The sequence below is a fragment of the Chryseobacterium gleum genome, from assembly GCF_900636535.1.
GTDB classification, from domain to species: domain Bacteria; phylum Bacteroidota; class Bacteroidia; order Flavobacteriales; family Weeksellaceae; genus Chryseobacterium; species Chryseobacterium gleum.
Genome location: NZ_LR134289.1, coordinates 1,903,158 through 2,018,500, shown reverse-complemented (window position 1 = coordinate 2,018,500; position 115,343 = coordinate 1,903,158). Strand labels below are relative to the sequence as shown.

At 38.4% G+C, this 115,343-nt stretch carries 89 protein-coding genes (1 of these 89 only partly in view); 51 read left to right on the top strand and 38 right to left on the bottom strand.

The genetic code is table 11. The features are described from left to right. From ureC to EL165_RS09160, 12 genes are all read left to right on the top strand, one after another. On the top strand, positions 1-1,312 hold the 3' portion of the coding sequence (gene ureC, locus EL165_RS09205) for an urease subunit alpha (protein WP_002977654.1). The gene continues 410 nt to the left of window position 1, outside the view; only the last 1,312 of its 1,722 coding nucleotides appear in the window; the start codon falls outside the window, past its left edge; the stop codon is at positions 1,310-1,312. A 113-nt stretch (positions 1,313-1,425) separates the two neighbouring features. Next, complete coding sequence (locus EL165_RS09200) at positions 1,426-2,073, top strand: hypothetical protein (protein WP_002977655.1); 648 nt, start codon at positions 1,426-1,428, stop codon at positions 2,071-2,073. Further along, entirely contained in the window at positions 2,063-2,572 is a 510-nt protein-coding gene (gene ureE / locus EL165_RS09195) for an urease accessory protein UreE (RefSeq protein ID WP_002977656.1), read from the top strand. Before EL165_RS09200 ends, ureE begins: the two co-directional genes overlap by 11 nt. Before the next feature lies 1 nt (position 2,573). Continuing rightward, positions 2,574-3,263: an urease accessory protein UreF gene (locus tag EL165_RS09190; protein ID WP_041461647.1), complete on the top strand. Its 690-nt coding sequence runs from the start codon at positions 2,574-2,576 to the stop codon at positions 3,261-3,263. A gap of 127 nt (positions 3,264-3,390) precedes the next feature. Beyond that, on the top strand, positions 3,391-4,029 hold the full coding sequence (ureG, locus tag EL165_RS09185) for an urease accessory protein UreG (RefSeq protein WP_002977658.1): 639 nt from the start codon (positions 3,391-3,393) through the stop codon (positions 4,027-4,029). Continuing rightward, entirely contained in the window at positions 4,030-4,818 is a 789-nt protein-coding gene (locus tag EL165_RS09180) for an urease accessory protein UreD (protein ID WP_002977659.1), read from the top strand. Between the two features lie 135 nt (positions 4,819-4,953). Continuing rightward, entirely contained in the window at positions 4,954-5,655 is a 702-nt protein-coding gene (locus EL165_RS09175; protein ID WP_002977660.1) for a membrane protein, read from the top strand. Positions 5,656-5,875: 220 nt separating this feature from the next. Further along, entirely contained in the window at positions 5,876-6,769 is an 894-nt protein-coding gene (locus EL165_RS09170) for an urea transporter (RefSeq protein WP_002977664.1), read from the top strand. Positions 6,770-6,971: 202 nt separating this feature from the next. After that, positions 6,972-7,445: a peptidase associated/transthyretin-like domain-containing protein gene (locus EL165_RS26290; protein ID WP_232529178.1), complete on the top strand. Its 474-nt coding sequence runs from the start codon at positions 6,972-6,974 to the stop codon at positions 7,443-7,445. Continuing rightward, positions 7,442-7,942 carry a hypothetical protein gene (locus EL165_RS26285; RefSeq protein ID WP_232529177.1) on the top strand — a complete coding sequence of 167 codons (501 nt, stop codon included), beginning with the start codon at positions 7,442-7,444 and terminating at the stop codon, positions 7,940-7,942. The genes EL165_RS26290 and EL165_RS26285 overlap by 4 nt, the downstream gene beginning before the upstream one ends. Positions 7,943-8,016: 74 nt before the next feature. Beyond that, positions 8,017-9,216: a TonB-dependent receptor gene (locus tag EL165_RS26280; protein WP_232529176.1), complete on the top strand. Its 1,200-nt coding sequence runs from the start codon at positions 8,017-8,019 to the stop codon at positions 9,214-9,216. A 163-nt stretch (positions 9,217-9,379) separates the two neighbouring features. Beyond that, on the top strand, positions 9,380-10,270 hold the full coding sequence (locus EL165_RS09160) for an AraC family transcriptional regulator (RefSeq protein WP_002977666.1): 891 nt from the start codon (positions 9,380-9,382) through the stop codon (positions 10,268-10,270). Positions 10,271-10,396: 126 nt separating this feature from the next. Here the strand turns inward: EL165_RS09160 and EL165_RS09155 are convergent, their stop codons facing one another. Further along, positions 10,397-11,503, bottom strand: a complete 1,107-nt coding sequence (locus EL165_RS09155) for a DNA topoisomerase IB (protein WP_002977667.1) — start codon at positions 11,501-11,503, stop codon at positions 10,397-10,399. 196 nt (positions 11,504-11,699) lie between these two features. Beyond that, on the bottom strand, positions 11,700-12,137 hold the full coding sequence (locus tag EL165_RS09145) for a DUF6526 family protein (protein WP_002977669.1): 438 nt from the start codon (positions 12,135-12,137) through the stop codon (positions 11,700-11,702). Positions 12,138-12,699: 562 nt separating this feature from the next. Between EL165_RS09145 and EL165_RS09140 the strand changes: the two genes are divergently transcribed. From EL165_RS09140 to EL165_RS09125, 4 genes are all read left to right on the top strand, one after another. Further along, positions 12,700-14,469, top strand: coding sequence for an aminopeptidase P family protein (locus EL165_RS09140; protein ID WP_002977670.1), 1,770 nt, complete (start codon positions 12,700-12,702; stop codon positions 14,467-14,469). A gap of 444 nt (positions 14,470-14,913) precedes the next feature. Next, positions 14,914-15,480: a Crp/Fnr family transcriptional regulator gene (locus tag EL165_RS09135; protein WP_002977671.1), complete on the top strand. Its 567-nt coding sequence runs from the start codon at positions 14,914-14,916 to the stop codon at positions 15,478-15,480. 53 nt (positions 15,481-15,533) lie between these two features. Beyond that, entirely contained in the window at positions 15,534-16,556 is a 1,023-nt protein-coding gene (locus EL165_RS09130) for a hypothetical protein (RefSeq protein WP_002977672.1), read from the top strand. Beyond that, the gene (locus tag EL165_RS09125; RefSeq protein ID WP_002977673.1) at positions 16,553-17,131 is read left to right on the top strand and encodes an NAD(P)H-dependent oxidoreductase; all 579 of its coding nucleotides are present in this window, start codon (positions 16,553-16,555) and stop codon (positions 17,129-17,131) included. Before EL165_RS09130 ends, EL165_RS09125 begins: the two co-directional genes overlap by 4 nt. Positions 17,132-17,425: 294 nt before the next feature. On the opposite strand, the gene EL165_RS09120 is transcribed toward EL165_RS09125, so the two are convergent. Together EL165_RS09120 and EL165_RS09115 are read right to left on the bottom strand one after the other, a co-directional pair. Next, the gene (locus tag EL165_RS09120) at positions 17,426-18,148 is read right to left on the bottom strand and encodes a siderophore-interacting protein (RefSeq protein WP_002977674.1); all 723 of its coding nucleotides are present in this window, start codon (positions 18,146-18,148) and stop codon (positions 17,426-17,428) included. Between the two features lie 87 nt (positions 18,149-18,235). Further along, positions 18,236-19,099 carry a helix-turn-helix domain-containing protein gene (locus tag EL165_RS09115; protein WP_002977675.1) on the bottom strand — a complete coding sequence of 288 codons (864 nt, stop codon included), beginning with the start codon at positions 19,097-19,099 and terminating at the stop codon, positions 18,236-18,238. 306 nt (positions 19,100-19,405) lie between these two features. Between EL165_RS09115 and EL165_RS09110 the strand changes: the two genes are divergently transcribed. The 3 genes from EL165_RS09110 to EL165_RS09100 all read left to right on the top strand — a co-directional run bounded on the left by EL165_RS09110 (position 19,406) and on the right by EL165_RS09100 (position 22,074). Further along, entirely contained in the window at positions 19,406-19,981 is a 576-nt protein-coding gene (locus EL165_RS09110; protein ID WP_002977676.1) for a helix-turn-helix domain-containing protein, read from the top strand. 87 nt (positions 19,982-20,068) lie between these two features. Continuing rightward, positions 20,069-21,556 (top strand): serine hydrolase domain-containing protein, encoded by a 1,488-nt coding sequence (locus EL165_RS09105; protein ID WP_002977677.1) that lies wholly within the window; start codon positions 20,069-20,071, stop codon positions 21,554-21,556. An 11-nt stretch (positions 21,557-21,567) separates the two neighbouring features. Beyond that, the gene (locus EL165_RS09100) at positions 21,568-22,074 is read left to right on the top strand and encodes a DUF3592 domain-containing protein (RefSeq protein WP_002977678.1); all 507 of its coding nucleotides are present in this window, start codon (positions 21,568-21,570) and stop codon (positions 22,072-22,074) included. A gap of 9 nt (positions 22,075-22,083) precedes the next feature. Here the strand turns inward: EL165_RS09100 and EL165_RS09095 are convergent, their stop codons facing one another. The 7 genes from EL165_RS09095 to EL165_RS09065 form a co-directional block, all read right to left on the bottom strand. Further along, positions 22,084-22,629 carry a hypothetical protein gene (locus EL165_RS09095; RefSeq protein ID WP_041461650.1) on the bottom strand — a complete coding sequence of 182 codons (546 nt, stop codon included), beginning with the start codon at positions 22,627-22,629 and terminating at the stop codon, positions 22,084-22,086. A gap of 100 nt (positions 22,630-22,729) precedes the next feature. Further along, positions 22,730-24,298: an ABC transporter permease/substrate-binding protein gene (locus tag EL165_RS09090; RefSeq protein ID WP_002977680.1), complete on the bottom strand. Its 1,569-nt coding sequence runs from the start codon at positions 24,296-24,298 to the stop codon at positions 22,730-22,732. After that, complete coding sequence (locus EL165_RS09085) at positions 24,295-25,215, bottom strand: ABC transporter ATP-binding protein (RefSeq protein ID WP_002977681.1); 921 nt, start codon at positions 25,213-25,215, stop codon at positions 24,295-24,297. The genes EL165_RS09090 and EL165_RS09085 overlap by 4 nt, the downstream gene beginning before the upstream one ends. A 9-nt stretch (positions 25,216-25,224) precedes the next feature. After that, positions 25,225-26,394 (bottom strand): ergothioneine biosynthesis protein EgtB, encoded by a 1,170-nt coding sequence (gene egtB / locus EL165_RS09080; protein ID WP_002977682.1) that lies wholly within the window; start codon positions 26,392-26,394, stop codon positions 25,225-25,227. 77 nt (positions 26,395-26,471) lie between these two features. Beyond that, on the bottom strand, positions 26,472-27,455 hold the full coding sequence (locus EL165_RS09075; protein WP_002977683.1) for an L-histidine N(alpha)-methyltransferase: 984 nt from the start codon (positions 27,453-27,455) through the stop codon (positions 26,472-26,474). Positions 27,456-27,681: 226 nt separating this feature from the next. Continuing rightward, on the bottom strand, positions 27,682-28,860 hold the full coding sequence (locus tag EL165_RS09070; protein WP_002977684.1) for an FAD-dependent oxidoreductase: 1,179 nt from the start codon (positions 28,858-28,860) through the stop codon (positions 27,682-27,684). 81 nt (positions 28,861-28,941) lie between these two features. After that, positions 28,942-29,790, bottom strand: coding sequence for a helix-turn-helix domain-containing protein (locus EL165_RS09065; protein WP_002977685.1), 849 nt, complete (start codon positions 29,788-29,790; stop codon positions 28,942-28,944). Positions 29,791-29,986: 196 nt separating this feature from the next. Here EL165_RS09065 and EL165_RS09060 point away from each other — a divergent pair, with 196 nt between their 5' ends. After that, entirely contained in the window at positions 29,987-31,036 is a 1,050-nt protein-coding gene (locus EL165_RS09060) for an alpha/beta fold hydrolase (RefSeq protein WP_002977686.1), read from the top strand. Between the two features lie 66 nt (positions 31,037-31,102). Here the strand turns inward: EL165_RS09060 and EL165_RS09055 are convergent, their stop codons facing one another. Both EL165_RS09055 and EL165_RS09050 read right to left on the bottom strand, forming a co-directional pair. Continuing rightward, on the bottom strand, positions 31,103-32,245 hold the full coding sequence (locus EL165_RS09055) for a 1-acyl-sn-glycerol-3-phosphate acyltransferase (protein ID WP_002977687.1): 1,143 nt from the start codon (positions 32,243-32,245) through the stop codon (positions 31,103-31,105). A gap of 437 nt (positions 32,246-32,682) precedes the next feature. After that, positions 32,683-33,003, bottom strand: a complete 321-nt coding sequence (locus tag EL165_RS09050; RefSeq protein ID WP_002977688.1) for a GIY-YIG nuclease family protein — start codon at positions 33,001-33,003, stop codon at positions 32,683-32,685. Positions 33,004-33,642: 639 nt separating this feature from the next. Between EL165_RS09050 and EL165_RS09045 the strand changes: the two genes are divergently transcribed. Both EL165_RS09045 and EL165_RS09040 read left to right on the top strand, forming a co-directional pair. Next, complete coding sequence (locus tag EL165_RS09045; protein WP_002977689.1) at positions 33,643-36,114, top strand: TonB-dependent receptor; 2,472 nt, start codon at positions 33,643-33,645, stop codon at positions 36,112-36,114. A gap of 71 nt (positions 36,115-36,185) precedes the next feature. Next, on the top strand, positions 36,186-36,602 hold the full coding sequence (locus tag EL165_RS09040) for a helix-turn-helix domain-containing protein (RefSeq protein WP_041461653.1): 417 nt from the start codon (positions 36,186-36,188) through the stop codon (positions 36,600-36,602). A gap of 41 nt (positions 36,603-36,643) precedes the next feature. Here EL165_RS09040 and EL165_RS09035 read toward each other — a convergent pair whose 3' ends face one another. Further along, complete coding sequence (locus tag EL165_RS09035; RefSeq protein ID WP_002977691.1) at positions 36,644-37,252, bottom strand: master DNA invertase Mpi family serine-type recombinase; 609 nt, start codon at positions 37,250-37,252, stop codon at positions 36,644-36,646. 116 nt (positions 37,253-37,368) lie between these two features. Here EL165_RS09035 and EL165_RS09030 point away from each other — a divergent pair, with 116 nt between their 5' ends. Continuing rightward, complete coding sequence (locus EL165_RS09030) at positions 37,369-37,956, top strand: TaqI-like C-terminal specificity domain-containing protein (protein WP_081457759.1); 588 nt, start codon at positions 37,369-37,371, stop codon at positions 37,954-37,956. Here the strand turns inward: EL165_RS09030 and EL165_RS09025 are convergent. From EL165_RS09025 to EL165_RS08985, 9 genes are all read right to left on the bottom strand, one after another. Continuing rightward, positions 37,940-41,695, bottom strand: a complete 3,756-nt coding sequence (locus tag EL165_RS09025) for a type IIG restriction enzyme/methyltransferase (protein WP_002977693.1) — start codon at positions 41,693-41,695, stop codon at positions 37,940-37,942. The genes EL165_RS09030 and EL165_RS09025 overlap by 17 nt on opposite strands. 125 nt (positions 41,696-41,820) lie before the next feature. Beyond that, entirely contained in the window at positions 41,821-42,306 is a 486-nt protein-coding gene (locus EL165_RS09020) for a hypothetical protein (RefSeq protein WP_228370506.1), read from the bottom strand. A 62-nt stretch (positions 42,307-42,368) separates the two neighbouring features. Beyond that, entirely contained in the window at positions 42,369-43,622 is a 1,254-nt protein-coding gene (locus EL165_RS09015; protein ID WP_002977695.1) for a phthiocerol/phthiodiolone dimycocerosyl transferase family protein, read from the bottom strand. Further along, positions 43,619-44,902, bottom strand: coding sequence for a condensation domain-containing protein (locus tag EL165_RS09010; protein ID WP_002977696.1), 1,284 nt, complete (start codon positions 44,900-44,902; stop codon positions 43,619-43,621). The genes EL165_RS09015 and EL165_RS09010 overlap by 4 nt, the downstream gene beginning before the upstream one ends. A 3-nt stretch (positions 44,903-44,905) precedes the next feature. Continuing rightward, positions 44,906-47,308: a glycosyltransferase gene (locus EL165_RS09005; protein WP_002977697.1), complete on the bottom strand. Its 2,403-nt coding sequence runs from the start codon at positions 47,306-47,308 to the stop codon at positions 44,906-44,908. Further along, positions 47,301-48,083 (bottom strand): alpha/beta fold hydrolase, encoded by a 783-nt coding sequence (locus EL165_RS09000; RefSeq protein ID WP_002977698.1) that lies wholly within the window; start codon positions 48,081-48,083, stop codon positions 47,301-47,303. The genes EL165_RS09005 and EL165_RS09000 overlap by 8 nt, the downstream gene beginning before the upstream one ends. Beyond that, positions 48,074-48,373, bottom strand: coding sequence for an acyl carrier protein (locus EL165_RS08995; RefSeq protein ID WP_002977699.1), 300 nt, complete (start codon positions 48,371-48,373; stop codon positions 48,074-48,076). Before EL165_RS08995 ends, EL165_RS09000 begins: the two co-directional genes overlap by 10 nt. After that, positions 48,361-52,626, bottom strand: coding sequence for a type I polyketide synthase (locus tag EL165_RS08990; RefSeq protein WP_002977700.1), 4,266 nt, complete (start codon positions 52,624-52,626; stop codon positions 48,361-48,363). The genes EL165_RS08995 and EL165_RS08990 overlap by 13 nt, the downstream gene beginning before the upstream one ends. Before the next feature lie 19 nt (positions 52,627-52,645). Then, the gene (locus EL165_RS08985) at positions 52,646-59,662 is read right to left on the bottom strand and encodes a type I polyketide synthase (protein WP_002977701.1); all 7,017 of its coding nucleotides are present in this window, start codon (positions 59,660-59,662) and stop codon (positions 52,646-52,648) included. Between the two features lie 1,221 nt (positions 59,663-60,883). Here EL165_RS08985 and EL165_RS08980 point away from each other — a divergent pair. Then, a complete protein-coding gene (locus EL165_RS08980; protein ID WP_002977703.1) occupies positions 60,884-61,738 on the top strand; it encodes an alpha/beta fold hydrolase in 855 nt (284 codons plus the stop codon). Between the two features lie 67 nt (positions 61,739-61,805). On the opposite strand, the gene glsA is transcribed toward EL165_RS08980, so the two are convergent. Further along, positions 61,806-62,819: a glutaminase A gene (gene glsA / locus EL165_RS08975; protein ID WP_002977704.1), complete on the bottom strand. Its 1,014-nt coding sequence runs from the start codon at positions 62,817-62,819 to the stop codon at positions 61,806-61,808. Positions 62,820-63,343: 524 nt separating this feature from the next. On the opposite strand from glsA, the gene EL165_RS08970 reads away from it, so the two are divergent. From EL165_RS08970 to EL165_RS08960, 3 genes are all read left to right on the top strand, one after another. Beyond that, a complete protein-coding gene (locus tag EL165_RS08970; protein WP_002977706.1) occupies positions 63,344-68,218 on the top strand; it encodes a PKD domain-containing protein in 4,875 nt (1,624 codons plus the stop codon). Between the two features lie 70 nt (positions 68,219-68,288). Further along, positions 68,289-70,154: a T9SS type A sorting domain-containing protein gene (locus EL165_RS08965; RefSeq protein ID WP_002977707.1), complete on the top strand. Its 1,866-nt coding sequence runs from the start codon at positions 68,289-68,291 to the stop codon at positions 70,152-70,154. 160 nt (positions 70,155-70,314) lie between these two features. Then, positions 70,315-70,758 (top strand): YybH family protein, encoded by a 444-nt coding sequence (locus EL165_RS08960; protein ID WP_041461420.1) that lies wholly within the window; start codon positions 70,315-70,317, stop codon positions 70,756-70,758. Position 70,759: 1 nt separating this feature from the next. Here EL165_RS08960 and EL165_RS08955 read toward each other — a convergent pair whose 3' ends face one another. Then, a complete protein-coding gene (locus tag EL165_RS08955) occupies positions 70,760-71,578 on the bottom strand; it encodes a helix-turn-helix transcriptional regulator (RefSeq protein ID WP_002977709.1) in 819 nt (272 codons plus the stop codon). A gap of 195 nt (positions 71,579-71,773) precedes the next feature. Between EL165_RS08955 and EL165_RS08950 the strand changes: the two genes are divergently transcribed. Next, positions 71,774-72,472 (top strand): hypothetical protein, encoded by a 699-nt coding sequence (locus EL165_RS08950; protein WP_002977710.1) that lies wholly within the window; start codon positions 71,774-71,776, stop codon positions 72,470-72,472. A gap of 103 nt (positions 72,473-72,575) precedes the next feature. Here the strand turns inward: EL165_RS08950 and EL165_RS08945 are convergent, their stop codons facing one another. Both EL165_RS08945 and EL165_RS08940 read right to left on the bottom strand, forming a co-directional pair. Continuing rightward, positions 72,576-73,835 carry a hypothetical protein gene (locus EL165_RS08945; protein ID WP_002977711.1) on the bottom strand — a complete coding sequence of 420 codons (1,260 nt, stop codon included), beginning with the start codon at positions 73,833-73,835 and terminating at the stop codon, positions 72,576-72,578. Positions 73,836-73,942: 107 nt separating this feature from the next. Continuing rightward, a complete protein-coding gene (locus tag EL165_RS08940) occupies positions 73,943-74,509 on the bottom strand; it encodes a helix-turn-helix domain-containing protein (protein WP_002977712.1) in 567 nt (188 codons plus the stop codon). Between the two features lie 233 nt (positions 74,510-74,742). Here EL165_RS08940 and EL165_RS08935 point away from each other — a divergent pair, with 233 nt between their 5' ends. From EL165_RS08935 to EL165_RS08910, 6 genes are all read left to right on the top strand, one after another. Continuing rightward, entirely contained in the window at positions 74,743-75,885 is a 1,143-nt protein-coding gene (locus EL165_RS08935) for a cation:proton antiporter (RefSeq protein WP_126358614.1), read from the top strand. Between the two features lie 189 nt (positions 75,886-76,074). Beyond that, positions 76,075-76,527: an Hsp20/alpha crystallin family protein gene (locus EL165_RS08930; protein ID WP_002977715.1), complete on the top strand. Its 453-nt coding sequence runs from the start codon at positions 76,075-76,077 to the stop codon at positions 76,525-76,527. Positions 76,528-76,715: 188 nt separating this feature from the next. Next, on the top strand, positions 76,716-77,312 hold the full coding sequence (locus tag EL165_RS08925; RefSeq protein ID WP_002977717.1) for a Crp/Fnr family transcriptional regulator: 597 nt from the start codon (positions 76,716-76,718) through the stop codon (positions 77,310-77,312). Between the two features lie 155 nt (positions 77,313-77,467). Next, positions 77,468-79,213: a CocE/NonD family hydrolase gene (locus EL165_RS08920; RefSeq protein WP_002977718.1), complete on the top strand. Its 1,746-nt coding sequence runs from the start codon at positions 77,468-77,470 to the stop codon at positions 79,211-79,213. A 784-nt stretch (positions 79,214-79,997) separates the two neighbouring features. Continuing rightward, positions 79,998-80,594, top strand: a complete 597-nt coding sequence (locus EL165_RS08915; RefSeq protein ID WP_050791133.1) for a Crp/Fnr family transcriptional regulator — start codon at positions 79,998-80,000, stop codon at positions 80,592-80,594. A 126-nt stretch (positions 80,595-80,720) separates the two neighbouring features. Continuing rightward, complete coding sequence (locus tag EL165_RS08910; protein ID WP_002977724.1) at positions 80,721-81,668, top strand: terpene synthase family protein; 948 nt, start codon at positions 80,721-80,723, stop codon at positions 81,666-81,668. Positions 81,669-81,978: 310 nt separating this feature from the next. On the opposite strand, the gene EL165_RS08905 is transcribed toward EL165_RS08910, so the two are convergent. From EL165_RS08905 to EL165_RS08895, 3 genes are all read right to left on the bottom strand, one after another. Next, positions 81,979-82,947 carry an alpha/beta hydrolase family protein gene (locus EL165_RS08905; protein ID WP_002977727.1) on the bottom strand — a complete coding sequence of 323 codons (969 nt, stop codon included), beginning with the start codon at positions 82,945-82,947 and terminating at the stop codon, positions 81,979-81,981. Positions 82,948-83,125: 178 nt separating this feature from the next. Further along, entirely contained in the window at positions 83,126-84,049 is a 924-nt protein-coding gene (locus EL165_RS08900; protein ID WP_126358613.1) for a hypothetical protein, read from the bottom strand. Continuing rightward, entirely contained in the window at positions 83,940-84,569 is a 630-nt protein-coding gene (locus tag EL165_RS08895; protein WP_002977730.1) for a hypothetical protein, read from the bottom strand. The genes EL165_RS08900 and EL165_RS08895 overlap by 110 nt, the downstream gene beginning before the upstream one ends. 616 nt (positions 84,570-85,185) lie before the next feature. Between EL165_RS08895 and EL165_RS08890 the strand changes: the two genes are divergently transcribed. Beyond that, positions 85,186-85,818 carry a hypothetical protein gene (locus tag EL165_RS08890; RefSeq protein ID WP_002977734.1) on the top strand — a complete coding sequence of 211 codons (633 nt, stop codon included), beginning with the start codon at positions 85,186-85,188 and terminating at the stop codon, positions 85,816-85,818. Between the two features lie 588 nt (positions 85,819-86,406). Here the strand turns inward: EL165_RS08890 and mnmE are convergent. Continuing rightward, positions 86,407-87,792, bottom strand: coding sequence for a tRNA uridine-5-carboxymethylaminomethyl(34) synthesis GTPase MnmE (mnmE, locus tag EL165_RS08885; protein ID WP_002977735.1), 1,386 nt, complete (start codon positions 87,790-87,792; stop codon positions 86,407-86,409). Positions 87,793-88,187: 395 nt separating this feature from the next. On the opposite strand from mnmE, the gene EL165_RS08880 reads away from it, so the two are divergent. Further along, the gene (locus EL165_RS08880; RefSeq protein ID WP_002977737.1) at positions 88,188-89,240 is read left to right on the top strand and encodes a hypothetical protein; all 1,053 of its coding nucleotides are present in this window, start codon (positions 88,188-88,190) and stop codon (positions 89,238-89,240) included. A gap of 16 nt (positions 89,241-89,256) precedes the next feature. Beyond that, positions 89,257-89,772, top strand: coding sequence for a hypothetical protein (locus EL165_RS08875; RefSeq protein ID WP_041461660.1), 516 nt, complete (start codon positions 89,257-89,259; stop codon positions 89,770-89,772). A gap of 71 nt (positions 89,773-89,843) precedes the next feature. Here the strand turns inward: EL165_RS08875 and EL165_RS08870 are convergent, their stop codons facing one another. Further along, the gene (locus EL165_RS08870; RefSeq protein ID WP_002977741.1) at positions 89,844-90,314 is read right to left on the bottom strand and encodes an Lrp/AsnC family transcriptional regulator; all 471 of its coding nucleotides are present in this window, start codon (positions 90,312-90,314) and stop codon (positions 89,844-89,846) included. A gap of 142 nt (positions 90,315-90,456) precedes the next feature. On the opposite strand from EL165_RS08870, the gene EL165_RS08865 reads away from it, so the two are divergent. From EL165_RS08865 to EL165_RS08850, 4 genes are all read left to right on the top strand, one after another. Then, positions 90,457-91,845 (top strand): MFS transporter, encoded by a 1,389-nt coding sequence (locus tag EL165_RS08865; RefSeq protein ID WP_002977743.1) that lies wholly within the window; start codon positions 90,457-90,459, stop codon positions 91,843-91,845. A gap of 222 nt (positions 91,846-92,067) precedes the next feature. Continuing rightward, complete coding sequence (locus tag EL165_RS08860) at positions 92,068-92,844, top strand: metallophosphoesterase (protein WP_198418468.1); 777 nt, start codon at positions 92,068-92,070, stop codon at positions 92,842-92,844. 212 nt (positions 92,845-93,056) lie between these two features. Continuing rightward, on the top strand, positions 93,057-93,608 hold the full coding sequence (locus EL165_RS08855) for a DUF2652 domain-containing protein (protein ID WP_002977749.1): 552 nt from the start codon (positions 93,057-93,059) through the stop codon (positions 93,606-93,608). Between the two features lie 392 nt (positions 93,609-94,000). Further along, the gene (locus EL165_RS08850; RefSeq protein WP_002977751.1) at positions 94,001-96,187 is read left to right on the top strand and encodes an outer membrane beta-barrel protein; all 2,187 of its coding nucleotides are present in this window, start codon (positions 94,001-94,003) and stop codon (positions 96,185-96,187) included. Positions 96,188-96,624: 437 nt separating this feature from the next. On the opposite strand, the gene EL165_RS08845 is transcribed toward EL165_RS08850, so the two are convergent. The 5 genes from EL165_RS08845 to EL165_RS08825 form a co-directional block, all read right to left on the bottom strand. Next, a complete protein-coding gene (locus tag EL165_RS08845) occupies positions 96,625-98,835 on the bottom strand; it encodes a glycoside hydrolase family 3 C-terminal domain-containing protein (protein ID WP_429826703.1) in 2,211 nt (736 codons plus the stop codon). A 492-nt stretch (positions 98,836-99,327) separates the two neighbouring features. Beyond that, positions 99,328-100,137: a methionine ABC transporter substrate-binding lipoprotein MetQ gene (gene metQ / locus EL165_RS08840; RefSeq protein ID WP_002977757.1), complete on the bottom strand. Its 810-nt coding sequence runs from the start codon at positions 100,135-100,137 to the stop codon at positions 99,328-99,330. 73 nt (positions 100,138-100,210) lie between these two features. After that, positions 100,211-100,867 carry a methionine ABC transporter permease MetI gene (gene metI / locus EL165_RS08835; RefSeq protein WP_002977759.1) on the bottom strand — a complete coding sequence of 219 codons (657 nt, stop codon included), beginning with the start codon at positions 100,865-100,867 and terminating at the stop codon, positions 100,211-100,213. Further along, positions 100,860-101,888: a methionine ABC transporter ATP-binding protein gene (locus EL165_RS08830; protein WP_002977761.1), complete on the bottom strand. Its 1,029-nt coding sequence runs from the start codon at positions 101,886-101,888 to the stop codon at positions 100,860-100,862. Before EL165_RS08830 ends, metI begins: the two co-directional genes overlap by 8 nt. 18 nt (positions 101,889-101,906) lie before the next feature. Then, positions 101,907-102,905, bottom strand: a complete 999-nt coding sequence (locus tag EL165_RS08825; RefSeq protein ID WP_002977762.1) for an EamA family transporter — start codon at positions 102,903-102,905, stop codon at positions 101,907-101,909. Positions 102,906-103,463: 558 nt separating this feature from the next. Between EL165_RS08825 and EL165_RS08820 the strand changes: the two genes are divergently transcribed. From EL165_RS08820 to EL165_RS08775, 10 genes are all read left to right on the top strand, one after another. Next, positions 103,464-104,396 carry a ring-cleaving dioxygenase gene (locus tag EL165_RS08820; RefSeq protein ID WP_041461662.1) on the top strand — a complete coding sequence of 311 codons (933 nt, stop codon included), beginning with the start codon at positions 103,464-103,466 and terminating at the stop codon, positions 104,394-104,396. 59 nt (positions 104,397-104,455) lie between these two features. Beyond that, entirely contained in the window at positions 104,456-104,752 is a 297-nt protein-coding gene (locus EL165_RS08815) for a GNAT family N-acetyltransferase (RefSeq protein ID WP_002977764.1), read from the top strand. A 147-nt stretch (positions 104,753-104,899) separates the two neighbouring features. Beyond that, a complete protein-coding gene (locus EL165_RS08810; protein ID WP_002977765.1) occupies positions 104,900-105,853 on the top strand; it encodes a VOC family protein in 954 nt (317 codons plus the stop codon). Positions 105,854-105,858: 5 nt separating this feature from the next. Next, positions 105,859-106,479: an alpha/beta hydrolase gene (locus EL165_RS08805; protein WP_002977766.1), complete on the top strand. Its 621-nt coding sequence runs from the start codon at positions 105,859-105,861 to the stop codon at positions 106,477-106,479. Positions 106,480-106,747: 268 nt separating this feature from the next. Further along, a complete protein-coding gene (locus EL165_RS08800; RefSeq protein ID WP_002977767.1) occupies positions 106,748-108,358 on the top strand; it encodes a Na+/H+ antiporter in 1,611 nt (536 codons plus the stop codon). A 269-nt stretch (positions 108,359-108,627) separates the two neighbouring features. Continuing rightward, entirely contained in the window at positions 108,628-108,939 is a 312-nt protein-coding gene (locus EL165_RS08795) for a hypothetical protein (protein WP_002977768.1), read from the top strand. Between the two features lie 10 nt (positions 108,940-108,949). Then, complete coding sequence (locus tag EL165_RS08790) at positions 108,950-109,534, top strand: Crp/Fnr family transcriptional regulator (protein ID WP_002977769.1); 585 nt, start codon at positions 108,950-108,952, stop codon at positions 109,532-109,534. Positions 109,535-109,849: 315 nt separating this feature from the next. Then, complete coding sequence (locus tag EL165_RS08785; RefSeq protein ID WP_002977770.1) at positions 109,850-110,743, top strand: pirin family protein; 894 nt, start codon at positions 109,850-109,852, stop codon at positions 110,741-110,743. Between the two features lie 426 nt (positions 110,744-111,169). Then, a complete protein-coding gene (locus EL165_RS08780) occupies positions 111,170-111,796 on the top strand; it encodes a hypothetical protein (RefSeq protein ID WP_002977771.1) in 627 nt (208 codons plus the stop codon). A 177-nt stretch (positions 111,797-111,973) separates the two neighbouring features. Next, complete coding sequence (locus EL165_RS08775) at positions 111,974-114,100, top strand: type IA DNA topoisomerase (RefSeq protein WP_002977772.1); 2,127 nt, start codon at positions 111,974-111,976, stop codon at positions 114,098-114,100. 712 nt (positions 114,101-114,812) lie between these two features. Here EL165_RS08775 and EL165_RS08770 read toward each other — a convergent pair. Beyond that, complete coding sequence (locus EL165_RS08770) at positions 114,813-115,304, bottom strand: hypothetical protein (RefSeq protein ID WP_002977773.1); 492 nt, start codon at positions 115,302-115,304, stop codon at positions 114,813-114,815. Between the last annotated feature and the right edge of the window lie 39 nt (positions 115,305-115,343).

Genomic DNA, 115,343 nt, shown 5'->3' with positions numbered 1-115,343 from the left:
TACTCACATTCATTACATCTGCCCTCAACAGATCGAAACCTCTTTGTATAGCGGAATCACAACAATGATCGGTGGAGGAACAGGTCCCAATGACGGAACTAATGCTACGACAGTAACTCCGGGAAAATTCAATATGCAGAAAATGCTTGAAGCAGCAGAAGAATATCCTATGAACCTTGGTTTCTTCGGAAAAGGAAACTGTTCAGCTGAAGAACCTATTGAAGAACAGGTGGAAGCCGGAGCTTTGGGAGTAAAAATCCACGAAGATTGGGGAGCAACTCCTGCAACGATTGATGCAGCATTGAAAGTAGCCGATAAATATGACGTTCAGGTGGCTATCCATACAGATACATTGAATGAAGGAGGTTTTCTTGAAGATACGATGAGAGCAATCAACGGAAGAGTAATCCACACCTTCCACACAGAAGGAGCGGGTGGAGGCCACGCGCCGGACATCATTAAAGCAGCCATGTATCCGAATGTATTGCCGGCTTCTACAAACCCTACACGTCCTTACACTATCAATACAATTGATGAACATTTGGATATGCTGATGGTGTGCCACCATTTGAGTAAAAACATTCCTGAGGATGTAGCGTTTGCAGACTCACGCATCCGTCCTGAAACCATTGCTGCAGAAGATATTCTTCATGATATGGGAGTTTTCAGCATCATGAGTTCAGACTCTCAGGCGATGGGAAGACCAGGGGAAGTGATTACCAGAACATGGCAGACTGCAAGCAAAATGAAAGAGCAGAGAGGTGATCTGGCTGAAGATAAAGATAGCGGAAATGACAATTACCGGGCCAAAAGATATGTGGCTAAATATACCATCAACCCGGCCATTGCCCATGGTATTTCAGAATATGTAGGATCAGTTGAGGAAGGAAAATTAGCTGATTTAGTAATCTGGAAACCTGCACTATTCGGAGTAAAACCGGAAATGATTGTAAAAGGAGGATTTGTAATCGCTGCTAAAATGGGAGATCCTAATGCATCCATTCCAACCCCTCAGCCGATTATTTACAGAAACATGTTTGGAGCACACGGAAAAGCTAAGTTCGGAACTTGTGCCAACTTCGTTTCGCAGATTTCTATTGATAACGGAACCATTGCTTCTTACGGATTAGAGAAAATGATCCTTCCGGTAAAAAACTGTAGAAATATCGGTAAAAAAGACCTTATCCATAACGATAAGACACCTTTAATTGAAGTGAATCCTGAAAACTATAAAGTAACAGTAGATGGTGAATACATCACATGCGAACCGGCAGAAAAACTTCCTTTAACACAGTTGTATTACTTGTTCTAAGATAAACTTTATGCATAAAACCTGACAGGTTTCAAAAGCCTGTTAGGTTTATTCAACAACAAAAAAAGATTTATCAGACCCTATTTTAAAACAATTACAGAACTACGTTTACAATGAAATATTTAAATAAAACAGTTTTTTCTCTTGCTGTAGCCGGAATTTCTATGCTTTCAGGGAATGTAAGCGCTCAATTTCTGGGCGGGCACAGGCTTAAAAGTGATGAAGACGGACCAAAAGGGCAATTCATGGTTTATGGCTCGTTGGATTACTCAAAAATCACTACCCCATCAAGCAGCAGCAGTACCGTTTCCAGTGCACCGCTTGGATTGGGTTATTTTATCAATAATAATGATCTTGTCGGGGTTAATTATGCCTACTCGCAGAATACGGTTGATCACAATGTAGTTTACAAACAGAATGAAGCGGGAATCTGGTATAGTCCTTCATTAATGCTTGGAAAATACTTTGTATTGATAGGGCAGGTAGATGCTCATTATGTTTGGGGACAGCAATTGTCAACAGCGGCTGATGCGATGCAGAACTTTAATGGATTCCGCCTTCGTGCTTATCCCTTGATTGGAATATTACTTGGAGGAGGATGGGCACTGAAATTCAAATTTGCAGAACTGTCCATGCTTCAGACCAAAACAAAAGAAGAAGGCTGGACGAAAAGCTATATAGCAGGAATCAGCGGTTCAACATTCGGGGTAGGAATCTCCAAAAACTTAGACTTCAGAAAAAAATCCAACAATGATCATTAATCAAATCATAGGCAATCTTGCTGAAAATCCTACGGACAAAACCATAGATTATCTTGATCTGGAATGGTTTGAAACCACCAAAAGAATCCAGCGCAAAAAAACCAGACAGGGAACTGATGTTGCCATCAAATTTCTCAGAGAAGGACAGCGCTTACGTGAAGGAGATATTCTTTTTGAGGATGCGGAAAAAATAATTGCAATCAATGTTCTGGAAACAGAAACCATTGTGATGTCGCCCACTTCACTGCTTGAAATGGGTACCGTATGTTATGAGATCGGAAACAAACATATTCCGCTTTTCATTCAGAATGATAAAGTATTGCTTCCTTTTGAAATGCCGATGTTCAGATGGCTGGAGGCAAGCGGTTTTAAGCCGGAAAAACAATCTGTGAAACTGCTGAATCTTCTTAAATCCAATGTAGAGCCCCACGGGCACGGAAGTCTTGGATCCACAATTTTTACCAAAATCTTAAAAATGGCAGCCCCGAAAGATGAATAGCATGAATATAAATTTTCTGTCAGGTTTGCTTCATTTGGCGGATCCTACACTTCCGATCGGCGGATATACGCATTCCAACGGACTTGAAACTTACGTGCAGGAAAGAATTGTACATAATGTAGATACAGCGAAACAGTTTGTACAGAATATGCTTCAGTACAATCTTAAATTCAATGACGGAGCTTTTGTAAAGCTGGCTTATGAAGCAGCAGAAAAGGGAGATTTAAAGCAGCTTTTAGAACTGGATAATGAATGTAATGCGATCAAATGTCCCAAGGAAATCCGCCAGGCCAGTCAGAAATTAGGATTAAGGCTGATTAAGATATTCAAAAGAAGAGAGCGTTTTCCTCTGATGGAAGCATTCGAAAAAGCAATTCAAAACAGGGAGGCCAATTCTCATTACTGTATTGTTTTTGGAGTCTATGCCTGTTTAATGAAAATTCCTTTGTATGAAGCTCTTTTAGGGTTCTATTACACTTCGGTTGCAGGAATGATCACCAATGCTGTAAAGCTGGTTCCTCTTGGACAGCTGGACGGACAGGATATCCTTTTTTCTCTTTACCCTGTGATGGAAAAAACAGCTTTAGAAACAATAGAACTGGACAGAGACATGGTAGGGCTTTGTAATACAGCCTTTGACATCCGATGTATGCAGCACGAAAGATTGTACTCAAGACTTTATATGTCCTAAAAAGATAAAAGGTAAAAGAGCAAATTGGCGAATTGCTCTCTGCTGAGTGAAACGCCCTTGCGATCGAAAAATATTCACAATCAAAAAAACTTAGCTCACATAGCGTTAAAAATAAAATTTAAATAAAATGGAAAACAGAAAATACATAAAAGTAGGAGTGGCAGGACCTGTAGGTTCAGGAAAAACTGCATTACTAGAAAGATTAAGCAGAAAATTATTCGGCACGTATGACCTTGGAGTTATTACCAATGATATTTATACAAAAGAAGACGCGGAATTTATGGCAAAAAACAGTCTTCTTCCCCATGACAGAATTATCGGGGTAGAAACAGGAGGATGCCCACACACAGCCATCCGTGAAGATGCGAGTATGAACCTTGAAGCGGTAGATGAGCTGGCAGCACGTTTCCCGGAAATCGAGCTGGTTCTTATTGAAAGTGGAGGGGACAACCTTTCAGCGACATTCAGTCCGGACCTTGCAGACGTTACTATTTTCATTATTGACGTAGCAGAAGGAGAAAAAATCCCTAGAAAAGGAGGACCTGGGATTACAAGATCAGATTTATTGATCATCAACAAAATTGACCTTGCCCCTTATGTAGGAGCCAGCCTTGAGGTGATGGAAAATGACGCCAGAAGAATGAGAAAAGGAAATCCTTTCGTCTTCACCAACCTGAAAACAGATGAAGGACTGGACAAAGTAATAGGTTGGATTAAAAAATATGCCCTTTTAGAAGAAGTTGAAGAACCGAATCTGGTAAGATAAATGGACAGTCATTTAAAAATTATTGCAGGATTCAAGGGAGGAGAATCCTATGTAAAAGATCTTTATGTCTCGCTTCCTTTCAGGGTAGTCTCTGTAGGACAGCGAAAAGATGACAAAAAGCTCTATCAGATGGTAATGAGCTCCTCCCCGGGAATTCTGGATGGAGACCACTATCATTTGGATGTTACGCTTGAAAAAGGAGCCGCGCTTCAGCTGCAGTCACAATCTTATCAAAGGCTTTTCAACATGCAGGACAAAGCGCTTCAGGAACTCAATGTCTCTATGGGAGATGAAACTTCTTTTGCTTATGTTCCTCATCCTATCGTTCCTCACGAAGATTCCAATTTTAAGAGTAAAGCGAAGATTCATATCGGGAACAAAAGCCAGATCATCATCAGTGAGATCATTACCTGCGGAAGAAAACATTATGGAGAAGTCTTTAAACTGAAGCGTTTTCAGAATGTAATGGAAATCTATCACAACAATAAGCTGGTTGTAAAAGATAATGTCTTGATTCAACCTGATATGATCCCGATCAGCAGCATCGGAAATCTGGAACAGTATACCCATCAGGGAACTCTGATCTTCTACAGTACGAAGGAAAATGTAGACAAAAACGGATTGGTTGAAAAAATAGTTGAAGCATCCGCGCAGCATCATGAACAAATGGAAGTAGGGGTTTCTGCAATGGATGACAATGGTTTTGTAGTAAGAGCTCTGGGACATGGAGGAGAATTGATGTACAACTTCTTCCTGCATATTCAGGAAATCCTTTGGTCTTTAGAATAAAAATTAAAATGATTCTTTATTTAAGTTACAGAGAAAATATTCAATAGAGGCGGGCTTTAGCAATACTAAAGATATGCTTCCATTGGCTTTAGCCAAAACTTAATAGAGAACAGAACAGCAATAGATAAATAGAAAATGGACAGTACAGTTTGGGCACTTCTTTTAAGCGCCGTTTCAATAAGTTTTATACACACTGCTTCAGGGCCGGATCATTACCTGCCATTCATAGTGATCTCAAAATCTAAAAAATGGAGCGGAATGAAAACCGCAGTATTAACGGTTGTTTGTGGACTCGGTCATGTATTGAGCTCCCTGATTTTAGGTTTTATCGGGGTGTTTCTAGGGTGGCAGCTGAATAAGATTTCATGGTTTCAGGATATCAGAGGGAATTTTTCTGGATGGGCACTGCTGATTTTCGGAGGCGTTTATCTGATATATGGTCTCATTCAGGCAATCAGAAATAAACCTCACAAACATTTTGACGTGATGGGTGATGATGTCTATGTATATGAACATAATCACAGCGAAGTGGTAATGCCTCAGAAAAGAATAAAAGTAACCCCGCTTGTATTGTTCATGATTTTCGTGATGGGGCCCAGTGAGCCTTTGATTCCCTTGTTGTTTTATTCAGGAGTAAAACACTCAATGTCTGAAATTGCCGTATTGGTAATTTCTTTTACTGCAACTACAGTATTAACCATGCTTGGAATGGTTCTTCTGGGACGCTATGGATATTCAACATTATTCAATACCGAAAAACTGGAAAGATATATGGGAGTGGTAAGCGGAGCTGTAGTTACTGTTTGTGGTGTCGGAATGGTCTTTCTTGGATGGTAAAAGGGTTTTGGGTTTCGTGTGGTAGAGTTTGAGGGTAAGAGAGTTGAGAGTGAATTGTTTAAAGTTTAAAGTTTAAGGTTTAAAGTTGTTATCCTTTCACTAATAAATTGACAATTCACCATTCACCTGCGAAGCAAAATTGATTCTGTCTCCAATGTCTATCATCTATCCGTTTCTTATCAAATTAATATCCACAATCATTAATACAATTAAAAAAACTATGGACGAATTTTTCAAAAAACTACCTTTTTTAGACAATATATTAAAAGGAATCGGGCAGATTATGCTCCAGGAAAACAGATGGACCGGGCTTCTGTTTCTCATAGGGATCTTCATGGGAAGCTGGCAGTGCGGAGTTGCGGTATTGCTTTCAACAGCAGCCGGAACTTTTACTGCAACGAAGCTTAAATACGATCAATCTGAAATCAATGCGGGACTGTACGGCTTCAGTGCAGCGCTGGTGGGAGTAGCATTGGCATTTCTTTTCCAAACTACGGTATTGATCTGGATTTTAATCCTATCAGGTGGAGCATTGGCTGCCGTTATCCAGCATTTCTTTATCCAGAAGAAGATTCCGGTGTTTACTTTTCCTTTCATCATTATTACATGGGTATTGGTTTTTGCATTGCATCATTTTACCCACATTCCACCTTCCGCCATGTTAAGCAGTGAAGTAGTTCCTACAGAATATGATGACTTTCTAACATGTACCAATGGGTTTGGTGAAGTAATCTTTCAGGGAGGGGTACTTTCAGGAATGATTTTCTTCCTGGCTGTTTTCATCAGTTCTCCGGTAGCAGCGTTATACGGATTAGTCGCATCCATTCTTGGTGCAGGATTATCACAACTGAATGGAGAACCCATCAAAGAAATTCACATGGGATTATTTGGATTCAACGCGGTGCTTTCCGCTATCGTTTTTTCCGGAGTCAAAAAGACAGACGGTCTATGGGTTCTTATTGCTGTCCTTATTACCATTGCCATTGATGATTTCTTAATAGACAATCATTGTCTGGATATCGTTGGCGGAGTATTTACTTTCCCATTCGTAGCCGGAACTTGGATTACACTTTTAATTCAGAAGGTATTTCTTAAAGCGAAATCTAATGGTTAGAGAGTGGGAGAGTTTGAGGGTTTGAGAGTGGAAGATTGTTTAAAGTTCAAGATTTAAAGTTCTTTTAGGATGATTAACGATTCACTTGCGAAGCAAAATTCACTATTGCTATTCCTCTGACTTCTAACCTCTAACCTCTGGTTTCTAACTTCTAAAATCATTAATACATTATACATTTTACATTGTACAAAAAAAATAAAAAATGAAAATAACAAAAATAGCAGCTGCATTTCTGGTCATGACATTCAGTGGAAAAATGATGGCGCAGGAAGCAGAAAAACAGTTGCTGATCAAAGATGCAGATGACAAATTTCCCATTGCCGATGCTTTGGTAAAATATGACCACGGAAACAGCCATACCCATACAGGACCGGACGGCACTTTTGCCATTCCTGTAAAATCCCTTCCTGATACCCTTGTGATCAGCCGTCAGGGATATGATGAGGTAAAATGGGTGGTGACTAATGATGAAGATAAAAATAAAGTTATTTTTTTGCAGCATAAACCATTTCAGATTTCCGAAGTAGCTATCAGTCACAGCTCGTTCTTATCAGCGATTACTAAAGTTGATCTGAATAAATTTCCGGTAAACTCAGCGCAGGATCTGTTGAGAAAAGTTCCGGGACTTTTTATTGCTCAACATGCCGGAGGAGGAAAGGCAGAACAGCTTTTTTGAGAGGATTTGATGCCGATCACGGGACTGATGTAAGCGTGAATGTAGACGGAATGCCTGTGAATATTGTTTCTCATGCCCATGGACAGGGATATTCTGACCTGCACTTTGTGATTCCCGAAACAGTAAACAATATCGATTTCGGAAAAGGGGCGTATTACATGGATCGCGGAGACTTTAATACAGCAGGATATGTAGACTTTCAGACGTATAATGGATTGAAAAACAGTATAATTAAACTGGAAGGAGGTTCATTTAATTCAAAAAGAGTATTGGGAATGTTCAATATTCTGCATGATGATCTGGGCAGAAAAAATGCGTATGTAGCAGCAGAATACAACTATACAGATGGCCCTTTCGATGTGAAACAGAATTTTAACAGAGTCAATATTTCGGAAAATACAACCAATGGCTTACTGATAACGATTATTTCAACATCCAGTTTTCAACATTCAATTCTTCCTGGAATGCTTCAGGACAGATCCCGGAACGTGCCGTAGATGAAGGAATTATTGGAAGATGGGGAAGTATAGATCCTACTGAAGGCGGAAAAACCTCAAGAACAAATCTTCAGATGAATTTTAAGCACATTATTTCATCTTCGGAGCAGATGGATGCGATGGCTTTTTATTCAAAATATAATTTCAATCTGTATTCTGACTTCACCTTTAATTTAAAAGATAAAGATCATGGAGATGAAATCCAGCAGACTGACGGAAGGAATATTTATGGGGCCGAAGTAAAATATACAAAGACTTTTTCCTTTGCCAACAGTTCTTTAAACTGGACGTCAGGAATTGGATTAAGAAATGATGATATTAATACTCTGCAGCTTAATCATGTTTATCACAGATATATGCTGCTTGACAGATTATCCGATGTGACAGGAACGGAAACCAATCTTCATGCTTATTCAGGGTTGATCTGGAAAACCGGAAAATGGACGATCAATCCGGCTTTGAGAGTAGATCATTTTATTTTCAATCTGCATAATCTGCTGGATGCCGAACTGCTGCCTTCCGGACAGTCAAAAGAAGCAACAAGGCTAAGCCCAAAACTGAATTTCTCCTACGCTCAGAATGACAATGTGATGTGGTTTCTGAAAACGGGAATGGGCTTTCACTCCAATGACCTGAGAGTGGTTGTTCCCAATAAGAGCGAAAATACGCTTCCATATTCTATTGGAGCAGATTTCGGGGTAAGGTTACACCCGTTCAAATCCTTGATCATTACTCCGGCAGTATGGTTTATGGATCTTCAGCAGGAATTTGTTTATGTAGGTGATGATGCAGTGGTTGAACCTTCCGGGAAATCAAGACGTTTCGGGGCTGATTTTGGAGTTCGCTTCCAGCCGTTGGAAAACTTTTATCTGAATGCAGATATCAATTATTCTCACGCAAGATTTACTGAAGAAGAAAAAGGTCAGGATTACGTTCCGTTGGCTCCGGTAGTTACGAGTACAGGCTCCGTAAACTGGGATTTCCTGAATGGCTTTTCTTTAGCGCTTCAGTACAGATACCTGGGAGCAAGACCCGCTGTAGAGGATAACAGTATCAGAACCAAAGCCTATTTTGTCAATGACCTAATGCTTTCCTATAACCGTCAGAAATGGGGTGCCAATCTTCAGGTCAATAATCTTTTCAACGTAAAATGGAACGAAGCCCAGTTTGCCACCGAAACTCAGCTTAAAGGAGAAGCAGAACCTGTTACAGATCTTACCTACACGCCCGGAAGTCCTTTTGGAATTAGAGTAGGAGTGTATTATAAGTTCTAAATGAGAGTGAGAGAGTGGTAGAGTTTTAGGGTTTGAGAGTGAAGAATGTGAGTTCCGGGTTTCGGGGTTTTTATTCTCTTGCTTTTTTGCCCTTTTACCTTCTCTGCTGATTCAGTATTGAGTTAAAATATTTTGTATAACTTTAATTAATCATAACAAGGATATGGAAGTTCTGTCCAATTTTCAATATAAAAAACTATTTCTTCCGAATATTACGGACAAAATATTAGCTAATAATGCTGATATACAGTTATATAGGATAGAAAATTATCTTAAAGGAATTCTTATGCCGGTAATTCCATACCGTACAACGTTCAATTTTATTATTTTCGTTACCAACGGGCATATCAGACAATATCTTGAAAATAAAGAATATCATGCTGAAAAAGGAGGTGTGATCTTTATTAAGCAAGGAACAATTACCGCAACTGTTGAACTGTCAGATGATATTGAAGGTTTCTTTCTTGCTTATGAAAATAATATTCTGTCTGAACAGGAACTGCCCAAGCATAAAAGCAGTATTTTCTTCATGACCCCTTTTCTCAATCTGGATAGCCTGACTTATGGAACTATTACTCAGCTTCTCCCGATCATGGAACAGGAATTGTGGCTAAACAACCTCAATGTGAATGACGTAGTGGTAACGATGCTTCATCTTATATTGATCAAAATGCTGAGCACAGATTCTGATACCCACCATAAATCTGCAACACGCCCTATGGAATTATCCCTTCAGTTCCGGGATTTACTCTTTAAATATCATGTAGGAGAAAAGAGAGTGGCATTTTATGCAGACAAACTGTCTGTAACAGAAAGCTATCTGAACAAATGTGTGAAAGGAGTTACCCAAAAATCCCCGAAACAGTGGATCAACGAGATTGATATCAATTACAGTAAAGCATTACTTCACTCCAGCAAGGATATTGCAGAGATTGCTTACGAACTGAACTTTCATACCGCATCCCACTTTACCCAGCTTTTCAAAAAGATTGCAGGAATCACCCCAAAGGAATACAGAATACAGTTTTTGAACAACAACAGGATTTCAATATAATAAGGCTGGAAGCGGGAAGTCAGATGCTGGAAGTATGAAGTAGCCTGATCAAAATAAGTTGAGAATTCAGAAAGTTATTTTAGGAGTTTCATAACTTCCATCTCCCTGCTTCCATTTTTCCAGCTTCTACATCCTCTCATTTTCCAGGATTTTCAGCACCAGCCTTTCCTCCTTTGTAAGATCGGCTTTTCCGTCATTTTCTTCAATAATTTCCAGTTCGTCAAGATACTTTTTGATGGTATTGTTTTCGTAAAGATTGATGACTAAAGGATGGACGTAATATTTTCTGCAGACGGCCGATGTATTCCCCAGATTTTCTGCAACGATGTCCAGGGCCTCTTTTACTTTCTTTTTATACTGAGTATCGTTTTCAGCATACCCGATTTCCTTGAAGGCGATCAAAGCACTCACCGTACCGGACCATGTCCTGAAATCCTTGGCAGTAAAATCCTCACCGCTGATCTCTTTGATATATTCATTCACCATACCTGAATCTACAGAATGGCGGTTTCCTTCATCATCAAAATATTGAAAAAGCTCTTTTCCGGGAATATCCTTACACTTCTGAACGAGTCTCGCCAGCCTTTTACTTCTGAGATCAACATGGTGCATCACCCCCTTTTTGCCCTTAAAAGTGAATGTGATTTTTTGTCCGTTTACTTTCACATGCTTACCTTTCAGGGTCGTTAAGCCAAATGATCCATACAGTTTTTCATAAATAGAATTACCGATACGGATGTTGGTTCTTTGCATAAGGCTTACAATTAAGGCCAGAATTTTCCGCTTTTCAAAATTTCTCAACGCAAGATCCTGTTCTATATGCAGCCTCATTTCTGGTAATGCATATCCGAACTGAAGCATCCTGTAAAATTTTGTATGGTTTCTCAAAGCGCTCCAAAGAGGATGGTAACGGTACTGCTTTCTCTTTTTGACATCAAAACCTGTTGCCTGCAGATGTCCGTTTTCCAGTGCGCAGATCCATACATTTTCCCAGGCCGGCGGAATGACCAGCTTATTGATCCTTGTAATCTCTTCCTTGTCTCTTATTTTTTCACCGTCTTTATAATAGGAATATTTCTTTCCCGTTTTTTTACGGGTAACTCCGGCGGTCTCTGCATCGGTGGTATATACAAGATGTACCGCCTTTGCAGAAGCTTCCGGGTCCTTCATGATTTTAACAATTTTTGAAGGTTTCAGGTGAGAAATGATTTCCAGGTCTGTATTCTTCTCCATAAAGCATGGTTAAGAGTTTTTACCCCTCGAAAAAATCAGTAAAAGAATTCCTGCTATTACACAGACTAAAAGAATTCCCCACCACATTCCTGCCTTGAAAATTGTTCCTACTGCCTCACAGCTTGTTAGTATCAACAAGCTAAATATCGTAATACTGTATAAGCTTAATTTTTTCATAATCGTATATTTTGTGATGTTAGACTCTTAAGTGATCAGCTCTCCAGTTTTTTATAGATCTTTTAATTTCATCTCCTGAGATGTTTTCATGAAGGGCTCTGTATAAAAGCTCTTTGAATTCATCATCATAAGCAAATCTCAATGCGGCAATCTGGTCAAACTTCAGTTTTTCAACAGTTTCATCCGATCTTATGTTGAAGATTTCAAAATACCGTTGCTGAAATTCCAGGATCACCATCCGGTTTTGAAGTCCCAGTGCATAATGCTGCCGTGTCATAAATGCAAGGTAGAAAAGCAGAAAAATCACAATAGAAAACAGGATCCAGATCAACCGGTTTTCCGGGTCATCCCAGATTTTATAAACTCCAAAAATCTCCAATAGGATGAGTATCGGAAGATAAATAAAATGATGTGGCGGATAAAACTTCCTGTGGTTATTGTAGTTTTGCTGTTTCATAAGGTAGAATGCTGCAATAATCTTTCCAAAATTTACTATTTTGATAATAAATTGTTATTTGTGGTATGTTTAGTTGGTTTATTTTGGCTTCTCCGTATTGATATTCTTTGCTGTAAAATTATATTGTTCATATTTCAATATCTAAATATGTTTTTGGTGATAAAACGGAAATCAACGTTTGTATCGGATTTATTAGTATGGTATTGATATTCAGGTGATCACTTTTCTCAATAAAGTTGTTTAAACTTTACAAAACCATAGAAGTCGAAGGTTCTTAAAATACCTGAGTTCACTTAAGTAAGTTTAAAATGAAACCGCAGAAAAGTTCACATAGGATAAAAATCAAAGATTTTCACAAAACTTAAGTGAACTTACTATGCATAAAGTTGGCTTAAAAAACTTAAGTGGTTAAAACTTTTGTGGTTAAAAATAATGACTATAAAGTTTAAAAAGCTTGAAAAAGAATTCCTTTAAAAATAACAGGTTATTACGTAAAATAGCTGTTGATTTCATCTTCCGACTTTAAATTTTTCGTAACTTTCGGTGGTTAAAAAAGAAAAGAATGACTTCAAAGGAAAAAGTTGCTGCGCTTCGTGAAGAAATGCAGAAAAATAATGTTGATGCATTTATTGTATATTCTGCAGACCCACATATGAGCGAATACCTTCCCGAAGAATGGCAGGAAAGAGCTTGGTTGTCAGGTTTCCTAGGTTCTGCCGGTTTTGTGGTGGTTACCAAAGATAAGGCCGGACTCTGGACAGACGGAAGATACTTTACACAAGCTGCTATTGAGTTGGAAGGTTCCGGGATCGATCTTTTCAAAGACGGTATGGAAGGAACTCCTAATTATATCGACTGGATTATTTCAGAAATTCCTTCGGGCGGTAAAGTGGCTGTAAATGCCTTGGCGGCTTCTAATGCCAACTGGGAACTGCTTTCTCAAAAATTTAATTCCAAAAATATTACCCTGACAGATCTTCCGCTTTTAAAAGAAGTATGGAAAGACAGAGGAACTCCATCTGCTAACCCGATTTTTGTACATCCGGTAGAACGAGCAGGTAAATCCGTATCAGATAAACTTGCTGCCATCCGTCAGAAAATGGAAGAGCAGGACGCTACCGTACACATCATATCAAGTCTGGATGATGTCGCATGGACATTGAACCTCAGAGGAAGTGATGTAGACAGCAACCCTGTATTTTTAGGATATATTGTAATTACTAAAAATGATGCTGTTTTATTCACAGGGTTGGAAAAAATGGAAGTAGCGGCTAGAAAACAAATGGATGATGCCTTTGTGAAAATGATGCCTTACGAAGAATTTTACAATTATCTGAAGAATTTCAAAAATGAAAAAGTACTGGTTTCTCCAAACAGCAACCAACAGATTTTTGAAACACTGAAGGCCGATAACCAGTTTATCAAAGCTCCGGTTCCCGGTAATCTGATGAAAGCCCAGAAAAATGAAGCTGAGCTGGAAGGTTTCAGAAAAGTAATGGTAAGAGACGGAGTGGCTATGGTGAAATTCCTTTACTGGTTAACACACAATGCAGGAAAAGAAGCCATGAACGAATATTCTATCGGAGAGAAACTGAGAGGCTTCCGTGCAGAAGGGGAAAACTTTGTAGGAGAAAGCTTCGGTTCCATTGTGGGATATAAAGATAACGGTGCCATCATGCATTATTCTGCCAAAAAAGAAGGAAGCAAAGAAGTAACCAATGAGGATACTATTCTTGTAGATTCAGGAGGTCAGTACCTTGAAGGAACTACAGATATTACAAGAACTTTCGCTTTAGGAACCCCTTCTGAAGAATTTAAACGAAATTCAACACTGGTATTACAGGGATTAATCCGTTTATCAATGGTGAAATTCCCGAAAGGAACAAAAGGGGTGCATTTAGATGCCATCGCAAGACTTCCGTTATGGATGGAAGGAAAGGACTTTAACCACGGAACCGGACACGGAGTAGGAAGTTTCATGAATGTACACGAAGGTCCGCAGAACATCAGAAAAGATCTGAACCCTCAGGAACTTCTTCCGGGAATGGTGCTGTCCAATGAACCTGGATACTATCTTGAAGGACATTACGGAATCCGTCATGAGAACCTTATTGCTGTAAAAGAAGCAGAGAAAACAATTCATGGAACATTCTATGAATTTGAAACATTAACATTCTGCCCGTTCTTTAAAGATACTGTGGTAAAGGAAATCCTTTCAGAAAGTGAAATTGCATGGCTAAACAGTTATCATAAAACCTGTGAAGAAAAGCTTGCTCCTCATCTGGATGGAGAAATTAAAGAATGGTTCCTGCAATTGGTAAGTCCTCTTTAATATGATGAATGATTGTAGGTTGTTGATAATCATTGCTTTAAATCCTTTTTGTAAATCTTAAACAAAAGAATTGTTAGATAAACCAGAGTCCTGTAAGGTATTTCCTGCAGGGCTTTTTCTTTTTACACAACCGTATTTTTACGGATATAATTCTAGGGATTCCACTGATGGATAAAAGCTGAGCCCTGCCTATATTTGTACCAACAAACATCATTCATATCTTCATAAATAACTCAAGTAAATTCAAAGCGGTAATCATCTCGTCCTGAGATGATTTTTTTTTATTAATCGAAAATTATAGTGGGTAAGCTCAAAGCAATTCACGAAATTGATAGGGTCTTTGCTAAAATTCTGCAAAAATTAAAACTTTGTGTTGTTCCGGTATAGAACCTCCGTCTTTTTATTTATTTTCGTAATTCATTAGAAACATCCTTATTTAAAAAAATGATACGTGATTACTTTCGGAGCTTTAATCTCTTTTCACAAGGTGAAATTGAAGAGTTTCTGCAGCTTTTCGAAATCCGAACGCTGAATAAAAATGACTATTTTGTGCAGGAAGGAGAAAGATGCAGGGAAGTAGCGTTTATCAACTCCGGAATTTTCCGGTCTTTCTATACTTCCGATAACGGGAAAGATATGACCTATTGTTTCAAGTTTCCCAATATGATGATTGCTGCGTACTCATCATTTATTTCAGGATGTCTTAGTAAAGAAAGCATTCAGGCAATTACTGATGTAGAATTGCTGATTCTGAAAAAAGAGAAGATGGATCTCCTGGTAAAAGATGCCCTGAACTGGACTCAGTTTTTAAAAATCATTGCGGAACAGGAATACCTTGAACTTGAAACCCGTTTTTTCCAGCTTCAAAGAGACAATGCGGTGCAGCGATATGAAGCATTGTTAAAGAACCATCCTGATTATATTCAGAAAATCCCACTGCAATATCTTGCTTCCTATCTTGGGATTACACAGCGCCACCTGAGCCGTATCAGAAAGGAAATTTCTTTTTAGACATTTGTCCTGTCTGTTAAAACAGATGCACTATACTTTTGTCAAAAAAAGTTATGGAGCAAAATATTTTAATTATTGGAGGAAACGGATTAGTGGGAAAAACAATATCCCGGATCCTCAAATCCAGAAATCCTCATCTTACTGTTTTTATCGGGGGAAGAAAGGGTGGAAAAACAGACAAAGAGCTGAAAATTGATGTTACAGATCCTACTTCTTTTAAGGTTATTCCGGAAAAGAAAATCAGTCTCATTATTCTTTCTGTAAATGATAAAGAAGATCATGTACTTCGTTTCGCAATTGATCACCAGATAGATTATCTGGATATTACGAAGCCTACCCCGGCTTTGGTAAAGGCTTACGATATTGCCGGAAGATCAGATATCAACAGCAGGATTGTTTTCAGTTCGGGCTGGATGGGCGGAATTGTTCCTGCATTGGTTAATACCCTTTCAGATTCAGGTGATATTAATGAGGTGAAGCTCTTTGTTTATTATTCTGTGAAAGATCTGGCGGGGGAGAGCTCGGCTCATTTTATGGCAGAAAACGTAGCGGTTCCTTTTGTGCATTATAAAAATGATAAACCGGTTTCCATCAGACATTTTTTAGATACGGAAGCTTTTAATTTTTCCTTTGGAATAGGGAAGAGAAGTGCATATAATTTTGATGTGCCTGATTTGTACATTCTCAACAAAATAGAAAGAATTTCTGATGTGAGCGTGAAAATGACTTATAATTCAAAATTCATTACCTGGCTGCTGGGGGCATTTCAATATCTCAGAATCTACAATATTTTATCTTTAAAGGAGAGAAAAATGATTTTTGGATCCAGTGGCACCGGAGATCAGGCTGTCTTTGAAATTGTAGTTGATGATCCTTCGGGACAAAAGAAACTGAGTCTGCAGAGCTTAAAAGGACAGGCAGAACTAACCGCTTTATCTGCTGTTCTACACACCGAAGAACTCTTGAGGAATCCACATGAAAACAAGGTTTTTTTCAGCCATCAGCTGCATGAGCCTTTATCATTACTGGCACAGCTTAATGCCTATGATTCTATCAATATCAATGTGACACCATGAAAAAAATAGCAATTATCAACGGACATCCTCATAAAGATTCCTTCAATTTTGGAGTTGCGGAAGCTTATAAGTTGGGAGCTGTAGCATCAGGAGCCGAAGTCAGGGAAATTGTCATCCGGGACTTAGATTTCAACTCAAATCTACAGTTTGGGTACCAGAAAAGGATGGAGCTTGAACCGGATTTGCTCAAAGCCTGGGAAATTATACAATGGGCAGATCATTTGGTTTGGGTGCATCCTGTGTGGTGGGGCGGACTTCCTGCTTTAATGAAAGGATTTATAGACCGGTTATTTTTACCGGGAATGGCGTATAAATACCGGGAAAACTCCGTGTGGTGGGATAAACTGTTAAAAGGAAAAACAGCTCATATTCTTACAACATTGGACCAGCCGGGATGGTATTACCGTTTGTTTTTTGGAAGGCCAAGCGTCAATCAGCTTAGAAAATCTGTCCTGGAATATTGCGGAGTAAAACCGGTTAGAGTTACTTATATCGGGATTATCCGGAATTCGAAGGATGAACAGAGGGCTCAGTGGCTTACGAAAGTAAAGGTGCTGGGAAAGAAACAGAAATAAGGTCCCCGGAATTTTTAACATATGATGTAATGATAACTTTATCCGGCAATAATTTTCTATTGTCAGATAAAGTTTCATTGTTAAAGAAATTACTTAAACTTATCAAAAATATTGGATATATATTAAAACCATGAAGAAGGATTAAGAAATAAAGCATAATTAAGATGAATCATTCTGATTTTTAAGCTTAAAGCGAAGCTTATCTTAATACTCTCAACGCCTTAATACAATCTTAATGTTTCAATAAACAAAAGTTTAAACAAGTTTAAAGTAAAAATACTCTTGTTCCCATTTTTACAGTCCTTTTTTTCCTTCAATCCAATAGGCTTGTGATTTTATGCATTTCGGAGAGATTCCTCTGGCTTTAAGAAATTTCCTGATCAGTGACATTCGTCCTCCGTTTCCGGTAATATAAAAGATAACTTCATCATCGCTAATGGCTTCTTTTTCTTCTGTCAGAAAATCATTCAGTGCCTCAATCATTCTCATGGTATTGTTTTTAGGACTGTGATAGCCGTACAAATTCAGTTTTTCAAGAGCAGATGCTTCCTCCAGCTCATGAAGGCAGATGAACACTGAACCACATTCCTCAGTAGCTTCTTTGATGGAGATTGAGCTTCCCAATGATGTTTCGTCACCTACGGAAAAATGAATTCTTGCATGAGGAATGTAAAACTGTTTTCCCCTTGGCATCAGCATTTTTATAGAATCTCCTTCACTGAGCCGGGTTATAAAACTGCTTCCCACAGCGCCGGCATCATGCAAATGAAACAAGATATCAAAAGTTCCGGTCTCCCTGTTAAAGTTGAAAGGAGAATAATTCCGGAAATCCCTGTCATTGACCCTTATCCCTATTGCATAACCAGGTTCATAAGGGGCATCCTGTAAATCTGTTTCAAAACGTACACAGCGAATATCTTTAGTGATTTCTTCTATATGGATAGCAGTACAGTCTTTAAATTTTGAGGACCACACACTTTCTACAGTATCGTTGATCCATTTAGGTAAACTTGGCATAAGTGATTTTTATTGCAAAGGACGTTGCAAAATCAGAAAATACCGATAGCGGTTTCGGGGAATTAATTGGACTATTCGTGGTTGGGTTTATTGGTGTTGATTCCGGAATTCTGAAGGCGACTGGTCTTCCAGTTTTGAAAATAAACGGCTGAAGTAGGTATGATCACTATACCCAAGCTCATAAGCTACCTCTTTTACGCTCAGATTAGTAAAAACCAGTAATCTTTTGGCTTCAATTAAAATCTCCTGATGAATCCAGTGCTGGGCGGGCTTTCCAGTTACTTCACGGACCGTTTCCGTTAAATATCCTCTTGTAATATTCAGGAGTTCTGCGTACTCGGATGGACTTTTCAGGGTTTTGAATTTCTTTCTGACCAAAATTCTGAATGCTCTCGATAGTTGCAAAGCACGGCTTTCGTTAGAAACAGGGAAATTATTTTTCTGAGAATACATCATCATAAACATTCCCAGGAAGGCATTGAGGAAAGACTGAACAACCAGAAAGCTGTCTTTGGCAGACAGCATTTCATGAGTATATGAATCATGAAGCATCCCTGCTGTTGTGCTGATTTTTTCGCTATATTTCTTATCTACAGACAAGGGCTGTATTTCAACCAGGCATTCATCAAAAAAAGTCCGTACGGCATCGGGAACAAGTTCTGCTTTAACAGCAATAAACCATCCGGAAACATTATTCATTAAAAGTCCCTGATGTACCTGCCCGGGCAATACACAGAAAAGAGTGGAACCTTTTGCTTCTATGGTTCTGAAATCCACCATCATTCTTACGTGGCCGCTTTCCATACAGGTGAAAATATAATGGCTGTCCCGGTGTATTCCTTTGTTCATAAGAGCGTCTTCAGGCCTCTCATTCCATTTATCCATTCTTTTGATATGGAATCTGTGGTCGGAAATACCACTCAGATCATAAGTAGGAATTGTCTGTTTCATTGCTGAGCCTGTTGTGAAGATAATGCAACCACAAAATTACATATTTTCACTGTTTTATGCTCCGGATATTAATCTGAAATTCGCAGTTCATTACATCATGATGTCTTTGAAGCCAGACTTTATATGAATTTACACCGGAATGCGGAACAGAAAAAGTCTTCGGGTTTATTGTTCAACATATACCTTATCATCTACAATTAATTCATGATTTGGCAGACTGCAAATATTGTGTTTTACAGGAATGAACATTTTCAGTGATAAAGCTGTAAATTAGCCGGACAAAATATCCTTTTTCCAATATCAAGCATGTCCAGACTAAAAGCCATAAGAGAACAAAAGAACCTGACTCAGGAAGAACTGTCAGAAAAATCAAAGATTTCTGTAAGAACCATTCAGCGGATAGAATCCGGAACAGAGCCCAAAGGACATACTCTGAGAGTGCTGGCGCAGGTTTTGGAAATAGAAGAATCTGAATTGCTGCATACCCGGACACAAACCATCAATGAAAATACTGGAGGTGAAAAAACAGATGAGGAAGAAAAGGAGCCTCAGATCAATTATTCTTACATCAAAATCATCAACCTTTCATCACTTATTTTCACACTTTTGCCACCCCTGAATATTTTTGTTCCTCTGATGCTGATGTTTACTCTGAAGCAGAACAACAGCCTGGCAAGACAGATCATTTCAGTTCAGATGATCTGGACGGTAATAGCACCCATTACCTTCATGCTCGGAATCTTCTTAAAGTTTGGAAAACAGTTTACCCTTATCCTTATGATCCTGATTGTTCTTTCCAATGTATTTATTATCCTTCGCAATGCAGCCGAAATAGACCGGAATAAAAAACTCTATTTCAGGCTGAAATTCAGTATGATATAAATCCTGTCAGGACTTTGTCGGGTTTTTGTCAGGTCAGTTTTTAATGAAAAATCTGTTAAAAATCTAACCTTTGTCAAAAAAATAATAATGACAAAGTCTTCGCAATTGATCCTTCCTTTTTTTATTCTGTTGATGAATGTATTGCATGCACAGGTAGAAAAAACAGATCCTCTTTATAAAACTATTATGTCGAAAGACAGTTTGCTTTTTACTGCAGGGTATAATAAATGTAATATCGGACAGATGGAAAGTCTGCTAAACGACAGGTTTGAATTTTACCATGATAAAGGCGGTTTTGCAGACAAAAATAAATTTATCAGTGATTTTAAAACCGGATTGTGCAAATCTCCGGAAACCTATCAGGTAAAAAGAGTCCTGATTGATAAGAGCACAGAGATTTATCCCATGTATAAAGACGGAAAGATCTATGCTGCCATTCAGAACGGAGATCACCTGTTTTATGAAAAGGCAGGGAATCAGGCTGAAAAATTAGTGGGGGAAGCAAAGTTTAGCCATTTATGGGTATTGGAAAATGCTGAATGGAAGCTTAAGAATTCATTGAGCTTTAACCATCATCCAAAGCAAACCACTGATAATGAAGCGATGTTTGATAACGATCAGTCGATGCAGAGCTGGCTGAGAGAAAATAATATTCCCACTCTTGGATTAGGAATTATCAGAGAAGGAAAATTACAGCAGGTAAAAGTTTTTGGCGAGGTAAAAAAAGGAATTTCAGCGCCTCAAAATGCCCTATTTAATGTAGCATCGCTCACCAAACCTGTTACAGCAATAGTAGCCTTACGCCTTGTAAGTCTAGGCAGATGGAAGCTGGATGAACCTCTTGATACCTACTGGACAGATCCGGATATTGTAAATGATATTAGGAATAAAAAATTAACAACCAGAATTATTCTTACCCATCAGACGGGATTTCCGAACTGGAGATGGATGAATGCCGATAAAAAGCTGAACTTCCAGTTTGATCCCGGGACAAAATACCAATATTCAGGAGAAGGTTTCGAATATCTGAGAAAAGCATTAGAAAAGAAAATTGGAAAATCACTGGATCAGCTTGCCAAAGAGCTCATCTTTCAGCCTCTCAGAATGAATGATACCAACTATATCTGGGATCAGAATACTGATGCATCAAGATTTGTAACAGGATACAATGAAAAAAAAGAGGCTTACCCAATAGAAAAAATTACCAAAGCTAATGCTGCCGATGACCTGCATACCACCATCCAGGATTATGGAAATTTTATGGTGAGTGTCATGAAAGGAGAAAATCTGAAGCCGGAAATATTCCGGGAAATGATAAAAAAACAGGTAAAGGTTAAAGAAAATAAATATTTTGGGTTAGGCTTTGAGATTTATGATCTGGGAAATAATCATTATGCCTTATCGCATAGCGGAGCAGACCAGGGTACTCGCTGCATTGCCATTATTTTACCCGATTCAGGAAAGGGAATCATTATTTTTACCAATGTTGATGATGGTTATAAGGTCTATGAAAAGCTGGTTCTTCATTACCTTGGAGAAGATGGGAAAAAGATTGTAGACATAGAAACCAGATAACTGTTTATGCAATGAAAATCTTTGTATATTCGGGATATCAATCTGGAAATAAATGCGATAAGATTGTATTTATTTCCAGGATATCTATTATGAACAGAAATAAAAAGAAAGCTATGTGGCAATACTATATCATCTCTGCAGCAGGAATCATTCTGTTTGTGGCAGCTTTGCTGAGTTTCAGAAGCACTCTTTCGTTCTTAAAAAAAGCAGAAAAGGCAACGGCAACCGTTACCTCACTGCGGATAGATGATTCTGACGGCGAAGTATATATGCCGCTCTTTACTTTCCGTACCCGTAATAATGTTGAATATACTTTTGAACTTCCGGAAGGCACCAATCCTTCAGCCTGGTCAGTAGGTGAGACGGAGACTGTTATTTATGATCCGGAAGATCCTTCTTCTGTAAGCTTATATACCTATTTCAGAATTTTTGCATGGCCTTTAATACTGATCTCCATAGCAATGCCACTACTGGTGATTGGCAGCGGGTATTTTATTGCAGAAAAGTTTTTACAGTAATCTGAATTCTTATTTTACCTTTTCAAGGAGATATAATTTAGCACCGGAAAATCCTAATTTGGGCATCAGGTTACCTTCCAGAACCATAGTTTTACTGTTGACATCAATAACAGAAATATAGTTGTTGGAATTATATTCTATATAGTTTTCTTTTTCTTTCGTGGAAGGATTCTTTCCAAACTCCATAGAATACTTCACCCAATCTTCATCCTGGGTGCTGCAGTGTACCGGCTTGAATTTGGATTTTTTGGCCTTGAAAACAATCTGGTCAAAACCTTCTGTACATTCCGAGGTAAATGACCCGTCAGGATTCTGATCTTTAGAAAAGTCCTCAAATGAACCACGGTAAACACCCACTACTTTCCAGGTGCCGTCCAAACGGTCTTCATCTATTTTTCCTTTGGCCTTACTTACCGCCCAGCTGATTCCGTTAACCGTTCCCTTTACGGCTTTATATCCCAGATTTACAGCTCCGGATACAACTTTTGTTGCCGTTCTTACCACACATGAATTGAGAACCAGTACAGCCGAAGCCAGAAATAGTATTTTTTTCATTTTGTCAAATTTTATCCTGTGAAGATAGTATTTTAAAAAAAGACGTTTGTAATTTTTATCAGGAAGAACTAGGAGAATTTGTTTTATTGAATTACATCCTTTATTTCCGATCAAAATACTTCTTAAGGTCAGAAATATTCCTGATATGAAGCTCTTCAGCCTGGTTGCTGCGCATCATCAGTGCATAAGCATTATTGAACCCTAAAGGCTGCAGCCATTGAATTCCATATTGTTTTTCAAACGCTGCATTCACATAGTGGTAGGTTTTATCGGGACTTTGGGAAACCTCTCTGATTGTTTCTGCTGAAGGTTTTAAAAGAACCAGAAGGCCGGTTCCCGTATATTCAGGGTAAAAATCAATTGCGTCATTCATTAAGGCATCAAAACAGATTTTCGTTCCCCCTAAACCGGTTTTGGTTTCCACTTTATAGCCGGTATACCCTTCAATAAGCATAGTATACATTTCCGCAAGGATATATTGTTCACCAAAGATTTTTGAACCAATCCGGATGGTTCCCGAATTTCCTTTCCGGGGACTTTTATACAGGGTATTGCGGATGAGAAAATCCTTTGCAATCCTTTCCGGAGTCTGGTGGAGATGATCAGCTCTGTAATTCAGGTCCGTCATGATGGAATCATTGAATTTTCCGGCCAGTAGATTTAAGGTTTTCTCCAGATCCGGAAATTTTTTCAGTGTTTTAGTCTTGATAATGGGAGCCGCATAATACGGAGGAAATATTTTTTGATCATCATCCAGCACATACAGATCATATGCTTTGATTCTTCCATCTGTCGAATATCCGCTGATCAGGTCCAGTTCTTTCTCATAAGCGGCCTTATACATAATTGCATCACTCACTACAAGAGGGTTAACATTGAGTCCATATACGGAACGAAGCCCGATATCACCGTCCTGTCTTCCCATAAATTCCGGGGTAAAACCGGCTTTAATGGTTCGATGTGACACTGATGTCAAAAGATAGCCTGCTCCCAGAACAATAAGAATAGCAGGAAGAATATATTTCAGCTTCTGAAAAAATCTGTAGCCTGATTTTTGGATCATCGCAATGATCTGATCCAGTACAACGGCCAGCAATGCGGCCGGAATGGCTCCGGCAAGAATCATATTCGTATTGTTGAGCGAAATCCCTCCGAAGATAAATTCTCCCAGACCACCTGCTGCCACAAAAGAAGCCAGGGTAGCTACGCCCACATTAATAACCGCTGCAGTCCTGATTCCTGCAATGATTACCGGCATCGCCAGAGGGAGTTTTACTTTAAAAAGAAGCTGCCTTCTGTTCATTCCCATGGCTTTGGCTGACTCAATCACTGCAGGATCAACCCCTGTAATTCCGGTATAGGTATTCCGGATAATGGGAAGAAGAGCGTAGATCAGTAAAGCCGCAATGGCCGGTTTCGGACCAATGCCGAAAACAGGAATCATAAATCCCAGCAGAGCAATACTTGGAATAGTCTGTAAAATACCGGCGGCGCCCAACACCGGACTGGAAAGCTTTTTTTTCCTGGATATCAGTATGCCTAAAGGCACTCCGATCACGATGGCCAGAAGCAGTGACAAAAAGGTAAGCCCAAGATGCTGAATGATCTGCACAGCCAGCTTTTCGTGTTGTTCAGCAATAAATTGCCAGAGACTCTGCTGCTGTGTCATACCATCTGTGATTTTTTATAATGATTAAACGCTTTCACCACTTCTTCATAAACTTCAGCGTTTTGATGATCAGAACTCAGTTGCTGCAAAACATCCCAGACACTTGTATTATCAGTACTGTCCGGTCTGTAGTATGAGTTTTCAGGAGTAAGAAACGGACTGATATGATGCAGCGCGGCTACTTTATATTCTAACAGAAGCCGGTTTTCAGCAAAAAAATCACGGACAAAATGCGTGGCAGGCTGATAAAGCATTTCCCTGGGAGTACCGGTCTGTATGATTTTCCCGTTATCCATCAGACATATCCTGTGCCCCAGTTCAAAAGCCTCCTGCACATCATGGGTAACCAGGATGATGGTTTTATTTTTAAGTTCTTCCAACGATTTAAATTCAGAATGAATATCAGCTCTGGTAATATTATCAAGTGCTCCGAATGGCTCATCCATCAGCAAAACAGGGCTGTCTGCAATCAATGCCCTTGCGATGCCTACCCGTTGCTGTTGCCCGCCGCTTAGCTCATGGGGGAATCGTTGCAGAACTTCTTCAGAAAGATGGAGCTTTGCCAGGAGCTCATGTGTTCTTCTTTCCGTTTTCTTTTTGTCCCATTTCAGAAGTTCAGGAACTACGGCAATATTCTGCTGAATTGTATAATGAGGAAATAACCCGGAATGCTGCATCACAAAACCTATTCCCATTCTCAAATCCTCGGGTTTCTGATCCCTGATATTTTTATCATTAATGAGAATGTTCCCTGAATCTGCTTCTATAAGACGGTTGATCATCTTAAGCGTTGTGGTTTTCCCGCATCCGCTTGTGCCTAAAAGAACAAGGATTTCCTGATCAGATGCCTGAAAAGAAATATGATCCACTGCTTTTTTTCCGTTAAAACTCTTTGAGACTGATTCTACTGTGATCATAGGTGAAAATTACCGGGCAAGTCTGATTCCTGTGAACTGCCATTTTAAATTAGGCTGAAAAAAATTACGATAGGTCTTTCTGCTGTGTCCCGGAGGTGTCGCTTCTGATGAACCTCTTAATACCATCTGATTCACCATGAATTTTCCATTGTATTCACCTACAGCTCCTGCTTCTTTCTTAAAATGAGGATAGGGCAGGTAGGCAGAATTCGTCCATTCCCAGCGTATTCCCCAGTCAAAATAATCTGAAGCAACTTCCCATTCTTCTTCAGTAGGAAGGCGCATTTCTTTCCAGGAAGCAAAAGCAGAGGCTTCGTAGAAATTGATATGGCACAACGGGGCATCGGGATCTGTTTCCTGTAGTCCGTTGAGTGTATAATACATCCACTTGCCTTCAATATAATGCCAGTATAGCGGAGATTTTGCAGAATTTTGTTTCACCCAGTCCCATCCTTCAGCATGCCAGTGCCTGAAATCTTCATACCCGCCGGCTTCCATAAATTCTAAAAAGTCCCTGTTGGTTACCAGCTGACTGGCAATTTCAAAGTCTGTCAGATATACTTTATGCCTTCCCAGTTCATTATCAAAACAAAATCCTTTCCCTTTAAAACCAATTTCATACACTCCTTCAGAAAAGCTGAGCATTTCGGTAGTTTTTGAATTGTTTTGTACAGATTTTTCTTCTGTATAAGCCGGGAAAAGCGGATTATGTCCTAAAATATACTTAATATCAGTGATTAATAATTCCTGATGCTGCTGTTCATGGTTAAGTCCCAAATCCAGAAGGAGTTCAACAGCTTCTGTCAGAAATGAACTTTCAAGAAAAGCTTTCATGTGTTCATCCACATACTTTCTGTATTGGTATATGTCTGAAACAGAAGGACGGCTGAGGTTTCCGCGGTCCGTCCGGATAACCCTTGCTCCGATGGTTTCATAATAGCTGTTAAAAACAAAATTATACTGAGGGTCAAACACTTTGTAATCAGGAAAATGAGGAACAAGGATGAAGGTCTCGAAAAACCAGGTAGTATGTCCAAGATGCCACTTCGGCGGACTTACGTCAACAATAGGCTGTACTACATAATCTTCAATTTCCAGTGGGGCACAGATTTCTTCGGAACGTGTGCGGACGTCCATATACTTTTTCGTAATATCTTTTGTGGTGGTATCTGGTGTCATGTCTTTTAGTTTTTGATGATTGGTTTAAAATGAAAGAAACATGATTTATTTTCACTTTGCAGATGCTGTACAGTTTTTTATTGTACCTGCCAGATCACATCTACAAACCATTTTTTAGAATCTCTGATCTCTCCGGTTATGGAAAATCCCGATTTTTCACCCAGCTCCCTGATCTTTTCAGGCGAGAACTTCTGTGAAATCTCCATATCAATAAGCTCATTTTCTTCAAATGAAATTCTCGTATCGCCAATCGTTACCTGCTGGCTGATAAGGCTTACAAGGAAACTTCTGCAGGCTCCGGAGATGGGGGCATAAGTCTGGTAATGCTGAAATTGTTTCAGATCAAAATTACCGCCAAGTTCATTGTTGATACGGCTCAGGAGATTAAGATTAAAAGCAGCGGTAATTCCTTCCTTATCATTATAGGCATTCAGAATAGTATGTGGATTTTTCTTCAGGTCAAATCCTACCAGTACACGGTCTTTGGAAGACAGGCTTTTGTTCAGATGCACACAGAAATCTTCAGCTTCTTCCAGGGGCATATTCCCGATATTGCTTCCGAGGAACAAAACCACTTTTCTCCGGTTGGATAATGCAGCTGCTTTTTGGAGCATTTCAAAATAGTCACCTTCCAGACAGGTAATTTTCATTTCAGGTAAACGATTGCTCAGTTTTTCATGAAGTATCGAAAGGATATTTCCTGAAATGTCAATCGGCATATAGGTAAAATCAACCCCTTTGCTCATAAGTCCTTCGAGCAGATAGGTTGATTTCATTGCATCTCCTGCGCCTAATTCAATCAGGTCAAAAGATTCAGTTCCGGGAATAAGGAGTTCTATAAGTTCATCTGTTTTATTCCTGAAAATATCCAGTTCACAACGGGTCAGATAATAAGCAGGCATAGCCATTATTTTCTGAAAAAGATGATCACCGGTTTTATCGTAAAAATATTTTGAAGATAATTTTTTAGGAGTACTCTGCAGTCCGTTCAAAACATCTGAACGAAATATATCTGCAGCATTTTTTGCAGTCTCAGTGTGTGAATCTAACTGTACATTCATAAATCTTATTTTGTGTGGTTGGGTAGATCACTGCAATTATCCTGCCTTTTAAAACATGAAAATTTTTGCCTTTATCTAATTAAATATAAACAATTTTACTTTTAATAATTTGAATTTCATAATGTTTTTATCAAATGTGGTACTTTTTATCTCATTATCCAATCAAAACCCTGAGCTCAGACATAAAGTCAAACAGCTTTATAATGGTTCTTTATTTCCAATACCACTATTGGTTCCCATGCAGGATTTCACCACCTTCCAGGGACATTTCAATAGCCTGGTTACTATACATGACCATTTGTTTTTCATAATCTCCAACAGCTTCCGGAATACTGTTTTTGCGGATCAGATAACGGGTCAGAAGAGCAGCATCTGTAAAGGCTGTATTGGCTCCCACTCCTCCAGCAGGGCTCATCGTATGAACAGCGTCCCCCAGTGCGGTAATATTTCCGGATTTCCACGGTTCCTTTTGTAAAGAAGACCGGATAGGAGTGACAGATAAGGAGGACCTGTCTGCGTACTGAAATAATGCCTTAAGCTTAGGATGCCACTGATGGGTCACTTTATGAACAGCATTTAAAATATCTTCTGTTGAATGGCTGTAGAAATCAGACTTTACCATTCCAAAAACTTTGGGATTGCCGATAAATGCCCAGTAAAAATAATCGGAGATCGGGCTGAGAAGATCCCAGGACGGATCTTTTCGGGAAAAATCAAAAGACATAAAATCTGTAATTAAAGAAAAACGGTCACCAATGATCACTGAAGTGCCTTCCTGTAATTCCTTGGCAATGGCGTGCCGGGCTTCCTCAGAATGAAAAGTTCTCCCATAGATCGTAATATTCCCGGTATTGATTTTTCTGTCTCTGCAATATTCCTTTCCGATTCCGGAGTGAACTCCGTCGGCAGCTACTACCAAATCTGCAGTGTAGATAGAGCCGTCTGAAAATGTAAGTTCCACTTCATCAGTTTTTGTTTCCTGCCACTCTGTGAGTTCTTTTCCAAAACAGATATTGTCCTGTATGCCCTGAAGCAGAATTTCACGCAATGTCAGGCGGTTGGGTTTCAGATCAGGCATTTCTTTTACTCCGTCACTCCAGGATTCTACAAGAGGATTTTGAGAGCTTTCAAGAGTTGTTGTTAAAACCTTCATTCCGCTGTAGCTTGCCGCGCAGGTAGCAAGGAACAGCCTGTACAGATTTCCGGGAAGGCATTCCTCTAAGGCCCTTCTGCCGGGCTCATTCACCCTGATTCTGTATCCTTGTGAACGGGTGTTTACTGCAGCATCTTTTTCAAATACGGTGCATGGGATTCCATTCTTTTTTAATCCCTGAGCAAGGCACAGTCCTCCCAGTCCGGCTCCTATAACAGCAATACGTTTGTTTTTTAATTGTTGTACCATCATAATTGTTGATCAATCTTTTTATTATTTCTTATAATTGACGGGACAAAATTAGAGCCTGGGGGCAGGGAATACGAGAGCTATTTAACGGTGATGATGGGACAAATCATGGTTTTCGGCTCTGAACTGTAAAGCGGTCATTCCTGTTCTTTTTTTAAAGAACCGTGAGAAATAAACAGGATCATCAAATCCCAGCTCAAAGGCAATCTGCTTTACATCTATATGGGTGTAATACAACAGACGGCGGGCTTCCCACAGAATTTTCTGCTGTATCCAGAAGCTGGCAGGGTATCCGGTAACATCTTTTACGGCTTCATTCAGATAGAGTGGAGTAATATTCAGGAAATCTGCATACTGCTTTACCTGTTTGGTTGTCCTGAAATGCTCTGTGATCAGCTTTTTAAACTGCCTTGTAATCGAATACCTTTGGCCCCGGTATTGAAAATTTTCTGTTTCTGTTCTTGAAATTCTTGAAATAATGATCCCAACTGCGGATTCAGCCAATGATCTTGTGATGGAAGGAAGATGTAGCGCAGGATCTTTTTCTGCTTTTTCAAACAGTGGAGGCAGGTCAAAAATAATATCATTTTCCGTAACGGCTGAAGACTGATGGAGCCATTGGCAGAGGTCCAGTATTTCACGGTAAGATTCAGGAATAAGTTCAGCTTCTATGAATAAAAACCATCCTTCGTTGTCTCTCTGGTGAATATACTGGTGAATTTGCCCTGGACCGGCAAAACATAAGGAAGGACCTTTTAAATCTATCCTGTTAAAATCTATTTCCATTACAAAGTCTCCTTTCTGCTGAAGAATAAACATATAATGATCATCCCTGTGAATTTCAGCCTGTTTCTCATGGAATATGGATAAAGGCATCAACAGGACAGCTGAATTTTCCAGTTGATTGTGATGGGAAGGAATTGCTTTTTTCATATGTTTTACGAAGATACGTGATAAATGATGATTGATGGTTGATGATTGATGTGTTGCTCAGGTAATTTACTTATTCTGCTGTCTGCTTTAACGTCCGAAAATCTGGATTCACCGCTTAATATGACCTGTTCAAAGTTTTTGTATTGAGTTCCGGTTCTGCTTTATCATAATTTTACCATTATAAAACCTCACGATTATGAATACTACATTGAACTTCAGTAAAAAAATAAGATCCGCTTTATCCCTGATCATTTTTATAGGGACAGGATTATTATCACTAAAAGCACAGGCTCCTTCCACTGGTGAAAAAGACAAGGAAAGTACAGCAGTCAGATCAGCTTTTCAGAATACAAAGAAAATCAGGGCCGGGCTGTTGGATGTTGGATATGCAGAAGCAGGACCTCAAAATGGCAAACCTGTTATCCTTCTTCACGGATGGCCGTATGACATCCATAGTTTTGAACAGTCTTCTGCCATACTTGCTGAAAAAGGCTACCATGTTCTGGTACCTTATTTAAGAGGGTACGGAACAACAACTTTTATATCACCTGATACAAAACGTAATGGCCAGCAGAGTGCTGTGGCATTGGATATTATTGCTTTCATGGATGCACTTAAAATTGACAAGGCCATCATTGGCGGCTTTGATTGGGGTGCCAGAACTGCGGATATTATGGCAGCATTGTGGCCCGAGCGCTGTTCCGGACTGGTGGCCGTAAGCGGATATTTGATTGGAAGCCCAAAGGCAAACGAAAAACCTCTGCCTCCGAATGCTGAATTTTTATGGTGGTATCAGTATTACTTTTCAACTGAAAGAGGGTATAAAGGGTATAAAGCTAATACTTTAGCTTTCAATAAACTGATATGGAAAACAGCCTCACCAAAATGGGCATTTGATGACCAGACCTATGAACGTTCTGCAGCAGCATTCAATAATCCTGAACATGTTGACATCGTGATCCACAATTACCGCTGGCGTCTGGGATTGGCGAAAGGAGAAAAGCAATATGATGCGCTTGAAGCCAAATTGGCAAAATCTCCATCTATCACAGTTCCGACAGTGACCCTGGAAGGAGATGCCAACGGAGCTGCCTTTCCTGCTCCAGAGAGTTACGCCTCAAAGTTTACAGGCAAATATGCACACCATACGTTAAAAGGCGGAATCGGACATAATTTACCACAGGAAGCTCCAGAAGCATTTGCAGAAGCGATCATGGAAGTAGATGCTATGTCACAGGCAAGATAAAACCTGACGGATTAAGAAAAAAACCACCGCTCAATGCAGTGGTTTTTATTGTATCTTATTAAAATGTTATTCCTGAAAATCCTTTTCAGTCTTTAGTTTATTAGCCAGAGGATTGGCGTACATAGCCAGGAAATATTCCCTGGAAACAGGATCCGACGGATCAATACGCATTTCAAGTCTGCGGACAAATAATTGTTTTTCCTGTTCCGTATATTCGGAAGCGTAGGTATTGGTATTGTGCAGGAGGTCGTAAGCGATGTACTTGGTAGGCCAAAGCTTATAATTACTGATGATGGAGCGGTCAATCACCTGGGCAATTGCCTGTAGCTGCTTGTTTTTGTTGTCGATGGTAGTTGCAATTTCATCCAGTTCCGTATCAAGCACATCACCGGCATGAAGGTGAATGCGTTTTTTCTGTCCCAGAATTCCGCTCAGGATATTGGTGAAATCTTCGTTTTTCCCCTTGATGTATTCTTCATCCCTGTGTTGTGCCAGCAGTTGGGGCATCTTTAGGGAATCTGTAGGATCATATTCATAGGAGATGGATACCGGTACAATCTTTAAGGATTTAAAATAATCCGTCAAGGACTGGTCACCGGCTGCCATGGCCAGCATTTTCAAAACACCCTGCTGGGTAGAATCGTTACCGTCTTTGGTACGGCCTTCACGTTGGGCAATCCATACGGAACGGTTTTTATTATACAGTTGTTCCCTGATATATTCAGACATTGTCTGTGAACTGGTGAGCTGTTCACGAAGAGGAAGGCCTCTTTGCACCAGGAAGTTGCGGTTCAGCTTGGCAAGTACATTTAAAAACTTCTTGCGGACAAGATTATCCCCGATCGCCGAAGCGGTCATAATATAACCACCTTCCAGCAAAACCAGGTTAAGCAGTGAAGTATCCAGAACAATATCCCTGTGGTTGGAGATGAAAAGGTAAGGGGTGTTTTTATCCAGCTTATCGAAACCCGAAGTCGTTAAGCCGTCAGAGCTTTTCGCAAGGATCTGCCGAACAGCAAACGCCACAAACTGATGCTGGAAATCACTAATGGAATGAACATTTTTGAACTGCTCCAGCCATACCTGCTCATCCGTATCAGGAAAAGTAAAATTCATCAGTGCTTTCATCATGGGATCACGGGCTATGCTCTGTAATCTCTCATTCACTTCCTGATCATAGAAATACCGGATTTCATCAAACTTAGACATGCGGTTGGGTAAAAATTAAAACTTTTTGCAAAAGAACGAAAATTTATTGGGGGATTAGGTATAATGGGTGTTAAAGTATTATGAGGGGCGTAGGAGTTGGGTGAAATAGTTGTGCAATAGATCGGCTTGCACAGGCATTCAATTTGTTGTTCCGTGAGCTAAGTTTTTGTGTCTTATTTGCGCCCACCTTATCATTCCGCAGGAATCTAAACTATTATTTTATCATTATTTATTATTAAATGCTTTCTGTGTCCGGATTCCTACGGAATGACAAGCGTTGTGGATAGGCTATGAGAATAATTGATATTATGTCTGGAGAAAGTAGTCAGCTATACGCCAATACTTTAGCGTCCACCTTGTCATTCCGTAGGAATCTAAACTATTATTATCATCATTTATATCCAATTAAAAGTATAGAATGCAAAAAAATATTCATATCAAAGCCAATTCTCAAACAAGTAATTTAAAAATTCTAAATTAGGATTTGTACTCCTTATCAATTCAAGTTTCTTAATTCTTGACCAGTTTTTAATTTCCTTTTCTCTTTCAATGGCATGATGAATCCAATTATATTTTTCATAATAAATTAGAAATTCAAGATTATATCTTGCGGTGAAGCTACCGGGATTTAACTTGGTTTTGTGTTGATACAATCTCCTGTGGAGGTTTCCTGTAACACCAGTATAAAGTACTTTTCTGCTTTTATTGGTAAGAATATAGATATAGTAGGTATGGCTTCCTTTTGAAAACTTAATCATTTGTGTTTGTTTTACAAAAGTTACAAAAATTCTTACTGGTGTTGCAATAATCTAAACTGTTATTTTATCATTATTTATTATTAAATGCTTTCTGTGTATGGATTCCTACGGAATGACAAGCGGTGTGGATAGTCTAGGAGAATGGTTAATATTATGTCTGGAGTAAGTAAGCGGTTATACACCAACAATTATGCGCCCACCTTGTCATTCCGCAGGAATCTAAGCTGTTATTATCATGCATTATGAAAAAAGCTTCTGTGTCCGGATTCCTACGGAATGACAAACTGAGTGGTTAGACTAGGAGAACGGTTAATATTATGTCTGGAGAAAGTAGTCAGCTATGCACCAATACTTACGCGTCGACCTTGTCATTCCGTAGGAATCTAACCTTTTATTATCATTCTCTGTGAGAAAAAGCTTCTTTGCCTGGATTCCTACGGAATGACAAGCGGTGTGGATAGACTAGGAGAATGGTTAATATTATGTCTGGAGTAAGTAAGCGTTTATACACCAACAATTATGCGTCCCCTTGTCATTCCGTAGAAATCTCGATCATCGTATTTAAGTCATTTAACTGAAAATTCAGAATTCCTACCAAATTGGTTCTCACCTTTGTCCTGTATTAATTCTAATATCACTGTGAAACAAGTAACAATTTTAGTAGCGATGCTGTGTTCAGCGTTAATGATCAATGCACAACAGGGAGCCGGTCAGGGAAAAATAAGTGGGAGAGTTGTAGATTCCAATACAGGAAAAACAATAGATCATGCCAGTATCGGGCTCCTAAATCAGGATAATAAAGAAATCAACGGGACAACTTCCAATGAAAAAGGAGAGTTTTCTATGGATCATATTGCATCCGGAACCTATAAAGTAGCTGTTTTTTATGCAGGATATAAAAATAAAACAACGGCAGACATTCAGCTCGGTGACAATAATGTGGTAGTTACCCTGGGTGATATTCCATTAACAAACGGAGAAACGGCAATAGAAGGAGTGACGATCGTTGGTAAAAAAGCGGTAATTGAAAATAAGGTTGATAAAATTGTTTTTAATGCTGCTAATGATGTGACTTCTCAGAATGGAGCAGCGATTGATGTGCTGAGAAAAGTCCCTCAGGTAACCGTAGATGCAGATGGAAATGTGGAACTTCAGGGAAATGCCAATATCAGGTTTTTGATTAACGGAAAGCCGTCCAGTATATTTGGAAATAGTCTGGCAGATGCACTGGCTTCCATTCCGGCGAGTCAGATTAAAAGTATTGAAGTGGTTTCCAGTCCGGGAGCAAAATATGATGCGCAGGGGACGGGAGGAATCATTAATATTGTTCTGAAAGACAATAAAATAAGGGGGATCAATGGAAGTGTGAATGCCACGGGCGGAACTTTATTTGAAACAGGATCTCTGAATCTGAATTATAAGAATAATAATTTCAGCATGAATGCTTTCTTTAGCGGAAATGCTCAGCTAAAAGCGAAGACTCCTTTTTCTCAGGACAGAACTTCAAGAGATGCAGCTTCTAATACCAGTACTCATTTATTACAGGATGGATATACCGATTTTGAAAGACATGGTTACCGTACAGGTTTAGGTTTCGACTGGAATCTGAATAAATCCAGTTCATTAAGCGGATCCCTTTCTTTCAATAGCTTTTCGAATAAAAGTACAGGATTAATCAATCAACAGCAATACATTACGGATCATACTACTTCTGATGTAACCTCTATTATCGGATCCAGAACTTCTGATAACCAATCTTCCGTTCGTTCTGTAGATGGAAGTCTGAGTTTTAGAAAGACCTTTGCGAAAGAAGGGCAGGAGCTTACGGCAGATTACGTCTTCAGTTATGGTTCTCCGAAGAGCAGTTATTTTCAGACCCAAAGCTTATTGGGAGCAGCAGGTCCTTACAATGGAATTTCAGGGAGCAATCCCGGAACGGATAACAGCCATAATATTTCAGTAGATTACGTTCACCCTTTGAATGATAACGTTACTTTTGAAATGGGGCTTAAAACAGTACAGCAGCATATTACCAATGCTACCGATGTTCATGTTTTGAATACTTCCTCAGGGCAGTATGAAACAGATCCTTTGCAATCCTATCATTTAAATTATGATATGGGAATCTATGCTGCTTATTTTTCTTCCAGATTGAAACTATTGAACTGGCTGGATGTTAGAGCTGGTCTACGATATGAGTATACCACCCTGAAAATCGATTTCCCGAACACGAATATTCCGTCGTATGGTTTGTTGGTTCCTTCATTGATCTTGTCTCACAAATTTGATAGTGATGAAACAGTGAAACTCTCCTATACAAGAAGGCTGGAGCGTCCGGAATATACAGAACTGAATCCTTTCCTTAATGTCAGTGATCCGCATAATATTACCACCGGAAATCCAGCCTTGAAACCTGAAATCGGAGATAATATGGAATTAGGCTACACAAAAAACCTGGCCAATGGAGGGAATATCTCCTTGTCCCTTGTAGAGCGCATCAACAGTCAGGATTTGAAACAGATTACCACCTTTTATCCAATATTTACAGCCAATGGAACAGAGTATACCAATGTATCGGTTACGGCAAGAGATAATATCGGGAAAGAATACAACTCTGGTGGAATTGTCTCGTTATCACTTCCTTTTTTCCAGAACAAACTGAATCTGAGAAGTAATATCATGGTATTTCACCGCTATATTGTAAGCCATATTTATGTAGGAAACTTAGATATGGGAATGCGGTACCGTGCGAATCTGAACCTTAACTATCAGTTTCCAAAGAACTTTGTGTTGGAAGTATTCGGAAATTATAATTCAGCAGCTAAAAATATCCAGGGGAAAAATCCACAATCCATCACCTATACCTTTACCGGAAGAAAAGAGTTCTGGAACAAAAAAGCAAGCTTAGGATTTACCATCACCAATCCGTTCAATAAGTACATCAAACAGGTAACCACTGTGAGTACCGGAGATTATGATTCTTATTCTGTAAGAGAATTACCGTACCGATCTTTTGGGATCAGCTTCAGCTATAAGTTTGGGAAAATGGATTTTAAAAAGGAGAAGGATATTAGTAATGAGTATTTGAATGGGCCGGGATCGGGAGGTTAGAATTAGGTAATGGAATGGAAATAGTTTCTAAATATTTTTTTATATTTAACTCTTTATAATAGATGATGAATATGGAACACAAAATACATCAGGGACGCAATGTAAAACGATTCAGGGAAATGCTGGGCATTAAGCAGGAAGCATTGGCTTTTGACCTTGGGGACGACTGGAACCAGAAGAAAGTTTCTCTGCTGGAACAGAAAGAAATTATTGAAGATCCTTTACTGAAAAAAATCTCTGAAGTATTGAAAATCCCGGTGGAAGCGTTTCAGAATTTTAACGATGAACAAGCTATCAATATCATTTCAAATACTTTCCACGACTTTAAAGATAACTCTGTTGCTTCTGCAATGAACTATAATTGTACATTTAATCCAATAGATAAAATTGTGGAATTGTATGATGAAAAGGTTGCTCTTTATGAAAGGATGCTAAAGGAGAAGGATGAGATGATGGAAAGGCTGGAGAGATTGATTGAGAAGAGATGATTTAAATAAAAAGGTTCAGCAGATGCTGAACCTTTTTATTTTTAATTTAAATGGAGACTTTCTTGTCTGCTTACAAAGCTGCTTACAGTCAATCTGTGTACCCCTAAGATTCTTCCAATTGCAGAGTAAGATACTTTTTTATCCAGAAGTTCTTGAATTTTCTTTTCTTGTCCTGTAAGTTTAGTTTTTGAAGATTTACTTCCTTTAGGTCTTCCTAAAATAACTCCTTCTGCCCGTTTTCTTGCTAAAGCTTCTTTGGTTCGTTGGGAAATTAGATTTCTTTCTATTTCGGCGGAAAGTCCAAAAGCAAAAGCCAATACCTTAGAACTAATATCACTTCCTAACCGATAATTATCTTTTATTGTCCATACTTGTATGTCCCGATTCATACATTCATTAAGAATTCCCATAATCATTAATAGATTTCTTCCTAATCTGGAAAGCTCAGAGCAAATAAGAATATCTCCCTTCTTCATCTTTTTTAAAAGCTTGCCTAGCTTTCTGTCATCTACATTTTTTGCACCAGAGATCGTTTCTTCAATCCATTTATTAACTATTATTTCTTGGTATTGACAAAATTGATTGATTTCAAAACGTTGGTTCTCTACTGTTTGTTTGTCGGTGCTTACTCTGATGTATCCGTAAATCATTGTATTTATTGTTAAAAATTATTATGCTATTTTGATTTAATTTATACCTGTATTGTCTAAAATAATTCTATGCAATAATAATAACAAGGAAATGACCTTTATTAAGAGGACGAGATATTAAAAGATATGATTATGATTTTTCCGATTTATACATAATTACTACATTTCCTAGCCTAAAAATTGATATTGAAAAGTATCCTGCTATAAAACAACATCTTACCTCATTTGGTTATGATAGATTGAATCAGACTGGGGAATTAGGAGCGCGTAAAAAGACTAATAATCAGTGGTTTGAAACACAGGATACGATAAGTTATTGGGAGGATTTTTATAGACAGAAAATAGTCTGGGGTAACCTTAATCTCAAAGCTTCTTATTGTATAGCTCCTGAAGGATATTTTATTAATGCTCCTAGCCCATTTATCACTCCAGCAAGCAACTATCTTTTGGCTATTTTAAATTCAAAGCTAGCAGACTATTATATTAGAAACTTGGGAGTGACAAGAAGTGGGGGATATTTTGAATATAAACCTATGTTTGTTGAACAGCTTCCTGTTCCAATAATACAAAATGATACTGAATCTTTATTTACCAAGCTTATATCCGATGGAATTTCTGATAAAGTAGAAAGTGATATAAATACAATTATTTATAAAATTTATAATTTAACTGAAGAAGAGATCAATTTTATTGAATCTCAATAAAGCCAATTTCATTCTTTTCATAATCAGATAATTTATATAGATCGAAAATAGCCTGGTCTATTTTCTTTTCAATTTCTATTGTCGTTTCATTTATTGATTTTGAATATTGTAAATCTTTGATTAATTTCCTAAAAAGATTATCAATATTATCATCAATTAGAATTACATGAATTTTTTCAAGAAAAATTTTTCTTAATTCTCTTGTTCCACCTATAAGTTCAGGGAAACTATCAATAAAGCAATACTTAAATAAGCTAGAATTAAAAAATGCAGTTAAAAAATGAATATATTTTCCCGTTAAAATGAAACATTTGTTATTTACTAAAAATTCATTTTCGTCATAATAAAAATTCAAAAATTTGGTTATTTCTGGGTAAATAATTTTTGGTCTATAAAAATCCTCCATATAAGCACAATTCCTTAAATTGTATGGCGTATCTCCTTTATCATATCTTTTTTCAATTTCAGTCCAAAAAGAATTAAAATGATTTTTTATTGCAGGGTATTGATTTATATCAATCTTATTAACCTGATTTCCTGTGGAATCTTTAAACCCGTTATGAGTATTGATTAACCATAAATCTTGAAAATCATGGCTGTATCGTTTTATGTCTCTGCCACGTAAAATAGGTCGTATGATTTCGGCAGATTTTGGATCTTCTTTTATTAACTCGGCTCTTTTTTTTCCATCAATAATAAAGGCTTCATTATATCCCGTTAAAATTCCGCGATAGATATTAATGTCCCAATCTTTTAGTGGTGTACCAATTGCCTCTATTTTTCTTTTAATCTCTTTTTCAATCGATGATAAAACAACCCAACTTTCTGAAGAACTAAAATTCGATTTTACAGCAAACTGTCTAAAATAATCGCTCAAATTTTTTAACTCCTTTTCTTTTATGACGCAAGCTAAAGTTTGTTGTCTATTTTTATCCCTTGAAAACATCAGAATATTGGTGTCGACCGTAGCCGTATCAAATATTTGTATTCCTCCAAAATCAATTAGAATTTCAGGATTCGTTTTATCTACAAAAAATTTTCTGAGGCTTTCCCCATAGGCAGCACGCATCCACTTGTTAGAGGTAATAAAGGTAAGAAGCCCCTTTTCTTTTAAGATATTATACCCAAGCTCATAAAATAAGCTGTAAATATCTCCTGTTCTGGCAAAAGTTTCGTAGCTTAATGTTTGCAATGCATCACTTGCGGTTCCCATTTTCTGTAATTGAATGTACGGAGGATTCCCAATAATGACATCAAAACCTGTAAAGTTTCCATCATTATCCAGTACTTCCGGAAATTCAAAACGCCATTCAAACGCATTACGATAAATAACGTTGTTAAGAATTTCTTCTTTTTGTTTTTTAGCTTGCTCAGCCTTGATTTTTAGTTTTTTGAGTTTATCCTTTTCTGTTTTTTTAATGGATTCTCCAAAAGCAATTAAGTTGTTTTGTCTTTGTTCTTCATTTTGGTATTCACCCAATGCTTTAGAAAATTTCTCTTTTTCTTTGTTGTCAAGACTGGATTTTAGATTGTTTTTGATGGTACTGATAATATCTTCAATTTCCCTCTTTTTAGTCTTGGAGTTAGTTGTCTTATAGTCTTTTACAGCTTGCTTGTAATCTTCAACAGAAAATGTAATTTCCTTGCTTTTAAAAGCACTTTTTAAACTGTCATTCAATGCAAACTTACTGATGAGTGAGTTTCCGCATTTAATATTAATATCAATATTAGGAAGTGTTTGAAGTTCTCCTTCATCTGTATAATAAGCATTTTTAAGGAGCTCAATCCATAGTCTCAGCCTGCAAATATTTACCGAGTTAGGATTAATATCTACACCAAACAAACAGTTTTCAATAAGAATTTCCTTTTCATGAAAAATTGCTTTTTGAATTTTTAAACTTTGTGGGTCTTTGCGGTTATAGCTGAATAATTCTCCATCAGCATCAGAAACATAAATTTCATCATTATCAATTTCTATTGTACATGGCAGTTTTTTCCCATCTTCATCTCCCAAAATTCCCAATTCACTTTTAATAACAATCATTTCATTTAGAGCGGAAACAAGGAAATGTCCTGATCCTACCGCAGGATCACAAATCCTTATGGAGTTAACCACTTCATTGAATTTTTTTCGATCTTCTTTCTTGAAAAATGTGTTACAATAATCAATAACATCTTCGAATGTTTCAATGGTATCAGTGATTTTCTCTTTAAATTTTTGAACGACAGATTTTCTCAATGTTTCTCTACACATAAACATGGTAATGGTACCAGGAGTATAGAAAGACCCATCTTTATAACCATTGATTTTTTCAAAAATTAATCCCAGTACAGAAGCATTAATTAAAGTTTTATTTTGCTGCTTATCATTAATTTCAACAGATGCATCCGCAGAAAAATCATAAGCATCTAAAAATTTAAATAGATATTCTAAAGTATTAAGCTTTCCAGTTTGTTTTTTCCCATTGGAACTTTTTAATACTGTAGATGAAAAGACTTCCATTTCCTCATCCATCAATGCTGTAATGTCAAAGGTGAGATCTTCAAGCTCACTCTTTTCAAATAAGCTACTGTTCAGATAAGGAATATATTTAAATTTTTCTGCGTATCGTTGGTGGCGTTCTTTTATTGGCTTTGCTAATGCTGAAAAAAACATTTCATTGAGCGCATCAAAGCCAGGAATGAATTCTGAGTTTAAAAATTTATATTCTGGTGAATCATTATTGTAACTTCTCAGTTGAGATTCTAATAATTTTAAGAAAAGAATTCTGTTAACCCATGTGAGGCATAGTTCCAAACCAACAGTAAAAGACTTTTCTTCATTATTAGGAATATTTTTAACCTTTATAAGATAATCTTTGTCTTCAAGGGTAAAAATTGTATTTTCTAACAATGGACCATAATCTGCTTCTTTAGTTTTTTTTCGTTGAATAATCTTCTTACCACTTTCTTTTACTTCTTCAAGTCCTATGATGTGAAGAAGCTCATTATAAAAGGCTTTATTAAGCTGATTACTGTCATTCCCAAAGCTTTTTCCAAGTAAATGTACATCAGAGAATAACTTGTAGATATTAACAAGCTCTTTATCTTTAAATTTTGAAACTTCTTTATTTCTAAAATCAAGATATACAAATGGAAGAGTATCTTCTACTTGTTCTATATATTTCTTTGCTATTTCATTATAGAATAGTTCATTTTTTATGGTATCTTTTAAACCATCTCTAAATGCTTTGTATTCTTTAATTAATTCACTGTTTTTATAAAATAAGTTGTAGAAATCACTTGCATTGAAAAAGAACCACTCAAAACCATTGGTGATTATAAGGTGCTTAATATTATTGTTCTTATAATCAACCCTTTCTCTAAGATAATACAACAGCATTTCTTGAAATGCCTTTTTATTAAGTTGTTTCTCTGTTGGAAATTCTACTCTATTACTTGGTTTTTTTGCTTCTATTAAAACTCCAACGTCAGAAGTTGCATCTTTACCCAGATAAATTGCCAGATCAATTCTTTCTTTTGTATTGATTTCATTTTCAGAATAAAAAGTTGATGAAAGAAATCTTGATATTGGAGATTTTAAATGCTCCTCACTCTCATTTCTACTGTCAACTAAATTGATAGCATTAATACATTCTTGAAGTTTTGTTGAAAAATCATCAATATCTCCTCTTAATGGTTTAAATTTTTTGTATGCAGGGTTAAGTGCTTTCTGAGGTTCGAGTTTATTAATTTTCATGTGTTATTGTCTAAAATAAGAGGGGATTAATTTAGACAAAATTGTGGTATAAAACAAACGGGAAACCTTTATGTATCTACAAATTATATTATATTGGTAAAACGTCTTTAATTTTTTAAGAAGTTTTATTGATTGATATTTAAAACGCTTGCTCCCGCCCTCCTACACATCCACCTCCTCAACCTCCACACCGGCAGATACACAAACACCACAGACAGCACACCAGCCAGCACACCCACCACCACAGCCATTGCCGTAGCATCCAGCTTATAATCTTTTGAGAAATTGTACTGTCCTATAAAGAGCAGGGATAAAACCAATGCTCCTGTAATCAGACCGTGTAAGATGCTTAGTTTGGTCATGAGCTTTTTAATATTCAGCTGTTCATCTACGGTAAACTCTATGGCTTCCTGGCTGGCGGCATCGGTAACCCTTTTGATGATATCAATGGTGAGGACTACCGGAAGGAAAATAGCCATCGGCAGGGTAAGGCGGGCCAGGTTTTGGGTTCCTGAGAAAAAATGGGTGTAGCCTAGCTCTTTGAAGCTGGCATAGGCAATGATGAAATTAAAAAATACATTCGGGAGGACATAGTAAATTGTACGCTTCATGAGAAAGCGTCTGAGGGTAGTTTTTTTTATAGGTTTTGGCTTTGGAGGCTTTATTTTAAATTTCATAGTGAGGCGGTCAATAGCTCAATGGCTTTATCTTTTATCTTGTGGGCTTCCTCTTTGGGAAGGAAATTTTCATTGGACATGAAGGTGAAGTCCATCTGCTGGTTGTACGTACTGGCGACTAAGGTATTCGAGTTCAGCCATGGGAAAGCCACGGTAGGACTAAAAACCGTTTCCAGACTGAAGTTTTTATAATCATTCGGGATATTCACCTTTCCCATATTGGATAAGGTCACATCATGGCCGCCTTCGCTGGATTTCAGCATGCTGATCATACGGTCTACAATGGGATGCATATGTTCTCCCATCCACAGGAGCTCACGGGCTTCCAGTTTATTGATTTTCTCCGTAAGGTCTTTTTTGATCTGTTTGGCATTGCCCAGCACATCCTTACTGCCTTTTTTGATGGAAAGCTCTACCGTTGGGGCAAAAGCAAATAAATGATCTTCCTTGATTTCGGGAATAAAATGACGCACATCTACGGGACTGATCACCTTCCCTTTGGCACGGTCTCCCTGAACATCACGGAAGGCCTGCATCACCGAAGAACATAGCAAAGCATGTACAGAAATTCCGTTGGCTTTACATTTTTCAGTGATCAGTTTTGTATCCTCAGGGGACATTTTCCAGTGAATGGCGTAGTTTTTCCCAAGGTTTCTCTTTTTACTTTTTCGCTGGATAGAAAAGAATATTCTGGCAAAAAGCAGATAAAGGCTGGCTTTATATTTTTTAATGCCTGTATTAAAATCCGAAGGCAGAAAATCATCTACCGATTCAAAAGCAACATAAGGAATCAACGGCAGATAAGGATTGTCCAGCAGGCTCAGAAGCTCACGTAGTAAAGTCACTCCGGTGGTTCCGTCTGAAATGCAGTGGGGCATGATCCAGATGATTTCCGAAGTATCCTTTCCTTTTACCCATACCACTTCAGCCAGTGGCTTTTTGGGTTCTTCAAAGAATCTGAACCATCCTTTTTCGGATTCTTTAAACCAGTCGTCATCTGTTTTTCTTTCTACAATCCGGAGCGGAATGGGTTCAATATCTTGTTGTCCTATAAAATAAGGATAGCGTCCTTTGCTGTGATCAATATTAGCTCTCAGAATAGGGTGTTTCTGCTGGATTTTGAGTAGGGCAGTTTTAAACGTTTCTTCAGCAATCTGCCCGTTGATCTTTGCCGTGTAAACACAGTTTAAAGGCGTTTCAGGATCTACATACATGATCCTTTCCACCATCATTAAAGGTCTTTTGATCATGATACTGCCATTTGTTTTAGTTGTGAATGAATCGTTTGCATCACTTCGTCACGTACTGCCATGGCATCGGTATACGGTAAATAACCTTCGCTTCCCATGAAAGAAAAATCCATTTTGCCACGGTAGGTAGAGACCACCAGGGTAGTGGTATTCCCCAAAGGACCAATGACAGACGGGCTGAGGATGGTTTCCACCGTAAATGCTTTGTACTCATGAGGAATCTGAATACGTCCCAGATTCGAAAACATACAGTCGTTGGAGGATTTCCCGTTCTTTAAAAGCCTGGTAAAATTCTTAAGCGCGTCATGTCCGGATTCCATCACCATCATGGTGAGGTAAGGATTCAGCTTTGAGGTCTTCTGTTCCACAGATTTCTGCATGGCACGGAGATTATCCGTAAAGCTTAGCTTTTCATCAGCAGACACCACAATCATCAGCCCGAAAGCGAAAATATGGTCTTCTTTGATCTGTTGGGCAAAACGCCTGATGTCTACCGGACAGGAAACTTTATTGAAGGATTTTTCTCCCCTTACTTTTTTAAATGCCTGCAATACTGCTGCACTCAAAAATGTATTCACTGTTACCCCCTGGGATTTACAGTAAGAGATTAATTCTTTGCTTACCGTTTCATCCAGCTTCCAGTTGATCAGGTAATCACTCTGTCTTTCCACAGCTTTTTTGCCTACCGGGATCCATTTGATGGCGGTAGCAGCCAGTCTTCCGATAAATCTGGCCTTCAGTCTCTGTCTGCGGTTGTTCAGAATATGGGCAGGAACCACATCTTCAATGCCTAAGATCGGGTTTTCTGTCCCGATGTCGGCCGCGGGATTGTCCAGAGCGATTAAAAACTCCTTTAAGAAAGCCATTGCAGAACCACCATCGCAAAGACAATGGTGGAACGCAAATAACATGTCAGAAACGTCTTCCCCTTTGATCCAGACAAACCGGATCAGGGGTAATTTTTCATAACTAAAGAGGGTGTTCCATTCTTTCCTGGATTCTTCCTGCCACTGATCTTCACTTTGTCTGGTGACGATTCTTACAGGAATGGAAACCGTTTTTTCAGGAACGTTAAACCATGGAATATTTTTTTCATCATGGCTGATCAATGCTCTCAGCCATGGATGTTTGTTTTGAATCTGGGCTAATGCCTGCTGGATCTCTTTTAAGGTAAAAGTTCCTCTCAGCCTGAACGGAATGACCGCGTTAAAAGGTTCTGTTCCGTCCCCTAATAACATACGTTCCCCGAATAGCAATCTTCTTTTTACAGGTGGATTCATAGGCTACACAGAAGCTAATGTTGAATGTTCGTGTACAAAATTTTCTAACAGTTCTACCGCTTTGTCATTTCCTCCGGCAAGGGTGAATGTGTTCTGGACTTCCCTGGCAGCTTCCCGGTATTTCGGATTTTCCAGCAATTCAAAAACGGTTTCACGAAGCGCATCTACACGCAGTCTCTTGTAGCGGATGCTGATTCCGCAGCCTGCCTGCTCGATCAGTTTGGCAATATGGAAATGATCGTAAGCAATAGGGGTGATCAGCATCGGTAATCCGTTACGGAAAGTATCGTTTACGGTATTGAAGCCACCGTGGCAGATCACCATGTCCATTTGCTGCATCACTGCAGACTGAGGTACAAAGCTGTTTACGATAAAATTATCCGGCCATTCTTCAAAGATTTCGGGTGGAGTAGCGGCAATCACTGTAACCGGCTGGTCTTTAAATGCAGCAATGATCTTTTCAAAAAAGGCTTTTCTGATATCAACCAACAGGGTTCCCAATGATACAAATATCTTCGGAGTCGTGGAAGCATTCAGTTTATCCCAGTCAAATGGGGCATCGTTCGGGCGGCCTTTTACCGGCCCTACAAATTTCATATGAGGCGGAACGGTTTCAAATCCGGCAAAAGCCTGTGAAGTAAATACCATATTCAGTTTGTGAGAATGGATATAAATGCCTTCTTCATGAATGCCTACTTCTTTTTGCAGGTCTTTAATCAGTTTTTGCTGCCATTCCCAGATTTTTGGGGCACTTTTTTCCGTATCTCCCATCACATCCGGTGGAACCGGAGTAGTGGTTACACAAGGAATATTGTTTTTGTGGGCGAAAAGTGCGCCTCCGAAAGTGATACAGTCATTCACGATCACATCAGGCATCCAGCTTTCTGTGAGTCTCGTTAATCCCGGCATCATCATTTTAGCGAAAGGAACATACGTTTCTTCCAGAGCCAGCTTCATCACTTCAGGTCCTGAACATGCCGGTCCGTCATCCTGTCTTTTTAAAATACGGGCAATTTCCTCCTGATACGGAATAAGGTCTTCTTCCGGATAGAAATAAGAACCTCCTTCAGGAATATGCTTACTGTCTAAAGGCGTAATTCCGAACCATTTTACTTCGTGGCCACGGGCAATCAGACTCGCTCCCACACTTAAAGTAGGACTCACATGTCCGAAAAACGGAGGAACAACGAATAAGAACTTAGAAGGTTTTTCAGGTTTTGAAGCCTTTACTATAGCTTGCTCCAATAAGTTTGCCGCTGTAGCTGCACCTCCTGCCTCTGCAAAAGACTGACTTACTTTCTGAGCCGCTTCACGGTATTTCGGGTTATTTAAAATCTGCTGTACGGCTTCTCTCAGGTGATTGGCTTTGAAGCGGTTGAAGTTCAGACGTTCACCTGCTTCTGTACGCACCACACGGCCTGCAACGTGAGACTGGTCATAGGCAATCGGAATTACGACCAAAGGGATTCCGTTGGATAAAGTTTCAGAAACCGTATTGTGGCCGCCGTGGCACACTACACCATCAAGATGAGGTAACAGGTCCAGCTGAGGAATCTGCTGATAGACCATAAAGTTTTCCGGCCACTGCTCAAAAAGCTGTGGATCAGAAACCACTACAACGGTTAAATCTTCATCTTTAAAGGCATCAATCACCTTCTGGAAAAACGCTTTTTTATGATCATGATCGAAAGTAGTTCCGATGCTTACCAGAATCTTTTTGTTGGCAGCATTTTTCAATCTGTCCCAATCGAATTCACAAGAGATACGACGCTCTGTAAGAACCGGTCCCGTGAATTTATACTGAGGTGCGAGATCATCCATTCCCCCAAAGAAGTAATTGGAGGTAAGTACCAGTGTCAGCAGGTCTGAAGTGGCCAGAGAACGTTCTTCATGGAAGCCTAATTCTTTCTGTAAACTGATAATTTGATGTACTTCCCATTCGTGAACTTTCGGAAGCTCATTCATGATTTTAATAGCTGCCGGAGCGGTAACGGAAGTGGCATAAGGAATTCCAAGAATTTTCGCAGCAACAGGGACTGCAAATAACTGATGATCCCCGATAATTAAATCAGGCTGGTATGTTTTTAATAAAGTGATAACGCCTTTATAGCAATGTCTGTTCAGTGGGGTAAGAACTTCTTCGTAAAGGAACTTCACACTGTCGATTCCGTATACTACTTTTTTGGAAATAATATCGAGATATTGTTCACTTTCTTTTTTTTCTTCGTCGGTCTGATCGTATTGGATCAGTAATAATTTTCCTCCCTTGGGAAGTTTGGCCTCTAACGTAGGGTCAAGGCTGATCCAGGCTACTTCATGTCCTCTTTCCAGTAACGTAGCACCGATGCTTAAGGTAGGATTGACATGTCCTGTGAGTGGTGGAACTATAAATGCAAATTTAGCCATGGTTTTGTGTTAGGATTTTAGATAAAAATTGAGCGATCGTTTCAGCGATAAGCTGAGGTTCCTGGATAGGAATATTGTGATCACCCGGGATTAATTCAAGTTCAGACTGTCTGATTTGAGACTGAAGCCACTCACCGGTAGGCCTGCAGTTGGAATCAGCTCCATAAAGCAATAAGGTAGGAGCCGTTAATTCATTGAAACGGGCTTCACCAAGGAAATGTTTTTCCTTAATCATATCTGCTTTGATGCTGGTCTGGTTAAACAGAAATTCATACATACGGTGGTTCTTTTCCATTTGTCTTTTGCCCATCTGCACTTTGGTGGTATCGGTAAAGTTGGCAACATAATGCTCAAGGAATTCTTTGCTGTATTCATCAATGATATTACGGGCTTTTTCGTCCTGAGGATCCGGAGCTTCCATCACCACCAGTTGATTGATGCGTTCAGGATATTCCAGAGCTGTTTTTAACGCAATAAGACCTCCGAAACTGTATCCGACAAGATGTACTTTTTCCAGTTGAAGGTGATCTGTTAAACCTATTAAATCGGATGACATGTTGTCAAGATCGTATCCATCAAGAAAGCGCTCACTCATACCGTGGCTTTTCAGATCGTACATCACCACATGGAAATGTTTTGCCAGAATAGGAGCAATATTAAAATAATAAATGGACAGGTTACTGAACATACCGTGGATTAAGACCACGGTTTGTTCGGCTCCTTTATTGAGTTCCTGTATATGAACTTGTCTGTTATTGACAGTGATTATTGGCATTCGTAGATATAATTGATGATCATACTAAGGTCAAGATTGATCAGCTGGTCCAGATCCATGGAAGACAGCCAGCCTGTAAAATCGATCTGATCGCCAAAATGCGCTTTGATCTTTTCAGAAAAAGAGACGATCTCTATGCTGTCCATTTCAAGATCTTTGGTGAATGAACTTTCAGGAGTAATATCCATCTCCTCTACAAATTCAGCACCTATCACTTCAGTAATAAAACCTTTTAATAAAGTAAAAAGTTCTTCGTGGTTCATTTTTAATGTTGCGTTTACAGTGTCCATCCGATAATATAATTTTTATGTTTAATAGTTTTGATTTCAATATTGTTGATCCACAGGTGATCGTCTTTTATTTCTTCGACTTCGAAGGCTTTTGGATTTCCTTTCAGTCCGGTTCCTGAGAACTTTCCGTAGGCTTCCTTGGCTACCCAGAAACGGGTGGTCCATTCTGCCTGATCTTTTCCTTTTAATAAGGCTAATTCATGGTCTGTAAATACCAGATCATAGAATCCTTCGCTGCGTTCTTCCATCAGTTCCATATCAATTCCTACAGATTTTCCATATCTCGCGATTCCTACAGCATCTCTTCCTTTGTGAGCCAGTGAAATATGGATATTTTCTGTAAAATCACTGATGAGGTAAGGTTTCCCTACTTCATCGGAACGGATTTCAAATGTGATTGGGAAGCAGGCATGATTTTTTTCTTTACGGAGAAGATTTCTTACAGCATCTTTCACGGCCACACGGCTTACCATCCAGTTTTTCTTTTTGTTGGGTAACAGCTGCTGGTGATGCTGTTTTTCCGTTTGGTTGAAATATCTTTTCAGGATAAAGTCCCATGAAGCGACTCTGGTATAGGCCTGGTGGAAGAAAAAAACTTCAGGAGCAATCTCTTCCGAAAGGCGGTTGTGCAGCGGCGACATGGAAACATTCCATAAAGCGGCGTCAATTTCCAGTCTTCTGTTTTGCCAGCCCGTAATGGCACACCAAACTTTTCCGTCCCTTTTCAGGGTGATATCTGCGATGGCAAATTCATCATTAAGCTCGGTCAGCATACAGGTGCATTCAAAAATACCTTCCTGATCATGCATATTTCCGAAAAACTCTATATCTCTGATTTTTACAGGGAATGCAATGCGGTCTTTCACCAAAGTAAGCTGCAGCCAAAGCCCGAATAACTGTCCTGCATTATCAAGCAAAGAGCCTTTACCGCCATTACCTTTTATCTTCCCGATAATTCCTTTGTCTCCAACGGCTGAAACTTCTGTAATTCCCTGGTATTTTTCTCCATGGAACATGTGCATGTCATAGATTTCTTCGGGTGTTCTTTCGATAGGTAAAAGATTTCCGATGGAAAGATTGAATGCTGGTGTCGGAACAGAACCTGATTTTAAAATGACTTCTGCGTTGGCAAAGTTTTCAATATCGAGATAAGCATGATTCGGTGAACGCCATTCTCCTTTTACGGTTTTTTTGAAAGGCTGTGCTACGTTCATCCATTGGAATACACTTACATTCATGATTTTATGAACCTGTGTTCCCGGGATTTCCGCTTCTGCAATTTCTGCCAGCTGTTCAAAGATCATCGTCATTGGAATGACCGGTTCCATATCTGCTACATGAGCCCATCCTTTTGGCTGTCTCAATAAGCTGTGATCGATCAGGTAAGGATGACTTTCCAGCGTTACGTACAAATCTTTTGTGAAGGTTGTATTTCTTGGTGCTTGTGGAGCAGCATATTGTGCTAAAGGAGCAGCCTGAGCAGGACGTGGAATTGTAATCTCCGGACGACTTTGGAATAAAGTCAGTACTTCTTCCTGCATACGAATCATATCGGCAACGTTATCCTGAAATGCCTGTACCAGCGGATGACCACTTTTGGCAGTCATGGCTGAAGCTGAAGTGGTGTATTGTTTTGGTGTTTCAAAGGCTTGAGCTAAGGCTTTTACTTCTTTAAAATTACGGACAATAGGAGAACCTAATTCAAGCTTAATACCTTTTCCTGCTGGTTTTTTTGATTGCTGCTGAACTTCTAAGAAGTCAAGAGCAGTGGTTTTCCCTTCTACAAATAACGAAGCGACAACACGTTGTAGCTGTGCCAATGCAGAACGGGTAGGAACACTGGAAGGAATGGTGCTGAATGCTTTTCCTTTCAAGGTATCATCAATAAATCCGATCAGCCCACCGGTACCCACCTGAATGAAGACTCTTGCGCCTTCTTCGTATAATTTATTGGTCAGTTCACGGAAACGGACAGGTTCTACCAAATGCTCTGCACTCAGTTTTCTGATGGCTGCCTGATCTGCAGGATAAGGTTCTAATGTGGTAGCTGACCACAAAGGAATTTTTGTTTGCTGAAACTGTGCTTTTTCCATTCCGGCAAGGATTACATCCAGTTTATCTGCGATAAAAGGAGAGTGGAATCCTGACTGGAAAGGCAGAACCTGGTGGAAAATCTGCTTTGCTTTTAACAATGGAACCAATTCATCCAGAGCAGCATTGCTTCCGCAAAGAATCACCTGATTAGGGCAGTTGTCATTGGAAACATACAGGTTTGAAATTTCATTAATAAAAGGTTTTATAGCTTCAATTCCGGCTCCTATGGCAATAAATTTTGAATCTTTTAATTCAAAAGTTTCAGGATTCAATACATCGATTAAGGCTTTTACAGAATTGGCTTCTGCCAGCTCGGACGAATATCCTGCCAGCCATTCTCCTAAACTGTGCCCGGCATTCATATCCGGAATGATTCCCAGTTTTTTCAATGAATTATCAAGGATACTGCAGTTGTTGAAAATGTTTAAGGCATCGGTTAAAAGACCTTCACCTTCTGTTTCAATAGGCGCTGTTAATCCAAAATAACGGCTTACTGTTTCTACCTCACCTTTCGCCAGACCGTCTAAGCCTGGAAATACAAAGGCTACCTTACCGCCATCCTTTAATAATGGGGTAGAAGTATACCAAATGTCCTGTTTATTTTTCCAGATGATATTTTTGGAAACAATTTTAATCGCCTTTTCTATTCTTGCAGGCGTTGGAGCAAATATCGCAACCCTGAAATCTCCTTCACCAATAGCTGTTTCATTATTTTGTAATGCGGAAAGCAGTTCTTCATGCGTGGGTCTTGCCAGTATCAGTACCTGATCTTTTTTAGGCATATCATAACCTTCCAGAACAACGTGGGCATTGATTCCTCCAAATCCGAAGGCATTTACAGCGGCTATTTTTGGAAGTCCTGTTTTTGACCAGTTTTTGGCTTCCTGTACCGGTTCAAACCTTGTATTCTGCATCTCCGAAGTTGGATTCTCACAATATAAGGTTGGCGGTAAAGTGTCATGATGTAAGGCAAGACAAGTTTTAATTAATCCTGCAATTCCGGCTGCCGGCATCGCATGCCCGATATTGGACTTCACAGATCCGATACCTGCCGCCGGAGCAGCTTCTTCTTTTCCGAAGAACTGAGCCAAGGTCTGAAGCTCTGTTTTATCGCCAAGCGGTGTTCCTGTGCCATGAGCTTCAAGGTAACCGACTTTATTTTTATCTAAATCAGCATTGATCCATGCCTGTTCCAACGCTTTCAGCTGCCCTTTTACGGATGGGCTCATCACACTGGTTCCGGTACCGTCACTGCTGACTCCCACACCTTTAATGACAGCGTAGATTTTATCCTGATCACGAACAGCGTCTTCCAGTCGTTTTAAAACAACGAAACCACAACCTTCTCCAATCAATAGACCATCAGCATCACTGCTGAAAGGCTTAATCTGCTGCTGGCGTGACATGGCTCCCAGCTGGGCAAAAATACTCCAGAAAGCAGCATTCTGTCCTGTGTGGACTCCTCCTGCAATCATGATATCGGAACGACCTCTCTGAAGTTCCTGCACCGCATGGTCTACAGCGATTAAAGCGGATGCACAAGCAGCATCTACTGTAAATGCAGCACCTCCCAGATTGAATCGGTTGGCAACAAGAGAAGCAACAAGATTGGGAATTAATCCCATCGCCGTATCTGCTGCAAAACGACCTTTACGCTCCTGAAAAGCATGTTTTACTTTTTCAATATCGGAGGAAGAAACGTGAGGCAGCAATTCCTGTAGTAATGAGGAAATCTGTTCTCCGGTTCTTACAATTTCGATAGCACGGGTAGCTCCCGGACCGGTATAGTTTCCTTTCCCGATGATGATTCCTGTTTTTTCAAGAGAAGTATTCTTTTGGAATATGCCTGCATCTTCCAGTGCTTTCTGTACCAGATCAAGGGTAAGCAAATGGTCGGGTTCCGTTCCTTCAACGGCTAATGGCAAAATACCGAATGCTGTGGGATCAAACGTATAATCAGGGATAAATCCTCCACGCTGACAGTAAAAACGGTCAACGGGACTGGTGGTATCACTGAAATGAACAGGATCTATACGGTCAGCCGGAGCCAACTCGGTAGAATCGACTTTATTGACAATATTCTGCCAGAAAGTGTTGGCATCCTGTGCCCCGGGAAAGACACAGGATAGGCCAATTACAGCAACATCTGTTTTTTTCATACTTTGTTTATGCAGAGTTTTACCAATTATTTCCTGACATGATCAGCACCTGGCTTTCAGTTCCGTATTTGATCTCATTTAAGAAGATTTCTTTTCCTTCATCCAATGGAATCATGGAAATTCCTCTGCGTTCATATTCTGATTCAAGGGTGGAAGAGACCATTCCGGCACCTTTCCATGGTCCCCAGTTGATGGAGATTACTTTTCCTTTTAATCTTTTGTTTAAGGCATTGGCATAATCATCCAGTACACTGTTGGCAGCAGCATAATCTGTCTGGCCTTTGTTACCGTATACAGAAGCAATGCTTGAGAACAATACCACGAACTGGCAGTCTTCACGAAGCTGTTCTGCCAGTACACGAAGCGGTTTTACTTTGGTATCAAATACACGTCCGAAAGAGCTTGTGGTCTTTTGTTTGAATAATTTATCTTCTAAAAGACCTGCTCCGTGGATGACTCCATCCAGACGTTCATATTTTTCATAGATACTGCTGATTAAATTGCTTAAACCTTCTTCGTCACAAAGATCCAGTGATTGGTAAATGATGGTATTTCCAAGTTCTTCCATATCACGGATGGTGCGGAGAATCTGATTGTTTTTGAAAATTTTCGTCGTTTCTTTTTCAATCTCTGCCGGAGAAGTGAATTGTCCGGATCTGATCAGAAAACTTCTGATTTCCTCTTTGGTTTTCATTCCTTCAAAATCTTTTGCAGAAATTTCATTTCTCGGGTCTGCAGATCTTCCTACCAGAATGTAAGTACATGGATAAGCCTGAGACATATGTTTTACCAACTCGGCGGTAATTCCCTGTGCTCCTCCAAGTACCAAAACCACAGATTTCTGATCTAGCTGAATGTGGGCTTCACTTAAACTTGTTGACAATGGGGAAGGGATGATGTCTACTTTGTGTCTCTGGTCATTTTTATAAATGATTTCAGCAGGTTTATCATTGGTAAGAATTTCCTTTAAGGTAATCTCAGCAATCTGATTTACTTCCTGAGGAGTGCTCAAACTGATCAGTCTGCAGGCTGTATTGTCAAATTCTCTTGCCAGGCTCTTGAAAAGTCCCGGATAACCCTGATGATGACGCAATACGCTTACATCAGTAATTTCCTGAAGATGAGCCGGAATATCTGAGATCAGATAGACCCATTTTGCTTTATCAAAATCCAGTTTTTTGATCAGATCTACATGATCGATGATGCTTGGTTTATCTGCTGCTGAGAAAAGGTCCAGCATAATTAATCCGTCAATATCTGAAAGATCTTTTTCTGCATCTGCCAATTCTACGATGGCTCCGTGTTTTTCCAGAGCTTCTTTGATTGCTGAAGAATGCTTGCTGTTATCCTGAGTGATGGCAAAACGTTTTCCCTGCAATACTTCTGTATTTTGTACCAGGGAAGCATCAGTAGGTGTAATATCAAAACGGAGACGTGAAAGTACATTTTGGGTTGGTTCCACGGCATTTGTTTCTTTTACATCTTGAGTAGTTTCGTTCGATTCACCATTCATTTCGCTGATCCAGCTTGCCAGACCGCGAAGTGTTTTAATAGCAGCCAGTTTTTCCATCACATCATCCGCCTGTTCAAGGTTTTGACCAAAGCCGATTTTGGTTTTAAGATCACCGATGATTTCCATACGTTTGATGGAGTCGATACTCAAATCTGCTTCCAGATCAAGGTCAAGACCTAACATTTCTTTCGGATATCCTGTTTTTTCACTTACGATATTCAAAATAGCATTTTGAAGGTCTTCCAGAGAAAATGTAGGTTGAGCTTGTGGTTTTGAAGCTATTGATTCAGCTGCAGATCCGTTTTTTTCAGAAGCAGCAATTGTTTCAGCCCCTGAGAATTCAGTAAGCCATGAAACAAGACCGCTTAACGTTTTTATTCCTGCTAACTGCTCCATAACGGAGTCTTCACTGGTGTTTCCGTTACCCAGAGTTCCCAGTTCGTTACGAAGTGTTCCGATGATTTCTACTCTTTTAATAGAATCAATACTTAAATCCGCTTCAAGATCCATTTCCATACCCAGCATTTCCTGAGGATATCCTGTTTTGTCACTTACCACCTGCAGCAGTAAGGATTTGATATCTTTTGAAGGAGCCTGTTTCACAGCAACAGCTACTTCCTGTTGAATATGCTGAACCGGAATAGCAGAGACTGGCTGTTGAGCCGGAGCCTGCACCAGTGAATGATATACAGGAGCCGGGAATGCCTGCGGATTCTGTCCCATAAAGGAAAGCATCACGTCACGCTGTGCCTGTATCATTAATTTCATACTGTTTAAATATTCCTGCAGCATACGTTCGGCGGTAGATTGTGCTTCAGCTGCCGGTGCCTGTTGATTTGTAGTAAAATTGTTCATGGGAATAGGATTTATGAGTGGTAATGCACCATTGGAAGGCAGATTACCATGAGTTGGGTAGGCGGTTTGCCCGTTTACACGCCAGATGGCAGGGCTTTTCTTGTAAAGCCCGGGTTGGTTAAGATCAATAACCTTTACACTGCGTCCATCGAAAAGTTTACTGATATTGAAGCTTCGGCCTGTTCCTAAATATTGTGCCAGCATGCAAAGAAGATGGCTGAATTTATTATGGCTGTTGTCTTCAACATATAGGGTAAGCTGATCTTTTTCCAGGCAGGATTTGGTCAGTCCGGTAAGAACTTTTCCCGGACCTACTTCGATGAATATTCTTGCTCCATCGTTATACATTGCCTGCAGCTGTTCTACAAATCTTACAGGCTGTACCAGATGATCGGTAAGTCTTTCTTTTATTTCAGATGGATTTGAAGGATATACTTCTGCAGTCGTATTGGACCATACCGGAATCTGCATTTCGCCGAAAGGAACATCTTTAAGTACTTCAGCATATAAATCCTTGGATTTTGCTAATAACGGACTGTGGAATGCACAGGCAACTTCAAGCTTTTTAGCAGAAATACCTTCCTGTTTAAGAACTTCCAGCAATTTATTGATCGCATCTGTATTTCCAGCAATGACACATTGTGTAGGAGCATTAAAGTTGACAGGATAGCATCCTTCTACTTTAGCAATGATCGGTTGTAAACGTTCTGCTGTAGCACTTGCTGCCAGCATTGAACCTGGATCTCCGCCTTCTACAGAATCTAAGATAGACTGTGCTCTCTTAACACTTAAGTCCACCAGTTTATCTTCTCCAAATACTCCTGCAAAGCATAATGCCGGAATTTCACCGTAGCTGTGACCTGCCAGCATATCCGGGATAATACCTAATGATTCCAGGAATTTAGCCAATGCAAGATCAACAATTCCTAAAAGCGGTTGTGCTAAGCGGGTATCTTTAATGGTTTCTTTTTGTCTTTTTACATCAGCTTCATTGAATGTTTTGGACGGGAAAACCACTTTTTCAAGTTCAGGGTACTCATCAATAATCTTACGCATAGCCGGGAAAACTACGAATAGATCACGAGCCATATTAATTCTCTGGCTGCCCTGTCCCGGGAATGTGAAAGCTACTTTACCTTCTTTTTTATTTACGGTAAAGGTGTCTTTTGTCTCAATTCCCAGTAATACCAGTTCAAGTTTCATCATCAGATCTTCCACAGTGTCTGCCACGATGCTGAACTGGATCGGTTTTTCTGAACTGATGCTTAAGCTGTAGGCAATATCCTGTAACGGAATACCATCATTAATTTCCAATAAAGCTTTTACCTGGCCGGATTGTCCTTTTGCTTCTTCATAGGTATCTCCACGGAAAACAAACAATTCTGAAGGCCATGACTGCATTACGATTGAATCATCTTGTTTAGGATGGTTGGCAATGACCGTATGGAAGTTGGTTCCTCCAAATCCGAAAGCACTGATTCCTGCATAACGGTTTTTCTCAGACCATAACCCGCTTTCTGCATGGAATGCAAACGGACTGGTTTCAGCATTATAATAAGCGTTAGGATGCTGAAGATGTAAGGTAGGTGGCTTTACCCCGTGATATACAGCAAGGGAAGCTTTGATTAATCCTGCTAATCCTGCAGCACACTTGGTATGTCCGATCTGTGTTTTTACCGAACCTAAATGAGTCTGACCCGGTAAAGCCCCTGAACGGCTGAACAAATTCGTTAATGCACTCAGTTCTGTTTTGTCACCTACTACCGTTCCCGTACCGTGTGCTTCTACAAGACCTACGGAAGCCGGACTTATCCCTGCCTGGGAATAGGCGCGTTCCAAGGCTCTTACCTGGCCTATTTTTCTTGGAGCAGTAAGCCCAAGTGCTTTACCGTCACTGGATCCGCCAACACCTTTGATCACGGAATAGATACGGTCACCGTCACGTACAGCATCTTCATATCTTTTTAAAACAAGGATAGCAATACCTTCCCCGAGGGCAATACCGTCTGCATCACCGTCAAATGTAGCACATCTTCCTTTTCGGGATAAAGCATGTGTACTGGAGAACATCAGGTAATCGTTAATCCCGTTGTGTAAATCTGCTCCTCCTGCAAGAACCATATCAGATTTTCCCAATACAAGTTCCTGGCAAGCCAGATCAATAGCTGCCAGGGAAGAAGCACAGGCTGCATCTACGGTAAAGTTTCTGCCGCCGAGATCCAGCCGGTTTGTAATTCTACCGGCAATTACATTGGCAAGAATACCCGGGAATGAGTCTTCTGTAGTATGCGGGAAGGCTTCTTTTACTTCTTCGTGAAGTTCTCCGAAAACCTGTTTATAATATCCTCTGAAACTATAGCTGTTGGCAAGGTCATTACCGCCTTCAGCACCTATGATAACAGAAATGTTTTCTCTGTTGATTTGTTTTTCACCATATCCTGCATCTTCCATTGCACGTTTTGCAACCAATAACGTCAGCAATTGTGTTGGTTCAATGGCTGCCAGAGATTGTGGCGGAATTCCGAATGCCAGCGGATCAAAATCAATTTTAGGAATAAAGCCTCCCCATTTGGAGTGAGATACATCCGGACCATCAGAATCCGGGTGGTAATACAATTCTTTATTCCATCTTTCATCCGGCACTTCGGTAACACTGTCTTTTCCTAAAATAATATTTCTCCAGTATTCATCCAGATTTTTAGCACCCGGGAAGATACATTCCATTCCTACGATGGCGATGTCCAAAGGTTTTTCTGTAAAAACAGGTTCTTCAGGCAATGCTGCATTCTGAACATATTTATGATTGTCTACGATACTTTGGTGAAGGTCTGCCAACGAGATTACACGGTTGTGCATCGTAGCTACCTGGCCAATCATGTACATTCCTAAGTCTAGTTGGTCATCTTTAGGAATGCTGACAAGTTGATCGCCCTGGCGTTCTATACCTTTAGCTGCAATACGTAAGCGGCCTACATTTAATTTTTCAAGCTGTTCCCATACCTCTTTTTTATCCATTCCGGCTGCCAGAAGTTTCGCTTTTTCCTGGTTGAAATAATGGGCAAATGCTGTATTTAAGCAACGGGTTTCATGTCCGGGAGCTGTTTCCAGTAAGACTGTATCTTTCGCCTGCATGGCCTGCAACTGGAATTCTTCCTGGATGGCTCCGGTTTGTACAGCTTCATGAGTATACAGATAGGCTGTTCCCATCAATACCCCGATTTTTACTCCTCTTGCCGCTAATGGCGCGGTCATGATGGATACAAACGCTGTTGAAAATGCGTTATGAATTCCTCCGGCAAAAAAGACACTGATGTCTTCCGGATGATCCTCTTTTAAAATACGTTCAATCTGTTTTTCCCAAAGAACCGTACTGGCCAGTGGTCCTACGTGGCCTCCGCACTCGCGTCCTTCAAAAATGAAATTTTTAGCACCTTCTTTCAGGAAAATATCCAGAAGAGCAGGAGAGGGAACATGCAAAAATGATTTTATACCTGCTTTTTCAAATATTTTGGCCTGAGCAGGTCTTCCGCCTGCAATTAAAACAACAGGAGGTTTTGCTTCTAATATATAGGAAGTCTGTTCATCTCTCAATTCCTGTGGGGCAAATCCTAATATTCCTACACCCCATGTTTTTTCACCAGCCAGTTTTTTGGTGTCCATTACCAGAGATTTTGCTGATTCTCCTTTTAGTAAGGATAAGGCCACGAAAGGTAAGGCTCCGGCATCTGCAACCGCATTGGCGAATAAAGGAACATCACTTACTCGGGTCATAGGACCTTGAGCAATAGGATATTGCAGACCAAGATCCCGGGCTAAAGCGTTTTCTTTATCAACGACCTTAAGCGCCTTTGCCTGCTTCAGGTGTCCGTACATGGCTTCTTTAAATCCGAAAACCAGTTTTTTCAGTGTTTTAAAGTCTTCATACAGGTCTGCGGCCAGTGAAATGTCTTGTCCCATAGGGATATAACATGTATTAAGGTCGAGACCGTAAAAGAATTTTTTCAGCTCTTCAGCAGTAGTATTTTCAGGTAAAGCGGGTGAGTGGGGTCTTACCAGTACGCGATGGTTAGCAATCACCTTAGTTTCTGTACCATTCAGTTTTGAGCAAATTTCTTTCAGATCTTTTGGAACTGAACTTTCAGGAAACAGGGCAAGCTGACTGTCCAGTACAATTCCTGTTGCTCCCAATGCCTTTGATGCCGCTGCGGTATGGGGACCTATCCCTCCCTGTACCCACACCGTAATATTCCGGATTTCATTGATCACACGCTGGAACAATACAAACGTGGATTCATATCCTACCAGTCCGCCTGCTTCATTTCCTTTAATAATGATTCCTTCTGCTCCCGATTGTTCAGCCTGTATGGCTTCTTCCAAACTGGTTACCTGATAAATAAGAGGCAGGTTGGAAGGCGCAGACATTCCGAACGGAAGAATGGCAAATCTTACTTTTTCAGAAATCTGAAGGGCAGAGGAAATGTCGTTAGAAAAATAAATACCATACGATGGTACGTCTATCTGATCAAGTTGATGTAACGCTTCCTGGGCAGTTATAAGCTCTTCTCCTAAACTCAGGACGGGAAATGCACCCGCCTGATGCAGTTTAAGCATAAGGTTAACGTCCGGTTTTTCAAAAGGCGTTAGTCCAATAATGGTTAATTTTTTCATGGCGTGATAATTATTGAATGATAGCAAGAGTTTATAATAAAAATGTCAAGCCTTTGGTGATAAGGACCTGAGCTTTTTATTATGATATAATAAAATTGGTTTTTGTCAAATAGTTAACAATCTGTATTGTTTGGTGTTGATTATTTAATAATCTTCCAATTGTGGACGGGTTGTAAAGTGTGTTGTTGGCGTCCGGCTTTTCAACGGGCATTAGCCTGATTTTGGTCAAGTTTTTCATAGCATCACGGTATAGAAATAGTTAATGATATCCCATATCGAAAAACGAATACCATTTGTGTTTATGGTGTTTTTCTATTATGAGTGAATAAAAATAATAAAACTGTATATATTTTTTAAGCATAAATGAAATTTGATAATGATTTCTTAATGAAAAAATATCAATTGTTCATGTGTTATTAAAATATAATTATTGTTTATTTATTCTTAGAAACATGCCGGTACAATCTTCTTTACTTTAACTATAAATATTTATAGTTAAAGAAATGTTAAGCAAATATAGGAATAAAAAATAAAATATTTCAAAAACAAGAGATTTGTTTTTGGTTATATTACAAAAAGATAATATAGGGTAAATCCGGTTTCGGAATGTAAAAATTGCCTTTATCAATCTGATAAAACGGCAAAGCGAATTTAAATAAAATTAATCAATATATTGTGATTTAATTTAAATTATTTGTGAATTTTTCCTATCTTTTTGATAAATAAACAGATAGGTAATTTTAAGAATAATTAATATATGTTTCCGAAATTCATAAAAAAAAGTAAATAGATAGAATCGGTATTTTTATTTTTAAGGTTAAAGAGATTGCTTATTAGTGTGTTATATATCTACGGATAATATTTCTTCGATTTAAAAAAAATAGTTTTCATTATAATTTATAATCACGGAGTATTTTATAAAACTTTTGTATTTTTGCACTGTTAAGAACTTAATCATCATTTGATTTGATGAATTATGATTTACATATGCCTGTGTTTATAATAGTAAGCTCGTTTTCTCTTGTTTTTGCAATTATGACGATTTAACGAGTTTCTACTCCTGTCCATTACTCAATTCGTATTGACTTCCTTTTCTGAATTGGCCAATTTCCAGTCGATCTTGAATAACTGCAGTCAGATTTCAGAGATCTGTCTTTTTTGGGTGCATCATACAGAAATTGTTTTTGGATTAAAAAATACAACAAAAGAAAACAGGTATATATGAAACAGACAACAATTTTCAGATCAGATGCTCACAAAGAAAGAGTGCTGGAGCAATATGATACTGCGTTAGCAAATTTTAAAGGAAATATCCGTCAGCAAGTGGTTCCAACAAACTTTGGAGAAACCCAAGTTCTGAGCTATGGAAATGAAGATCATCCTAAACTTGTATTACTTCATGGAGCTAATTCTAACGCTGCATCCTGGATGAAGGATCTTGCTTTGTACAGCAAAGAATACAAAGTGTACGCTATTGATATTATCGGGGAACCAGGTAAAAGTGAGCAAAACAGACTTCCTTATCAAGGTAATGATTACAGTGATTGGCTGAATGAGATTTTCCAACAACTGAAAATAACAAAAGCTTCTTTGGTGGGATTGTCTCAAGGCGGATGGCTTGCGATAAAGTTTGCAGTCAGATATCCAGAAAAAATCAGTCAGCTTGTTCTTCTTTCTCCGGCAGGAGTTGTAAAAACAAAGCGCAGTTTTGTTTTAAAAGCGGTATTCTTTTCTTTACTTGGAAATGCCGGGAAGAGAAAAATCAATAAACTGATAACCGGTTCGCAAAAAATAGATCAGTCTGTTCTGGACTTTATGGATCTTATGCAGTCCTCTGTGGAGGCAAGGATGGATAAGGAATATATTTTTTCTGATGAAGAATTGAGAAATATTGCCATGCCTGTCTTTTTTATAGGTGGAGCAGATGATGTGATCAGGGATTCTACAGAAATAAAAGAAAGACTTGAAAGGTTACTTCCTGATTTTGAATCCTATATTGATCCTGACAAAGGGCATGTGCTGATTGGTTTAGCAGATAAAATAAATGCGTTTTTACTAAAGAGAAGGAATGATTAATCCTTCATACAAGAGCTCCAAAACAAAATGTTTTGGAGCTCTTATCTTATTTTATGTATTTGAATTTTTAAAATACGCTTAATCCGTACTGTTTTGCAAGATCTAAAATCATATGGTAACCCGCCAGCGAATTTCCATGCTGATCTAAGGCAGGACTGAAGACTCCGATTCCTATTTTTCCGGGAACACTCACGGTAATTCCGCCTCCTACACCGGATTTACTTGGCAGGCCTACAGTTCTGGAATATTCACCGCTGAATTCATACATGCCAGCCGTCAGCATCTGTGATTCCACCAATTTTGCCATGTCGGCATTTTTATAGGTGGAGTCTCCATCAAATCTTACACATTGGTTGGCAAAGAAGTACCCGATTTTCGCAAGGTCTTCTGCAGTAAGTTCAATAGAACACTGCTTGAAATAGTTATCCAGCTGATCTTCGTTCCCTGAGATCAGTCCGCTGTTTTTCATAATATAAAACATCCCGCGGTTGCGGTGTCCTGTTGATTTTTCGGATTCGTAAACGGATTTGTTGTAGTCTATTGAAGGGTTTTTGGTGATATATCTTACCATGTCAAGTATTTTCAGAAATGGTTTTTCACCTTCTCCAGAAATGAGGGAAGTGGTAAGAATTGCTCCTGCATTCATCATAGGATTAAGCGGTTTACCTGTAGTTTCCAGGTTTGAAAAATGATTGAAAGGTTTGTCAGAACCAAAATACCCCATTTTATCAAAGATATTGGTTTCTCCTTTTTCATTGACAGCTACCATTAATGATATGATTTTGGAAATGCTTTGCATGGTGAATTTCTTATGGACGTCACCGGTATTGAATACTTTTCCATTTTTGTCTACCACTGAAAAAGCAATTGCTTTAGCATCCATTTTTCCCAGTTCAGGAATATAATCTGCCACTTTTCCCTGGGTGTAATACGCTCTGTTTTTCTCCAGAATGGTGTTTAAGGTTTTTTCTGAAATGGTTGAGATATCTGCTGTTTTCTGTGCATAAACAATTGTGCTTAAGAAAATAAAAGCTGCCGTACAGATTCCTTTCGCAGAAAATAAAAAGCGGTTGTTTTTCATATAGGAAGATCTTCAAATAAATGGTTTATGATAAGCCTTAAAAAAACAAAGATAAAGTATTTTAATCTTGTCAGCAATTCTCATTTGCCGTACTTACCTCTAACCGGATTGAATAAGGAATCATCACAGAAAATTCAGGTATTTCTGAAGCCATTGAGAATGTATAGTGAGGGTATGGAAAGAATTAAAAGGAGGTATTTTTTTTATGGATTTTATTGTGATTAATTTTAATATAAATTTAATTTTCATAGTATAAAATAAACAAGTATGGATTTTTATTGTTGATTTTGTTGTTTTTAGTTATTGAAAATTAGAATTTTATTTGGTTTTAATGAGGGGAATTAGTAAAAAATGCATTTTTTTCTGCATAACTAATATTGTTGTGAAATAGCATATAGACAGGAATTCTTCTATATGATTGAAATTCAAATGTAAAATATTGTTATTTTTTCACGATTAAATGATTTTTGTATTAAAATTTTTATTAATTTGATAAAAAATTAATAACACTTTTTTTAATAACTATGAAAAACAACACCTATTTTGGTAGGCAGCACATCTTCAGATGGCTCCTGCTATGTTGGCTTTTGGTACCCTGGGTACTGCAAGCGCAAGCTCGAATTACATGGACCGCTCAGGTCGGATGCCAAGAGTTCCGTGGCGAAAAAGATGGCCAGATCCCTGATAACGGTATCGCTTATTCCTACATCAATTCATCGCAATGTCTCCGTGTCTGTGAGGTATCCGATGTGGTATATGAGGTTCAGGGGCCAAATGTTTCCGCCGTTCAATGGACGGTTGCAGGCGGAACAGTCACCACTTCAGGACCTGGTAACACTATAGGCAATGTAGCCTGGGGAACGGCAGGTAACGGATCTTTGCAGGCTGTCATTACGTACAATGACGGAACTGTAGAAACCCAGACAATCTGTATTGAAAAGATCAACCGGCCGATTGCCAAGTTTGAAATGTTAAATCTGGATGAAGTGGTATGCAGAAATACGACGATCTATTTTGACAACCTTTCTGACCAGAACGGAGGATCGGATATTGTCAATTATTTCTGGGACTTTGGCGATAATACAACCTCCACAGCTTTTGAACCCTCTCACTTATATGCTAACCCCGGAAATTATACCATTCAGCTTACCGTAACCAATAAATGCGGTTGCCAGAGTAAATATAAAAAGCAGATCAAGGTATTGAAAGCTGATCCTGTACAGATCAACTGTGCTTCAGTGGTTTGTGAAGGCAGTAAAGAAACCTACAGTGCTCAGGATGGATGTAGCAAAGGACAATGGAAAGTAATCGGAGGCACAATTGTGGGCACTAACGGTAACGAGATTGAAGTAGTCTGGGATCAGGTAGACCCGCTTGAAGGATTCGGATATGTAATGTATATGTCAGAATGTGCCTGCCCAGAATGGACTACCATCAAAATTCCTGTGGTTTTAAAGAATGCAAAAATTAAAGGACAGGCGGTAATATGTTCCGGCAGGCAGTATACCTATTCAATTCCTCAGTGGCCTACAACCAAGGTTCTATGGAATGTAACGGGGCCTGCGGGAGGTCAGCTGACCAATACCCAGCAAAGAAATGAAATTGTTTTCTCTGCCAATCAGCCGGGTACATATCATCTTACCGCTAATTATTTCAATACATTATTGTCCTGCGAAGGACAGGCTTCTATTGATATTGTTGTAGAAGCACCGGTACTGGTAAGCGGTGGTGTAGATGAAATCTGTGCAGGAACAAGCCAGGGATTCACGGCTTCACCTAACGTACCTGTTATCTGGAAAGTAACCACGGGAAGTTCTACGTATACCTCTCCGGCAATGACAGGAATATTCAACTACAACTTTGCAACAGCAGGAACTTATACGGTTACCGCTACCAAACAGGGTGGAGGTTGTGAAAGCAATGCAAGAATTATCAAGGTTCTGCCTATTCCCCAGCCACCTTTAGGAACAATATCCGGAGAAACAAAAGTATGTCCGGGAAGACCTTATGTTTATACTATTAGTTCTGTTGACTCAGGAATGGTACCGGTTTGGAGTGTAACCAACGGAACTATTCAGGGAAGTAATGCGGGATCTTCAGTAACGGTTATATTTAATGCAGGAGCCACGTCATATACAGTCTCTGCTCAGAACAAATCTATCAGTAATGCAGGATGTCTTTCAGCTCCTAAGTCATTTAATGTGACGAAACTGGATCTCAGCACGATTGTAATTAATCCTAACTCAGGGCCTTTCTGTCCGAGCAGCACTCAGACTTTCAGTGCTAATCTGAACGGAATTGTTCCGGATTCTATGGAATGGTCATTTGCGAGCTCTAACTTCGGAAGTGTTGTTGGCGGACAGGGTACAGCTAATATTACTGTAAACTTCAACGAAATTTCCTCAACGAGTACGACCGATCTGATTCTGAAAGTTGTAAAATGTGGAGTAACCCAGACGATTACAATGCCGGTATCATTAATAACGCTTCCGGTAGTAAGCTTTACAAATGTTGGCGGAATCTGTTTAGGTTCAAATCTAACTTTCACCGTAAACCAGGGAACCATTACTTCAGCAACGAATGTCACCTTCACTTTTGCTAACGGAACAACGTTTACTACAGCCTTCAACCCGTCCGGAGTGTACAGCTTCCCGAATACCGGATATATTCAGAACAATTCAGGAAACAACGTTTCCCAAACGGTTACTGTAACATACGAAGGTACTAACGGCTGTAATTATAAGCCTACAGCAAGTGCTAACTTTATTATCTACCCTGAAACCATTATTACAATTTCTCCGGTATATAATATTGCAGTTTGTGATCCTACTACGATGGCGCCGTATACGCTTACGGCTAACAGTTCTACAGGACTTACCAATATTGTTTCCTGGCAATGGTATAAAGACAATACAGTTATATCAGGTGCTACGACTAATTCATATGTTATCTTTGGTGCTGGTGCTTTTGGAACCTACAAAGTACAGGCTGTAGATATTAATGGTTGTGTGGTTTATTCCCAAAATGTTAATGTAACACAGTCTTGCCCGAGCAGCGGAAGCTGTACAACGGATCCACAGATTAATTTTGTTCCGGCATGGTCAGCCTGTAATAACATTACCGTTTCGGGTTTAACTTACAACGGAATCCCGGATCAGATCCAATGGTTATCTGACAGCGTACTTACTTTAGTTTCCGGCCAGGGAACAGCTTCTCCGGTCTATCAGACTAATCTTGCAGGAGCGCATATTGTTTTTGTACGTTTAAGATACGGATCATGCTGGTACAGCAAAGGAGTAGAAGTGAGAAAGCATTACGAACCGAAATTCAATATCAGTACAGTTTGTAACGGAAGCGGATACACGGTAACGCTTTTCAATACCTCTACTATTTTTGATATTAATCCGGCGTCTGTTACCTATACCTTCACTTCATCCGGACAGCCTACTCAGACAGGACAATCTGCTACGTATAATCTGATGCCAGGTACCTATACCTTTACAATGACGGTATCTTCACCGGGAAAACCAACGTGTACAACTACACAGACTATAACATTGGCTCCTGTGCCTGATACGACATTCCTGGTTCCTGCATGGTTGTGTGCGCGTTCACCAATTACGTTCAGTCCGATAACATATGTTCCAGGAAATACCTACACATGGATTTTTGATGGTACATCCTATATTACGACAGGTCCGGATGCCACAATAACTTACAATACGGCAGGAACAAAAACAATTCAGCTGAAAATAAGAACCCCTATGGGATGTGAATATACTTCTGCTGTAATTAGTGTTAATGTGAAAGAAGCATCCCTTGACGGTACTATAACACCTCCTTCTCTTGTAGCCTGTATGGGAAGTGCTCCTAATATCGTATTTACCAGTACAGTTGGAACGCCAAGTCAGTATATCTGGATGAATGGCTCTCAACCTGTACCGGGAGCGCCAAACTCTCAGGTGTTCACACCTACACAGTCCGGAAGTTACTGGCCGGTGCTGGTATCATCAGACGGATGCAGAAGCAATGTTATGAGTGCTGCAGCAGTACCGGTAACACTTAAAAATCCGCCATATGTCAATATATCAGGAACAGCCAATATCTGTGACGGATCTTCAACAGTACTTACAGGTATTGTAACAGACAATACCCTGGAATATCAATGGAAAAAAGGGAACTCGATAGTAACACCATGGGCTTCGGCTCCTTATCCTATTGCTTTAAGTACAGGACCGTTGTCAGCAGGAACCTATGTTTATACGCTGGAAGTAAGAACTCCGGGTACATCAGGATGTACAAGCAGTAAAAGCTTTACTGTTACTGTAAGCAGTCCGCCGGCACCTATTTCGGTAAGCTATAATCTGGTTAACTGTCAGCCTTATGAGATTATGCTGACTGCCTCAGGGCCATCTGCCGGAGTTTATAACTGGAGCAACGGAATGACAGGCCAGTCGATTACAGTAAATGAAGGTGGTGCTTACCAGGTGATCTACACTGCGCCGAGCGGCTGTAAAGTGGTGGGTAATGCACAAGTGCCACTAAGTCTTGAAAGCCTGATGTGGGTATTCCCTACAGGATGCTATGATGAATGTCTTAGAGAGGGTCACTATATCTTAGGACCAAAAGGCGTTTTTGATCATCATGAATGGCAGTTGTTCGGAAACAATATCCAGAGCGGAAACAATGATTATATCTACCCGCTGTATATCAATTATGCAGGTACCTATCAGCTTCAGATTGATCATTTAGGATGTCAGTTTACGTCTGGAACCATGAACTACTATCCTGGTAAAGAATGCGGATTCGAAACAGATTGTAAACTGGAAGCGGATATCAAAGGTATGAAGTGGTTTGGAGATCACTATAAAGTGTACGGGGTCATCTACAATACCGGAAGCCAGCCGATCAGCCTTACGGTTTCAAGTCTTAATGGATTTGGAGTGTATATTCCATCTATTATTACGATTCCGGCAGGAGGAATGTATGACATGAATGCTAATCCATTGGCATTCTATCCGAACTCAGGTTTCCAGGGAGCTGATGAGATCTTATTCTCAAATGATACATGTAAGTTTACTACCAAAGCAGTAGATCCGGACTGGATGGGTATGAGAAGTGCAGGAAGAAATGTAGTTGCGGCTTCAGTTTCTTCTCTGAAAATGATCCCGAATCCTGCGAAGGAAAAAGTAAAAATCTCGTATAATACGGGCGATGAAAAATTACTCGCAAAACAGGTTACAGTTTTTGATGCCATGGGCAATATCAAATTCCGTAAAGAACTGAAAGCGGCTTCCGGAGAAGTAGACGTGGAAGTTACCAGCTGGCTGCAAGGTGTTTATATCGTTATTGTACAAACGGGAGATACATCATTACAAGGAAAACTAATTAAAAATTAGTAGCTTATAAAGCAGTGTTCTCTTCGGAGAGCACTGTTTTTTATAGTATTTGATAATTAAATGAATTTTTATGATACAATTAAAAAACAAATTGTGGGGATTACTTCTGATTTTGCCATCGTTATCTTTTAGCCAGACTTACCAATGGCAATGGGGAAAGCAGGCAGGAGGGGTGACAGGCTCTGCAGATCCGGGATTTCATTATATCTTTGATGAATCCATAAGGGATATTGTAGTAGACAACAACAATAATACCTATTATCTTGCAACAATGCGCGAGCAGGGGCAAAACCTGAATGGAACACCGGTAACCAATTATGGCCTCAGCGATCTTTTTCTGTTCTCCACAGACTGTACGGGAAATATAAGATGGTCCAGACCTATAGGAGGTACGGGAAACGGAGAAAATGCATGGCATATTAAATTGGATAACAACGGAGGTTTGTACATGGTAGCTACGATTTATAACAATTCATATGCAGGAGATCCGAATGCTACTCCGGTACATTTTGATGATACTCATACACTGCCTCTGTATACTTATTATGATCAGACGATAGATCCTGCCCACAAAGCAGCTTTTCTTTTAAAATATAATACTTCAGACGGAACATTGGCATGGAGTAAGCCTTTACAGGGAGATGTCAGTTTTTTCTCCCGCATGTGCGATGTTCAGACGATGTATATGGATTCATCCAAAAATATCCATGCTGTAATGGGCTTCAGAGCGGGAACGCATTTAAACGGGTTAATTACAGTACCTTCTTCCTTTACATCCACCTACCAGTATTATGCAGTTAAGTTCAATTATGACGGTGGCAACATGACACCTGCTGCTCCTGTGCTTCTCCCCATTACCGGAGATGCCATCAATGCTGTGGGAAGAGAAGGGAAGGTTAATCTCGTGTATGATGAAACTCTGAACCGTTATTATCTTGCCGGTAAAAGAATGGATCCCGGATTCAGTAACCTGGTTGATCTTTCGTATAATAATGTTCCGTTTACGAAAGCGGCTTATGTACTTGCTTTTGACGGTACTACCGGAGCAGAGGTATGGAGAAGGGAAATTAATAATGGTACTACGAGTACGGATGATGAAATTCATTCCATTATAAAAGATCCGGTTACATCAGATATTTATATTTCAGGACGTTATTTTAACGGAATAACAGTACCTGCCACTTTCGGAACTTACACTTTTCCACTGAGAAGCTATGTGGAAGCTGTTCCTTTTGTTATGAAGATCAATGCTTCGGGTACCGTGCAGTGGGCAAGAACTCCGGATGGGATGTCTGGCCTACAGTTCGGTTATCGTTTTACTAAAGGAACCCTTGCCCTTAATGGAAATGAAATAGCATTTGCCAAAGGAAGCTGGTCTGATATCTGGGGCAGCTATGCAATGGTGCGTCCCGATGGAGACCGTTCAGATCCACTATTGGTAAGGCTTAACAAAGATACCGGGGATGTCTTGGGAACGGGAGAGATCCACAGTAACTTTTATGTTATCGATGAGTTTACAGCAGTAGCTGCAGACCAGGATGGAAACTATGTAGCAGGTGGTTTTTTTCACGATCAATTATTTACAGATTCCAATGATAATGTCAATACAATGACTGTTAATGTAGCAGGCGGGAAATCTCAGTCTTTTTTTACAAAATTTGCCAAATCAGTGTGCAGCCAGATGTCAGTAGAAGAAACAGCGGCTCAGGCAGGAATACAGTTATACCCTAATCCTGTTCAGGACGTATTGACGATCAGAAGCAAAGAACCATTGGTGTCTTATGAGATCTTTGGTGCTGCGGGACAGCTGGTGAAACAGGGAGCTTTGAATATGGCGCAGGAACAGATAGTATTATCTTCTCTTCAGACAGGAGTATATTACATTAAACTTAAAACCAAATCTTCTACAGTAACGGAGAAAATACTGAAGAAGTAAAAAAACAAAACTGAAAATTAATAACCTTATATATTGAACAGTGTCTTCTAAAGGACACTGTTTTTTTATGAATATTTTTTTGATTAAAAAAGATTGGGATGTTCGCAATTTTACAATTTTTTGCTTTCGGGAATGCTTTGTTTTGTATAAAATTTTTAAAATGAAAAAATTACTTACCCTGAGCGGATTATTACTATTTACTTTCTGGTGTAATGCTCAAAACACCGATCTTATGAACACCGTAAGAAAGACCATAGAAGCCAGTAACGAAATCTATGCTGATCTGGCGAATAGAAACGACGGATCTATCCTTACACGCTATACCAGTGATGCATGTCTGCTTCCACCCAATGCTGTCCCGTTATGCGGAAAAGATGCAATACTTGGTTTCTTTAAGAACGGACCTAAGGTTCATGTTAAGTTTACAATTCAAAATCTTTACGGAGATGCCAAAACCTCGGTTACCGAAGAAAGCTATTATGAAATGACCGATTTGGACGGTAAAAAGCTGGATGACGGGAAAGTGATTGTGATCTGGAAAAATACAAAAGACGGCTGGAAGATGCATCGTGATATGTTCAGCAGCAATCATCCTGCAAAATAAATCAGAAGCCAATATTAACAGCCTGCTGAAGATCTGTATCATTTTTAATCAATGAGTGTCTGGATGCAGAGGGAGTAATACCTGTAAATTTTTTAAACTCTTTGGTAAAATGAGCCTGATCGTAATATCCGCCATCATAAGCGATGGCTGTAAGCGATTCCTTCGTGTTGAGAACCATGTGCAGACTTCTGTTAAATCTGATCACAGCCGCAAAAGAGGAAGGACTAATCCCGATATGAGCAAGGCAAAGCTTCTGAATGTATCTTTCTGACAGCCCTGAACTTTTTGCTATAGCAGGTAAATCAAATGGTTGATTACCCATGAAAAACTGCTGGCTGAGTGCCTGAACTACTGCAGTTTTCTTTATCCGGGATTCATTTTTTTTCAGTTGCTGAAGAAAATACATTTCCAGAACATGGATTTTTGAATAGAGGTCACCGGCCTGCATCATGCGGTCATACAAATCTCTGCTGTCATTTTTTGTTATATCGTACATATCAGTGGCATAGTTCGTGAATTCTGCCAAAGGATCAGAAAAAAATAAGTGTCCGGCATGAGGATAGATCCGTGCTATAAGAACTGAAGTTCCCTTTGTTGCACTGAGGCGGGTGGGAAGGGTAAGATGTCCCAGAAATTCTATATCCGGAGTGTCTTTTTGCCTGCCATTGATCGTGGTAGCGGCAAAACCGCCGGAAATATTGATGATCAGGTCTGTATATCCGCTGGGATAAAACACTTCATCCCTGAGATCTTCATCAATCGTAACAATGGTGTAATTCTTTATGTAAGGTGCCAGGCTGGATGATGGTAAAATTTGCATAGCTGTTATGGAGGTTAATTCATTGATGCATAGTTGATTCGAAGTTAGGAATAAAAATCATATGAATTAAAAATCTTGGCATTAAAATAAAAAATCCAATATCAAAAGATGTTGGATTTTTTATGTTTAAGGTTTTGAATAACCTATTCCGTATTTTTGCAGAGAATTAAACTGCTAAAGGTTTTATTTAAAAATATGAGCGATACATTTTCCGGCAATCCTCAAATAGAGGTGGTTTCTTCCTTTTCCGAACTTGTGAATACCCGTTTTCAGGGAGTGAGAAATGCAATTTGCTGGCAGAGAAACCTGGTCGGGAATTTTAAAGAAATTGTTTCTAAACTTCAGTTAAAAGAAAATATTACCGAAATTTCTTCCGATGATCTTCTGTCACTGGATCTTTCAGAAGAAGGGAATAAGGCAAGAGAAATTATTTTAAATGACTTATGCTTATTGACAGATTTTGGAGCCTCTCCGGTTCTTAATTTGCTAAAAAATTATGAAAGGGATGAGGAACTCGGCTTTATTTCAACAGATGTCTACTCTTACCATGTCGATCGTTCACCTGTCGGAACCGATACTTTTCTGTGTACTTATTACGGAGCTGCAAGTGATATTATCCCTAATGATCAGGTGGTACAGAAAATTGTAATTCCTGAAATCCGGGAACAGCTCAGAAAATTACATGATGGTCCGGAAGAAGAATTTGAAGACTTCCTGAAAGACTATTTTTTTGACCTTCATTATCAGCCTGAGCCCAATGCAGAACCTGTCAATCTGGGAAAAGGACATCTTTGGAGAATTGCCGTAGATCATCCGGACCAGCAGGCACTGCCATGCGTTCATAGGGCGCCCGTGGAAAATGACGGAGAATATCGGTTGCTGCTGATCTGCTAATGTTGATTTGTTAAGTCAGTTTTGAATTAGAATTACAAGTTTTGCAAAAAAATCCAGCATTTTTCGATGTTGGATTTTTTTATAATTGATAAATTAATTGTCTTTACCATTTAATTTTTATTTTAGGAACAACTTTTCTGATCTCCTTTGCCACATTATTTCCTGCTTTTCCCAGCTCATTGCTTATATTTCTGACCAGTTTTACCGCTTCATGATTTTTCCCGGGACCGTATTGTAAATCGTGAACTGTAGAATTCCATGTTCTGACAATATCGTTTGTGGGTCCAAACTGATCTTTTAACGCTTCTCCGATTTGGTTCAACCCTTTAACAATTGTATTGTTTTTTCCAAAACATCCATGATCGCCACCGACTCCGTTGGTCAGGCATTTACTTAATTCCCGGTAGGTCAATTGTCCGCCGGCGCAACCAGCAAATGCATAAGGCTGGCCTCCTGTACTTACAGCGCACTCTACTGCTATCTGTGCTTCTGTATTCAGATTAAGCTTGCCTGCACCGTAGCACACAGCAGTTCCCATAAAAGAAACTTCTCCGCTATTGGCCTGATCTTTAAAACAGGATACCAGTTGTTTTAATTCAGGATCATTTACTTTGTCAGCAAAACATAGCGGATACATTTCATAATGATCACCGTATTCTTTATAGCATTTCATCATATCCTGAGTAATCTGCTTCTCTTTGGAACCACCTAATATACTTAGCATACAAAGACTTTGTTCCTCCGGAGTGGCCGAATTTTTGGCGCATTTGTAAATTTCAAGTTCTTTCCTGCCGGCCATATTCGTCACCATACAGTCACCGAATTCCAGCTGATTTAATGTGCCGTCAAAGTTCAGGGAGTTCTTGTAGCAGTCTACGGCAGTTTGTTCGCTCGTCATCATAACATCTCCAAAAGGCTTTTGCTCATCAACAATCTGTGTGGGGATCGGTCTTACGCCGTCAGCAGTTTCAATCCCTGTCTGATTATCATAAACTGGTTTCGGCAGGTGCATAACAGGTGGAGGAGGAACAGGAATATTGGAATAACCTACGACCCGATATCCATATCTGTAATCCAGTTCAATAATATTCTTATTAAAATCCAGAAAAAATGCCTTTTGATAAGGAACGGCTGACGGCAGACATAAATAGTTAATTCCCGTCTGGTCATATACTGCCTGACCTGCATTTCCCGGGTTACCGTCCTGAACGATCATCCCTGTGTTATACATGGTAAAGGACTGACCATACGTTGTCAAAAAAAACTGGCCGATAGGATAAACCTGCGCAAACAGGAAGGAACAGAAACTCATAAGTGAAACCAGTCCGCTTATAATGAATAATTTTTTGATGATAGTATTCATGGTACTTCTTTTTTGATAAAGTTACCGCTGAAGACCAATAGCTGGAAATTACCCGTTTTCGCTATTTTTTTAATGATGAGACCGTGTGGAAATTTTGTGAGCCGAATTTATATTCTTGACATGACCCTGAATTCTGTGGGCCTCATATTGGTCAGCTGGTGGAAATTATTACTGAAAGCTGCAATATTGGAATATCCGACTTCATAGGTGATTTCAGTCATATTCAGGTCTGTATCTTTGATCAGTTCCATAGCCCGGATGATTCTCAACATTTTTATATACTGAATAAAAGTGATGTGAAGTTTGGTCTGAAATAATCTTGTCAGGCTTCTCACACTCATCCCTGACTCCTTTGCCGTATTCTCTAAAGTAAGCTTTTCATGTAACTGATTTCTAAGACGGTCTGTAACAGCATTAAGCCGCTGATCATCTTTTGTGGGAAGCTGAATAGAAAACTTTTTAAGATTTTCCTTCGATAAGAGCTCCTTCAATGTGGTCAGAAATTGAAATTCCCAGGAACCTTTATAATAATTTCCCTGCCATTTTTCGCTGAAGGCAAGCATTTCAGATAACAGCTTGCTTACCGGATAGATTCCCGGTTCATTATAAAAACCGTCAGAACTTTCTTCGGGAAAATAGATGTTGATAATATACAGATCCTGAGTGTTAAACATCAGGTTATGAGGATGTTTTAGTGATAAGATTAAAACCCGTCAGCCAATCTGGAAATTTTGACAGTGATCCGGAAAAAATATCATACTGTTGTAACTGGTATTTTTTTTGTTATCCTCTGAAAGCCAGCCAGCTTTATCAGTGGGTGTACTTTACTGGACAGTTCCGTTTTACAGACGGTTTTTCAGCTTAATTGTAAGATTGGTAATACGTAAATATAAACAGTTACAGAGATATGCTTTGGACAGTATGTGTTTTGTGTATGACAATTTTAGGACTGATGTTTTTACTGAAAAGACTTCATCAGCCTTATCTTATTGCCTATATCATAGCAGGGATACTATTGGGACCTTACGGAGTAAAGCTCTTTGACCAGCCTGAAGAAATAGAGGCAGTTGGTGAGGCAGGGATTTTATTGCTGATGTTTTTTATCGGGATGGAAATCAATGTCCCCAATAAAAAAAGCCTTATTATTAAGCCGGTATTGGCTCAGGGCATCAAAATATTGCTGAGCTTTATGTTCGCTTTTTTACTTGGATGGATCCTTACACTTGATTTTAAGAGTATTTTGCTCATCGCAATTCTCTTTACCTTTAACAGTACAGCAGTGGTTGTGGAATTTTTGAAGAAACACGGAACACTGCATACAGCTTTTGGTATTGTTATTCTCAATATTCTGTTGCTGCAGGATCTTCTCCTGGCCCCGGTGCTGACCTTGCTTAAGTTTTGGAATGGTGAAAAGTTTAATATGCTGAACTTTGTCATTCCCCTGGCTATCTGTATCGGAATTTTTTTAATATTCAGGAAAATAAGGCATCTGAGGGAAATCAGATTTTCAAGTACGTTTCTTGAAAATGACCATGATCTGCAGGTGTTTTCCGGCCTTTTTATCTGCCTTGGGTTTGGGCTTGTTGCAGAAGTTGTAGGTTTGAGTGCTGCATTGGGAAGTTTTATTGCCGGAGTTGTAGTAGGAAAGATCAGGGCATTTCACTGGCTTGAACATTCCCTGTTGCCCTTCAAGGTTTTCTTCGTGGCACTTTTCTTTGTATCCATTGGTTTGAGGCTGGACCTCAATTATCTGTTTTCCAATTATGTGCTCATTACCATAGGTACTTTAGTTGTACTGATCAGCAACAGTGTCATGTCATCTATATTTTTCAGAATATTGAACTTCAGATGGAAAGACAGTTTTTATGGAGGTGCATTGCTGTCCCAGACGGGAGAATTTGGAATCCTTGCCCTTTCCATTGCTTATAAAACAGGAATGGTGGGATATGATCTTTATAAGGCCGGACTTGGAATTACCTGTTTATCACTTCTGTTGTCTACTATTTGGATCAGTTGTTCTGTTAATTTCCGTAGAAATAAAGCTGTCTGAGAGCAAAGGAATCAAATGCATGTGAGATTATACAGATAGCTATATGCCAAAAAACTGAAATTTTGACAGGAATGCGGAAAAAATATCACACTTTGGCAACTGGTATTTTTTTTGATAAATTTTTCATATACAGCTGGCCGGCTGACGTGTAATTAAATGATTGTTAAACTTATTTAAAAAGAAATTGCTATGAATAATCTAGTAAGAAGAAACGGAAACAGCAACCTGGCTTTTTCAAACATCTTTGATGATTTTTTTGGTCGTGAACTTTTTAACTGGGGAAATAACAATTACTCTTCTACCAGTACAACAGTACCATCAGTAAATATAAAGGAAAACGGAGAAGCGTATGAAGTTCAGGTTGCTGCTCCGGGAATGGATAAGAATGATTTTCAGATCAAACTGGATGGTAACCTGCTGACGATTTCATCCATGAAACAGGACAGCAGTGAAACAAAAGAAGAGAATTTTACAAGAAGAGAATTCAGTTATCAGTCCTTCCAGAGAAGTTTCGAACTTCCAAAGGATGTTGTAGACCAGGATAACATTAATGCAAAATATGAAAACGGGTTGCTTATGCTGACCATTCCTAAAAAAGAGGATGCAAAGCAGAAACCACCTAGAATGATCGAAATATCGTAAACTGAAAATGGCTGCTAAAAGGCAGTCATTTTTTATTTTTATACTTTTTTAAATATGTCGGTGGTATATTGTTTAACTTGTTGGTTTTAATGGTTTTAAATAGTTGTGGTGGTCCAGAATTTGCATTTAAAGATAATACCTTTTTACTAAGATATTGTTTTGAAATCATAACAAATAACTGAGTAATTATGATCATCGATGAAAATCTTTTACTTGAAAATGGAGCAGTTTATGAGGATTATCAGGCAAAGGAAATTATTTATGAGCTGGGAGATATTCCCCATTATTATTTCCAGATTGTTAAAGGAACAGTTGAATTGAATAATTACCATGAAGATGGGAAAGAATTCACACTGAATATCATTTCAGAGGGGCAGAGCTTTGGAGAGTCTTTACTTTTTGGGAACAAGAAATATCCGATGAATGCCATTGCAAAAACCGATTGCAAAATCCTTAAACTGCCAAAGTCCAATTTTTTGAGTATGCTGAGTGAAAATATGGAACTGATTTTTACCATGTTCCGCTATCTTTCTGACCGGCTTTTCTATAAATATGTAATGCTGTTTAATAATTCTACCATAGACCCGGTGCTGAAGATAAAATCTTTAATGGATTATTATAAGGAAAGCTCACTGAACCAAAGCCCTTATTCTTACCTGGTTCCGCTCACCAGACAGCAAATTGCCAATTTAACGGGATTACGTGTGGAAACAGTTATACGTACCATTAAAAAGATGGCAGAGGATGGACTTCTTAAACTGGATGGACGACAGATTTTTTACTGAAATCAGATGTCGGGGGGCTATTTGAAAATAATCACAGACAATCAGTTTAAAAAACAGGATGTAACAGTTCGTAAATAACAATTGTCTTCATTATAAGATGAAAGTCCTGCAGTTACTCATTGTGCTGTATTATTATTTCTTTAAAAAATAACCTCATGAAAGCGTACACAGGTATTCTGATTCTATTGAATTTTTTACTGGCACCAATACTGCAGGCCCAGCAAACATTGTGGGGCAGCCGGCAGGAAAAGGAAAGTATATACATTATTCAGGATAGCGTAATGATCCGCACAAGGGACGGAGCAGAAATTTCTGCAATGGTGGTACGTAAAAAAAATGATAATGTTCCTCTGCCTGTAATACTGCAGTTTACAATTTATGTGCGGGATCAGGGACGGGATATACAATCGCTTAAAGAAGCTGCAGACAGAGGATATATAGGTGTTATGGCTTATACGAGAGGAAAGCGTTTCAGTCAATCTGAGATTTTTCCGTATGAAACCGACGGAAAAGATGCCTATGATGTGATAGACTGGATCAGCAGGCAGCCATGGTGTAATGGTAAAATAGGAATGTACGGAGGAAGTTACAACGGCTTTACGCAATGGGCCGCAGCCAAAAAGCTGCATCCTGCCTTAAAAACAATTGTCCCATACGTTGCTAATCGCCCGGGAATGGGACTTCCTATGGAAAATAATATTTTTATCAATCCTAATTATGAATGGTCCTTTTATGTAGGCAATAATAAATATCTGGATAACAAAACAGGTGACGACCGGAAAAGATTCCGGAATATGATGTTCAGATGGTGGGAAACAGGAGTCGCTTATGGTAAAATGGATAGCATTGATGGCACACCCAACCGTCTTTTTCAGCGTTGGATAAGCCATCCTGCTTTTGATTCCTATTGGCAGAATATGGCTCCATATAAGGAAGATTTTGCCGGAATTAATATTCCTGTACTGGCCTTTGACGGGTATTATAATGATTCTCAGAATTCAGGAATATACTATTTGCGTGAACTCAATAAATACAATCCTCAAACGCCGGCTTATCTGGTGATTGGTCCTTATGGTCATTTCGGAACACAAATGGGAGGGCAGGAGGTCATTAACGGATATACAGTGAGTAAAAATGCTTTATTTCCCATCAGAGAATACACCTATCAATGGTTGGACTATATTCTGAAAGGTGCTGAAAAGCCTTCTTTTCTGAAAGATAAAATAAACTATCAGGTAATGGGAACAGATGAATGGCGAAGCGCCCCTTCAATTGATGCCATGCACAACAGGTACCTGAAATTATATCTAAGCTCTGCCAAGGTGAGTGATGATAAGTATTTGTTAAGCCCAAATAAGCCTGAAACCAAAAAATATTTAGTTCAGAAAATAGACTTTGCAGACCGTACAACCAGCAATAATGATTATTACCCGGATCCCATTATTCGGGAAAGTATATCTGGTAATGGTTACGTTTTCATAAGTGAGCCTTTGGATGCTATGCTGGTAAACGGATCTTTCCTTGGAAACATAAAATTTAGCATTAATAAAAAAGATGCAGATATTGGAGTCACTCTCTATGAACTTACTCCTGAAGGTAAATATTTTCATCTTTCTTACTATATCGGCAGGGCAAGTTATGCCAGAGATAATACTAAAAGACAATTACTGACCCCTGGTAAAAAAGAAACCATCACCTTTGAAAATACTCATCTGGTCAGCAAACAGCTGCAGAAAGGTAGCCGTCTGGTCGTTGTACTGAATATCAATAAAAATCCGTTTTCAGAACTGAATTACGGTAGTGGAAAAACTGTAGCTTCCGAAACCATTGCCGACGCAAAAGAACCATTGATTATTCATTGGTTTAATGATAGTTTTGTTGAGATTCCTGTTTTACAATAGCTGATGTAAGTTCCGTTAATTTGAATTCTATTCCTATTTTCGCTGTCGACAGATATAACTAAAAAAGGCATGAAATTATTCTAAATTAATATATTTGGCTACTATTAAATGAAGGAAAGTCATACATTCACGTTCGGGAAATAAATACTCTTTAGTTTCTTTTCTATTTTCATATGATCAGCATCATACTATGCATATTATTATCCTGCTATATTTGTAACAATAAGATCAGGAAAAATAAGAAAATAAGAACAACAAAACCTAAACTAAATTATTATCCGTTCTAAGAAACTTATTTTTCAATAAATGGCAGAAAAGGAGCATGTTATTACCTATAGAAGATGTACCAATGATCAAAAAATAGCAGTTATTGGTATTATTAAAAATTATTATCACAGTTCTACAGCTAATAATATTGTGGTATTGCCAGTTAATGCAAACTGCATTATCTACCAATGATTATGTCGAATATTCCCCTGCAGCGTTACGAAGATTTAAAGGAGATACTGTGTTCCCAATGTGACTATACTATAACGCTTTCATGAGAGTAACTATATTTTCTATACCTCAAACTTTACCTTATTAATACCAACCTGACTTTTTAAAAGTCAGGAAAAATAAATTTGGCAGCTATTAAGAATTGAATATTTACGAAATAATGTTCAGCAACCATGACTTTTATCCTTTGAGAGGAAAAACTCTGAGTTGCTTAAAATTTGCACTTATAATTACTGCCGATTTTACTGAGATATTCATTCGTAAGCATAACAAAAAATTAAATAGTATGATTATCAATGAAGATCTTTTGCTCAAAAATGGAGCAGTTTATGAAGACTATCCCGCAAAGGAAAATATTTACGAAATAGGAGGTATTCCGCATTATTATTTTCAGGTTGTTACGGGAACAGTAGAATTGAATAATTACCATGAAGATGGGAAGGAGTTCACGCTGAATATCATTCCAGAGGGACATAGCTTCGGGGAATCTTTGCTTTTTGGAGATAAGAATTATCCGATGAATGCCATTGCAAAAACCGATTGCAGAATTCTTAAATTACCAAAATCCAATTTTTTGAGTATGCTGAGTGAAAATGTAGAACTGGTTTTTACAATGTTCCGTTATCTTTCGGACCGGCTTTTCTATAAATATGTAATGCTGTTTAGTAACTCCGCCATAGATCCTGTGTTGAAGATAAAGTCTTTATTGGATTATTACAAAGAAAATGCAGCAATTCAATCGCCTTATTCTTACAGAGTCCCGCTTACCAGACAGCAAATTGCCAATTTAACAGGATTACGTGTGGAAACGGTTATACGTACTATTAAAAAGATGGCAGAAGAAAGTATTCTTAAACTTGATGGTCGACAGATTTTGTACTGATAATTTAGAAATAATAATCTCCATATAAAGATGTAAATATCTGTAATTCATATTGTTTAAAAGCATAATTTTGAGTAAAACAAATGTACTGTTCTTAAAATAATAACCATTACAACTTAAATCCAAATGAATATACCGTTATTTACGTCTGCTCTTCCAACTGCAGTGCATCCTGAACTGGACGTCCTTACAGATCATATGAAAAACTTTTTTAAAACAGAAGTCTTCAATATAATGAATGAGAACACACAGCAATATGGAGATTATATAGCAGTCGGTGCCCAATACACAGCGTATATTTTTCCTTTTGGAAATATAGAAAAACTTAAATCTGTTTGCAGATATTATAGCGTGTGGGCTCTGATGGACGATCAGTTTTTTGATAATTCTGTCGATCTGGATAATATTCTTGAGGTGATTGAAGGGTTTAAAGCAGCAGTGAATGAGCAGCCGGAGATTGATACGTTGTTTTACCCGATTGCCCGTTTTTGTTCAGGCACAAACTGGACTCAAGAGGCGAAAAACATTTTCAGACTTGAAACGGTTAAATATCTGGATAATGTATTGGTGCAGCGTACCATAGAAGTGCAGAAAAAAGAGGTTTCTCTTGATGATTATCTTGAATGCAGGGCATATGATGTTGCAATGCCGGTCATGTTTTCTCTGTTATGGTATCTTCATGATGATTTGCCGCCATCTTCTTATTACAGCGGTGTATTTGAAAAAGCTTTTAAAATTTCAGGTTTTACGATAGGACTTCTTCTTGATTTGTATTCCTATAAGGCTAAAAAGAAGGAAATCAAAGAATATGCACATGCTGTAAAAATTATCCAGAGACTTGAAAACTGTGATGAACAGTCCGCGATTGATAAGGTGGTTTCTTTATTCTATCAATACTCATCTGAACTGGAAAAAGAGTTTGATCGGCTTGAAACTCAATATCCCAATGAAGTTCGTTATTTCAGGTATATACAATCCGGCTCAATCCGGTATTGTAATGAAAACAGGAAGATCCGTTATCTGAAGGAGCATGAATCAGATGAAAATATATCTAAAGAACGAACGATACTTTGATATCTCACCTCTAAACGTGAGACAAATGGAACCCCTTTAAATGCAATATTTAAAGGGGTTTTTATATTATTGTGATAATCTACATGCAATTTAAAATACGCCTACTTCTGATACAAAACTTGTAAAGTATTTGTTTGCAGTAGTTTGCTGCTATTTAGGGACAAATAGGAGATAAATACTCACAAACCAATAATAGCTATATTAAAGTTACTTTGTCTCCTGGTACTCCGGAGATCTTGTTTTTTTAAGTTCTGTATCGGCAAGTGGTTTTTTAAAGGCTTTTTGCCTTATGGTAAACAAATAGTAACTTTTATATACTCTTATTTAGAAAATCCAATATCATCCTGCCAATTTCCTGATGAACCACTGTCCTGTCAATACCTTTGGGATCTTCAAAAAAGATAGCCTCATCCGGACTATACTCCTTTACTTTTGGTAGAAAAATATAATGGCCAAGATTCCTTTTAAGTATTCTGATCTGGGATGTAGGAATAAAACGATGATATTTTATAGCATTGCTTTTTATTGGGGCAATTGTATCCCCCTCAGTTCCGATAATAAGAACCGGGGCTTCTATTATAAACTGATCTTTGGTAGAGAAGCCTAATCCTAGAGCAGGCGCTAGCGCCACAAACGCCTTAATTCTATCATCTTTTATATTTTGAGGTATCTGTTTACAATCAATATCGTAAATTAGTGCAGTGAGATCTCCCAGTTCCGGAACATTCAACTCCTGCTTTCCCTGTTTATCTCTGGCCACTCTCCTTAGCAAAGAGCAATCTAATTTGGCTCCCGCCAAAGCAAGTGATGTATATCCTCCCAGAGAAAATCCTACAACTGCCAACTTATCATCATCTATTATTTCAGATAACTCTGTATCTTTCAACAGCTGAGATATTACAAAGGAAATATCCAATGGACGTTCCCAATACCTCACAAAATACTCTGGAATTCTGTTATCTGTAGTATTTCCAAAATGATCGACTGATGCTACAATGAACCCTCTTTCTGCAAGCAGCTTTGCCAGCCATATCAAACTGAACCTGTTACCTCCTGTACCGTGTGACAATAAAATGCATGGATGTTTTTGTACATGCATTTTAGATGATTTTTTTCCACTCACAATAGCAGGATCATGCGGATACCAGATCTCTGTCAGGAGTAAACGATTCGCTCTTGAATTATCAATATATTCCTTTGACAGATGATTGATAGTTTTAGTTTGCGCCGCTGTATAAGCATAAGCTAAAAATATTATTAAGTAAACGATTCTTATCATACATATTTCTATTATATTTTATAGACAGCTGAAAAGTTATTTTTATTACGTTGTAATACCATTTATAGTGTATTGGGATCTTGACTCTTTCAATAACTTATAAAAAAATTAAGACGCTAAAATTTAACATATTGGATACAATTTTATGGCAAAGTCAGAATTCAGCTATTGTGAAAAATCAGAATTTTGATAAATAAGTGTATAATTCTTCTTCTGGGGTAAGATTTAGTTTCTTTCTGAGGCGATATTTCTTGGCGTCCACAGATCGTATGGTAGAATTAGTAAAAATAGCAATTTGCTTGGTTCCGAAATTCATTTTTAAATACGCACATAATCTAATGTCGGCCGTTGATAATTTTGGGAATTTTTCCGTTATATTTATTATAAATTGAGGGTATATTTCTTGAAATTTTGTATAAAATGCCTGTTCATTTTTTGTGGCAAGATCAGTAAGTTGATTCAACTGTTCTGTGCTGGTATATGATTTAATATCCTGATTATTGTTTTCTTGTTCAGTAGTTGGTGTTGTTTCTGATTTGAAATTTTCTACTATATTTCGCTTAGGTATAATCATCAGAATAATAAGCAATAAACATATCCCCATAATACTGTAGTCAAAGAAATCAAATCTCCTGTAATCTTTATTCTCAATATTCTTTATTTTATTTATTACTTTTTTTGTTTCAAAATTCAAACTGTCATTGATTTTTTTATAATTATTATGTTGATTAAGAGCGTTTTGATAATCCTTTAATGCTTTATAAGCTTCTGATAGCATGGGATAAACATTTTTTAACTCATCATTTTGATTATATTTTTTTGCAAGAAAAATAGACTTATTAAAATAATCTATTGCCACTTCATGTTGATATTCTTTCATCGAAATTATTCCTAATGCTTTGTATATTTTTACCAAAGTCGCCTTATCCGTACTATTAATAAGGTATTTTTCAGCAGTAAGAATGTATTTTTTAGCATCTTTTACATTTCCTTTATGTAATAAAATGTGGCCAATAACAGTAGCAGTTGCTGAGAGGTATTTTTTTTTTATTTGGATTTGAACTTTTGATCTTAGAAGCATATTGATATGCTTTGTTTGCATATGATAGCATTGAATCCGTATCAGATTTATAAGCTTCATAATAAGAGGCCATAGTAGAACTAATATTCATTAGAGATTGGTATTTCTGATCGTTTTCAACAATATTTATAGCGATTTCTGACGCTTTTTTTAATTCATATTTTGCTAGATTATATTTTCCGATTTTAATATACATCCATGCCTTATATCTTAAGGCTCTACTTAGAATAAAATGATTATTTAGTTCTGTAGCCAGTCTGATTGTTTCATCTGATTTTTCATGTATTCCATTGATATTGTTTGTATTGTAATATATTTCCAGAAACTTAATTAATGATGCTAAACGTCCCCCATCATATCCCAGATCCTTTGAAAGATAATAAGCTTCGGTGATTAATCTTAGCATTTCCTTATCTCCTAAATTTGAATATGCATTTTTATTATTGGCTACATTGATGAGACTATCAATTTGACGTTGGGATGGATCTTTAGCACTCACGATTAATATCATGAATGAAAACATTAAACCAAAAAATTTCATAATCTAATGTATTGTATAAATTATTTGTGTTTATAGCATGAAACTGCTGAATTATAGGTACAAAATTATATATAATTATTTAATAAATAAATTTATAGGCTATTCTACACGGGGTTACTGCTAAAAAACAAGGGTTTACATAGGCTATACCCTTTTATTAACGATGAAGAGAAATTATCCCCTAATGCCTATCAAACAGTAAATTATTAATCCTGCGAGTTCTTAAAAAAATGTCACTTTATCATACTAAGATACTTTTATGTTGCGAACTACATGCATTTTTGAGTAAATACGAGTTCTTATAAAATTTAGTGGGTTATCCTGCCATTATCTTCTTAAAGGTACTTTATTTCTTTTGTTAATAATGTGGTTTAAAACAGGTATAGATGAGTGATTATGAGGAGGTATTTTTTTCACAAAAACATGTTTTTTTTCCAGTTTTGCAATACAAAATAAATCTATTTGCACTCAGGCAAGTTTAGTAATGATTTTCAAATAAATAACTTTTGAAAAGTTGGGTATAGTAACCGGACAGAAGCTTTTTAAAGTATTAGGTTCGGATGTCCCTTTAAAGATTACATTTTTAAATTCAATTTATAATTAAAATTATATACTTATGAGAAAGACTGCTTTACTGGCAAGTTTTTGTTTGTCAGTTACTTTATTTAGTCAGGTGGGAATAAATACCACTACCCCTAATGCAAGCTTAGATGTTGTAGGTAAGCCAGCAAATCCTGCTTTTTATGATGGTATTATTGCTCCAAGAATTACAGGAAACCAACTTTCTGCTAAAAACTATACTCCAAGTCAGAAAGGTGCAATTGTATATGTTACTTCAGCCGCTAATAACCCTACAGTGCAAACTAAAAATGTTAAAGAAGAAGGTTATTATTACTTTGATGGTAGTATCTGGCTGCGATTCAGTTCCGGACTCGATTCCACAACCTATTCTGGCAGTGGAACATATGGTAAAATCAGAGAAGGAAGTGGATCAGTACTGGATGATGATTATACTATTATTCTTAAAGGAAATATAACTTTACCTTCCCCGGGTGGCAGTAATACTAATAGAATCCTGGTTTTGTGTACAGCAAATTCTGGGGGAAAGCTAATATCGTCTTCTTCCGGGTCACAAATATACTTGCCGTTACATGGACCAGTTCCCAGCACAACAGTCAATCCAAATACGAATAAATGTTTAACATTTCATTCGAAAGGAAATTATTGGTATGTGACAAGCTCATACTAAGAATAAATACTATTTAATTTTGATATGCTAGAAAAGTGTTCATCTAACTTGAAGGTAGTTAACTGTTGTCCCTCGACGGTTATTATAATTCGAGAACAGTATCAATTTTTTTCGCAGATTCTAAAGACATAAATGACAAGCATACAATTAAAACATCATTATGAAGAAAATTAAATATTAGCACAATAATAAAATCTAAACCACTAAAAAGTATATAGTTTATAGTGTTATTTACTTTAAAATGTTCCGAAAAGCAACAGTGATTGGTGTTATTAAGTATACTTGGTTGATTGTGGTATACAATATTGTAGGAAAGTTTTTTTTCATTTAAAGTGTTTTTTGGCTTTTCGGCTATCCTGTCCCTTTTTATGGGACAGGGTTTTATTTAAAATAAATAGCAAATAGTTTTAAAATATCTAAATATACCCCGCTCCGCAAAGTCTCCTGACTTGAGGAAAAAATAAAAATTTCCTTAACAACAATTCTCCAAAATCAGAAAACTTCACGGGGAAACTCCAATAAACAAAAAAACAGCCTTAAAAAGACTGTTTTATATTTGAATTCAAGATTTTTAAAAGATGATCGAATTTATTTCCCGATACAAAACTTAGAAAAAATATTCCCTAACACTTCATCATTAGTCACTTCACCGGAAATTTCTCCAAGATGTTCCAGGGCATTTCTAAGCTCATAGGCCAATAGTTCTGTAGAGATCTGGAATGAAATGGCTTCCTTCACTTTATGAACGGCATGCAGAGACTTTCTTAAGGCTTCAAAGTGGCGCTGGTTGGTGATTACCACGTTATTTTCTTCAGATTTTAAATGCTCAACATATGATGAAAGTTCATTCTTGAGATCCTGGATATTTTGGTTTTCAACCGCGGAAATTTTAATGAAATCAAACTCATGGGAAATGGCATTCCTGAAAATGTCTTCCACTGTTTCGTATTTGGCAGGCATCACTTCATCAATTTTTGTAGCGCAGATAATCAGTTTCAGATCTTCTCTCACTAAGGACTGAATCATTTCAATATCCTCGGAAAAATCTTCCGTAGCAGCATCAGCAAGATATACAAGAATGTTGGCGTTTTCTACCTTTTCTTTAGCCTTTTTTACCCCGATTGCTTCAATTTCATCCACCGTTTCACGAAGTCCTGCCGTATCAATCAATCTGAACGCATGCCCTTTAATATGAAGAACTTCCTCAATGGTATCTCTTGTAGTTCCTGCAATATTGCTTACAATCGCCCTTTCTTCCTTCAAAAGCGAATTCAGTAGAGTAGACTTTCCGGCATTGGGTTTTCCGATGATGGCAACAGCAGTTCCGTTTTTAATGGCATTTCCGTATTGGAAGCTTTCAATCAGTGAATTTAATTTGACTTCAATTTTATCCAGTAATCCGCTTAAGGCACTTCTGTCAGCAAACTCCACATCTTCTTCAGCAAAATCAAGTTCCAGCTCAATTAAAGAAACGAAATTTAAAAGATCAGTTCTTAATATAGAAATCTCATTGGTAATTCCTCCCTTCAATTGATTGATGGCAACTTTTCTCGAAGCCTCATTTTCAGAGGCGATGACATCAGCAATCGCTTCTGCCTGGGAAAGGTCAATTCTTCCGTTAATAAAGGCACGAAGAGTAAATTCTCCCGCTTTAGCCATTCTTGCTCCGTTTTTGATCAGGGTTTCAAGAATACGTTTTCCGATATGCGGCGAGCCGTGAAAAGCAATTTCCACAGAATTTTCAGTGGTGAAACTTTTCGGGGCCAGGAAAATAGAGAGCATTACTTCATCAATAGCTTCTTCCTCATCCATAAAATAACCGTAATGGATGGTATGGGATTTTTGCTTTGCCAGGTTTTTAGCCGGAAAACTTTTCTGAACTACAGATAAAGCTTCATTTCCTGAAACTCTGATGATGCCTAAGGCACCTATTCCATTGGCCGTAGCCAAAGCACATATCGTATCGTTATTCATGGTGCAAATTTACGGTTTTTAATATGAATTTTCGTGGAGGTCTGTTATTCAGATTATCTATTGTTTTATTCAGGCTTAAACAGGGAGAGTTGGAAAGTTGCTTGTTGTTTTTTTTGAATTAAACTGCGTCTTCACAGGATGAAAAATCAAAATTTTAGAATTAAATAATGCTGTTAAGGATCAGGCTTTTTAATGTTTGTAATCTATTGCTGGATAGTAGGTCAGGTTGTTTTGAATAAAGTGGGAAATGGAGGTTAAAGTCAACCAATTTATGATACGTAAAAAATTAAACACGTGTTTGGTATGTTAATTGTTTCTTAATGCGCCAATGATGTTGAGAATTGAAATATTGTTCAAATAATCGGTAATAATTCGTTAAAATATTATAAATGTACATGAATAAATTATTTTTTTTAAATATTAATGAAAAATTGATTTTTTTATTAATGCTTGCTTTCAATGCTTTAGCCTATGCTCAATGCATTCCTTACACAGGGCAGACAATGACAAGCGGAAATACCTATTGTCTTAACGGAAATCTTACTGTAAATACCAATATCAGTATCCCGAACGGTGCAACACTTATCATACAATCCGGACAGCTGCAGTCTAACAGTATTCAGGTAGATGGAATCTTGGAAATCACTGGCGGAACAAGTGTGAAGTCTACGGGAACGGTGAAAGTAGGGACTTTCGGGTCTCAGAAAAATTCAAAAATCAAATTAGGAACCAAATCTTTCCTGTCTCTTGTAGGATCAGTGATTCAGGAAGATCCTACCTTCGGAGGCTTTTATCCGGGAACCACTTCAGTGATCGAAATGGGAACAAGCAGCGTGGTGGAGATTTGCGGAACATTTACCCAGCAGTCTACTACTTATCCTTCCGTTGAATATGTAGGTGCTCCTGCCGGCAAAGCGTATTGCATTGCAAAAGCAGATGTAAGTGGTGGCGGAGGTGCTTCCATCATCAGTGATGACAGTCAGATTGTAACCATTGCCATGGGATCTGTGATAGGATTAGGAATGGGGAATTCAAGCTTCTGCGGACCGAATGCAACAAAGGCGATGTGCCCTTCTCTTTGGCCTGAAGGATTATCAGAAGATAAAACAAGTTGTGGAAATGCTCCGGTGATTATTGATGATATTGACGGATTCTGTACAAAGTCCGGAATTACCGGTACACCGGATGGATATACCAGATTCGGAATTACTGTACAGCAGAAAAATAATTCCTGGCCGGAAAACATTCCTAATGGATTTTTAGCGATGGAATCAAAAAATAAAGGATTTGTCATCACCAGAGTTCAGCATGTAAGCCAGACTCCACAGCCCGGAGATGCCATCGCAGAACCGAAAGAAGGAATGCTTTTATATGACATTCAGGATAAATGTGTAAAGCTTTACAATGGGACAGAATGGAAATGCATCCAGAAAAGCTGTAATGATTAATCTAAACGATAACAAAATGAAGAATATAAAAAACATAAGTATAGCGGTTGCTCTGGTAGCCTTTAATTCATTTTTTGCCCAGGTTGCTATCGGTAAACAAACCGTGGACGGGAATAGTACCGTATTAGATTTTGATAACGTGCCTGGGAATACCAAAGGTTTGATTCTTCCGGCTACATCAGGTTTTCCGACCGGGAATCTGGCCAATGGAACATTGATCTTTGATCTTACGGATAACAAAGTGAAGGTATACGAAAATGATACCTGGAAATCTTTGTCAGATGCCGGAAATTCAGGCCAGGTAACCCTTAATAATTCTGCAGAATCACGAAAAGGAGTGATTATAGGAAAGGCTGAAAGCACTGCAGATGGGGTATTGGTATTGGAATCAGAGAATAAAGCAATGGTACTGCCGAAAATAGAAGCTCCGCATCTCAACGTAAAAAATCCTTATCCGGGAATGATGTGCTATGATACAGCCAGTAAAACGCTTGCAGTATTCGACGGTTCAGTCTGGAATTACTGGAAATAGCAATAGAATAATTCTGATGGAAGATAACAAAAGCAGCTGTGTGAAAATATACAGCTGCTTTTTCTTTTGGCTTAAACAATCTGGGCACTTTCCTTGATGCTGTTCATCACAAAAATACTTTTGGTCTGGCCGATACCTTCAATCTCTGATAATTTGTTCACAAAAAACTCATGGAATTCATCCATGTTGGGAGCCAGGATCTTGAGCATAAAATCAAAATCTCCGCTGATGTTGTAAAATTCTACCACCTCTTTAAGTCTGCCAACTTCCTCAATAAATTTTCCTGCTGTTTTTTTATTGTGAACATTTAAGGCAATCATACAGATCACCATCATTCCTTTATCGACCTTTTTACGGTCTACCACAGCGGTATATTCTTTAATGATTCCCTGTTTTTCCATACGCTTGATACGCTCATGCGTAGGCGTGGGACTCAGGTTGATTCTTGCAGAAATATCACGGACACTCATCTTGGCGTCTTTCTGAAGCAGACGAAGAATCGACAGGTCTTTTTCGTCGGGAATATAATTTTCAGTTGCCATTTTGTTCTGTTTATATAGTTTTTTTTAAACGCATCAGATGTTTTGTTCTTTTAGATGGATTAAATAATTAATATTGTTCCAAATGTAAGCTTAAATTTTTAAATACGTTCTGTTAATTTTAATTTTGCAGGAAATTTGAAACATGGGTACAAAGAAGAATATTATATTAATTTTAGCATCGGTAGGAACATTTGTGGAGGCTTTGGATATTGCCATTATTAATTTAACTATTCCTTCTATTCAACAGCAGTTTCAAATTGGAGCCGAGACTGTACAATGGCTTCAGACATTGTATGTATTGTTCTTCGGAGGCTTCCTGATCATCGGAGGAAAACTTTCAGACCAGATCGGAAGAAAAAAAATGTTTTTACTCGGGGCTTTGATTTTCATGCTTACTTCATTAGGGGCAGGATTGTCGCAAAATTTTGAAGTACTGGCTGTTTTCCGTGCTTTGCAGGGGCTTGGAGCTGCTTTAGTAATGCCATCAGCATTATCTATCGTGACCAATACCTTCAGGGAAGAGCAGGAAAGAAACCGGGCGATCGGGATCTTCAGTTCATTTGCTGCCATCGGTTCCGGCAGTGGTCTTTCGGTAGGAGGAATTATCAGTACTTACCTGAGCTGGCACTGGGTTTTCCTCATAAACGTTCCTATCCTTTTAATTACACTGGTATTATCATACTATTATCTTCCGGCAGATGAAAAAAATGAAACAGCTCAGAAAACAGATATGGTGTCCGGAATATTGATGGTGCTGGGTCTTTTAAGCCTGACCTATGGAACACACGAATTGATTCACATTAAAGAACAGCCTTTTCTGGTAACAGGCGCTTTGGTTGTAGCGTTAATGCTTCTTACTGTGGTATATTACCGATTGAAGTCTGTGGCTGAACCTTTAGTTGATTTGAAATTATTTAAACACAGATCTTTGGTCGTTTCCAATGCTGCATTCTTTACCCTGGGAGCATTTTTTATCGGATTTTTATTCCTTATTTCACTGATGCTTCAGAAAGATATGGGATACAGTGCTGCTTCAGCGGGATTAATGCTTGTTCCGTTCAGTATCATTTCCGCTTTAACGGCAAAATTTATTCTGCCTCATGTCTCAAAACGTCTGGGCTCGTCCCAAATGGGTGTTCTAGGATGGTTGTTTATGCTGATGGGAGGCCTGTTATTGCTGATCTCTGTTTACACCGGACATCCGCTTGCACTTGTTTTATTCGGGGCCGCTTGTATTTCCGGGGTTGGAATGACGTTCTGCTTTACCGCGCTTTCCGTAATGGGAATCCAGGATGTTGAACCTTCTCATTACGGACTGGCATCAAGTCTGAGCTCTACAAGTTACTTTCTGGGTGCGGGGATAGGGTTATCATTCATGACTTTGATGGGCCAGATTTTTCCATCGGAATTTTCAGTGGGAAGCCTTAACCTGATAATATTGATTGGTTATGCTCTTTTAGCGCTCGGGATGCTATTTTACTTTATTTTGAAAAGTTTAAAAATAAAGCAGGCAGAAGTAGCTGTTTCATAAGCGACTTAAAAATACACAAACTATATGAAGAAAGAATCGATGCTTAGGTGTTGGTTCTTTTTTTGTGAAAAGGCAAAAAAGTAAAATGGCTAAATAGCAGAATTGTAAAATGGTAAAACCGCAGAATGGCAAAATGGCAAAATTTATCTGTGTGCCTTTTATGTCTCTCTGTCTTTTTACTCTTTTACCTTTTTGCTGTTTTATCCTTAATCTCTTTACTTTATTCATTATATTTGTCTCATACTATACATCAGGAAAATACAGGTTATCAGCGATCTTCACAGGGAATTTGGAAGTACGGAATTATGTTTTGATCATTCGGATATTGTTGTGCTGGCAGGAGATGTGAATCTCGGAACCAAAGGAATCGAATGGATTAAAGATGCAATTCCCAACAAACCTGTCATCTATATTTTGGGTAATCATGAATACTATAAAGGTTCATATCCGAAAACACTTAATAAAATAAGAGAATCAGCTCAGGGCTCCAATGTTCATGTGCTTGAAAATTCATTTGTAGATATTGACGGAATTCGTTTTCACGGGGCAACCTTATGGACAGATTTTTCAATCTTTGGGAATCCTGTTGAGTACGGAATGATCTGTCAGTCTAAAATGAATGATTATAAAATGATCAGGAGAGATCCATCCTATTCGAAGATCAGAACACTGGATATCTTTAAAATTCATCAGTTTTCAAGGCAATGGCTGATAGAAAGTCTTGAAAATTCAAAAGGAGAAAAAAATATAGTTGTTACTCATCATGCTCCCAGTATCAAATCGGTTCCTGAACATTACAAAGAAGATCCGGTTACATCAGCTTATGTCTCCGATCTGGAAGATTTAATCAAAAAATATCATCCTTTGTACTGGATTCATGGACATATTCATACTCCATGCAGGTATAAGATTGATGAGACTGAAGTAGTTTGCAATCCACATGGCTATATCGATGAGAAATACAACGGCTATGAAAAGGAATTGATTATTGTTGTTTAAGAGCAAAGCAAATATTTCTGGAGGTTTTTTTGTGAAAAGGCAAAAAAGTAAAATGGCAAAACCGCTAAATAGCAAAATTTACCTGTCTGTTTTTCCATGTCTTTCTATCTTTTGCCCTTTTGCTGTTTTACCCTTTTGCCTTAAAAATGATAAAGTAAAATTAAATCTGTTTCGTCTGTACTGATGAAACAGGTTTTTAATCCATTATCATTATGAAGACAAATATACAAGAGGGGATCATTCTTATTCCGGATTTCAGCGGATTTACAGAATTTGTGTTCAATACAAAATTGTATACAGGCGAGTATATTGTACGCCAGTTATTGTCTACACTGATTGATGTCAATGATCAGTACTTTGAAATTTCCGAGATTGAAGGAGATGCCATTTTATTTTACCGTTATGATAAAAATCCGTCTTATCACAGTATTTCAAGAATGCTGTGGAAGATGAGAGCTGCCTTTAACAGGAAAATTGAGGAGCTGAGTAAAAGTTTAAGTATTACCATTGACCTCGCTCTTAAATTTATTGTTCATTATGGATCTTTTTCACAATATAATATCGGAAGCTTCAGAAAACTATATGGAAAAACAATTGTTGAAGCTCATCAGCTTTTAAAAAATGGAGTGGCAGAGCAGCCTTCTTATGCGCTTTTCAGTAATTCCTTTCTGGAAAACAGTAAGAATCAGGAATCTGATTTTAATAAGGATCCGTTCCGGCTGCCTGAAGTAGGGGTAATCCATTATTTTGAAAATTTAAACTAGCGTATATCTTTTTAATATCATTCCTTGTAAATTTGCTATTGCTAGCAGCCCGGGTGAGATCCGGGCTTTTTGATGGGCAGGTCTTCCGGAAATATATTAATCAGGAACTATTTTCGTATGTTGCTGTAAAATATTCATGTATTGATGAGTAAATTTTAAATTTTTTAATTGAAAATTTAAATTATATATAAAATGCTTTTTTAAGAATATTTATTATGGAAGTAGTTTGCATTGTGTTGCTTTATTGAAAAATATGCATTATTTTCTGCTTTATGTTTAAAATTGACACTGGTATCTTGCTGTAAATTAGGTATTTATTTTAATTTTTTTTTCTCTTTTGATGTAACAAATTTATGTTCATAGTGGTCTTATAGAAAAAACTATAATTTCACATGAAAATAATCTTATTTCCAATAGCAGTATTAACAGGTTCATTAGCAATGGCCCAGCAGGCTCAGACACCGGCTGCAAATGATACTGTAAAAGGAAATGCAAAAGAAATAGAAGCTGTTACTCTGGTTGCCAGAAAGCCGACAGTAGAATCTAAAGTAGACAGAACTGTATTTAATGTAGCTAATAGTGCAATTCTGGCAGGAAATACAACTTGGGATGTTCTTAGAATGACTCCTTTGATAAGCATTGATAATAATGATGAGGTAAAAGCGGAGGGACAACTGGTTACGGTTTACATTAATGACAGGAAATCTGTTTTTACAGGAAAAGAATTAAAGGAATATCTTAAAACCATTCCGGCTGATAATCTTATGAAAATTGAAGTGATTACCAGCCCTTCTTCCCGTTATGAAACTTCCGGATCCGTTATCAATATTGTTCTTAAAAAAAGGGATGATGAAGGAGTGAAAGGAAGCATCTCCCTGAACAACAGACAAAGTACCAAAAATTCACAATACACGAATTTCAACCTGAACTATCATAAGAAAAAGTTTACACAAACCTTCATAGGAAGTTACAATAGCGGAAATTATGTACAGAAAACCCAGACCTGGGATAACCGGTATGAAGGAAATAAGCTTACCCAGTTCAATCTTGAAAATCTCATGCGAAATGAAAGCCCGTCTCTTTCTTCCACTTCAGAGTTTGAAATCAATGAAAAGAATAACTTCGGTCTTGTCCTGGAATATTCACAAAATCGGAATTTAGTTTCAGCAGAATCGGATGGGATGACTTCAAAAGATGGAGATCCCGGGGAATCTTTCCACCAGAGTCAAAACAACTGGGGATTCAGCCGTAATCTGGGGACTAATGCTTTCTATAAATATTATGACAAAGAGAAGAACAGAATTTTAGATATTAATTTAGGAACCAATTATTCCAGTGATAACAGTGATAATTTAATTGATAAGCAAATTGATAAACAGGGTGTGATAAAAGATCAGCAGCTGGGAGTGGTCAGTTCAAATCAGATGCGTAATTATTATCTGAAAGTTGATTATACACAGCCTTTTGGTAAAACAGGAGGAACAATGGAAGTGGGAGGTAAAACGGAACTCAACAACCATGTCATTCCCAATACGCTCTATGGTTTCAGTATCAATGATCCGGCATCAGAATTTTTTAATCTGTCCAAAAATGACAGGTTCCATTATGAAGATCATCTGAGCTCTTTGTATGCTAACTACAGTAAGACATTTTTCAAAAAACTGGAAACCAGGATTGGAATCCGTTATGAATATATTGATTACAAAATACGACAGGATGTAGCTGGTACAGAAAGAAAAGATTCTTATGGTACCTTTTTACCTAACCTGTTGCTGAAATATAGTTTTTCAGAGAAATTTGACCTGAGCCTTACCTATAACCGAAGCATCTGGAGACCGTGGTATTCCGAGTTTAATCCCTTTCTGGTGCCTGAAATTAACGGAACTTATTCCAGAGGAAATCTTTATCTGAATCCGAATCCTAATGACCGGCTTTATCTGAAATTCGGAATTTTGAAAAAGTATTTTATTTCCGCAAGGTATATGCATACCAATCAGGATTACTGGACAACTTATGTGACAGAAAACGGCAGAACGGTTTCATTACCCGGAAACTTTGACGGAAAGGTTGAAAAATATTATCTTTTTGCCAATACCAATCAGAATTTCCTGAAAAATAAGCTGAACGTAAATGCCGGGTTTGGATGGTACTATATCAATAACAAAGATTTCAATGAAAAAAATAAGTTGGGAGCTAAGGATTATATCAGCTATTGGGGGGCTTCTGCTAATATCTCCTATACTAATCTGTTCAATAAAAATATTAATGTAAGCGCCTGGATGGAGCTTGCCAATCAGAATAACGGAAATTCTTACGCAAACAACACCAATGTTTTCCATAATATTTCAGTCACCAAAATATTTCCGAAAACACAGATGGAACTTAGCATGCAGCTGATGAATATCTTTAAAAGACCTTATGGAGATAACACAACCTATAGTCCTGACGGAACCTTCAGAGAGTATTCAAAATGGGACTGGTACGGTGTTTCGCTTACTTTTGTAAAACGTTTCGGGAACCAGAAGGTAAAAGAAAATACCAAAACAGATGTTGAGAAAAACGATGGTGGCGGAAAATAATTAAAGATTGTTAGATAAAATGAAGGCAGTTTCCAATTGGAATCTGCTTTTTATTTTGGATTGGAAGCAGGAAGTGAAAAGATTCATCTTTATTATTTGTTTTAAAAAATCTGTGAAATCTCTGTGATCTGTGGGAAAAATTTTTAACGCAAAGTTTTATTAAGTTTCTTATTATTTTAAGGCAGCAAAGTTTTGAATCAATCAAATTGATTCTTTCTAAGCGTAAATACAATCAGAATCCTTCGTAAGCAACTTTGTTGCTTTCTTAGCTCCCTTAAAAATATTACTTTTTTATTTAAAACTTTGCGTTAAAAACCTTCGTAAATCTGGCAGCTTTCAAGAAATCTGGAAAAATAAAAAAAAACAGATCCCGATCTGGAATCTGTTTACATTCTATCAAATAATTATCAAACAGAGTTTAATACTCTTAACGCTTTTTATTTAAGGGTAAATTTTACTTTCGTTTTAATCGCATCGGAAGAATTTCCAATCAGTGCTTCAAAGTCTCCCGGCTCAGCAACCCAATCGTGTTTTTGAGGATCAAAATAACTTAAAGCCGTTTTATCAATCGTGAAAGTAACTTCTTTTTGCTCTCCCGGATTCAGATATACTTTTTCAAAGCCTTTCAGTTCTTTTGCCGGACGCGGAACAGATGATTTTAAATCACTGATGTAAAGCTGGGCAACTTCAGCACCTGCTTTTTTACCCGTATTTTTAACTGTTACAGTAAAGGTAATTTTACCATCCTGTGATATTGTGGTCTGATCTGCTTTTGCTTTCCCGAATTCAAAAGTGGTATAGCTCAAACCATGCCCGAAGCTGAACAGAGGTTTTATATTTTTAGTGTCATGCCAGCGGTAACCTACAAAAATGCTTTCATTGTAAGTGATGTTGATAGGATTTTTCTGGTCTTTACCTTTTCCTGCTGCCAATTCATCCTTTTGACCCGGATATTCTCCAAGCTGATGTGCTGAATTGTCTTCAAGTTTTACAGGGAAGGTAAACGGAAGTTTTCCTGACGGATTGGCATCTCCGGCTAAGATTGCTGCAATAGAATTTCCAGCCTCAGAACCCAGATACCACGCCTGTACAACAGTAGGAACTTCTTTAATCCATGGCATGGCCACCGCATTTCCTGATACCAAAACTACAGCAAGATTTTTATTGGCTTTTGCCAGAGCAGAGATGATCTGATCCTGGTTGTAAGGCAACCCATAGCTTTTTCTGTCATTTCCTTCACTGTCCTGGAAATCTGCCTTATTAAGGCCGCCTACAAAAATCACATAATCTGATTTTTTGGCCAGTTCTACAGCTTCATTCAGTAACTCTGCTTCAGAACGGGTATCTTTTAAATCCTGTCCGGATTTTACCCCATTATATTCTCCTCCGATATCACCTACATACCCTCTGGCATACTGTACATCAGCCTGCTTTCCAAATCTGGTTTTGATTCCGTCCAAAGGCAGCGTCTCATATTTTACTTTTAATGAAGAGGAACCACCACCAACAGTCATTATTTTAATGGCATTTTCTCCGATAACTGCGATCTTTTTAGCCTTATTAAGATCAACAGGAAGAACATTTCCCTGATTTTTTAATAAAACGATTCCTTCTTCACCAATTTCTTTGGCAACCGCTTTATGCGCTTCGGAAGCAATATTTCCGAATGGTTTATTACGGTTCATGGTAGTTTTATAGGCAAGACGTAGTAATCTCGTTACCTTATCATCAAGCTCTTTTGTGCCAACTTTTCCTGCTTTAATTAAATCAAGATAGGGCTTTGCCAGATAATAATTGTCATAGGCATTTTTCGTTCCTGCAGAAAGCCCGTTTGTCCATGATCCGAATTCAAGGTCAAGACCATTATGAATAGCCTGTTCCGTATTGTTTACAGCACCCCAGTCAGATACCACAACGCCCTTGTAATTCCATTCTTTCTTTAAAATATCATTTAAAAGATATTGATTCTGGCTGGCATACTGGCCTTTGTACATATCATAAGCTCCCATGATCGTCCATGAATCTCCCTCTGTTACAGCAGCTTTGAATGCAGGAAGGTAAATCTCATAGAGCGCTCTGTCATCCACATTCACATTACTGGTATGACGGAACATTTCCTGGTTGTTCAGGGCAAAATGTTTTACAGAAGTTGCCACACCATTAGACTGTACCCCTTTGATATAAGGAACCACCATCTTTGAAGTCAGATAAGGATCTTCCCCCATATATTCGAAATTTCTTCCGTTCAGCGGAGTTCTGTAAATATTGACTCCGGGGCCGAGAAGAATATCTTTCTTTCTGTATCGTGCTTCTTCACCCAGCGCTTTCCCGTAGTTCCATGCCATTTTTTTATTCCATGTTGCGGATAAAGCAGTCAGGGCAGGGTAGGCGATAATGGAGTCATTGGTCCATCCGGCCTGGTCCCATTCATCCCACATCACTTCAGGACGAACTCCATGTGGGCCATCCGTAGTCCAGAATTCAGGAATTCCTAATCTTGGAACACCCGGTGAGCTGAATTTTGACTGTGCATGAAGCATAGCCACTTTTTCTTCCAGCGTCATTCTTGATAATGCATCCTGAATACGCTGTTCTACAGGTTTGGATTCATCTAAATAAACGGGAATTGAGTTATTGGTCTGAGCCATATAAGATGCAGAAATAAAGGTGAGTAAACTTATAATGACGGTTTTCTTTAACATAATGCCTTTCAGTTTGATTAAAAACAAAAGTAAAGAAAATTTTTATTATCTCAAATTGAGAAAATAAAAAATAATGAATAAAAAAACTGCCTGCTTATTTACAGACAGCTCATTATGAAATATTTTTAATGATAAAGAAAAAAATTGAAAAGAAGTTGTAGGACAGATATAAAAGTGAAAAGGGTAAAAATCGAAATTGCAAAATGGTAAAGGGCAAATGAAGTTACTCTTTTATTTTCACTCAATGCCTTGAACCCTGCAATACTCCTAATATAGTGCCTGGATTCCTACGGAATGGACAAGATGGACATATAGATAAAGCGTGCAGTTTGTTCATTCCGAAAGAGTCTACACTCAAACCCTCTTACTCTCCAACCCGCATCCACTCTCATAACTCTAATACTCTAAAACTCTCCCACACTTAAACCCTCCAACTCATCAATCCCATCCTTTCACAGCACCACCTTTGAAAATTTCCTTAGCTTTCTTTTCCACTTCAGGAGACTCATAGGCTTTCACAAAGTTTTTTACTTTCTGGCTGTTTTTATTATCAGGTCTCGCTACAACCACATTTACATAAGGTGAATCTTTATCTTCAACAAGAACTCCTTGTTTTTCCTGATCTAAACCTGCCTGAGCCGCAAAATTATTATTGATTACCCCTACCACAACATCTCTGTCATCCAGAACCCTTGGAATCTGTGCGCCTTCAATTTCCATAATTTTCAGCTGTTTCGGATTTTCTGTAATATCAGTTACTTTTGGAAGAAGTCCGACTCCTGCTTTTAATTTCAACAATCCGTTTTTCTGCAACAGAAGCAAAGAACGTCCTCCGTTGGTAGGATCATTTGGAATAACAATCGTACTGCCGTCCTGCAGTTCACTGATATTTTTAATCTTTTTTGAATAAGCCACAATCGGATATACAAATGTATTTCCTACCGGTACAAGGTTGTAGCCTCTCTGTTTGGATTGTTCCGTTAAGTAAGGAATATGCTGGAAGGCATTGGCATCAATATCTCCGTTAGTCAGTGCTTCATTGGGAACCACATAATCATTGAAGGGAATAAGTTCCACCTCCAGATTGTATCTATCTTTAGCTACTTTTTTCGCCACTTCAGCAATTTCCTGTTCAGGACCATAAGTGATCCCGACACGGATGAAATTCGGGTCGTCCTTTCTTCCAGAACAAGCACTGAACAGTAATATCCCTGCAGCTACTAAACTAAAAATTTTTATTCTTTTCATTCTATTTTTTATTTAAATTAGGGTAAAAGATAAATGAAATTACTTTCAAACCCTCAAACCCTCTCACTCAAAATTACCTGTGATCAAACCTTTTTGACAATCTGTCGCCCATAAACTGGATAATGAAAACCAAAAGAACCAGCAGAATCAAAACTGTATTCATAATAACAATATCATATCCGATATATCCATACTGGTAGCCCACCTGGCCAAGTCCTCCGGCTCCAACAGCACCTCCCATTGCGGAGTAACCTACAAGGGTAATCAAAGTGATGGTTGCATTGTTGATTAATGAAGGAAGTGCTTCAGGAAGCAAAACTTTTCTGATAATCTGTAGCGGCGAAGCTCCCAATGCTCTCGCAGTCTCTATAAGTCCATGAGGAACCTCAATAAGGCTGTTCTCTACAAGTCTCGCAATAAAAGGTGCTGCTCCCACACTCAGAGGAACCAAAGCGGCATTCACTCCGATAGAAGTTCCTGCTAAAACTCTGGTAAAAGGGATCATCCATACGATCAGAATAATAAAAGGAATCGCACGGAAGATATTAACGATAATAGAAAGTCCTCTATGATAAAAAGTATTTTCCAGCAGCTGGCCTTTTCTGGTTAAAAACAACAGGATTCCTACCGGAAGTCCCAGCACAAAACCGAAAAAGCCGGATAAAAATGTCATGTAAACCGTTTCCCAGGTTCCTTTTGCCAAAAGGGCAATTACCGCGTCACTAAGCATATCCTTTTACTGTATTTTGAATTTTATTTTGATTGAAATAATAGATCGCCTGTTGGTTTTCCTCCGTACCACCCTGAAGCTGCAGCAGAAGTTTACCGAAGTTGGAATCTCCGAAGTATTCCACATCAGCTTTTAAAAGTTTATAAGGGATTTTATATTGGTTGTATAGTGTTGAAAGAATTTGTTCAACACTGACGTTTTCGTTAAGTTCTATTTCTATCAGCGGAAACAAACCGTCTTTCGGTTCTTTCTGAAGTCTGCTGATGAGTTCCTGTGGCAGGGTCATGATGTCTGAATTTATAAATTGGCGGATGATCGGGTTTTCTCTGTCCGAAATAATCTCGCTTAATGTACCTTTTGTTAATAATTTTCCTTTGTCGATCACAGCAACGTGGTTACATACCGATTTGATCACTTCCATTTCGTGGGTAATTAGAAGAACCGTAATTCCCAGCCTCTGATTGATGTCTCTTAAAAGCTGAAGAATAGACTGTGTTGTAGCGGGATCCAGTGCGCTGGTGGCTTCGTCACAAAGAAGAAGATAAGGATCATTGGCCAGGGCCCTTGCAATAGCTACCCTTTGTTTTTGTCCTCCGGATAGGCTTTTGGGATAATCGTTGGCTTTATCCTCCAGTCCTACAATCTTCAGTAATTCGTTAACTTTTCTGTTGATCTGATCTTTGCTGGTGTGATCCAGCTCCAGAGGAAGTGCCACATTATCAAAAACAGTTCTTGAAGAAAGAAGATTGAAATGCTGGAAAATCATTCCTATTTTTTTGCGCTCCTCAGCCAGCTGTTTCGAGTTGAGTGCAGTAAAATCTTTTCCGTTAATAATAATCTGTCCCTCATCCGGTCTTTCCAATAGATTCACTGTACGGATCAGGGTACTTTTTCCTGCCCCTGAAAATCCTATAATTCCTACAATATCTCCTTTCTCTATGGTAAGACTCACCTTGTCCAGTGCTTTAAAAGACTGTTTTTTCTGGTGAAATGTTTTTGATATATTTCTGATTTCTATCATTCTGATTTTATATACTGTTTAAATAGGCTGATAAGGTCTGCCTGTTCTGTTTAAAAATCTCCTAATTCTTCTGATTTTGACCTTCGACCGTTTTGAAAGTTTGAAATACTTGGTCACATTCGTTAAAAGTACTCCAAGCAATATGACAAATAAACCATACAGCTGACCTCCATTGATGCTTTGGTGGGCAATAATCCAGCCTGCAATCACTGTTACAATAGGATTGATATAGGTATGGGTGCTCACCAAAGCAGCGGGTTTTACGGACAGAAGCCAAATGTACGACAAATAAGCGACTATCGATCCAAAGAAGATCAAAAATAGCACTCCGGACCATGCAGATAACGGAACCGCAGAAACCGAAAAACCAGTCCATTCTTTTCTGAAAAAAGCAATTAAAAAAGAAGCCAGTCCCGCTATTATAAGCTGTTGCGCAATATTCATAAAGGTTGATTGTGACGCCGGATTTTTCTTCGAATATAAAGAGCCCAGCACCCATGCGATAGAACTTAATCCCAACACCACAAATGCCGTAATGCGAAGATTTCCATCAACCGCTGCATGGGCTTCATTAGCATGTACGCTGCCTTTTAAAAAGAGTACCAGACCCACAAATCCGATGACCAGTCCGATCGGAATAAATTTATCTGAAAAATAATACTTCCAGTTTTTTCTGTCGATGGCAATAAACCAGAACGGCCCGGTTGCAATAGAAATTGCGGCCTCGGAAGCCGTTACATATTGTTCTCCCCAGGCTACAAGGCCGGTTCCTCCGGTAAGGATGAGAATTCCGGTAATGGCATTTTTTTTCCAGTTAATGATGGAATTTGCTTTTTCTCCTTTAGAAAGAAGATATCCGATCATCAGAATTCCCGCCACCAGAAATCTTAATCCCGAAAGAATAAATGGAGGAAAACCTTTCAAGCCAAATGAAATAGCTAAAAACGTAATTCCCCAAATCACATAGATGTTTGTAAACGCCAATGGAATCAACCATTTGTTTTTAGAATTGCTCATTTTTATGTTTTTAATGTTGTTGTGTTCAATAAAAAAGGCCCTACAACGTGGTAGGGCCTTTACAAAATATGTCTAAATAAAAGTAAGGTCAACCACAGTATTCCTGATTTACAGGCATACAGATATGCTTCATCATTTTTTTGATGGTATGTTTCTTCATTGCATTATTTTTTAATTCTGCCTTCATTTTATTTTATTTCATGAATACGGTTGCAAATATATAATATAATTTTTATTAGTCCACTAAAAAAGTAGACAATTTAGGTATTAATTTATTGTTAACAGTTTAATTTATTTAAAATCAAATTGTTATGTATTTTATTTTTTATTGTTTAAAAATGCTTTATGTAGTTTTTTCTGATAGTTAACCGAAATTTTACTGAAATTATATAGCCATTGATGTTGTGGAAAATATAAAATAAATAGGGATTTTTGGGAATTGTGCAAATCTTATTCTGGACTTATATATTTTGAAGGAAAAGAAGAAATTGCATTTATTAAACTAGTTAAATGCACAGGATTTCTGTTCACTGTAATTTAGCATCAAAATTAAAAGACATGGACAATAGAATATTAGGTCTGCACCATATTACAGCAATAGCAGACAATGCGAAAAGAAATTTAGATTTTTATACAAAAGTTTTAGGCGTAAGACTGGTAAAGAAAACCGTAAATTTCGATGATCCGGGAACCTATCATTTCTATTTCGGAAATGAAAACGGAACTCCGGGAACCATCCTTACTTTTTTTCCATGGGAAGGAATTGGTAAAGGAACCAACGGAAGCGGAATGGCTACCCACATCGGTTATTCTGTGCCGAAAGGAAGTCTTGAATTCTGGAAAAGCCGTTTGCAGGATTTTAATGTCAATGTAGAAGAAGGCGAAATATTTGGTGAAAAGATGATCTCTTTTACGGATCCGGACGGACTTCAGTTACAGTTTATAGAACCTTCAGGTGATGACAACAGAAAAGTATGGACAACTGATGATATTAAGAACGAAAATGCATTGAAAGGATTTCATAATGTTACTTTAACCCTAAAAAAAGCAGATCCTACAATCAAAGTTCTGACCGATATTTTAGGATATGATCTGAAAAAACAGGAGGGGGAAAGATACAGATTTGCAACCGATGCCATTGATACCGCTAATCTGGTAGATATTATTGAAAACGATAGCATTCCTGCGGGAAGAAATGCTGCAGGAACCAATCACCATATTGCATTCAGAGTAAAAGATGATAATGTTCTGATGGAATACCGCGAAAAAGCTTTATCTGCAGGATTGAGCATCACTCCGAAAATCAACAGGGATTATTTCTATTCACTGTATTTCCGTGAACCGGGCGGTGTTTTATTTGAAATCGCTACTGATAATCCGGGATTCACAGTGGATGAACCTTTGAATGAACTGGGAACCAATCTGAAACTTCCTGTACAATACGAGGGAATACGCGAGAAAATAGAAGGAGTGCTTCCGAAATTATCATAGATCATCGGCAGGCTCTGATAAAGATGCTAATTTTGAATTAAGAATTAAAAATAAACAAAATGGAAAGAACAGAAATCGTGTTAGAAGGAAGAAAAGGAGAAATTCAGCTTTTCTCAGACGAACATAAAGCAGGTAAAATGGATATTTCAGTCATTGGAAAAAAACTGACTGTTTACCATACGGAAGTGAATCCGGAATATGAAGGAAAAGGCTTTGCCAAAATTTTACTGGAGAGACTGGTATCTTATGCTAGAGAAAATGATTTGAAGATTATGCCGTTGTGTCCGTATGTTCACGCTCAGTTCAAACGCCATCCGGAAGAATATAATGATGTCTGGCTGAAGGAAGAGCTCTAATGAGTTTGAGAGTCGGGTTTCGGGATACGAGTTTATAAATTCGAGTTTGAGAGTGAGAGGGTAAGAGGGTTTGAGCGTTTCGATCTTATTAACCCAACCCCCGAATCTCGAATCCCATCATAATAACCAATTAACAATTTTATCACTATGAACCTTATCACAGGACTGCATCACGTTACGGCAATTACCGGTAATGCACAGGAAAATATAGATTTTTATACCGGAGTTTTAGGACTTCGTTTAGTTAAAAAAACAGTCAATTTCGATTACTCGGATGTCTATCATTTTTATTTTGGTGACGAATACGGCACACCGGGAACAATTATGACCACTTTTCCGTATGGTAAAGATCTGATCAATGGAAGGCATGGTAAAGGCATGCTTAATACCACAGCTTTTTCCGTTTCCATAGATGCTCTGGATTATTGGATGAACCGTCTGGAGCAGTTTAATATTCCTTTTAAGCAGCCACAGCAAAGATTTTCAGATGAAGTTTTTATTTATCTTGAAGATTTTGACGGGCTGGGACTGGAATTGGTTTTTAATGATAAGGACGAAAGAAAAGGATATTACAATGGTTATATTCCTAAAGATTATGCAATCAAGGGAATCCATCATGTAGAAATCTGGCATGACGCCTATGAAAGAACAGCTGCTCTGCTTACGACACAGATGGACCATAAAGTAATCAAAGAAAGTCCTGACAGACTGAGACTGGGAACAGAAAATCTGCCGGGAAAATATGTAGATCTGCTTTCTACGCCTAATGCCTTGAAAGGATTGGCAGGAAGAGGAACCGTTCACCATGTGGCTTTTGCTACTCCGGATGCGGCATCTCAGCTTGAAATGGTAAAGAGATTAAATGCATACGGACTGGAACATACCGAAGTGAAAGACAGAAAATATTTTACCTCTGTCTATTTTAAAGAGCCGGGCGGTGTATTGTTTGAAATTGCCACTTCAGGTCCAGGATTCGATGTAGATGAGGAAGCTGCATTTTTAGGAGAAGATCTGCAATTGCCTCTACAGTTTGAAAAAAGAAGAGAGCGTCTTACAGAAGTTCTTCCTGTAATCAATTACCCAACAGAAAAATTCAGATAGAAATAATGAGTCATATTTTAAATATAAAAACAGCAGGAATACCTTTGAATCAGGCAGAAAAAGCTTTGATCATGATTCACGGACGTGGAGGAAGTGCTCAGGATATCTTAAGTTTATCCCAGCATTTGAATGTGAAAGATTATGCACTGCTTGCGCCACAAGCTTTGAATCATACGTGGTATCCCTATTCATTTATGGTACCGACAGAACAAAATGAGCCCTGGCTTTCATCAGCCATGGAAATGGTGGCAGAAACAGTAAAAGCAGCGGTGGATGCAGGAATTAAACCAGAAAATATATACTTTTTTGGGTTTTCACAGGGAGCCTGTCTTACTCTTGAGTTTCTGGCCCGTAACGCTCAGAAATTCGGTGGTGCAGCTGCTATTATTGGAGGAGTGATAGGAGATAAAATCAATCGCGAAAATTATAAAGGTGACTTTGCCGGAACTCCTGTTTTCCTGGGAACCAGCAACCCTGATTTTCACGTTCCTGTAGAAAGAGTATATGCTACCGCAAATATTTTAAGAGAAATGAATGCAGAGGTAACCGAAAAAGTATATGCCAACTTCGGGCATTCCATTAATCAAGAAGAGATTGAGTTGTCCAACGCGATTATTTTTAATTAAGTACTTTACCTTTGAATTATTGGTAATTTTTGATCCTCTAAGTGTTTAATGAAGTGAAGATTCCTATGGAATGATAAAGTATGCGCATTATCTATCCGCTCATATTGTCATTCCATATGAATCTAACCCAATGTATAAATTAGCATTCAATAGCGGTGGGCTTTAGCCCGCCAAACAAAAAAACAAAAAATCACTGGCTTTAGCCAAAACCTAAATTATCCAAACATGAGAACTAACTTCTAACCTCTAATTTCTAACTTCTAAAAACATGCACGAACAGTTACTTTTAATACTGGGACTTTTATTGCTGGTAATGTTGCTGGTAATGCTGGCGCAACGGATTAAAATTGCTTATCCTATTTTTCTGGTGCTGGCCGGATTAGGGATCAGTATGATTCCCGGCGTACCCATTTTAAAACTGGATCCGGATATTATATTTTTAATTTTCCTGCCGCCTCTTTTGTATGAAGCGGCCTGGTATACCTCGTGGAATGATTTCTGGAAGTGGAAACGCACCATCAGCCTGCTGGCGTTTGGTCTTGTATTTCTGACTTCCCTGGTGGTTGCCTATACTTCACAGATGCTGATTCCGGGTTTCACCTTGGCATTAGGGTTTTTATTGGGCGGAATTGTTTCGCCGCCGGATGCAGTTGCTGCCACTACCGTTTTAAAAGGACTGAAGGTTCCCAAGCGTACCATCGCCATACTGGAAGGGGAAAGCCTGATTAATGATGCTTCATCATTGATTGTTTTCAGGTTTGCGCTGGCTGCTGTCATGACAGGTGCTTTTTCTATGCATGAAGCAACAGGACAGTTTTTTCTGGTAGCAGGAATGGGAGTCGTGGTAGGAATTGCGGGTGCCCATGTTTTCTATGCCATCCACCGTTTTCTACCTACAACACCGGCGATTGACGCTGCTGTTACAGTGATTACTCCTTATATTCTGTTTCTTTCTGCAGAGCATTTTCATTTTTCAGGAGTAATGGCTGTGGTGAGTGGAGGACTGTTTATGTCTTTCCGTGCGCACGAAATTTTCAAAACAGGAACCACAAGAATCAATATGACGGGAGTCTGGAATACACTGATCTTCGTCATGAACGCTTTGGTTTTTGTATTGATAGGGCTTGAACTTCCGGATATTATTAATGGACTGGGTGAAACCTCATTAATGGAAGGAATAAAATATGGTTTAATCATAAGCCTGATTGTTATTGCAGTACGTTTGTTGTGGATTTATCCCGTGGCGCATCTTCCAAGATGGTTCAGTGAAAAGGTACGTCGTGATCCAAGTCCGGGATGGAAAAATCCTTTAATTATAGGATGGGCAGGGATGAGAGGAGTGGTTTCCCTGGCTACAGCACTCTCAATTCCGGTCATGATGAACAGTCAGGAAGAATTTCCCATGAGAAACCTGATTATTTTCATCACGTTTGTTGTCATTTTTGTAACCCTGGTGTTTCAGGGATTGACATTACCTCTGATTATTAAACTGACCAAAATCAAGGAGATAGATCCTATTCTTCCTTCTCACGAGCAACAGGCAGGAATTCAGATCAGGTTGGATAAGCTGGCCGCAGATCAGCTTGACAAAAAGTATACTGAATTGCTAAACAGTAATAACATGCTTATCAATCTTAAAAAGACACTGGAAAATGATATTAAAGTCCACCAGAATCATTTAAGCTCCATTGAGATGTGTACCAACAGGCAGAATGATATGGCAGAGTACCATAAAGTAATGCTGGATATATTTGCACTGCAGAGAAAAGAATTGTTTAAAATGAAACGTGAAAAACTCTTCAGTGATGATGAAATAAGAAAAGCAGAATCACAGCTGGATCTGAATGAGCTGAAGATTACGGGAAACAGACATTTGTAGAACGAAGTACGGGATTCCGGGATTTGAGTTAGAGAGTTAGAGGGTTTGAGAGTTACTAGGGGTGGAGGCAGGTTTCGAGGTTGGTTATTGAGTGGGAGCATTTAGAAGTCAAAGTGTTTAGATTTCTACTGAATGGACAAACTAAGCGCTTTATTTATCCAGACACTAGGCCATTCTGAAGGAATCTAAATCGTCATTTTACCTTTTATGTAAACAATATAAACTTTAAACCCTGAACTTTAAACTTTGAATTTTAAACCTTAAAGAAAATGAAAACATTACATTTTTTAGTGATTGGAAAGAATCAGGAGATTCTTGATACGTTAAAAAGAATTATAGAGAATAATGAAGGTTGGACAGCAGAAATACAAAGTGATGAAAATTTCTGCTATGACTATATAAAAAATAATACGGTTGATATTGTCCTTTTAAGCTCAGGCTTAGAAGATGATTTTGAGAAAGATATAAAAGTTTTTTGTGCCGGTTTGGATAAAGATGTGAAAGTAATTGATCATTATGGAGGAGGAAGTGGACTTTTAAAGAACGAAGTTTACAGTCTTTTTCCTAATTTGCAGGGGTAAACTCTGCATTATGTTTGAAAATATCATCAAAAATATTACCCGTTTCATTTCTATTACTCCGGAAGAAGAGAAAGTTTTTACAGATCTGCTGGTTTGTCAGTCGTTTCCCAAGAAAACAGTTTTGTTGAGGGAAGGTGAGGTCTGCCAGTTTGAAGGGTATATTCAGAAAGGATGTTTGCGAATGTATTGTCTGGATGATGATGGCACGGAAGTGACTCTTCTGTTTGCTATTGAAGACTGGTGGATCAGTGATATTGCATCATTTCAGGAACAGAAGCCTTCTAAGGTTTTTATCGAAACGCTGGAAGATTCGGAAATCTATATGCTGAATCCGGCAACAAAAGAAAAATTACTGCAGGAAGTTCCAAAATTTGAAAGAGTCTTCAGAATGTTGGTTCAAAGAAATCTTGCCACCCTTCAGGGCAGGTTGGTAGACACTATTTCCAAAACCGCATCAGACAGATATCTTGAATTTATCAAACTATATCCTTCCATCCCGCAAAGAGTAGCACAATATTATATCGCTTCTTATCTTGGGGTTTCAAAAGAATTTGTAAGCACCATCAGAAAACGTCTTGCTTCAAAAGAAAAGTAAGCTTCATGTCTTAAACTCTCTGCTTAGTTTTGTTAATTCAAAGATCAACAGTAATAAAACAGTGAGATTCCTACGGAATGACACAATTGAAACAATGGCTTTACCCACACAATTTGTCATTCAGTAGGAATCTAGACAAAGTCATCCTTTAGGACTTAAGAGCAAAAAGACTCTTACTTTTCCAAAAAAACAGCAATCCACTATAGTTACAATGCCGAATACAAAAATATCCGGCATTTTTTTTTGCTTTAAAGTCATTTATTAAACTAGTTAAATGTGCAGGGTTTCTGATCTCTCTAAATTTGTACTATTAAAATGAACAAACAATCTGATATGGACAGAAAAGATTTTTTAAAGAAAGGATTATTGGGAACAGGAATGTTTGTGGCATCAGCCTCTCTGGCAAGTGCTATGAAAAATGACATAGATGAGATCGAACCATTAGAACCGATCGGATATAATCATCTTCCCAATACAGAATCAAAAATAAAAGAAAACTCTGTAATCCACAGAGCTGACACAAGAGGAAAGGCCGATCACGGATGGCTGTTGAGCAACCATACTTTCAGTTTTGCCAATTATTACAATCCTGAAAGAATGCACTTCGGAGTCCTGCGGGTTTTGAATGACGATAAAGTGGAAGCAGGAAGAGGTTTCGGAACGCATCCTCACGATAATATGGAGATCATCAGTATTCCTTTGGAAGGCGATCTTGAGCATAAAGACAGCATGGGAAATACAGCCGTAATCAGAAGCGGAGATATCCAGGTGATGAGTGCAGGAACCGGAATCATGCATAGTGAGTTCAATAAAAACAGCGATAAGCTTGTAAAATTTCTTCAGATCTGGATTTACCCCAAAAAAAGAAATGTGACACCGAGATATGACCAGATCACTTTAGACAAAACGAAAGGTCAAAATCAGTTTCAACAGATCCTTTCTCCCAATGCAGATGATGAAGGCGTATGGATTCATCAGGATGCATGGTTTCATCTGGGAACTTTTGATCAGAATAAAGAAACCGGTTATCAGATCAGAAAAAAAGGAAATGGAGTGTATGTTTTCATCTTGAAAGGAAGTGCGGAAATAGGCGGAGAGACTTTGGAAGAACGAGATGGATTCGGAGTATGGGATATCCAGAATCTCAATATCAAAGCCCTTAAAGAAGGTACGGAAATTCTTCTGATGGAAGTACCGATGACACTTTAAGGTTACTAAAAGTCTTTTTAATGGCCAACGCCATTTTAAAATAAGAAATAATGAACCTGGTTTCATTACATTGTTGATCCGGCCTCCTTTTTAAGGAGGCTTTTCTTTTGTAAGTTTTTGATTGTTGCGAATTTTCATCAAGAGCTTTTTCTTAAAATGTATTGTTAAATCTAAAATGTATTGTTAAATCTAAAATGTATTGTTAAATCTAAAATGTATTAGAAATATATACTTCATAATTACTTCGTTTTTTTTTCAAATCATTGTTCTGAAGTACTTTATATCGTTGAAGTGCTTTTGCAGTATATGTTTTTTACGATCACGTGGATACTTTTGTAACGTAAAAAGAAGTTCCTCTCTGCTATTAAAATTAAAGATTCAGAGTTCTTACCAATGGAATTTCTCCTCAATACAATTTAAGAATACATGATGAAAAAAATGGTTATCATTTGTCTTTTCCTATTATTTTCAGGGAAAGCTTTCTCGCAGTTTTATAATGAAAATATGAGATGGAGCCTTGGATTCAATTACAGTGGAGGCAGTCTAAAAAATAATAATGAAAATCAATGGATGAACAGATATTCGGCAACTTTAGCTGTGGATGTGGCACTTTCTGAAATTGCCTATTTCAATTCCAGTGAACTTTTTTTACAACCATTTGCAGAAGTTTCACTTCCTGTAAAGAATCCATATAATTCCAATTTTGAATTAAATAAACTGGGAGGAGGGGTTAATCTTAAAAATTACCTGAGTTTTAATCGTGAAAAAAGCAGATATTATATAGTTGCAGGCGGGCAGATTGATTACATTGTGTGGAAAATAAATTATGCGAGCAATGGAAATGAAAAGCAATATCGGGAGAAAAATATTGATTATCTTATAAATGCCGGAGCAGGAGTAGTACTCACAGATTGGATGGAAATTACTGCTATGTATTCAAAAGGCCTTAAAAAAGTATATTTATCAAATGATATTGATAACAGAAATACTTTTAATTCATTTACAATCGGATTAAAAATCGGATTAAGCAGAAGCTTGGGTTTTGATAAGTAATTTTTTTATGCTTACTTACATTTCGTTTTTTATATAAAAATATAAACATCTTTATACAAGCATGTCATATCCGGCATGTGCTATCCATAATTAAGTTCTAAAAATCTCAATTGCTCTCCCAATTTGAAAAGTCAAAAAAAATACCGATTTTTGCACTCCTTCAATAAACCCGAGTTCATGAAATTATGTATTGCCGAGAAACCCAGTGTTGCCAGAGATATTGCCAAAGTATTGGGCGCTACCATGCCTAAACAAGGCTATATGGAAGGGAACGGCTATTGCGTAACATGGACGTTCGGACACCTTTGCACCCTGAAAGAACCTCACGACTACGGCCCACAATACAAATCCTGGAATCTCTTTTCACTGCCGATTATTCCCAACAGCTTTGGAATCAAGCTGATCCCGAATAAAGGTGTGGAAAATCAGTTTAAAGTCATTGAAAAACTAGTCGAAGAATGTGATGAGGTCATTAACTGCGGGGATGCCGGGCAGGAGGGAGAACTCATTCAGCGTTGGGTATTGCAGAAGGCAAAATGCAACAAACCGGTTCAGCGTTTATGGATTTCTTCCCTTACAGAAGATGCTATTAAAGAGGGGTTTGCGAGTTTAAAACCTGCAGAAGATTATAAAAATCTATATCTTGCCGGAAATGCCAGAGCGATAGGAGATTGGCTGTTGGGAATCAATGCTACAAGGCTTTTTACGAAGAAATTCGGAGGGAATAAAGCTGTTCTTTCTATCGGAAGGGTGCAGACTCCCACATTGGCTATGCTTGTGCAGCGTCAGAAAGAAATTGATGCCTTTACCACAGAAGAATATTGGGAACTGAAAACCAGATACCGTGATGTTCTTTTCAGTGCGGCAATTGATCGTTTAAAAACGTTGGAACGTGCAGAAAAAGGATTGGAATATCTTAAAGTCAATCCATTTGAGATCGTTTCTTTCGAAATTAAAGAAGGAAAGGAAAAAAATCCACGACTTTTCGACCTGACCGGACTTCAGGTGGAAGCCAATAAAAAATATGGATACTCAGCCGAAAATACGTTGAATTATGTGCAAAGTCTTTATGAAAAGAAGCACGTAACCTATCCGCGTGTTGATACCACTTACTTATCAGACAGTTTATATCCGAAAATACCAGGGATACTTCAGAAAATGTATCCTTATCAGGACCTGATTGCCCCGTTGCTGGAAGCTCCGATTCCAAAATCAAAAGCCGTTTTCGATGATACCAAAGTAACCGATCACCATGCCATCATTCCTACGGAAATTCCGCCTTCACAGAATCTGAGCAGAGAAGAAAAACTGATTTATGATCTGATTGCAAAACGTTTCATTGCTGTATTTTACCCGGAATGTAAAATTTCAAACACATTGGTGGAAGGAAAAGTAGGAACCATTCCTTTCAAAACCAGCGGAAGACAGGTTCTTGAAGCAGGCTGGAGAGCCGTTTACGCCAAAGAGCCTAAAGAAGAAGTAACCGATAAGGAAAAAGAAAAAGAGGAAGAACAAACCATTCCTGAATTTGTCGTAGGAGAAACGGGACCCCACGATCCGATGATCCACCAGGGAAAAACAACGCCTCCCAAACCATACACCGAAGCAACCTTGCTGAGAGCCATGGAAACGGCCGGAAAACAGGTTGAAGATGAAGAGTTGCGTGAAATGCTGAAGAATAACGGTATAGGAAGACCTTCCACCCGTGCCAACATCATTGAAACCCTTTTTAAAAGGAAATACATTGAGAAGAAAAGAAAAAATCTGATCGCTACCCAAACCGGAATTCAGCTGATTGACACCATCGAAGACGAACTTTTAAAAAGTCCGGAACTGACGGGAGAATGGGAATCTAAACTCCGTAAAATTGAAAAAGGCGAGTATGAAGCCAATCTTTTCAAAGAAGAACTGATTCAGATGGTGACAGAATTGACTGAAAAAGTAGTGTATGGAAAAGGAAAAGTGATCACTCTTGAGGAAGAAGCAAAAGAAGAAATGAAGGAGAAGAAAAAAAGAGAACCCGCACAGAAAAAAGAACTTCAGTCCTGGGAAGAAACAAAATGTCCGAAATGTAAAGAACATAATCTGATCAAAGGAAAAACTGCAGTCGGATGTTCCGATTTCAAAAATTGCGGCTTTAAAATTACTTTTGAGATTTTCGGCAAGAAATTATCCGATAAACAGCTTTTAGACCTGGCTTTAAAAGGAAAAACTTCAAAACTGAAAGGCTTCTCCGCACATACGGAAGCAATTACAGAAGGTGTTTTGACTTTAAGTGATGATTTTCAGGTACAGCTTAGCTAATCCAATTTTGGCATTATCCAATTTTATCAGAGATAAAATCTTTGCGCGTTAAAGCATACAATTCAATAAACAACATGCGCATTTGCGTTTTCTAACCAAACTGCACCAAGACTATTTCGGAATGATAAGCTGTATGGATAGACTAAATGTTGTATTTTGTCATTCCGCAGGAATCCAGCCTTGTACTTTTCTAGCTATTGTGCAACAATAACCATTTTCTCGGAGATAAAATCTTTGCGTCTTAACAGCATACAATTAGGTACACAGTCTGCACCTTTGTTTTTTCCAACAGGCTATACCGTGATTCCTACGGAATGACAGGCTGTATGGATAGACTAAGTGTTGTATTTTGTCATTTCGCAGGAATCCAGCCTTGTACTTTTCTAGCTATCCGGAAACAATAACCATTTTATCGGAGATAAAATCTTTGCGTCTTAACAGCATACAATTAGATACACAGTCTGTACCTTTGCGTTTTCCAACCAAGTTATACTGAGATTCCTACGAAATGGCAAGCTGTATGAATAGACTATGCGTTGTATTTGTCATTCCTTAGGAATCCAGCCATACGCTTTTCTATTCAATCTCAATTCTTTATTCTATTTGCAAATACTTCATCTGAAGACGTAAAAATTCCCCTCTTTCGGAGGGGTGGCGAAAATTCAAAGAATTTTTGACGGGGTGGTTTTACGCTTTGCTGAACACATAGTCATCAAGAAATCCCAACATTAGCTCTTTTCTGCTTGATAAACTGAAAAACCGATCCAACGATAAAAAGCAGAAAAATAACAAGAAGTGTCTGTCCGATGATGGGATCTTTAATATCTTTAGCCAAAGGGTGCCCAATCGGAATCCTTGTGAAAGTCTCATTGATAGTAGGAACTAATGACAGAAAAAAACTGAATGACAGTAAAAAATTCTCAAAATACCTGGCTTTCCTGCTTTCTTTTTTATTGGCAAACAGAAAGTAGGCAGCAGAGATCAAAACGATGATAAACAGCGAAAATACATGCCCGGCATTAAAACCGCCGTGTTTCGAGATTGCTAATGCTGTAAGTGATGTTATGGCAGTAGCATAAAAATATACTTTTCCCGACCGCTGAGCGAGGTCAATTTTACCATATTTGATAAATCCTGTAATGGCTCCAATAAGAGCAGCGATACCGATAATGGTATGAAAAATTCCTAAAACTGATAGATTCATATTGAGATAATTTTAAATTATACACATTTTGTTTCTCGT

Coding starts and splice junctions, on each gene's coding strand:
- EL165_RS09200 (WP_002977655.1), top strand. CDS start 1,426: ATGAAATATTTAAATAAAACAGTTTTTTCTCTTGCTGTAGCCGGAATT.
- ureE (WP_002977656.1), top strand. CDS start 2,063: ATGATCATTAATCAAATCATAGGCAATCTTGCTGAAAATCCTACGGAC.
- EL165_RS09190 (WP_041461647.1), top strand. CDS start 2,574: ATGAATATAAATTTTCTGTCAGGTTTGCTTCATTTGGCGGATCCTACA.
- ureG (WP_002977658.1), top strand. CDS start 3,391: ATGGAAAACAGAAAATACATAAAAGTAGGAGTGGCAGGACCTGTAGGT.
- EL165_RS09180 (WP_002977659.1), top strand. CDS start 4,030: ATGGACAGTCATTTAAAAATTATTGCAGGATTCAAGGGAGGAGAATCC.
- EL165_RS09175 (WP_002977660.1), top strand. CDS start 4,954: ATGGACAGTACAGTTTGGGCACTTCTTTTAAGCGCCGTTTCAATAAGT.
- EL165_RS09170 (WP_002977664.1), top strand. CDS start 5,876: ATGGACGAATTTTTCAAAAAACTACCTTTTTTAGACAATATATTAAAA.
- EL165_RS26290 (WP_232529178.1), top strand. CDS start 6,972: ATGAAAATAACAAAAATAGCAGCTGCATTTCTGGTCATGACATTCAGT.
- EL165_RS26280 (WP_232529176.1), top strand. CDS start 8,017: ATGAATTTTAAGCACATTATTTCATCTTCGGAGCAGATGGATGCGATG.
- EL165_RS09160 (WP_002977666.1), top strand. CDS start 9,380: ATGGAAGTTCTGTCCAATTTTCAATATAAAAAACTATTTCTTCCGAAT.
- EL165_RS09155 (WP_002977667.1), bottom strand. CDS start 11,503: ATGGAGAAGAATACAGACCTGGAAATCATTTCTCACCTGAAACCTTCA.
- EL165_RS09145 (WP_002977669.1), bottom strand. CDS start 12,137: ATGAAACAGCAAAACTACAATAACCACAGGAAGTTTTATCCGCCACAT.
- EL165_RS09140 (WP_002977670.1), top strand. CDS start 12,700: ATGACTTCAAAGGAAAAAGTTGCTGCGCTTCGTGAAGAAATGCAGAAA.
- EL165_RS09135 (WP_002977671.1), top strand. CDS start 14,914: ATGATACGTGATTACTTTCGGAGCTTTAATCTCTTTTCACAAGGTGAA.
- EL165_RS09130 (WP_002977672.1), top strand. CDS start 15,534: ATGGAGCAAAATATTTTAATTATTGGAGGAAACGGATTAGTGGGAAAA.
- EL165_RS09125 (WP_002977673.1), top strand. CDS start 16,553: ATGAAAAAAATAGCAATTATCAACGGACATCCTCATAAAGATTCCTTC.
- EL165_RS09120 (WP_002977674.1), bottom strand. CDS start 18,148: ATGCCAAGTTTACCTAAATGGATCAACGATACTGTAGAAAGTGTGTGG.
- EL165_RS09115 (WP_002977675.1), bottom strand. CDS start 19,099: ATGAAACAGACAATTCCTACTTATGATCTGAGTGGTATTTCCGACCAC.
- EL165_RS09110 (WP_002977676.1), top strand. CDS start 19,406: ATGTCCAGACTAAAAGCCATAAGAGAACAAAAGAACCTGACTCAGGAA.
- EL165_RS09105 (WP_002977677.1), top strand. CDS start 20,069: ATGACAAAGTCTTCGCAATTGATCCTTCCTTTTTTTATTCTGTTGATG.
- EL165_RS09100 (WP_002977678.1), top strand. CDS start 21,568: ATGAAAATCTTTGTATATTCGGGATATCAATCTGGAAATAAATGCGAT.
- EL165_RS09095 (WP_041461650.1), bottom strand. CDS start 22,629: ATGAAAAAAATACTATTTCTGGCTTCGGCTGTACTGGTTCTCAATTCA.
- EL165_RS09090 (WP_002977680.1), bottom strand. CDS start 24,298: ATGACACAGCAGCAGAGTCTCTGGCAATTTATTGCTGAACAACACGAA.
- EL165_RS09085 (WP_002977681.1), bottom strand. CDS start 25,215: ATGATCACAGTAGAATCAGTCTCAAAGAGTTTTAACGGAAAAAAAGCA.
- egtB (WP_002977682.1), bottom strand. CDS start 26,394: ATGACACCAGATACCACCACAAAAGATATTACGAAAAAGTATATGGAC.
- EL165_RS09075 (WP_002977683.1), bottom strand. CDS start 27,455: ATGAATGTACAGTTAGATTCACACACTGAGACTGCAAAAAATGCTGCA.
- EL165_RS09070 (WP_002977684.1), bottom strand. CDS start 28,860: ATGATGGTACAACAATTAAAAAACAAACGTATTGCTGTTATAGGAGCC.
- EL165_RS09065 (WP_002977685.1), bottom strand. CDS start 29,790: ATGAAAAAAGCAATTCCTTCCCATCACAATCAACTGGAAAATTCAGCT.
- EL165_RS09060 (WP_002977686.1), top strand. CDS start 29,987: ATGAATACTACATTGAACTTCAGTAAAAAAATAAGATCCGCTTTATCC.
- EL165_RS09055 (WP_002977687.1), bottom strand. CDS start 32,245: ATGTCTAAGTTTGATGAAATCCGGTATTTCTATGATCAGGAAGTGAAT.
- EL165_RS09050 (WP_002977688.1), bottom strand. CDS start 33,003: ATGATTAAGTTTTCAAAAGGAAGCCATACCTACTATATCTATATTCTT.
- EL165_RS09040 (WP_041461653.1), top strand. CDS start 36,186: ATGGAACACAAAATACATCAGGGACGCAATGTAAAACGATTCAGGGAA.
- EL165_RS09035 (WP_002977691.1), bottom strand. CDS start 37,252: ATGATTTACGGATACATCAGAGTAAGCACCGACAAACAAACAGTAGAG.
- EL165_RS09025 (WP_002977693.1), bottom strand. CDS start 41,695: ATGAAAATTAATAAACTCGAACCTCAGAAAGCACTTAACCCTGCATAC.
- EL165_RS09020 (WP_228370506.1), bottom strand. CDS start 42,306: ATGAAGCGTACAATTTACTATGTCCTCCCGAATGTATTTTTTAATTTC.
- EL165_RS09015 (WP_002977695.1), bottom strand. CDS start 43,622: ATGATCAAAAGACCTTTAATGATGGTGGAAAGGATCATGTATGTAGAT.
- EL165_RS09010 (WP_002977696.1), bottom strand. CDS start 44,902: ATGAATCCACCTGTAAAAAGAAGATTGCTATTCGGGGAACGTATGTTA.
- EL165_RS09005 (WP_002977697.1), bottom strand. CDS start 47,308: ATGGCTAAATTTGCATTTATAGTTCCACCACTCACAGGACATGTCAAT.
- EL165_RS09000 (WP_002977698.1), bottom strand. CDS start 48,083: ATGCCAATAATCACTGTCAATAACAGACAAGTTCATATACAGGAACTC.
- EL165_RS08995 (WP_002977699.1), bottom strand. CDS start 48,373: ATGGACACTGTAAACGCAACATTAAAAATGAACCACGAAGAACTTTTT.
- EL165_RS08990 (WP_002977700.1), bottom strand. CDS start 52,626: ATGAAAAAAACAGATGTTGCTGTAATTGGCCTATCCTGTGTCTTTCCC.
- EL165_RS08985 (WP_002977701.1), bottom strand. CDS start 59,662: ATGAAAAAATTAACCATTATTGGACTAACGCCTTTTGAAAAACCGGAC.
- EL165_RS08980 (WP_002977703.1), top strand. CDS start 60,884: ATGAAACAGACAACAATTTTCAGATCAGATGCTCACAAAGAAAGAGTG.
- glsA (WP_002977704.1), bottom strand. CDS start 62,819: ATGAAAAACAACCGCTTTTTATTTTCTGCGAAAGGAATCTGTACGGCA.
- EL165_RS08970 (WP_002977706.1), top strand. CDS start 63,344: ATGAAAAACAACACCTATTTTGGTAGGCAGCACATCTTCAGATGGCTC.
- EL165_RS08965 (WP_002977707.1), top strand. CDS start 68,289: ATGATACAATTAAAAAACAAATTGTGGGGATTACTTCTGATTTTGCCA.
- EL165_RS08960 (WP_041461420.1), top strand. CDS start 70,315: ATGAAAAAATTACTTACCCTGAGCGGATTATTACTATTTACTTTCTGG.
- EL165_RS08955 (WP_002977709.1), bottom strand. CDS start 71,578: ATGCAAATTTTACCATCATCCAGCCTGGCACCTTACATAAAGAATTAC.
- EL165_RS08950 (WP_002977710.1), top strand. CDS start 71,774: ATGAGCGATACATTTTCCGGCAATCCTCAAATAGAGGTGGTTTCTTCC.
- EL165_RS08945 (WP_002977711.1), bottom strand. CDS start 73,835: ATGAATACTATCATCAAAAAATTATTCATTATAAGCGGACTGGTTTCA.
- EL165_RS08940 (WP_002977712.1), bottom strand. CDS start 74,509: ATGTTTAACACTCAGGATCTGTATATTATCAACATCTATTTTCCCGAA.
- EL165_RS08935 (WP_126358614.1), top strand. CDS start 74,743: ATGCTTTGGACAGTATGTGTTTTGTGTATGACAATTTTAGGACTGATG.
- EL165_RS08930 (WP_002977715.1), top strand. CDS start 76,075: ATGAATAATCTAGTAAGAAGAAACGGAAACAGCAACCTGGCTTTTTCA.
- EL165_RS08925 (WP_002977717.1), top strand. CDS start 76,716: ATGATCATCGATGAAAATCTTTTACTTGAAAATGGAGCAGTTTATGAG.
- EL165_RS08920 (WP_002977718.1), top strand. CDS start 77,468: ATGAAAGCGTACACAGGTATTCTGATTCTATTGAATTTTTTACTGGCA.
- EL165_RS08915 (WP_050791133.1), top strand. CDS start 79,998: ATGATTATCAATGAAGATCTTTTGCTCAAAAATGGAGCAGTTTATGAA.
- EL165_RS08910 (WP_002977724.1), top strand. CDS start 80,721: ATGAATATACCGTTATTTACGTCTGCTCTTCCAACTGCAGTGCATCCT.
- EL165_RS08905 (WP_002977727.1), bottom strand. CDS start 82,947: ATGATAAGAATCGTTTACTTAATAATATTTTTAGCTTATGCTTATACA.
- EL165_RS08900 (WP_126358613.1), bottom strand. CDS start 84,049: ATGCAAACAAAGCATATCAATATGCTTCTAAGATCAAAAGTTCAAATC.
- EL165_RS08895 (WP_002977730.1), bottom strand. CDS start 84,569: ATGAAATTTTTTGGTTTAATGTTTTCATTCATGATATTAATCGTGAGT.
- EL165_RS08890 (WP_002977734.1), top strand. CDS start 85,186: ATGAGAAAGACTGCTTTACTGGCAAGTTTTTGTTTGTCAGTTACTTTA.
- mnmE (WP_002977735.1), bottom strand. CDS start 87,792: ATGAATAACGATACGATATGTGCTTTGGCTACGGCCAATGGAATAGGT.
- EL165_RS08880 (WP_002977737.1), top strand. CDS start 88,188: ATGAATAAATTATTTTTTTTAAATATTAATGAAAAATTGATTTTTTTA.
- EL165_RS08875 (WP_041461660.1), top strand. CDS start 89,257: ATGAAGAATATAAAAAACATAAGTATAGCGGTTGCTCTGGTAGCCTTT.
- EL165_RS08870 (WP_002977741.1), bottom strand. CDS start 90,314: ATGGCAACTGAAAATTATATTCCCGACGAAAAAGACCTGTCGATTCTT.
- EL165_RS08865 (WP_002977743.1), top strand. CDS start 90,457: ATGGGTACAAAGAAGAATATTATATTAATTTTAGCATCGGTAGGAACA.
- EL165_RS08855 (WP_002977749.1), top strand. CDS start 93,057: ATGAAGACAAATATACAAGAGGGGATCATTCTTATTCCGGATTTCAGC.
- EL165_RS08850 (WP_002977751.1), top strand. CDS start 94,001: ATGAAAATAATCTTATTTCCAATAGCAGTATTAACAGGTTCATTAGCA.
- EL165_RS08845 (WP_429826703.1), bottom strand. CDS start 98,835: ATGGCTCAGACCAATAACTCAATTCCCGTTTATTTAGATGAATCCAAA.
- metQ (WP_002977757.1), bottom strand. CDS start 100,137: ATGAAAAGAATAAAAATTTTTAGTTTAGTAGCTGCAGGGATATTACTG.
- metI (WP_002977759.1), bottom strand. CDS start 100,867: ATGCTTAGTGACGCGGTAATTGCCCTTTTGGCAAAAGGAACCTGGGAA.
- EL165_RS08830 (WP_002977761.1), bottom strand. CDS start 101,888: ATGATAGAAATCAGAAATATATCAAAAACATTTCACCAGAAAAAACAG.
- EL165_RS08825 (WP_002977762.1), bottom strand. CDS start 102,905: ATGAGCAATTCTAAAAACAAATGGTTGATTCCATTGGCGTTTACAAAC.
- EL165_RS08820 (WP_041461662.1), top strand. CDS start 103,464: ATGGACAATAGAATATTAGGTCTGCACCATATTACAGCAATAGCAGAC.
- EL165_RS08815 (WP_002977764.1), top strand. CDS start 104,456: ATGGAAAGAACAGAAATCGTGTTAGAAGGAAGAAAAGGAGAAATTCAG.
- EL165_RS08810 (WP_002977765.1), top strand. CDS start 104,900: ATGAACCTTATCACAGGACTGCATCACGTTACGGCAATTACCGGTAAT.
- EL165_RS08805 (WP_002977766.1), top strand. CDS start 105,859: ATGAGTCATATTTTAAATATAAAAACAGCAGGAATACCTTTGAATCAG.
- EL165_RS08800 (WP_002977767.1), top strand. CDS start 106,748: ATGCACGAACAGTTACTTTTAATACTGGGACTTTTATTGCTGGTAATG.
- EL165_RS08795 (WP_002977768.1), top strand. CDS start 108,628: ATGAAAACATTACATTTTTTAGTGATTGGAAAGAATCAGGAGATTCTT.
- EL165_RS08790 (WP_002977769.1), top strand. CDS start 108,950: ATGTTTGAAAATATCATCAAAAATATTACCCGTTTCATTTCTATTACT.
- EL165_RS08785 (WP_002977770.1), top strand. CDS start 109,850: ATGAACAAACAATCTGATATGGACAGAAAAGATTTTTTAAAGAAAGGA.
- EL165_RS08780 (WP_002977771.1), top strand. CDS start 111,170: ATGATGAAAAAAATGGTTATCATTTGTCTTTTCCTATTATTTTCAGGG.
- EL165_RS08775 (WP_002977772.1), top strand. CDS start 111,974: ATGAAATTATGTATTGCCGAGAAACCCAGTGTTGCCAGAGATATTGCC.
- EL165_RS08770 (WP_002977773.1), bottom strand. CDS start 115,304: ATGAATCTATCAGTTTTAGGAATTTTTCATACCATTATCGGTATCGCT.